Raw genomic sequence first — 102,040 nt, forward strand, 5'->3', positions numbered from 1 at the left:
CATCAGCACCCCATACCCGTCAAGTTCTGGCATCATCACGTCGCAAATAATCACGTCGGGAAGATTTGACACCGCCGCATATAAACCTTGCGATCCATTTTCTGCACCCGTCACGTCGAAACCTTCAGCTTTGAGGAGTTTGAGAATATTCTCCCGAATTACTTGCTCGTCCTCAATCACTAGAATCTTTTTCATACGTCATTCCCTGAAAGCGGTATAATTGATAGGCGTTACTGAACGCGATAAGCGTCCCAATAACTGAGAACGCACAGATCGATGGGCCCAACAGCCGAATATTTTCCGACACAAATAGCAAACACCTGAAAAACGCTAATTTTTCAAGCACAACTAGATTAATGTTTCTCTGCTTAGTCAGTGCCGTCCGTATTATTACGAGGTTAATTAATAATCTCTCAACTAATTCTAGGCGATCGATAGTTAGCAGCGCCTTAAATAACTGCTAAACTAATTGTGCCACCTGAACGATTGTCTGCAAACAATCTCAGCCTATTTATATCAGTTGCCAAAAACCATGCAACTGCAAGCAAGTTCCAAACCCTTGCGGAGTCAGTCTTTCCCCATTCTTCAATGTAAAATCTCAACTTTTAAATCTCAAATGGTATTACCTACTGGATTCCCTGAACCCGCACAGATTGGGGTGATAGAAGTGAAGCAATATCCTCAGTACCGCGCTGTCACCTACACCCACGCGGGCGATTTGCGACAAGCAACTGGCATCGCCTTCAATCCCTTATTTCAACACATCAGCAACAACCAAATTGCGATGACAACGCCAGTAGAAGCGCGCTATACGGAAACTTCCGAGGCAATCGATGCTGTTCCCCAAGCTGAAGTTTCGTTCCTCTATCCCACACCAAATATCGCCCCCAGCAGCGTTAACTCCGCTGTAGAAATCACGGATACTTCGCCGATGACGGTTGTCAGCATTGGCGTGGGCGGGGCCTACACTTGGGAAAGCTACGAAAATAACCTCCAGAAACTCAAAGATTGGCTTCAAGAACATCCTGAATACGAAATAGTCGGGCCGCCGCGCCGTTTTTTTTACAATTCCCCGATGACGCCGGAAGCAACTAAAATCAGCGAGGTACAAATTCCGATCAAGTGCCGCTGACGTGAACAACTAATTCGCGAATGTGACCCCGCTGGCGGTGTTCCCACAGGTAAATTCCCTGCCAAGTTCCTAACAGCAACCTGCCGCGATCGATCGGGATTTGTTCAGAAGTATGAGTCAGCGCAGTGCGAATGTGCGCCGGCATATCGTCTGGGCCTTCGGCATCGTGAATGTAGCGATCGTCCTCCGGTACCAGTTTAGCCAAAAAGTTAGCCAAATCCTTAAGTACATCCGGGTCAGCATTTTCTTGAATCACCAAACTAGCAGAAGTATGGCGCAAAAATAAGCTGCAAAGTCCCGTTTTAATACCTGAATTCGCCACCGCATCTTCTATCTTAGGAGTGATTTTGGACAGAGATTTCCCGGTAGTTTGAATCTTGAGTATCTGTTGATAGTGATTCATTCGATTTTAGATTTTAGATTTTAGATTTTAGATTTTGGATGAGACTGATGCCAAACTCTTCTGTTGGCGGAGGTAGACTTTGTTTGTGTAAGATCGATTTCTAATCGGACTTATGAAAAATAGTCTACAACAGCTTGGGCGATCGCCTCCGTACCATTTTTATCCAATTTATCCGACAAACGCGGCGGATGCAGCGGTTGTCGCAAAAACTCCCAATCCCCCTCAAAAAACTCCGCCGCCGTCACAATTTGATGTTCCGCATAATTTTGAAGCCATTCCAGCAACACCGCAGCTTCTGCAAAACCTTCTCTCATGATAGAAACAACAGGTATTTCCAAGCGAAAAGCTTCCGCAAAAGTGCTGTATCCGGGTTTAGAAACTAAGCGCCCGCAGACAGGCATAATATCAACCGGACGCGGTAAAATCGGGAAAGATTGTGTAAACTCTTCATTTTTGACATAAATCAAATTTGGCAAATCGGGTGCTCCCGCATCAAAAGTAATAAATTGCCAGTCGCTAAATTGCTGTAAATTTTGATAAGGAATTTCCTCTAAACCCAATCCGCCGAACGTCAGCAATACAGTTTTTTCCAGCGGTGTTTCGATGCCGAATGCTTCCCGAACTTTATCGTTACTGTAGCGAGGATTGCCGCCAGTCAAGCCCACATCTTGAATATTTGGGAAAGCTGCCATCGGTTCGTGCAAAGGAAGACGAAAAAGCCGATCGCACATTCCGAAACACTCACCAATCCAATCTGCCATTTCTACAAATTCCCCGCCCCAATCGCGATAGATAAAATCCCACCCAAAATTGCTCATCATCCAGCAAGGAACCCCAGCCGCTGCCGCCATTCGCGTTGCCAAAGGAGGAATATCTGCCAGCACCAAGCCCACCCGATTTTGCTTGATAAAAGTAACTTCGCTGGCAATTAGGGAATTTTGCTTTTTCCGAATTTCCCGCAATTTTTCCAGCGTCGCGTCTTTATCCATATTCAAACTGTCAGCTTGCACCACACCCACATCAAAAGCGCGGGGACGGTGGATAAAGTCGCCACCAATGTAAGATTCTAGCAGCCAGCGAGGTGCTGTTGTTGTGATAATTAGTAAAATATCTGGATTTAATTCTTGAATTTTTGCAGCTACGGACGCAACTCGGACAGCGTGACCGAATCCGTGATTCGTGATGGCAATATATAATGTTGGTCTAGACATTGATAATAGGGAATGGGGAATTAGGAATTAGGAATTGGGCATTGGGCATTGGGCATTGGATGTAGAGACTGGAAGGCAACAAGGCCAAGCTTCAAGCAACGCACAACCAACAATGACACAATTAATAACTAATGACTATCGAATACGCAAGAATTTATCAATCAGACGCGCCCTCAGACCAAACAGGCAATTGATTAATCTTGTCCAGGGTTATATCTACATACTTTTTGCCGTCCGCCGCCAGATTTTCCCCAAAATATCCCTCATCGCCGTCGTGCTTGTGAGGGCCGCTCAAAGCTGCTGCATAGCGGCCTTGCAAACGAGCTTGGTTGAAAGGAGAAGTCGCGTACCAGTACCAGCGACTGGGAAAAACTATGCCGCCAATATCCTCAACTGAATCGCGAGTGCCGCGAAAGTGGAAAATGCGATCGGCTTCTGCAAAACCATTTTCTCCCGAAAACACGCCCCCAACCGAAACAACCGTAATTTCTGCCTTCAGCCATTCTTTAAGATAGCGAGTAGCACCCAAAGCAACTTGTGCTCCGCCGCTAGTGCCAATTAAAATAACTTTCACAGGTTTTTGAGAATTAACTGAAATGGGAGATTGAGCATTCATGCGATCGATAATTGCCTTAGCCAATCCCTGATTATATGCAAAGCCGTAGCGATAATCTAGAGAAATTGCAAATCTCCAGAGATTGCGAATTTTAATTAATATATCTCCCGCAATCGGCCCGCTTTTTGCCTGTTCTGCAAACCGCCAAAAAGGAGCTAGCCAGCGCTCTCCTCCTAAACTTTTGTTAGAAGCTGAATAAGGAAAAACATCGCCCACTGCTACGCACTGCGGGTGACTTTTAACTAAACGCTTGAGAAACAACTCTTCACCTGGGGTTAATTCGTCCCCGGAAAAATCGCCAACTCCCGATAAAAAGATGATATAACAATTGAGTGGCGAAGACTTGCGGGCTTCTAGATTGCCCTTGTTTGAGGGCAGTATCTCCGGCGGATTTTTCTTGATACCAAAAGTTTCAGCACTTTGATTCAGCCACCATATAACAGTTCCCACCGGCGAAAGAATGCCCCAAATTATCAGGATTACACCTGCGATGAGCAACAAATTTAAACTTCCCCCGCGCAGCCATGCAAGTATCCGTAAAATCAATCTTAGCATTTAATAAAATCTGGTAGAATGCCAATTAATTACTTAATTACCTAGAAATACTTCGGTGATTCTGCTGTATTAGAGCTTATTTTGTAAAAGTTGTCAACTATCTTGAGGAGCAGGAGTTCAACGTGAAGGGAGAAGATTCAATTGCAAGTTTGGGGGCAACCCTTTGGAACGCACTTTCATTGAACGGCAATTTTTACGAAAAAACTCCCTACACTCGCAGAACTAAGCGAATAGCTTTAACAATTGTAATTTTAGCTGCGCTGTCCCGCGTGTTGGGCAGTGCTGCGATATTGTTAATCAACCGAACTGAGCCATCAGTATTATTTCTAGGACTTTTGATAGAGGGTTTGGCAGTCGCGGGGGGTTATTATTTTTGGACTTTCACTATCTTTAAAATCGGGGAGTGGCTGAAGCCGGGACACGTAACTTATGGGGAGTTGCTGGTTCCGATCGGCTTTGCCTACGCCCCCCAAGTGCTGAATTTCTTAACGTTGATTCCTTTGCTGGGAGAAGGAATTGAGCGGATATTAGCTGTGTGGAGTTTGCTAGCTGTAATTGTGGCGGTTCGCCAAGGTTTGGATATTAAAACTCGCTGGGCGGTGTTAATTTGTTTGGTGGGTTGGCCATTGATCCAAATTGCGATCGGCTTTGTGGAAGTAATTGAACAGTTGCTTTCACGATGGCTGTGAACTAACCTGACGGTCAACTGGGTACAGTTAGACCGCAGGCTTCTTTTTCCTTTTTTGCAAAGGCTTTTTTGAGTGACGGAGTTTCCCCGCCACTTTTGTAACTCAGACCAATCTTTCTAATAAGTTTAGCTGAATTTTCATCTCGATCCAAAGATTCTCCGCACTGACAGGAATGCCAGCGTTCCGATAATTCTTTCGGGACTTTATTGATACATTTCCAGCAATGTTGAGAAGTTCCTTTCGGGTCAACAAACAAAACGCTTTTACCTAGCTTCCAGGCGACATATTTTAGGACGCTAGCAAATTGCCCGTGAGCAGCATCAAGCATTGATTTATTCAAACCGCTCTTAGCTGACTGACCGTTCGGCAAGTAAACCAAATTACCATCCTCAATATCGGTCTTGGGCTTGGCACGTCTAGTTAGATTTTTGACGCTCAAGTCTTCAACAACTAAAACATCGCATTTACTGAATAGCTCATGTGCTGTTTTGAACTGAAAATCTAATCTAGTTCTAGCTACAAACTGATGGAGTCTGGAAATCTTGCCCTTGATAATCTTCCAAGGTTTAGAACCCTTTACTCTACCAGCTAACTTCGCTTGAAGCCTTGCTAACTTCTGGGCCGACTTCCTCAAGAATCTAGGATTCTCAACTCTTCTGCCATTGGAAAGATAGACGTAATGGGTTATCCCCATATCTATACCAACAGTATTTTCGACCGTCGGTTGAATTTCTGTAACCGTTACGGGAACCGTCTTATCTTCTAGCGTCAAGGAAATATACCACCCATCTGCTTCTCTGATAACACTGCCCGTCTTAACTTTGAACCCTGTTGGTATTGGACGATGGAATACCATCGGCACTTGACCTATCTTTGCTAGGTCAATACAAATCCTGTTTTGCTCGTCCTTAACGATATGTAAATTATCTAGTTGAGGGTATGTGAAGGATTTGTAGTAATGAAGCCCCTTGAATTTGGGCTTACCTCTACGATTACCATTCTTGTCGGGCGTGGTAAAGTTTGAAAAGGAAGTTTCAACTCTGTTAACGACATCTTGTAAGACCTGAGAATCTAACACTTTATAATCAGGAAACAGCTTCTTAGTGTTTTTCAGGTCGGCAAGTTGTATCGTCTGCCACTGTACATATCCGCCTTCAAGGTTCGAGAAAACGTCGCCTTTCCTGGTTAAAGGATTGCCTAATTCATCCTTCTTCCTACCATCCCTAGTCTGCACTCTCGTCAAAGGAATATTTCGATAAATCTCCTCCACAGGGACTATCGAAACAATCAAAGGGCAGGCGTTGACGGGCGTTCTCGTGGCTTCCCACCATCTAAATCTTTCGCTGAGTCGGTAGTTGTACTGCCGACGACAAAGCTCTAGATGAGCCACAATTGTTGTTAGTTGGGCTTTTGTGGGTTTGAGGCGGTATTTATAAGTTAGCTGCATTTTTAAGCTTCCTTTTTTCGACCTTTGGATAGTATAGTTTATGTGTGTCCAAAATGCCATACCAAAAATTACTATTTCAATACTTGGAAGGTACATCAAAAAATCAAGATGCTCCCGAAGATTGATTCATAGTAGCCAAATGTGAACAAACCTGACGGTCAACTGAGTACAGTTAGACCGCAGGCTTCTTTTTCCTTTTTTTTCTCATGCTTTTTATAGTGAGGTAGTTCCACCCCCACTTGCTAATTTAGTATCAGAGTATTTCCCGATCATCTTGGGGTATAAAAGAATAATTGTCGGTTTCGGTACCGAAACCCGACGAGCCTTTCATCCCAAGGAGTAATTTATTCGGGGTACGGGGCGCAGCGCTCAGATGCGTCCCCTTTGAATATACCGAGGGACTTCCCGGCTGGTAGTTAATTTACACTGCCATTTGTCGATCGTACTGCGAGACGGCAACCACACCTATAGTATTCGGGTCTCCCCACTGTCCCTACCCCTTTAGCAAGATACATTGTTATAGAAGGAAATACACAAAAATTTACATCTATAATTTGTGTAGTGTTCCAAATCGCTCCTCACCAGCAGCGATACAGCCCTCGCCAAGACAGTAGGATAGAAAAAATATGTTTGAACGCTTTACAGAACAAGCCATTAAAGCAATCATGCTAGCCCAAGAGGAAGCGCGACGCCTCGGTCACAATTTTGTAGGCACCGAGCAAATTCTTCTGGGACTCGTCGGCGAAGGCACTGGCATCGCTGCAAAAGTATTACTGGATATGGGCCTCAACTTGAAAGAGGCGCGCAATGAAATCGAAAATATCATCGGCAGAGGTTCTGGGTTCCTCCCGCCAGAAATTCCTTTTACGCCCCGCGTTAAGCGCATTTTTGAGACGGCCCTGAACGAAGCGCGGCAGTTAGGCCACAATTACATCGGCACCGAGCACATCCTGCTGGGGCTGATTCAGGACGATGAAGGGGTGGCGGCGAAGGTGCTGCAAAACTTGGGGATCGATCGCCAGAGAGTCCGCACGCAGGTAATTCGTGCCGTGGGAGAAGTCGCGGCGGTACCCGGAGGCAGGGGAGATAGCGGCGATCGCAAAATCCCGACTTTAGAAGAATTCGGCACAAACCTGACCAAGTTAGCCGCAGCCGGCAAACTCGACCCCGTAGTGGGCCGCGAAAATGAAATCGAGCGCGTGATCCAAGTGCTCGGCCGCCGCACGAAGAACAATCCAGTGTTAGTAGGCGAACCGGGAGTCGGCAAAACAGCCCTCGCCGAAGGCCTAGCCCAGCGAATTGTTAACAGAAACGTCCCGGAAATTTTAGAAGACAAACAAGTAATCAGCCTCGATATGGGTTCGCTGATTGCTGGTACAAAGTTCCGAGGCGAATTTGAAGAACGGCTGACGAAAATCATGGCCGAAATTCGCGCTGCAGGCAACATCATTCTGGTAATCGATGAAATTCACACCTTAGTCGGTGCAGGCGCAATTCAAGGTAGCATGGACGCCTCCAATATGCTCAAACCCGCCCTTGCTAGAGGCGAATTGCAGTGTGTCGGCGCCACTACCTTGGACGAATATCGCAAACACATCGAGCGCGACGCTGCCTTAGAACGGCGCTTCCAACCGATAAAAGTCGGTGAACCGAGCGTGGCTGAAACAATAGAAATATTGTACGGGTTGCGATCGGCTTACGAACAGCATCACAGACTGACAATTTCCGACGCAGCTTTAGAAGCAGCGGCCACACTGTCAGACAGGTACATTAACGATCGGTTTTTGCCAGACAAGGCGATCGACTTAATTGACGAAGCAGGTTCCCGCGTCCGCGTGATGAATTCGCAAACCCCGCCCGAAGTTAAAGAGCTCAAAAAGCAACTGCCCGCAGTAACAAAAGAAAAAGATGCAGCAGTGCGCGAGCAAGACTTCGACAAAGCTGGAAAATTGCGCGATCGCGAATTAGAAATAGAAGCCGAAATCGCCGAAGCTACGATCAACAAAAGCCAACTCAAAACTTCTCCCATTGTCACCGAAGAAGACATCGCCCACATCGTGGCTAATTGGACGGGAGTACCAGTCAGCAAGCTGACAGAATCCGAATCGGAATTGCTGCTGCACATGGAAGACACGCTGCACCAGCGCTTGATCGGTCAAGAAGAAGCTGTCAGCGCAGTTTCTAGGGCTATCCGTCGCGCGCGGGTAGGCTTGAAAAATCCGAATCGCCCGATCGCCAGTTTCATCTTTTCCGGGCCCACAGGCGTCGGCAAAACCGAACTTACAAAAGCCCTAGCAACATATTTCTTCGGTTCCGAAGAAGCCATGATTCGGTTAGATATGTCCGAATTCATGGAACGCCACACGGTTTCCAAACTCATCGGTTCGCCTCCGGGTTACGTTGGCTACGACGAAGGTGGCCAACTAACAGAAGCAGTCCGGCGCCGTCCTTACACAGTCATCTTGTTCGACGAAATCGAAAAAGCTCACCCAGATGTCTTCAACATGATGCTGCAAATCTTAGAAGACGGCCGCTTAACTGATGCTAAAGGTCGGACAGTAGACTTTAAGAATACACTGCTGATCATGACATCAAACATCGGTTCGCGAGTAATTGAAAAAGGCGGCGGCGGCCTCGGTTTCGAGTTTGCTGACAGTGCAGCAGACGTTCAGTACAACCGCGTTCGCAGCTTGGTAAACGAAGAACTGAAACAGTTTTTCCGTCCCGAATTTATCAACCGCTTGGATGAGATTATCGTCTTCCGCCAGTTGAACAGGGAAGAAGTGAAGCAGATTGCGGACATTATGTTGCAGCAAGTCTTCAGCCGCTTAACCGAACAGGGTATTACTTTGTCGGTGACAGACCGGTTCAAGGACTTGTTAGTTACAGAAGGCTACAATCCCAGCTACGGTGCTCGACCTTTGCGCCGCGCAATCATGCGGTTGTTGGAAGATGTACTGGCTGAGGAAATGCTGTCTGGGAAGCTAAAAGACGGCCAAAAGGCGATCGTTGATGTGGATGAAAACGGTCAGGTTAAGATAGTGCCCGATGGCCCATCTGAGCCGAAATTGCCCGAATTCGCATTAAGCCATTAATCGGCTCTAACAACGGATAAATACATTTAATTAAAAACCCGGTTTCTCGGAGAAACCGGGTTTTTAATTAAATGAAACCAGTTGAAAAAAAGCAACTTTAGGCAAGCTCCAAATCCTTATATAATCAGTCATATCAAATTCGGTAGCATCGGACATTATTCCTCTCTGTATTCTCTCCCTCTGCGTTCTCTGCGCCCTCTGCGGTTAAATCATTCCGATACAACCGGAAACGATATGATTCCCAATTCTAAAATCTAAAATCTAAAATCTAAAATCTAAAATGGTATGAGTTATGACTCTATTATCCCAACACATTATCTACAGCAATTTCTATGTCTGGAAAAGCTAGAATAGATAAAACCTGACCCCGCTGAAATCTTTGAATATTTTGATATCCCGAAGGAGAAGGTTCGCGATAAACTACTACACATTGCTCGTTAATATCTACCAGCCAAACTTCTACAATATTGTCTTCCGCATAAAGAGGAATTTTGATATTTCTGTCAGTTTCAGCGGTTGCATCCGCTACTTCCACAATTAGTAAAATATCCTCAGACTGAGGATGTCCCGATTCGTAAAAATCATCGCGCCGCCGCAGTAAAGAAATATCCGGTTCAGGTTCCGAGCGATCGTCCAATTCTACCGGATCTTGAACTCCAATGGTTACTCTCGATAATAAACGGATATAGAATAACTCTGTCAGACGCTTGACATGAGATGTATGCCTTCTACCAACGGCGGCCATTTGAACGATTTCTCCTCGAATCAATTCAACTTTATCATCTTTTGTCAAGATGCCAGATTCAATCATCTGATGATATTCTTTTACTGTGAACAGGCGCTTCATAAACTGAGTTGTCATAATTTATTTATTTGGCGCTCCTTTTAGTTGCCCTTTTTCTGTTTCATCGCCTTTGCTGCTTTCACAATCTCAAATCGCGGCGCAAAAAAAGGAATTTTTACCTATTGATCTTAGTTTGCTTTTAAGGTATATTTTAGATAATGGGAGTAGTAACTTAAATTTTAAAATTGCCACTATTCCCATTATTAAATAATACATTGTCAAGCTAACAGTGTCAAGCTTTTTACCAAAAAAAAAAAAGGCGATTTTTCAAAACTTCATCAACAAATAATCATAGGGTTAGGGTTTTGGTAAACCCACCCTAACCACCCAACAAAAGTTGATTAAGGGAAAATTTAATCCCACGATTGCAATTGTACAACCCAATGCTGCACGACAGCGGAAATGCGATCGCGCCGCGTTTCAAAAGTAGCAGCAATCCAGATAAACACAATCCCAAAAGCCAAACCAATCGCCCATTTAATCAGCGGATAATCGAATATCAGAACCACCAACTGATAGAAAACATTGATTAAAAATACAGCCGTTCCCACAAACAAAAACGCCCGAACTCGCAGCGCCAAACCTGCGGCAATAGCCGCCAAACTAAAAGCCCCCGCAACTAAACCGTGGCTTTGCTGAGTCAAAAGAGGCATCCCGCAAATCAGCGCAGTTGCAAGCATTCGCAGATTGTGGCGCAGCGGTTTTTGTGCGGGTAATTTGAGAGTACGATTCCCTACGGGATAGCTACGCTTCACGAACTGAGTAATGTAAAGTAAAGAAAGTCCTAAAGGAGTAACATAAAACTCTGGCTGAGTCAATCCTATTTGCCAGAACCACCGCAGAATTATCCAGTCAATTATCGCCACACTCACATAGGTAAAACGGACTTCCTCCTTTTCCCAAGCTAGGAAAAAATAGAAGGTAGCAGCTATCAGCAAGCTAATCGGATAAAACTTAGCCGGACTTTCCAAAATAGTCACTATTGGAATCAGCGAAGCAATTACCTGCCAAGGTTTTTTTGACCAACCCCAGTTGTCCCAAGGCAAAATGTAAATGAAATAGGCAAATAGAGAAGCGAGGGCAACTTTCCAAGGCCCCAGCGGCCCGGAAATATACTTAACTAAAGGCGTATTGATCCAATAAAGCCGGATGCCAAAGGCTTCTAGCCAGCCCAAGTAAATCCAAATTTCTGCCCATTGGCGATCGAGATTATTTCGCCCTTGCAAGAAAGCATATTGAACTAATAAAGCACCAGTGACTAATCCTAAATTGAGGCCGGATTTAATATCATTCACAGAAGCCCAAATCAGCAGCAAACTGCTCAAAACCCAGTGCAGGTGAGCAAATATTTTTAACTCTGCGTTAGTTAAATGTAAATAATTGCTGAGCCAAGGAGATAAAATGCGATAGATATATGTTAAACTTGTGCCGAGAGTAGCGAGGACAATTAAGCCATCTCCAAAAGCTCCTCCTGGTGTTTGAAAAAGTTGATAGAGTAGCGACTCGTAAGCAGCAACCGACACGCCAATTAATCCCAAATAAACCAAAGGTTTGAATTCGGGCTCACGCCTACCAATGCCGATCGCAATTAAAGACGCCCCCAACACAGTTAAACCAGTCCAATTCGCAAAAGTGTGCGATCGGAAAGTTAAACCCAATACCCCGTAAACCAAAGGTATAAAATGAATGCTAGGTAAAATTGTTGGATCGCGGTGGCGGCGCCGCCACACATCGCCCAATAATTGCGTAGACAACCCGAGAGCGATATTAGCAACTGCTAAATTAATCGTAGTGCGATCGGCAAAACTTAAACCCACTGCTGTCAACAACTCCAAACTCCAAGCCAAAGCATAAATTGCCCAAGGGGAAAGTTGGCGTAAATTTCGGAAAATTATCGCAGCCATTATCACCAAAATGGCAGCCAAAACTTCAGCCGAGGGCGGGAAACTCAAGCTACTGGCTGCGTAGAGTTCAAAGGAATAAAAAGTAATAGTTGTTAAAAGTAAGCCGGTGAGTAAGATTGCCCACCCATCTACAGCTCGATCGTAAATTTGAGCTAATTGAGAAGGCTCAGGTAAACGGCTGGAAAAACGAACAATCATGCTGCGAACCAACCACAGAGACAAAAGAGCGATCGCCCCGGCAATTCCCCAATCCCAACCCGAAACAAAACCTAATTCATAAATCACCGCAGCTACGAAACTCAAGCCAAATCCAACTCCAATCGCCGCCGCTGGTATCTCGACTAAATAGTAAGTATTGACCAACATTAATCCGGCGGCAACCCCCAAACCAATTAACCGATATCCCGGAAAACTAAAAATTAGAAATTGTGCAAATATTAGGGCGATCTTACTAAAGGTACTGGCAACTCGTTTGTGAGGAACCTCAGTATATTTAGCAACAGCAGTCAAAGCCAAAGGAGTCGCCAGCCAGAGCAAACTCCACTGAGGGCGATGAGTGGCAGTACCCACAATCAAATAATTTTGCAACAAGACAAAGCTGACCCCTGCTAATACTAAGCCCAAATACCACGAATTTTGAAACCATGCAGGATGGCAGCGAAAAAATGCAGAGTTTTCTCGGAAATTTGCCGCTTTCATTCCCACAAAAAATACCCATTCACTCGCCATGAATATTAATAATATTGCAGACCAAATATTGGGTGTCAGGTTTGGGAAGAATAAGTCAATTGCAGATGCGATCGCGCCTAAACCCATAATGTGAGTTATGGGAACCAAAATTGCCGGATTTCCCGGTTTTTCAGCCGCAGAATCCGGCCTCGCAACTCGCCGGGAATTATCGGGAATTACGTATTTCCAAGCGATCCAACCTAAAATTAAAGTAGAGAATAATAAATTGAGCGATCGCCAAAACGGATTGACAAAACTAATAACAGTTAAAACGCTCCCCAAACCGAGAGCAACCTTTTCCCCAAAACTGGCTAGTTGAAACTTTCGCTTGCGGTAGAGCCACTGCGCCGCAGTTACCATTAAAATTAAATAAGGCAACAGCAGAACACCCCAAAAACCCCAAGGAGTTTCCTGAGAGTTGGTAAGCTGAGTTAAAAATGCCACAACTTGTGTTTTAATCCCTAAAGGAAGCAGTCGCCAAAACAGCCAAATACTCTGAAGTCCCACCGCCTCCAGTATTAGCAAATCAAACTCTTGCCAAAACCGCACTAAACGGTTATAAAAAAACCAAACAGCCAATCCGCTAACGGCGATCGCCTGTAGCGGAATGTCGCGAAAACAAACCAGGTAGCCCAAACCCAACAAACCCATTCCCGCTAATTGCCAGTGAAAAAAGTTGCTGGGATTTGGCGGGTCGGATATATTGTTTTCAATAGTCCCAGAGGCGAGGGGGTGCTGCCAATCTAGCCATCCTAAAAGCACGCCACAAATCGCCAAAGCTAAACCCATTTCAGCGATATTTACATCCTTGACAAATATCGCTCGACCCAGTAAAATTCCTAACGAATAAGCTACTAAAGCTGCTTTTTTGTAAGTCAGAAAATCTCTGCTAAAACTGAAACCAGCGGGGAATGTTTCAGTATTTCCCCCACCTTGGATAGATTGCAATCGTTGTTGCTGAACTTGATAAACTGTAGTAGCAGCAGTTCCCACTGTACCCAAATAAACAGCAGCGAGGGAAAAGCCTGCAAATGCCCACCAAGAGTGCAAATAACTCAATCCCAAGTGATTTAGGGCGATCGATCGAGTGATGTTTTTTCCTGAACCGCTTTGATATTGATATTTGATAATCCGGGCAGTTATCCAAGTCAAAATAAGTGCCGCTGCGATTGCTACCGCCCAATCCCAAGGATACCGCCACAATCCAAAAGTATCCATTGCCCAAAAATTGATCGGCACTAGCAACAGCGTCACTTCTTGCAAAGTTTGAGCAGTCAAGTGCAAATTCTGCTGTCTGTTTGCCCAACTGCTAATCGCCCAAAAGGTTAAAGTATAAGCTAATAAAACTCCATATTGTCCGGCGGCAGGAAATCTTTCCCACTGACTGGCAGCTAAGACTCCAGAGGAGACAACTACCATGAACACTCCTAAAAACAACAGCCACATCACGCTAATTTCTGCCATTAGCGAGTGCAAAATTTGAGCGATAAAATTAGGGGTTTGAGTAGTTTCTGTGGGTCTAGCAACGCTTTCACGGCTGCTAGGTACTGCTTTTTGTGTTGATAAGGCAGGTACTTTTGGATCGGCAATAGGAGCTCGCGGGTTCTCAATTTCAGAAAAATCTACAGCGGGATCTCTGAGTGGGCAGACTAAATACTGTCGGCACAATTCCTCAACTTCAGCGGGCGAAAGTAAACCTAGCCGCAGCCACGCATCTAAACCTGTCAACAACTCAGGATGCGACGCTAAGATGCTCAATTCAATTTTGCTCGATCGATCTTTGGGAGACGACATTGGCTTAAACTTGTACTAAGTACCTTCAAGCTATAGCCTAGATTAATGTCGAGCGAACATGGCAACATTCCGCCATCGAAATTGGCACAATAAGTATTTATTACTAAAGACCTGTCGCAGCCAGTGTCAATCGATTTTAGATTTTAGATTTTAGATTTTAGATTGACTTGCGCGAGATAAAGGCGGGGGCTTGAGGATTTTAGATTTTAGATTTTGGATTGATTCCACGGATAAATCCGGGGGCTTGTACTATCAAGAAATTCTTGGTCAACCGCTGAAAAAATCCCGCTGATGAGCCTAAACCAGCGTACATCAGCGGTGAAAAACTCCAAATTAGGACACAGCAGCGGTTTCCTTACCGACATATTTCAGCAAAGTGTCCACACTAGCATTGTGGTCTATGAAAGAAAACAAATGTTTGAAGAGGAGTTTTCCATCTGCAGCCAAAACAAACTGAGCGGGCAAAGGAGCACCTAAAGCCTGACCGACTTGATAAGCCCGAAAAACTTGACAGCCCGGATCGGAAAGCAGAGGCATTTTCAAGCCTAAATCTCTAACCACAATTTGGCTTTGGCGATCGTCGGTACTGGCAACCATCAATAATTCTATATTGCGATCGGCAAATTTTTCCCAGTTTTCATTCAAAGCTTTAATGTGAGGAAAACAGAAAGGGCAATATTGCTTTTCTGTAAAAATCCGCGTAAAAGCCAGAACCACCGGTCTATCGCCCCGATAATTCGACAGCCGCACTAATTTGCCATTATTAATATCCGGCAATTCAAAATCTGGCGTCATCTGTCCCAGCTTCAGAACATTACTCGCCGGAACAGGCAATAAATTTTGGAAAAACCGCTCATTTAACAAGCCGCTAAAATTAGTAGAAGTCAGCATATTTCCTAATTGGGTAATTGCTAATTGCTAATTTAAAAATCCGGTTAAACTGAGATATTGCAGCATTCTCAATTAGCCGTAGGGGCGGGTTCGCCAACAGCCTTAAAGCTTGCAAATAGGTTCTATAAACCCGCCCGACCCCACGAAAAATCCTCTTATTGATATTGCTGCAAGATGTCAGGTTAAAGGAATACCTCTGCGGGTAGGGACACGACACTGCCGTGTCCCTACCAATATAATCTGCTTAAACCGCAGCAAAGAATACCTTAGACTTGACAGGATCGGGAGTCATGGTCTTGTCACCGGGCTGCCAGCCGGCGGGACAAACTTCATCGGGATGAGACTGGACGTGTTGGATAGCTTGCAGAGTACGGAGAGTTTCGTCCACGTTGCGGCCGAAGGCAAGATTGTTGATAGTAGAGTGTTGGATGATGCCTTCTTTGTCGATGATGAACAGACCTCTGAGGGCAATGCCTGCTTCTGGGTCGAGGACGTTGTAGGCCGAACTAATTGTTTTTTTGAGGTCAGCAACTAAGGGATAGTTGAGGTCGCCAACACCGCCAGATTTACGGTCTGTTTGTATCCAAGCGAGGTGAGAGAATTCACTGTCCACGGATACGCCGAGGATTTCGGTATCGATTTTCTTGAAGTCCTCGAAGCGATCGCTAAATGCTGTAATCTCAGTCGGGCACACAAAGGTGAAGTCCAAGGGGTAGAAGAACAGGACTACATACTTTTTGCCTTTATAGTCGGACAGTTTCACTGTCTTGAATTCCTGATCCACTACGGCTGTTGCTGCGAAGTCGGGTGCAGCTTGACCAACCCGGAGGCATTCACTGGTCATAGATTTTGTTTCCTTTTTTACGAACTGTTACAAATATATCATACTCATAACGACTACAAGTATCTTCTCGATCGATCAAAAAAATACGCTCTCAAATTTGAGAGCGCAGTTTTTTTGATTAAATAATGGCTCAGGCGGGATTTGAACCTGCGACCTTGGGCTTATGAGTCCCCTGCGCTAACCACTGCGCCACTGAGCCAAATCTACTTCACGATTTACTATCGTAGCACGGTAGGGCTAGCTATGTCTGCTTTTGAAACAACACTATTTCTAATGACTTCTAGTAAAAGTTATGAGTTTTGGTAATCATTCAAAACCCATAACTTTCGACCAGTCGTTACCGAGAAGCGCTGGACGCATCGTCGGGCAGTAAAGCCATTGGGTTGATAGCACCCTGTCCGGCGGGATGAATTTCAAAGTGCAAGTGCGGCCCGGTACTAAAGCCGGTACTCCCCATTTCTGAAATCTGTTCCCCTTGAGCGACTCTCTGACCCTTTTGCACCAAAATCCGGCTGTTGTGGGCATAGATAGTCTCAGTGCCGTCAGGATGGGTAATTTCCACCAGATACCCGTAGCCGCCGTCGTTCCACTGAGCATAGGTAACCACCCCGTCTGATGCTGCCACAATTGGCGTGCCGATCGGCCCTGCAATATCAATTCCCCTGTGCATCCGTCCCCACCGCCAGCCGTAGCCAGAAGTCAGAACGCCCTTAGACGGCCAAATAAACCGGCTAGCAGACTGTTGTTTGCCGTTAGGCAGATAAGTGTCAGGGCTCGACAGCGGAGGCAGTTCTGGAGAAACCATGCGTCCCAAAGACGGGTTGCTTAGGGGGTCGTAAGCCTCAGATCCCAAAGGAGCAGTTGCCACGACCGGCTGATCCTGAGTGCTTTTTGGCGTCAGGTTGATCGGTTGCAGTTCCGCTGCGCGAGCGGGGTCTAAACGCTCTTGCTGCTGCTTCTGAACCTGCTCAGACCAAGCTCTTGATGGCGGTCTGCTGATTTCATTCTGCACCGCCTCAGTATAGTCGGGGGTGTAGAGATATGGATTGACACTTGGCATATCCTCAGACTGGTTGACCGAGGGCCCGTCATTTGGAGCCAGGGACACCGCATTGGCGCCGATCGAATTGCGCGAGGCACGATATTCCTCTCGCAGTCTGACAACTTCTGCCCTCAAGCGTTCGGAATAAGGGTTGAGAGCTTCTGCGGTAGTCCGAGCCTCCGAATTCGATTCTGGTAAAGCGCTAGTTGGATCGGCATTTGAACCCTGGGCGCTAGTATTTGGCACGAACCCGATCGGCTGCGGGTATTCTCCCGTAGCGATGGCGGTAGCAGTTGCACTGGCTGGCGAGGGCAGGGAACTGGTGTCAACAGCACCTGTAAATGTTGGTTCCCCTTGAAGATCCAGCTTCCGTGGATCGCTAATGGTTTGGGAAACTTGAGTCAGCGAAATGCTGTTAATTTGGGGAACCATCGGCGCTGAAATATTGTTCAGACCTTCCAGGTTCTCCAGGGGAGAGACAAGAGGCACTGTGGCCGCCGGTGCTGCAACGCCAGCACCGACTATTTCCGAAGTAGACGAACTGGGGTTCAAAGATGCGGGAACCGAATTCGCCGCCCAGACAGATGTAGAGTTGGAGGCAGAATAAGAGGCTGCCGCCTGCACCCCTGGATTTTTAAACCCAACTTGGGGTATTTTGAGCCGTTGATTGACATTCAGCAAGTTGGGGTTGCCGAGCTTGTTGACGGAGATCAGATCTTTGGGCGATACGCCGTGACCTTTGGCGATCGCATCTACTGTATCTCCCGGACGCACGCTGTAGAGAACCTCAGCCGGCGCGGCGGTACTTCCTGCAGGGGGGACTAGCACAGCCGTGGGCAAACTGGGTGTTGCTAAAGACTGTTCAATTGACTCGAATGCTCGATCGGGCGATGCTGCTTGACCTCCCCCGGAATTGGGAATTACAGGTGTGGCATCGAGGTCAGGAATAGTTGTCCCAGTTGCATATTCGGGGGAGGTCAGCGTCGGTGCTGACTCGGGCAAAAATGCCGCAGATGTAGATAAATTTGCTCCCCCCTCCGACCCGAACATCGTTCGACCCGATTCTGTGGTGCGGTTTTCCTGTTTCTTCAAACTGTCGATCGCCCCGTCTGCATTCGGGATCTCGATCGAACTTTGTTCCGGTACCGTCGTGACCAGCGGGGTCGCTGCGGTTGATGGCAGCCCTGTCATGGCTGCACTATCCAATGGCTCGGAGCCAGTCAGATTTAACTCTTGTTCTGGATTGACCGTCGCTGCGATATCTAGCGAAGCCGATGTGCTATAGCCGGCGTTCTGTTGTGGTGTGGCTTCCGTCGCAGTCGGAATTCTGAGCTGTTGGCCAACTTGGAGTATGGTATCGGGTTGGATCTCGTTGGCAGTTGCTAGTACCAACGGTTCAACTTGATAATCCCGAGAAAGCTCCCAAAGGCTTTGCCCTTCCTGCACCTTAACCGTCACCGACTCAGAAGGTGTTCCGGGCTGTTGGGCCCTGGAACCGTCAACTTGTGCGGACGTAGCCGGCCCGTTGGCCGATACTGGCTGTACAGCGGTGGATTCTGATGTCGGTGCGAGTTCAGACGCGCGAGCGCTGTCTCCATTTCTCGGTAGCAGGATGCCAGAAGCACCTACCGATATTGCCAGCCCGATCGTGGCGAGAGAGCGAACTCTGCCTGTGCTGAGCGTTGTCTGTTTGGATGGTTCCGCAGAACCCTCTCTGTCGATTTCACTAGCCTGAACAGGCTTAATTTGGGGATATGTTCGTTTCAAAAAAACGACCTCCTACTGAGAAGCGCTAACTGTCCTTGGAAACACTCAAGGGGATCGCATGAAGCTGAGTTTAAATCAACAAGCAAAAATATTCTGATTGTTGACAGCTATCATGCTTAGGCCAGATTACCTTGCTTTTTTAATTTAGACAAGCTCAAACCGTCAGAAATTTTAAAATTCTCGGTCAAACCTGCTGCAATTAACCCCACAAGCCTTACACCGCAATAGCTGGAACGAATAGATAAAATCTTCGTTCCCGCACAGGCTCTGAACTCTTACCTATTATCTGACTTTAGGCTAATTTCCGGACAGCCTACAACCGTATATTTACTAGATATAGTGTTCAGACCCAAGCTGGTACTCGCTCGCGCCCTAAATCGCTAAAATCCTCTGTTTTTGTTGCTGAATCATCTTGGGAGTAATTTGGTGTTGCTGATAACAATCTGTTTTTGAATGAATAAAATATATTAATGTCGGCTATCGAGATTTTCACCCCTTTGATACAAATTTCTTATATGAAAATGGAGACTTGGCAGCCTCCACCAGCTATTAAATATCTATATATTTATGTGTTGATAATGATTTATCCCAGCTCCCCCAACTGTCGTTTAGCCTCAAATAAACCTACAGCGGCACTGACGGAGAGGTTCAAACTCCTGACTCCAGGCTGGCTCATCGGAATGAAAACTGTGGCGTCGCAGGCATCCAAGACGTATTGGGGAATGCCTACAGTTTCCGAGCCAAACATCAGCCAGTCGCTGGGCTGAAATTGGAATTGCGCGTAATTGTATCGCCCGCCAGTGCTGAATCCGATCGAGCGTCCCCCCCGCTGCTCCCGATAGGCCAAAAAAGCCGCTAAGTCTTCGTGGCACTGGAGGTTGACGTAGGGCCAGTAATCTAAGCCGGCCCGTTTCAGGTAGCGATCGCTAATTTCAAACCCCAGCGGGCCGACTAAATGCAGTTCCGTGCCTGTGGCAGCGCAAGTGCGGGCGATATTGCCAGTATTCGGGGGGATTTGCGGGTGAATCAAGACAAGTTGGGGCATGAAGCTAATTAAAAGCGAAAAATACAGCTATTGGGAAATTTATAAAACTACCCACAGGTAGATATACCTTATAGCTTTTATTTATAACCTTTGTCGAGATCCATTGATTAAATATTCTGATTGGTTTTTGGGAGGTGCTCTGCAACTTTTGACAATTCCCGCATCCAGGATACCCGCCACGTGATTCATTCCAAAAGCAGACTCAGGACCGGTGAAATAAAAAACCTGTATCCGATGAAACTTGCCGAACGTATTTATCTCGCGCAAGTCAATCTAAAATCTAAAATCTCAAATCTAAAATCGATTGACCGGGAGGTTCGGGCTATTTGTATTCGCTGAGTACGCATAGCCAGGGGGCTAGTGAAAGCCCCCGTTATCATAACGGCGGGTACTTCAGGCAACTAACTGGGCGCACAAGTTGTCTTCTAGCTCCAATTCTTGGTGAGCCATGCCATCAATCCCTTGCAGAATAATACTGCGGGTGTCCGAACCTCCCTCGTGCAGTTTCAACCACTGCTGGGCCGTGTTGCCTTCCCGGAGAATCTTTTTGAGTGGCGAGAGAAAGCAACTAAAGCCGCGTTTTTTGGCTATAGGCCAGACTTCTCGGTAAATTTCCTCAATCCAATCTCGTGCCAGAATAGTTCTGCCGTCTTGCCAGTGGGTAAGTTCGGCATCCAAACTTTGCTCGGATGCAGCAATTTCGTTGGCGTCTGTGAGGGCAACTAAGTCTTGGTTGCGCGTGGCCTCCGGTAAGGTGCTGAGTTCTAAGGGGTCTAAGCTGGGGTCTTCCATCATCTGCCAAATGCGAGCTTCTAGTAAGGCAGTGATGGCTAACAAAGCCAGAGGATTGACTTCGAGGTCGCAAATTCTCAGTTCGAGGCGGTTGAGACAGTAGGGGCGACGATCGCCATTGGGTCGCACTGCAGACCACAAATGGCGGACGTTTTGCATAGTACCGAGTTCTAGCTGTTCTTCAGTCCACTGGATGTAATGTCTGTGACTTTCAAACAGGGGGACGATGGCGGGAGTTTTGGGAAACAAACCCCACCGAGTCGAATGATAGCCCGTCACTTCGCCGTCGAGGAAGGGGGAAGAGGCGCTCAAGGCAAGGTACAGTGGTGCTTCGACGCGGGCGAGGCGGATGGCGCGCATCAGCATTTCTGGTTGGGAGATGCCGATGTTGATGTGAATGCTGGCGGTGACGACTTTGGTGCCGTAGGTTTGCTCGATGTAGGTGTGGTAGGGGTTGTTGGGATCGGAGCGGTAAAATCGATCGCTCCCTCCGAGAGACAAGGTACTTCCCGGCAGCAAGGTATAGTCGCCCAATTGTTTTAAATACTCGCGCAGCCGAACTCGTGGCTTGACTAAGGCGCACAGCAGGCGATCGTAGCTGCACAGCGGGGCGGTCGTGTACTCCACATTGCGGCTATCAGGCTCCCGGACAAATCCCTCTAGATCGGCGACTATGCGATCAGAGAGACCGACAACCTCACCTTCGGGAGTGCCGGTATACATTTCTACTTCAAAGCCTTTTGATAGCAGCACGTTTATTCCTCAGCTAAGTTGAGTGCTAGTTTCTAGTATCCCAAAAATTGACCTGTTCATACTATCTCCCACGAGGCAGAGTTGAAATTTTTCGCCACTGGCACTGAAACGCCGTTTTTCGGCGCCAGCTTGTTTAAGCGTTTGTTTCCTAGTTGGAGGGCTGCCACGACAAATACTGCCATGACTACCGAGTTTCCGAGGCGGTTTTAGACTCAGAAAGGCTGTTTGTTCGATCGCGCTTGTGTTTGATTCGGTATTGGGGACGATCGAACTTATGGTGAATAGAACCCACTCCTGCCTCAGTTCGACATCTGTTTTCTGCCTTGAGGGGGATAGCCGCAGATATATATTGGGTGCGATTCTAAAAGAGAGCTCTGCAATATTTTTGAGCTATAATATTAACCCCTAAAAATCCCTGTGAAAGAGCAAGACAGAACTCCTCCCAATTTTTGGAATATGCTAAGCAATTTAGCCTTAGTCCGGTTTTTGCTTTTATTTGCTTCTGGTTGGGCTGGACTGCAACTTTTAGCTTACTTTGAAACAGCAGTCGCGGTTTTCACCATTGCTGCACTCGTGGCTTTTTTGCTCAACTATCCGGTGCGAACTCTCCAGAGATTTTTACCGCGAAGTTTAGCTGTCGCCTTCGTTGTCTTGCTCACCATTTTAGTTTTTGGCGGTCTCACCGTCACTGTAGGCGTCACTCTTTTATCTCAAGGACAGCAATTAATTGACAGCCTGACTGAATTTGTGAATGCTCTGGCGCCTCTGTCCGAGCGCCTCGAAGCATTCCTGCGGGCGAGAAACCTGCAAGTTAACCTGCGAGTTATTGAGGAACAACTGCGAAATCAAGCTTTATCTGGAGTTGTTTGGAGTATTGCTTTCTTACAAGTATTTTTAACCAATTTATTAAATTTAATATTAATTATGGTGGTAGCTTCTTTCATGTTACTTGATGGAGAGAGGCTGTGGCTGTTAGTTCTCAAGTTTATACCTCGACACCTGCACAGGCGTTTAAGTATAACAATAGAGAAAAACTTTTTAGGATTTTTTCAGGCACAAATTCTGTTAATGTTATTTTTGACAACAGCTAGTTTTGGAATTTTCCTACTGTTAGATGTGAGATTTCCTTTAATTTTAGCATTTATTATCGGATTGTTTGATTTAGTTCCAGGGATTGGAGCCACGCTGGGGATTAGCTTAGTTTGTTTTATTGTATTGTCTCAAAATGTGTGGCTAGCTTTAAAAGTATTGGCAGCTTGCATTGTTTTGCAGCAAATTCAAGACAACTTTATTCATCCCAGACTGATGCAAAATTCCCTTAACCTCAATCCGGTAGTGGTATTTTTTGCACTGTTAGTGGGGGCAAGATCAGCAGGACTTTTAGGCATATTTCTAGCAATTCCGCTAGCGGGAGTGATAGTTAGCTGGTTTGACATTGAAGAAATGCAAGCGGAAGGTTAATGGATACAGCCATCCTATTTTATAAAATCAGGCTGCAACATCCGATTTTAACCGGCCGACTAGAAGTCCCATGCTTCAAAAACTCTCCTGTGCCCAAAGCGCCAATAAAAGTAAATAGAAAACAGCAACTTAGGATACACCTTACTGCGTACAGTTAATGAATAAATTGCAAGTCAGTAGGAAATCTTTCTTCTTCTGGTTCTGGATCATAAATGTAATCGCAGTCAAAACGCAGAGCTTGAGAGTGGCGACTGATAGAAAATCCGCAATTACTCACCATTTCTGTAGTAAAAGTTGCCATGACTAACTCAATAAGTCTTCTATAGGAAATGTTAGGTAGTTGAACGTAATAGGTGCGTCTGGCAAAAAATATTCTCTCATCTTTCGGGAGAATTATGCCATTAATTCTGTGTGCGTGTTGAATCGGCTTGATATAGGCCTCAATAAACTGCGACTGATTTTTTTGGAGTCTCGCTAATCTTTCGTGTTGCAACCAGCTCATTTGAAACACAATTTTAATAAATTCAAAGCCCAAAATGTAGTTAAAAACATTATTGCGTTCTTCTGTACTCAAGACGAAGCGGAGTGCAGATTCTAAATATTGGTCAGTTTCTCGGAGCGATTGTTGAGCTGAGTGGATATAAAATTGTTTGATGTAGCTTCTTAAATCTGATTCGTTTAATTGTTTTTTGACCCTAAATCTGATTAAATACTCTTTGACTCGGTGTAGAGTATCTACATCTTCAAACATTTTTGAAACTAAACCGTCGGCTGTATAATTATCTAAAAATTCTGCTTGCAAGTCGGGAGTAGATGCACACAATATGTAGCAGAGAGACAAGACATAGCGCCGTTGGTTCCAAGGCAAGCTTTGGGCCCATTCTTTAACTTCTACAGGGAGTTTTTGGAGCACGGTATCTGTGTGGGGGAGTTGAGCAAGGTCGGCATATTTATGTTTTTGTTTAATCATTGCCTGAAACCTTATATTAGTAAGTATACAGAGTCGTCGATCGCAGATGATGGGAGAGGGGATATGCGAGGGAGGCGGCTAGTTATTCTGTCTTATTTTATTGCCATCTATCTAAATATACATTCTGGAGGGAACAGAGGGCGTGATCTGTCTCACACTTTAGCGACTTTTAAATCACAAATGCTAGCTTTTCGCATCACATTTTGCGACTGTGAGTGTCACCCATAAAACTTATTCACGTCACTGGAGCAACAGTGGGTTTCGTTGAGGATTAAGTCGGGTGATTCATAAGTTTTTGTTAGTAATGATTACTGAGATCGATCGTGAAGTTGACTACAAGTATTTTCCCGGAAAATCAGTGCCAAGACTTAACTTTTTGCGAGATCCTCGTGCAACAAATGCGACAGTGGCTCGATAGCATTGCAGTGGGAAAGCCACCAGTAACTCAGTGGTGTGCTAACTTATACTCGCACGGTGTTCTTGTCAGAGATATATCTAGTTATTGGGACACTATTTTTTCCACGTACTGCCTATGTGCAAGCTTAATCCTGTCCATGAGGAATTAATGGGGTTACGCTTTCGCTCGCTCTGGTTGTTGGGCGGGGTCAGCCATAACAGATACAAGTTTCCGACAACAGTAGTGAGCAACCCAAAATTTTAGATATTAGTTCCCGCCCCCAGATGTATCTGTGGAGTAAATCTAAAATCTAAAATCTACTGAGGTATGCGCCGAAGATGTAACCCTGTACTACTGATTGAGGGGTGTCATACCTCGATCGCCCCTTGATATCAATTATTTATGGGGTATGTCGCTCTGGTAGTTGCGAGAGCCATAATTTAAGCCATAATTGTTGATAATATCAATGGATGCCTCTCGATAGGAGTGGGTATCCATCGTGGCGCTTAAGCCAAAAATAACATCAAACGGTAGCAGCAAAAACAATAACTATAAAAATAATTTAATAATCTACGTGGGCTCAGGGAAGTGAATATGTTTAACGCAACTGAACTGCTGATTAAGGCTTTTGTCAATCGCCTGATTGAAGGCTACCGCCACACTTATGGCGGGTTTAAATCTGACTATGGTGAGATTATTGCTTGGGTGGCGAGTATGGCTTTAGAAAATATTGCTAATAGCGATGCTCTTTACCATAATGTCGAACACACTATTTTAGTGACCTTGGTGGGACAAGCAATTCTGGGGGGGAAGCACATCCGCGAAGGGGGTGTTTCCTGCGAAGATTGGCTGCACTTCCACATTGCTTTGCTATGTCACGATATCGGGTATGTTAAAGGTGTTTGCAGGCAAGATAGAACAGATTTGGGACTGTATGCGACGGGAATAGGCGACCTGAAATTAACGCTGCCTCCGGGGGCCACGGATGCTAGTTTGATGCTTTATCATGTCGATCGCGGAAAAATGTTTATTGACGAGCGTTTTGGCGGTCACAAACTGATTGACGCTGAGCTGGTTAAGCATAATATTGAGCTGACTCGTTTCCCAGTTCCTACAGATGAAGATTATCAAGATACTGTAAATTATCCGGGTTTAGTTCGGGCTGCTGATTTAATTGGTCAATTGAGCGATCCGCGATATTTGCAAAAGATTGCGGCGCTGTTTTACGAGTTTGAGGAGACTGGGCAAAATCGGGTTTTGGGCTATCAGAATCCGGGGGAGTTGCGGGATGGTTATCCGAAGTTTTATTGGAATGTGGTTCATCGGTATGTGAAGGATGCGATCGGCTATTTGGAACTGACGCAGCAAGGGAAACAAGTTGTTGCTAATTTGAGCGCGAATGTGTTCCGGGTGGAGCATTCTCAGGTTCCAGAGTCTGCGGTGGCTGTAGTTAGCTAGGGTTGGGGTGGATGTCGGGCGATATTCAGCAATCCTGTTGATATTGAAGCGCTAAATCTTCGATGAGTTCCACCATTGCGCGAACCATAGGCATTTTAGTGAGAATTTCGATCCAATACCACTGTCCGTTAGGATTGAGTTCGATAAAATAGAGCGTGTCGTCCTCATCGCGAATGATATCGAATGCACCAAAATTCAAACCAAATTCGTCAAGCATTTGATGAAGTTTGTTGAGATAGTCGATCGGCAAATTGTCGGGAACGTGAACGAGTTTATCCGGTTCGGTGACGCGCCAATCTAAAGTCACATCTGAATCGTTGATATGTTTGGCATCAATGCGACAGACAAAATCATGCTTGCCGATTAATGTAACGCGATATTCTGCCTTCTTTTGAATGCGTTTTTGAATAAAAACAGGCGCTAATCGAATGCTCTCTCGAAATGCTTCAAGTGTTTCTACATCAATGGGGCGAGTATAGCAAGCATACTGCTTTTCATCATGTAGGAATCCAGAGTAGCGCATCGGTTTGACAATGCACTTACCCTGTTGTGTCACAAAGTTGCAAGCAGCATCGTAGGAATTGGTGACGAGTGTTGGAGGGATGGTAATTCCCAGCTTGTGAGCAATTGGAATCTGATTTATTCGATGAGATGGTAATCTAATTTTATAGTAATGATTAACCCATTTAGCTTTGGGATATAGTCCAGAAAGTGAATAAATCAAAGATTCTGTTTCCTGTTGACAATACTTGATTGCCCAAGCATCATTAACTTCGGGAAATACAGCATAATTATCTGGCTTTCTCCACCAAATTACGCCGACTTTTTGCACTTCTCTCAAGGAGTCTTCAAAAGACAAAAAACTTTGACTGGGATTGCCTGAAGCTTGCCACTCATAAAAGTATTTACTTTTTTGAATAAAACTTTCTGAGTTCAATCGAATTGCTCGAATATTTGATTTTTGCAATTCGTTGATAACGACATCTGCATGAATGTCTGTCTCGGAAGTCACGATTAAAAGGTCAGTCATACTATTTTATATTTTAGATTTGAGATAGGAAATGATGGATAATGTATGGGTTTCGAGCTTGTATGCGGTTAGATTTTTTTTGAAACTGGTATCGCAATCAAACTAATTGAAATAAAATTGACAGTGAAAGACCTGTCATGCAAAAATTCATGCAGGTCTTTCAAGAAATCAGATGGCAAGCAAAAGACGACCTTAGCCAGAGCAAATTCTAGTCGTCCTCTTGCTGGTCATCATCATTCTCGTCAAACTGCCTAACAGTGGAGCCACTGCGATTACACCAGGAGCCACTCATGGAGGTGATGTTGGAGGTCTGCGTGGTGGGATCGTAGCTAAAAGTCTCCTCGGCGGTGATGCCGTACTTGGGCAAGATGCTCAGGTGCATCATCAAAGGATTTGCTTTTTTGTCTAGAGCGAGTTGGGTAGTCGTCATAAGTTAGTCTTTTTGAGCGATTGTTTTACTTTCACAATGCTACAGCTTGCCAATTAATTTGTATAGTCGAAAAAGGTCGGATAAAGTCGTATAATATAAAAAGTTTTGATAAAGCTTTAATCGTTTTTGTATTCAAGGCGAAAATAGTCGGATCTAGACGGTTTTAGTTCGATCGCTCGGATATTGTGAGGAGGCGCGGGTGAACGTTAAGGAAGCACTGGCTTTTGCAGATGAAGTGGTCTTTGCGAAAACTGGCAAGCATTTAGATGATATGCAAGTTGGTGTGATTGAGGGCGTTTTGAAGCGGCAAAAGTATGGCGATATTGCCCAAGCGCTGAATTGTACTGAGGGTTATGCTAAAGATGTGGGCTACGAGCTATGGGAGTTGTTCTCTGATGCTTTTGGAGAAGAGGTTAATAAGTTAAATTTGCGATCGGCACTGATTCGGAAGTCGATGATTAGCAATGTTACTGGAAGCGTCATTAGTGGCAATCATGTTGCTCGTGGTCATTTAATCGGAGCGCTGAATGTCTGCACATCGCAGGAAGAGTAGCCTGAGTTTTTGCGGGGAAAGCAGCGGGCGAAAATGGAGGCGATTAAACGCTTGCAAGCCGTCGGTTTGAGCGACGAGCAGATCGCGCAATGCTTGGATATGACGCTAGAAGAGATTCGACAAGTCGATTTGACAGAATAAGAATGTTTTGCTCCTGATTACCAGATAGATTGAATCGTTAAAAAGCTCAGAAAACGAAAAATCACCATGAGATTCATTAACCCCAAAATCGAGTTTGCATTCAAAAAAATATTCGGATCCAATCAAAGCAAACCAATCTTAATCAGCTTTCTCAATGCCATGATTTATGATGGTAATCCCACCATCGCTGACTTATAAATTATCGACCCGTATTTAGCATCAAGAGTACAGTATCTCAAAGACTCTTACCTGGATGTCAAAGCCCGGCTTGAAGGCGGCGCAACTGTAATTATCGAGATGCAAGTTTTAAATGTAGAATCTTTTGCGAAACGGGTGGTTTACAATACTGCGAAAACTTACTCAACTCAACTGATTCGCGGTCAAGGTTACTTTAAGTTAAAACCTGTAATTGCTTTGACAATTACTGATTTTGAAATGTTTAACAATGACCCAGAAATAATTTCTCATTTTGTGTTCAAGGAGAAAAAGCGTTTATTTGATTATGTCGATCCAGAGATAGAACTGATATTTATCGAGTTGCCGAAATTCAATAAACAATTGGATGAATTAGAAACTTTGACTGACAAGTGGGTTTATTTTATGAAAAATGCTCCCTGTTTGGAAGTGGTACCGCAAACAATGGAAACAGTCTCGGAAATACAGCAAGCCTTTGCGATTGCCAATGAAACTAACTTGAATCCAGAGGAGTTGGCAGATTTAGAAGAACGCGAAATGTTTATTCTCGATCAGCAGGGTGTCTTGCTCAAGGGAATTGAAAAAGGAATCGCAAAGGGTATAGAAGAAGGCAGAGAAGAAGGAGTCGCGCTAGGAATGAGAGAAAAGGCTCTAGAAATTGCTAGGCAACTTCTCAATGTCCTTGACAATCAAACAATTAGTCAAACAACTGGTTTGAGTGTTGAAGATATCCAAAACTTGCGATAGGAATGAAAGAAAGAAAGGGAAAAAGTACGATCGCACAATTAGTACACCTTTTCTCGCTACTAGGATCGGCCTGGTAGCGCTGGTTTTTGAGTCTCTGCCTCTTTGATTGAGAATGAAACCAAATATTAACTCTCATCCACATAATCCTCAAGGATGAGTCTGCCCTCTCTCTAAAGGAAGATTTCATTAAACCAGTAAATTCCGTATGATGCTGTAAAAGTCAGTCAGATGGGAAAGCTATCTCCGACTCTAGCTCCGAATAACTGACCAATCTTACAATAAAAAAAAATACATCTCATGACATCAGTCACTCCCAATCAAACTTCTTCTCAATACGAAGTTAGCGAACCAGAAGAAAAAATTGAGTCTCTGGTAGAAGAAGTTAAGCCAGAAAGCGAAATCGATTTAGAGTTTCTCTACACCAGAGACATTGAATTCCGACAAGAAACAATTTATTTCATTGTAGTCGATCGCTTTTACGACGGCGACCCCGAAAATAACGAAGGCCCCAACCCAGAACTTTACGATCCAGAAGGGAAAGATTGGGGCAAATATTGGGGCGGCGACTTGCAGGGAGTTATCGACAAACTCGATTACTTAAAAGATATGGGAGTTACTGCAGTTTGGCTGACTCCACTGTTCGAGCAAGTGGAAGCATTATTTGTCGAACAAGCTGCAATTCACGGATACTGGACTAAAGATTTTAAGCGATTAAATCCCCGCTTTATTGCCACAGGCGACAATCCTTCTATCAACCAAACACAAGAAACTAAAGATACCGTATTTGACAAATTAGTACACGAGTTGCACCAGCGAAACATGAAACTCGTACTTGATATTGTCTGCAATCACAGCAACCCAGATTTTAGCGGTAAAAAAGGGGAACTCTACGATGATGGCGTAAAAATAGCTGACTTTAACGACGATGAAGATGACTGGTATCACCACTACGGCGAAGTCACAAACTGGGAAGATGAATGGCAAGTCCAAAACTGCGAACTTTCTGGTTTAGCAACTTTTAACGAAAACAATATTGCCTACCGCAATTACATTAAGTCAGCAATTAAACAATGGCTGGACAGAGGTGTTGATGCTTTGCGGGTTGATACAGTCAAGCATATGCCTATTTGGTTTTGGCAGGAATTTAATGCTGACATTTTAACACACAGACCTGATGTTTTCATTTTTGGCGAATGGATTTACAGCGACCCTAGAAACGATCGTTCTGTGGAATTTGCCAACGAGTCGGGGATGACTATTTTAGATTTTGGTCTGTGCGTGGCAATTCGAGAAGTATTGGGGAAGGGTGCGGGCGCGGGATTTAAGTTAGTCCAAGATGTCCTGAATTTGGATCACCGCTACTACGGGGCGACGGAGTTAATTACTTTTATTGACAACCACGATATGCCGAGGTTTCAGTCGTTGAATCCCGATCCAGAAATGCTGCATTTGGCGATATGTTTAATTATGACGACTCGCGGTATTCCCTGCATTTATTACGGCACTGAACAGTATCTGCACGATGATACAGATGGGGGGAATGACCCTTACAACCGCCCGATGATGGAAAAGTGGGATAATGATGCGCCGATTTACCGAGATGTGCGTTTGCTGTCGGGATTGCGACGGCTGAATCCAGCTATTTCGATGGGGAGTCAGTGGCAAAAGTATCTAACTCCTGATGTTTATTGTTACGTGCGCCGCTATCGCGATTCTGTGGTGTTTGTAGCGATGAATCGTGGCAATTCTGTGACACTTAAAGAGGTGGATACTGAGTTGCCTGATGGAGAGCATACGGAGGTTTTATCGCGCCGCAAGTTTGAAGTTAAAGACGGGATGCTGTATAATTTAGAGTTGGGTTCGCGGGAAGTAATGATTTTTAGTCGCGTCGGAGAACGAGTTAAGGCGAAAACTATTGTGCGGGCGCAGCTTAACAGCGTTAGAACTCAGCCTGGGGAAAGAATTGTGGTGATTGGAGATTGCCCTGAGTTGGGGAATTGGGATATTAGTAAGGGCTACCCCTTGGAGTATATCAATACTAATACTTGGTTTGGGGAAATTCCTTTTAATGAAAGTGCGGGGAAGTTGATTTCTTATAAGTATGCGCTGCTACGGGAAGGACTGTCGCCGCTGCGAGAAAACCTGGTTTGTCGCCGCTGGGTTTTAGTTTCGGAAGGGACTGTGAAATGGCGGGATAAGTGGGCGAGTGGACGCGAGTCGTGATTTTTAATCAACAGGCTTTCCGGCTTGTTTTACCAGTTTTTAATCAACAGGCTCTCCGGTCTGTTCCACAACCAAGTTTCTGTTTTGTGGAACGGGCCGGAGATCCCGTTGCTGATATTACGAGTTTAAAGCGATCGCAGCTTCTGGGCTAAAACATCGACATAAGGTTCGCTGCTGTGCTGGTTCACAACCATTTCGTACCCCCGCTGCGCTTGAGATTCAGCTTCTTGAGGATTTGAAAGCAAATGGACGATCGCCTCGCGCAAACCTGCTGCATCTCCCACATCTACCACTTTGGCAATATCCGGGGTGGCTAAATAATCGACCATACCTTGAGTCCGAGTAATGACGACCGGCCGCTTGCAGGCCATTGCTTCTAGCAAACCCTGCACTCCAGCAGCATATTTATTTTCCGCCAAACAAACTGCAATTACGTCTGCATCGCGATAAAGCTGCACTAAATCCGGCCATTCGTAGAACTTGCGGGACATATTTTCTGGCATAGTATCGGGGAAAGCTTGCGATAAAGCTTTGGCATCTTTAGAAAAACCGCTAATTTTTACGTCAACATCTAAGTCAGCAGTTGCTGCTGCTAGGAGTCGGTAGTCGCGCTTTTCTAACCCGACGCTAACAATCGTTTGTCGCTTTTTATCGCCAGAAACGGGGCCGGGTGTGAAAAACTTAGTGTCTGTCTGGTCTAGATGCACTAAAATCTGGGATTCAGGTAAAGCTAAATAACTGCGGAGGAAGTCAGTTTGAGGGCTGGCGCAAGCCATGAACACGTCAATTTTGTCAGCCAAACCAAATAGTTTCAGGGCGACGCGGCCGCGCAGCCGATCGATATTGTGGAAATGTACAACAATTTTCGGGCGATCGGGCTTAGCCCCGCAAACCGCCGCCACTGGAATGCCAATGTCCTCGCCGTTACAAAATATCACGTCGTCGCTGCTGACTTGCTCGGACAATTTGCGCGCGGCGGCCCAATGTTCGGGTTTAGAAGAAATTTTCGATCGCAGCTTGTCGCTCAACGAGATCGCTTCGCCATCCGGGGCGTGAACGGTGGCATTTAAGCTCTCTCTGAGGGCCCGCAGGACGTGGCGAGGACATTTGCCTAGTTGTGCATCGCGGTCAATTCCATCTAGGTCTATTTTGCGACCTAATGCCAAATGGTATTTCAAAGTATTCTCCTTATATTTATTCTGGTGCTGGCACAAATTATCTAACCTCTGAAGATTCTATCCTCTGCTGTTGAAAGTGCTGGTACGATCGATCGGTCGATTTTAGATTTTAGATTTTAGATTTTAGATTTTAGAAAAATCTGGGGGGTTCTCCCTCATGTGTAAATTTTTTTGATTTCCATCAATCTCACATCTTGCACCATTCTCAAGAACGGGCTCTGGGGCCCGTTCTACAAAAGATAAATTTCTTGTGGAACAGGCCGGAAAGCCTGTTTGTAAAAGGATTATTGACAATGGTGCAGCACATCAGATCGATCCTGTCTGGGGCTTGTATCGCAACCGCGCTGACGGTTAGGAAACCGGGTTTATCGACACCCGCGCCCAAATCCTGTACGAATCAAAAACAGTGACCAAGAATTTCTAGATGGTACCGCCACGTGATTTATCTCGCGCAAATCAATCCAAAATCTAAAATCTCAAATCCTTGCGTCCCCCGAATTGATCTCGCGCAAGTCAATCCAAAATCTAAAATCTAAAATCTAAAATCGAATGACACGCGCCGATCGATTCCAAGGACTTAAGCTTTTATGCTGAAGTTAGCTAAAAAATTTATGTTTAACCTCATGTATATTTCTCCAGAGCAAGACCAAAAAATTCGCTACACCCTGCGCGAGTGCGGTCAAGAAGCTTACAAGCTAGCAGCCGAACCTTTTGAAGTTTCCGAGAAAGGGCCCAACGACTACGTGACGAGTATCGATCAATACCTAGACCGACAACTATCGGCAGCATTTAGCGCTTTGTTTCCTGAAGACGGCAGGATCACCGAGGAAAACGTCGCCTCCAGAACAGCTTACTGCGCCAATTACCAGCGCCTCTGGTGCATCGATCCCCTCGACGGGACTGAAGAATTTATTCGGGGAAAACTGCACTACGCTTCCATGGTGGGGCTGCTGCTGGAAGGGAACCCGGTGGCCGGCTGGCTCTACGCCCCGGCTTTTGACCAAATGTATTTTGGCGGCAAAGATTGGGGATTGTTCCAAAGTGTCGGAACCGAAGCGCCACAGCCGATCGCCCTATGCAAACCCCCGGCTCCGACAGCGGAAAATTGTAAAATTATTCTCGGAGACAAAGACCAGAAAAACTACGCCCTGGCGATCGCCCAAAGCATCCCCGGCGCAGAATTTTACTCGCTGGGCAGCTTTGGCTTAAAAGTTATGGAAGTTATCTTCGGTCGAGCTGGTTTGTACCTGTATCTCAACGGCAGAGTTAAAGTGTGGGATACCGCCGGCCCTTTGGCTTTAGCAAAAGCAGCCGGATTGGTTTGTTGCGACTTGCAAGGTCAACCGCTGAGGTGGAGTAAAGATGCGATCGAGCCGGAAACTCTGGCCCACAGGCAGTCAATCGCGATCGGCTGGCCGGACTACATAGAACCTCTGTTGGGCAAAGTTCAACAGGCAGTGACAGGCTTGTAAACCCGTTTAAGATTAAAGAATCTGCCGATTTTACGTGAACCGGGCCTCTGCACCCTTATTATCAATTAAAGGAGCAACAGATTGTTTGTGTTCCCAAACATCGATCGTTCCCTAGCTGTTGGGTGTCGCCTAATCATATTTCCCACCTCCGCGAGTTTGCATGAAGACAGAAGCTTTCAGTGAGCTGTTCCCTCTATTTAAGGGTGCTAACCCAGAAACCTTGGGAGGGCTGCTATCAAATGCCGTCAAGCATGAGTATCCCCCGGGCCGAGCTGTGGTGATGGAGGATTCTTGGGGCAACGCGATTTATTTTGTCGTGTCTGGCTGGGTCAAAGTCCGGCGCTTGTCAAACGATCGAGCTGTATCAATGGCTATTTTAGGACGGGGTGCCTTCTTCGGCGAAATGGCCATTCTGGACGAATCTCCCCGATCGAATGACGTACTTGCTCTATCGCCAGTGCGGCTGCTCAGCGTCACAGCTCAGCGATTTATCCAAACCCTGTTTAAAGACCCGCAATTGCACCACCGGATGCTGCAACTGATGGTGCGGCGACTCCGCCAAACCAATCTCCGCTATCAACTCCGCAACCGCCAGCCAGCGGTTAAACTAGCAAATACTTTAGTCGAGCTGGCAGAAAACTACGGTCAGAAAACTGCTGAGGGCAAAGATATCTTCAATATTCCTTATGAAGACTTAGCTGATGTCACAGATATCACCCTAGATGAAACCAGCAAAATTATGGAAAAACTCGATAGTAAAGGTTGGATCAAAATCGATCCAGACCGCCAAACTATCCATTTGATCAACCTCAAGCACTTGATTAATTTGGCAAGTCAATGACTGATGTTACTTCTTTGGATACCTCGTCCGCTGCCGGCAACTGTCAGGGGCAACTAACAGCACCGACAATTCAATATTCGGTGGCGATGCCCAATCCTGAATCCCACCTTTTTGAAGTAACTTTGCGCGTGCAAGGTTGGTCGGAGCCGGTTCTGGATTTAAAAATGCCTGTCTGGACTCCCGGTTCTTATTTGGTTCGAGAGTACGCCCGCCACCTGCAAGATTTTAGCTCCCAGGCGGGCGATAGAGCTTTACCTTGGCGCAAAAAAAGCAAAAATCACTGGCAAATCGAGACCGATTCGGTGTCAGATATCACGGTTTTCTACCGCATTTTTGCCAACGAACTGACAGTGCGAACCAATCATTTAGACTCGACTCACGGTTATTTCAATCCGGCGGCTTTGTGCTTTTTCTTGCCCGGTTTTGAGCGCAACTGCTACACCGTAACCGTTGTGCCACCTGAGTCCCAATGGCGCACCGTTACTACTTTGCCGCCTGTTTCTGGCCAAAATCTTACTTTCGCTGCTGCGGATTTTGATACCCTTGTCGATAGTCCTTTTGAGATTGGCTGTCACGAAGTGTACGAGTTTGAAGTGATGGGAAAACCCCACCAGCTAGTTGTTTGGGGGAAAGGCAATTTAGAACCCGATCGCACGATTCGAGACATCCAAAAAGTGATCGAAGTTGAGGCAAAAATGTTCGGCGGTTTGCCTTACGAACGCTATGTGTTTTTCCTACATTTGTCCGGCTCTGGTTTTGGCGGTTTGGAACACAAGGAGAGTTGCACTCTCAACTATCCGCGTTTTGGTTTTCGGGCTAAGGAAAAGTATGAACGCTTTATTCAGTTGGTAGCTCACGAGTTTTTTCACCTGTGGAATGTCAAGCGCATTCGACCGAAAGCTCTCGAAGTATTTGACTACGAAAAAGAGAATTATACTCCTTCTTTATGGTTCTCTGAAGGCACTACAAGTTATTACGATTTGGTGATTCCTTTTCGCTCAGGTCTCTACAGCGTGAAAGGTTTTTTCCAAGGTATGGCTAAGGAAATTACTCGCTTGCAGACGACTCCGGGGCGGAGTGTACAGCCTGTGAGCGAGTCGAGCTGGGATGCTTGGATTAAACTTTATCGCCGGGATTCTAACAGCGACAACTCGCAGATTTCCTATTATTTGAAAGGGGAAGTTGTTTCGTTTTTGCTCGATTTGTTGATTCGCGCCAAACACGGCAATGAGCGATCGCTCGACGATGTGATGCGTTTGATGTGGCAGAAGTTTGGCAATGCTAATTCTGCCCAAAACGGCGATTTTGACCTGAAGTCGGAAACAGACGGCAAATCGGCGCATTTAACCTCAAACGGACAGTTAAATTCTCCTTCGCTGCCCGCAGAAATAGGCTTTACTCCCGAAGAGTTGCAAAGTGCGATCGAGTCCGTCGCCGGCATCGATTTGAGCGACTTTTTCGCGCGCTATATAGACGGCACAGAAGAGTTGCCTTACAACAAATATCTGGAACCTTTTGGGCTAGAACTCACCGCCGGTGAAACTAGCGAAATACCTCGCATCGGTTGGACGTTGGGAACGGAAAACGGGCGGGAAATGGTTAAATTTGTCGAAGTAGGATCTCCGGCACAATTGGCCGGAATTGATGCTGGAGACGAGTTGCTGGCGATCGAAGGTTTTCGGGTAGTAAATGTAGAACAAGCGGGCGAGAGACTAAAAGATTTCCAGCCTGGGGATATCGTCTCGGTGACAGTTTTTCACCAAGACGAACTGCGGACTTGTCCTGTTACTCTCGCCCCGCCGCGCCCGATGCGTTACTCGATCGTGCCGGTGGAAAAGCCCACCGCTATTCAGAAACAAAACTTTACTGGATGGCTGGGAGTTCCTCTATCGAAATTGTGACATAAATGAAGGGGAACGGGAAAGAAAAGACCAGAAGACATCAAGCTCAATTCCCAATTCCGCTAGCATCCTCCTGGTAAAATTGAATCACCAGTCAATACTCAACTATCATTCAGTTTTTCGACTGACAGTCAACAGTCAACAGTCAACAGTCAACAATAATTCCGGTTGCACCGGAATTGATATTACCAATTACCCATTTTGATTATGCAAACCCCACCTCCTCCATCAATTACGCCCCGCCAAATGAATCTGCTGAGAATTGTTGCTTCTATGGCCTGGGCTGACGGCGAACTCGCCACAGAAGAAGTTAATTTAATGCTCGATCGCTTTTGTCGTTTGTTTGCCCCAGATACCGACGGACAACAAATGCAACAAGAACTGCGGGATTACATCATGCAAAATATCCCCCTTGACGAGTTGATCGGCCAACTAGAAACTCAAGATGAAAAGGAATTAGTCTTGCAACTAGGCTATGAAGTGATTTCATCTAGTTCTCGCACTCCCGATGAACCAAAAATTAACGCTGAAGAAGCCGCAGCTTATCAAAAATTAGTGCAGTTGCTGAATCTTTCAGAGGATGTGGTCAAGCGTATTGAAGCTGAATCATCGGCTGCAGATACTTCAGAGGGAATTGTCGAGAAGATGGCTCAAAAATTAGAAAAGTTCATCAAAGGCTAGTTCGGGACTTGCGTGCGCTTGGCTTAAAAACCCGGTTGATTTCTAGATTTCTCGTTACTCAACCTGGAATTTTTCGTAGAAACCGGGAATAAGCCTGCCATCGGTAAGTCTTGTTAGGTAAGTATCGAAATAATATTTTTCTGAGTGCAACTATTTACAACTAAATCAGAAGGGAAATAAACCGGATTGTGGCTCCCAATTTCCTAAGATATACTAACAAAAAAACACGGAAAAGTCGAGAATATTTTTCATCGCCTGGAACGGTAACAGAATTTGCGTGAAGCGAAGCTATCCCGCAGGGAATCAATCGCCATTCCCGCGCGCTGCCTTACCCTTAACGAGAATTAGGGACTTAGGCAAAGCCTAAATCCCTAATTGATCTACAGATTTTTTGCGATTACTGAAAGTGATATCGTTTCCGGTTGCATCAGAATAATAAAATCGAGTCAACAGTCAACAGTCATTTCGCTCGTACAACCGGAATTGATATGAATCCAACCAGTCATTAGTGCGGTAACTTGCTGAGGGCGTGCCAAGTTCTGTAGCCGACAATTCCATCTTGCGGTAAAGCCATGCTCAGTTGCAATTGTCGCACTGCTACATTTGTCATCGGCCCGAATAATCCGTCAATGAATCCGAAATAGTATCCATTGATTTTCAAGACATTCTGAACAATTTTAACAGCATTACCAGAACTGCCCTTCATGACGATCGGCATATTCACAGGTGCACCAGAGTATAGTGCTTCCCAAGTGAGAGGGCCGACAATCCCATCTTCTTTTAAAAAGACGCGGTGTTGATAGCCTATGACCCCGTTGTAAACTTGGACGCCGAAAATACCGTCAATCGACCCGAAATAATAACCCCAATGAAATAGAAGCTGTTGTAGTTCCTTGACAGCTTGACCTGTTGAACCCCTTTGCAAAGTCGGTTTGTTTACTCCAGTGGTTTCAGCAAATGCAAGAGTTGATTGAGCAGTAGTATCGGCGACGAGAGCCATAGTTTCATTGTTCAAGCTTCTTTCTTCGGTGTACATAATGTGGTTCCTCTCAATATTTAAGTTTTGGTGTTTGATATTTCAGGTATAACTGGTGGGATTTGTGGATGCACAGTCACTTTTTAGAGTGTCACTCATGTGAGTGTCGCTCGTTTGAGTTACCCGTTGGTTTGTCGTAACTGAGATATTGCACCATTCTCAATTAGCCCTAGGGGCGGGTTCGCCAACAGCCTTAAAGCTTGCAAATAGGTTCTATAAACCCGCCCGACCCCACGAAAAATCCTCTTATTGATATTGCTGCAAGATGTCAGTCGTAAGGAATGCAAGTTGTAATATCTTTATGAGGACTTCCGTTGTCAATACAAACCAAGGGCTAAGGTGCGCGGTGCACACCTACCCAATACAAAGATGGGGGGTACGCACTCTACCAACTCATGTCGATTGTTTACTTAGGAATGAGAATTAAATAACTTGCATTTTTTGTAGGTTGGGCCCGTGGAACGAACCCTCCGTTTCACTCCACCCAACGCCACGCTTGATTGTTGGGTTTCGTTCCTCAACCCAACCTACGGAAGTTATTTAATCCACGATCCTTAGCAAATTCTCGCAATGTTGGAATTAAATACTGTGTCAAAGTAAAGGCATCTACTCCTAATTCCGTCCGTTCTTTAGCAGCCATGATTCCGGCTTGAGCGTGCCACCAAGCTGCTGTTACAGCAACTGATTTGGGGGGGGATTTGCGGGCGATCGCACTTGCTAATAGTCCCCCTAACAAGCCTGTGAGAACGTCGCCGCTGCCCCCTCTGGCGAGGGCTGGGGTGCTTTCGGGATTGAGGTAGGTGATGGTACGTGAAGCGTCGCTACCCTGTAGGGAATCGTCCTCATCCTTCCAACTTATGCAAACTCTGGCTCCTTTGAGCAATACCGTTGCGCCGCAAAGCTGAGCTGCTGCTTGAGTGGCGGCAATTCGATCGTCGCCGGTTTCGTCGGCTAATTCGGGAAATAAACGCTTGAATTCGCCCGGATGAGGCGTGATAATTGTCAGTGCTGAGCGTTCGGACAAAATCGGGACTGTGCCGAGTTGAGCGAGGATATTTAAACCGTCAGCATCTAAAACCAGAGGTCGATCGCTCTCCAGTACAGATTCTACAGCTATTGCCGCTTCCAATGTCAGACCTGGCCCTGCGGCGATCGCATCATAAGAACTCAAATCAATTGCTACTGGTAACTCGCTAATTGCACCGCTTTGGGTTTCGGGACATCCTATAACTAATGCCTCTGGCAACTGACAGCTCAACATCGGTTTAAGCGACTCAGGAACAGCAATGGATAGCATTCCGATGCCGCTTGCTCTTGCTCCCAAGGCTGCCAAAATTGCTGCTCCGCTGTAGCGGCGGGAACCTGCAATAATTAGTATGTTACCGTTGGTATATTTGTGCGAAATTGGCGATCGGGGTAACGGCAAATGCTGAGTTGCCGAGGCTTTTGTAATGCGTTGTATTGCTGGCGTTTCGCCCAATATTGCTGCAATATCTGCTGTGGGAATATCAAAATCAATTAATTCGGAAATGCCGATATATTCTAACGCTCTGTCTTGCAGAAATGCCATTTTCCACAATCCCAAACATAATGTATGTTTTGCCCTAATTGCCGTTCCCAAAACTTCTCCTGTATCTGTATGAATTCCCGAAGGAATGTCTATACTTAAAATTGGTATATTTAAATTATTTATTTCGTCAATAGCTGCTGCGCTAGCGTTAGTAATTTCTCGTTCTAATCCAAATCCAAATAAACCATCTACGAGCAACTCACAGTTTTTCAGCCCTTCAACTTTATCAATAAATGGAATATTTAAAGAACGCGCATAATCAGCGTGAGTTTTCGTGAGTTCCTTAAGTTTAGAAAACGGGCAGTAAATAACTACTTGGAACCCTTGAAAGTGCAATTCGCGGGCAACAACCAAAGCATCGCCGCCGTTGTGTCCGGGCCCAACCAATACGCCGATAACTGGCAATAGAGAATTAACAAGCTTTTTCCCTTCTTCCCTTTTCCTTCTATCCGTTAAATCCCGTACACTGCTAGTTGCCGAACTTCCTTCCGCTTTCAAAAGCTGCTGAATGCGTCTAGCAATCAGTCCCGCGACTTTTTCCATTAAAGCTGCGACTGGCATTCCCGCAGCAAAAATTCTCGTTTCTATTTGCCGCATTTGGTCGGCGGTGACAACAAATTTTTGAATGGTCATATTAATGCTAAAATTTCAGCTAACAGCAGCAGTGGCAATTTGTAGTATACTTGTGGTATAATAAATTAGCTTGATCGAACAAAGTAACAGTAAAATAGCAATTTCTCCCCAACCATGAACAAGATTGTTGTAGGCCTCTCCGGCGGGGTCGATAGTTCCGCAGCAGCCGCAATTTTACACCATCAGGGATATGAAGTGGTGGGTTTAACGCTGTGGTTGATGAAGGGCAAAGGCCAGTGCTGCTCTGAGGGAATGGTCGATGCCGCTAAAATTTGCGAAGATTTGGGCGTTCCCCACCACATTGTTGACAGCCGCGAGGTCTTTCAGGCAAGTATTATTGATTATTTGGTGGAGGGTTACAGTGCAGGAGTTACACCTCTGCCTTGTTCGCAGTGCAATAAAACTGTGAAGTTCGGGCCGATGCTTAAGTTTGCTCGCGAAGAACTCGGAATTGAAAAAATCGCTACAGGCCACTACGCTAGGATTACTTACGATGCTGCTACTGGTCGCTATCAGTTGCTGCGGGCGATCGACCCTGCGAAAGATCAGTCTTATTTCCTGTACGATCTAACACAGGATTTGTTGGCGGGTACGGAGTTTCCTTTGGGGGAAATTACCAAGACAGAAACTCGCAGAATCGCGGCAGAATTTGGCTTGACAACTGCGGATAAGCCGGAAAGTCAGGATTTGTGCTTGGTGGAAAGTAACGGTTCGATGCGGGCTTTTCTGGATAAGTACATTGCGCCACAAAAGGGTGACATTGTGGACAAGTCAGGGCGGGTGCTCGGACAGCATGACGGTGTTCACCACTACACCATCGGCCAGCGGAAAGGACTTGGGATTGCTGCACCGGAACCGCTGTATGTGATTGAACTTGATGCTGCTGGCAATCGGGTAATTGTGGGCGATCGACAGTTGGCAGTAGAATCTGAATGTACAGTCCAGAAAGTGAATTGGGTTTCTGTAGCTGCACCGACGACTCCGATTCGGGCTCAGGTACAGATTCGATATCGATCGCGCCCCGTCCCCGCTACAATTATTCCTGTGGAACCATCCCAAGCAGAGGAAAAAGTCGGCGGTACAAGAGTTAAGTTGATTTTTGACGAACCGCAGTTGAGCATTACCCCCGGACAAGCGGCTGTTTGGTATGACGGCGATGTGCTGTTGGGCGGTGGCATTATCGAAAGAAACCAAGTCCCAAATTAAGGCAAGGGGCGGGCTAGAAGCCCAACCCCTACTCCCCACAAGAAACTTCCCACAAGAAAATTCACTCTTTGTGGAACAGGCCGAAAAGCCTGTTCCCAGAAGCCCACAAGAAACTTCACTCTTTGTGGAACAGGCCGAAAAGCCTGCTTGTGATACCCACCTACAAAAAAACTCACTCTTTGTGGAACAGGCCGAAAAGCCTGTTCCCAGAAGCCCACAAGAAAATTCACTCTTTGTGGAACAGGCCGAAAAGCCTGTTCCCAGAAGCCCACAAGAAAATTCACTCTTTGTGGAACAGGCCGAAAAGCCTGTTCCAAAAGGAAACTTATATTTCCTTTCACGTACATTTACCTAGGTAACTTTTTTTCCAAACGCAACACATTTCCCCTAACATTAGTGCGGTAAACCCAAGTTTGCCTACCATCAGAAACCACAACCCGCCAACCTTCGACAATCATTTGACCGCAAATTTCATCCGCTTTCGCGAGTCCTAAACAAGTATTCGGCCAACTTTGTCCGCTTGATTCAGTTACTTTCAACTTGTCAGCAGCAATGCCAGTGGAGTCCGACAACTCTCGGCGAACTGCTTCTGCTACGGTTGCGGGCAATTGCTTCGGGGGATTTTTGCGCGTACCCTCGGCAAAATTCCCCGGTTCGGAAGTGAGAGTATCGAGTGCCAATACCGAATAGCTGATGTTTTGGGGCACTGCGGCTGAGGAAAATTGCTGCGCGGTTTGCTGCTGTTGCCTTTCCAACTGGGCAAGGGAATCTTTGATGGCGCCCGCGTTAGCTGCTGCGGTGTGTCTTAGTGCCGGATACATTTCCCATACCAGAATTCCTGTGAGCACCAAAGCCAAGATTACTGGATTGGGCTGCTTTTGGTCTCGGTTTTTATTTTTTTGAAATTTATTTTGGGAGATTCTTTTCATAATATGCCCTCTGCCTCACTTTACACAATGCGCGATCGCTCCTGAACACTCAACTGCAGATACTTATTTAGACACTATTGCTGGTGCTATTGGTTCCTTTGTGCAGAACCGATTTGACTGCTGGTGCGTGGGGGGCAAGTATTTTCTACTCGCTGTCGGCAGTTGTGTTTCAGGAAACTTGCACTACCCAGTTATTACTTAATTTTTACTTGTTGTCTCCGGGTATTAAGAAAAATTTATGCTTAAGTAAATATTCTTAAAAGCCTCTACTCCTGCCCCCGAATCTCAGTACAAATTACTATTCTTCGTTCCAAAACTGCTAAACGTGTTTTAGACTGGGGGAGGCGAGCTCAGCCAAGGATATCACAGGGATGCCACAAAAATTGTTGCCACTGGACGAAAACGCATTAGAAATTAAATCAGCTAAGCTGTTCGGCATTTAAAAGAGGATAGTAGGGTGCGTCATTACAGAATTGTTTCTCGCATAAGCGCGTAAGTGTTTACTCCTGACGCACCTACAAGCCTCGTTACTGGTTTAAATGATCCACAGCTTATCGCTGATTAATTATATTAGCATTCGGGTTTTCTAGAGCGATCGTCCCCGCAACTACTTTAGTAGCGATCGCTACTTTTTTAGTACAATATTCTTAAAATCTATCGATTATGAACAGAAAATCCCTGGGAATCCATTTAATGAATCGGCTGAGCTATCCTCAAAAATTTACCTTAATTGGTTTTCTATTTGCAATACCGTTAACCTTGGTCATGTACCTGCTAATTTCCGAAATTAACAGCAGAGTTGATTTTGCCCAAAAAGAAATCTACGGAAATGAATACCTGCGGCGACTGCGCCAGTTGAGGGAATATATACCGAAACTTCAACTCTTAAATTATCCGAATCAGAGGTTAAATCCTAGTTTAAGCAATTCAGAATTCAGAACAGATTTAAAAGCCAAGATAGATCATAAATTTCAAGCGATAGCTAATACAGATAGCCAGCTTGGAAACACATTAATTTCCAGTAAAAATTTTAATAATATTTATCAAGATTGGCACAATTTCAAACTTCGCCACAGCCATTGGAGTTTAGAAACTTACGATTTTTTCTATCAACGTTTAGCTACAGACATTGATAGACTGAGCGCTCGCGTCGGCGATACTTCTAATCTAATTTTAGACCCGGATCTAGATACCTATTATTTGATGGATGCTACTTTGCTGAAACTTCCAGAAATCCAAAAAATATTGTCAGAGATTAGGCTGATCTCTCAAATAAAAAACTTGCGTTCCGATGCCACACCTGAAGAAAGAGCGAAACTGATTACTTTGGCAGGCAAATTGAGAGAAATTAATCAGGATTTAGCTATCAATATGGAGGTAGGATTTAGCAATAATCCTCACGGGAATCTGATCCCGAAATTAAGGGAGTATTTAACAAACTTTAACTCGGTAGTAGAGCAGCTAACTGAGCAACTAGATAAACTGATTAAGCCCACAGCATTAGTGGAATATTCTGCCTATCTTGATGGGAGCGATCGAGTTCTGAATTATAGTTTTGAACTGTGGGATAAAACTATCAAGGAATTAGACTTTCTCCTGCAAAAACGCATTGATAGTTTCGTTGCCAAGAAACGCATAATTTCTATTGTTGTGTTAATAACCTTAGCCATAGTTATTTATTTATTTGTAAGTTTTTATAGAAGCGTTATGCAAACTGTGTTTGTCCTTGACGAAGCTGCAAAAAAGATGGCAAGCGGCAATCTTGACCACAAAATTATTTTGGATAACAGAGATGAACTGGGGCAAGTTGTGGGTGCTTTTAACAAAATTGCCGATGCCTTAGTTGGTGCAAATCAAGAAATTACTGTTCTCAACGATCGCCTAAAAGCAGAAAATATGCGAATGAGCGCTGAACTAGACGTTACTCGCAAGATTCAGCAGATGCTGCTGCCCAAAGACTTAGAACTCAATGAAGTTGTGGGGTTAGATATTGCGGGATTTATGGAAGCTGCTGAGGAAGTAGGGGGCGACTATTACGACGTACTCCAACACAAAGGTAGAGTAAAAATTGGCATTGGAGATGTGACGGGACACGGATTGGAGAGCGGTGTTTTAATGATTATGGTGCAAACGGCAGTAAGAACTTTGCTCGCCTACAATGAACCAGACCCAGTAAGATTTTTAAGTGCTATTAACAGTGTAATTTATGATAACGTGCAGCGGATGAAATGCGACAAAAATGCTAGCCTTGCCTTGCTAGACTATGAGGAGGGGATGCTGAAGTTGAGCGGCCAGCACGAAGAAATGATTGTTGTGCGGTGTAACGGTTGTGTAGAGCGGTTTGATACAATCGATTTGGGTTTCCCGATCGGGCTGGATGTAGATATTGCTGAATTTGTTGCTGAGAAAATTGTGCATTTGCATTCAGGAGATGTGGTTGTGCTTTACACTGACGGGATTACGGAAGCTAAAAATATGGATAAACTGCTTTATGGTTTAGATAGGTTAATTGAGGTAATAAAAATTCATTGGCAGCGTTCTGCTGCCGAAATTAGGCACGCTGTAATTAAGGACGTGCGATCGCACATCGGCGAACAAAAAGTTTTTGATGACATCACATTGCTGGTACTCAAACAAAAATAACTACTTGAATATCCCTCCTAAAGTTTAAAATATATTCAGTGATCCCCTCATCTCAAACTTTAGCTCTCACATCGATATGACTCAGATTTTCGGAGATTTCATCGAGCAGCCCGCTAGCCAAGAATACTTAATAATTGGATTTTCTCCGAGTTCGGTTCCTCTCAAGCAGCGGTGGCGGAACAACGGTTTGTCTGCTGATTTTCTGGCTGATTACCTGACGACTTTTTTTCCGGGCAACCAAGATGAACCCTCGACAATTGAAAGACAAGCTGAAATAAAAAGTGCTGTTAGCTACATTGCCAACGAGTTATTGGAAAATGCCATGAAGTTTAATGATGAAACCTCCGACTACCCGATCGATATTAAACTGCAATTAGAGAGCGAGGGAGTGATTGTCTCAGTGGCTAACAGCATCTCTCCGCAAGCGGTGGACAAGTTTCAGGCTTATATTCAGGAGTTGCTGGCCTCGGAGCCAAGCGAACTTTACCTTCAGCGGTTGGAAAAAAATGCTGCTGACGACAACAGTACCAATTCGGGATTGGGTTTGTTGACCATGCTCACCGATTATACCGCCAAACTTGGCTGGAAATTCCAGACCGTGCACAAAGACCCGGAAGTAATTGCGGTGACAACTATGGTGCAATTAACAGTATAAGCAACGCTGGCGATCGATAATATCTAAGGGACTTTTTTTTGTGGCTATGGAAATTAATACAGAAGATTACCAGATCTGTTACGATCCAGCAACGGCAACCGTGAGTTTTATTGGATCTCTAAGGCTGAGCGGGCCTGCTGAGTACGCGCCGATAGGGCAGTTGCTGGCCCAGGTTGCCGACTTGGAACCGACGAAAATTACCCTCAATTTGCAGCAGTTAGAATTTTTGAACAGTTCTGGCATCAATATGCTATCGAAGTTTATTATCGAGATCCGCAAAACAGCCAGGGTGCAAATGGCGGTACAAGGCTCTCAAAGCATAGCTTGGCATGGTAAATCTTTGAGGAATTTCCAGCGCCTGATGCCTGGTTTGCAGTTGGATTTTCTATAAAAACACGATTACTTTTAGGGTGCGAAATGTTAAGTAATTTTTTGTTAGTCGAGGCGCAAATTCTCGAGTTATGCTGGAAGAACAACCATCTAGAGAACAGCTACTTTTAGAGATAGAAAGATTGCGCCAGCAAGTGGAAGACTTGAAGGAGGAAAAAGCGGATCTGGAAATCTTGCTGGAAACTACTGCTGAACATTCCGATACGGTTGAAACTGAGTTACGCTCTCGCGCATTCGAGGCGGTGCGCGAAGGCGAAATCAAGCTGGCTCAATTTCTCGAAGCGATTCCGGTAGGCGTGGTAGTGCTCGATTCTCAAGGCAAACCTTACTACGTAAATCACGCCGGACAGCAGTTACTCGGTCAAGGAGTTTTGCCCTTAAATTCTGTTGAGGATTTGTCAGAAAGTTATCAAATTTATATCGCGGGAACGGAGACAATTTATCCTTTCGAGAATTTGCCGCTCGTCCGAGCTTTAAGGGGCGAAAACGCGACTGCTGACGATCTGGAAATTCATCGAACCGACAAGAAAGTTCCCCTAGAAATTTGGGGAAGGCCAATTTTTGACGATGGTGGCAAAGTTGCTTTTGCGATCGCAGTTTTTCAAGATGTCACGGAACGCAAAGAAGCTGAATCCCAGCGCCATTTATTTATTAAGGAACTATTTGACGTTAACCAAAATTTAGAAAAATCCCTGGATGTCGAATCAGACTTAACTGATGCCTACGGTAGATTTGTGCCACACCAATTTCTAAATTTGTTGGGATATGAAAGTATTATAGATGTCCATTTAGGCGACCAAGTGCAGCAGGAAATGTCGGTGCTATTTGCGGATATTCGCGACTTCACGACGCTTTCAGAAACTATGACTCCCCAAGAAAATTTTAAATTTATCAATGCTTACCTTTCGCGGATGGAGCCTGCGATTACTAGCAATAACGGGTTTATTGACAAATACATCGGCGATGCAATTATGGCTTTGTTTAGTGACTTTGCAGATGATGCAGTGAAAGCGGGTATTGCAATGCTAAATATCCTCAAAACTTACAACGAATACCGTCAAGGCGTCGGCTACGTCCCGATTCAAATTGGCATTGGCATCAATTCGGGTTCTTTGATGCTGGGGACAGTCGGGGGTAAAAGCCGGATGGACAGCACTGTGATTAGCGATGCTGTTAATTTAGCATCTCGCATTGAAGGATTGACCAAAGATTACGGCGTACCTCTGTTAATTTCTCAGCAGACTTTGGAACGGTTGCGAAATCCCACCGATTATGCAATTAGAATTGTGGATAAAGTACAGGTAAAAGGAAAATCTCAATATGTGGTAGTTTATGAGGTATTTGATGCAGATCCGCCGGAAAGTTTGTCGGCAAAGCTAGCAAATTTGTCTGTGTATAATGAAGCTATGTTACTGTGCGATCGCAAGGACTTCCGAGAAGCGGGAAAATTATTTGAAGAGTGTTTGCGAACAAATCCAAGCGATCATGTAGCTCGCATTTACCTGAAACGCTGTCGGGATTGGCGATCGCTCCTCAAAGGAATTTAAAGCAAGCTAGTCTATTTTAGATTTAAGGAATGAGAATTAAATAACTTACAATGCGTGATGGTTCTTGTGGGATGGGCGTCCCGCCCGTCCAGAAAGGGCGGGCTAAGAGTGCCCATCCCCTACTCCCCACTTTCAAGAGTGTAAATTATTTAATTCGCGATCCTAAGATTGACCAGGAATTTCAAAGGTGGTACCCGCCACGTGATTTATCCGTGGAATCAATCCAAAATCGAAAATCGAAAATCCTCAAGCCCCCGCATTTATCCGTGGGGTCGCCTCTAAAATCTAAAATCTAAAATCTAAAATCGATTGACTTCATATAGCAATCCTCGCATCACTTGTGAATTTCTTACTTTCTCCCTGCAGGTTCGGGGAGAGTTAGGGTGGGTGAAAAATTTACGACTCCTGTAAAGATTGATATATATCTTGAGAGTGATGACTGACCTCTGGAATCTGTCAAAGGTGTAAAATATAAACAGCTTTATAGCTGTTACTTCTGAGGCTTCTCAAAATAGAACGGCTGAGGGCGGAACAGCCAGCGATCAGTAATTTGGTGCGAGAACGGCGGCCAGCGCTGAACCTGTCTCAGAAAAAGTTGGCGGATGAATTAGGGATGACCTTTTCCACGATTCATCGTTGGAAAAAGAGACACGCTACGACTTCTCGCTTGCCACTCAAGCAAATTTACATATTGCTGGATGAGTTAGGTGATTCGCTAGATGCAACGGCGAATGCAGTAAGGCACAGCGAGCAAGATATTTTTCGGATAAGGAGTAAAAAGGGTGAGTGTAGAAGGAATCAACAGCATTTTCAGAGATATTCGACTACTTCCCTATGGTGTGGCCACCCTCTCCGTGGCTCTGGCACTGGCGCTAACCCGATCGCTTTTACCGTGGATCTACCCAACCACGACACCCCTGTTTTTCATCGCGGTGATGGTGAGTTCCTGGTATGGCAGTTTTGGGCCTGGGTTGCTGGCAACAATTTTATCCACGCTGGCAATTAACTATTTTTTTATTGAGCCGTTCTATTCCTTACAGATAGTTAATGTAGAGACAATTCTTCGGATTGGTATGTTTTTGCTCGCTGCAGGATTGAGCGCTTCACTCAATCAATCGTGGCGCACTGCTATAAAAAACGCGAAAGCAGCCCTGCAAAATTTACAGCAGGCAATGGAAGTAGAACAACAGGTGCGCGGCGAAGCAGCACAAGCTGCGGCGACTGAGGCAAAAGAACAACTAGAAACGGTACTTTCTACCATCAACGATGGGTTTTACATCCTCGATCGCGATTGGCGCTACACCTATGCCAACGATCGCTACTGTGAAATGGTTGGAATGCCCCGGTCAGCGATTCTGGGTCAGAACGTTTGGGAGTTATTTCCGGCAGCCGTTGACACCGATGCTTATGTGCAGTTTCATCGGGCAATGCGCGAACAAACGCCACTCCAGTTTGATTATCTGTACTCACCTTGGAAGGGTTGGCATGACCATCGCATTTACCCTTCGCCCCGGGGACTGACGGTTTTGCTTGCTGACATTACCGATCGCAAACAGGCAGAACTCCTCCTAATCGAGCAGACACGACTGCTGGAGTCGATCGCCTTCGGACAGCCACTAGACGACTGTCTGGCAGCCGTGTGTGACTCAGTATCCAGGCTGAATCCGGGTACCCGCGCGGGCTTCCTGCTAGCGGATGCTCAGCGGCTGACGTTTAAGAGATCAATTACTCCAGACTTTCCAGCGTCTTTTGGTGAAGGACTCCAAGATGCTCCGATTAACGATTTGTGCATTGGAACCTGTGGCGAAGCAGTGTATAGCGGTCAGCCCGTGACCTGCGCCGACATTGCCAAGGACGATCGCTGGTCGCAAGCATGGCGAAATTTATGCGTGGCTCATGGCATTCTAGCCTGCCATTCTCAGCCCGTGTTCAGGCACGACAATCTACCTATGGGGTCGCTGATGCTGTGCTTTAGCGAGGCGCGGATGCCGACTGATTGGGAACATAAACTCGCGGAGTTCGGCACCCAAGTTGCCAGCATCGTCTTTGAGCGCGATCGATCATTCCAGGCGTTGCGTGAGAGCGAAGAACAACTCCGATTGGCTTCCGAAGGCGGCAATTTGGGTTTGTGGTATTGGGATATGGAAACAGACACGCTGAGTTTGACGGACATAGCCAAAGCGATGTTTGGTTTACCCGTCAATACAGCAATGTCGATACAGGTGTTTTTAGAAGCCGTGCATCAGGACGATCGTCCATTCGTTCACACCGTACTCAATGAGCTCAAAGCGAATCAACCGCATACTGAAATTGAGTATCGGACGCTGTGGGCAGATGGCACCGTTCGTTGGATTTTGGCAAAGGGCGATTGCGCCTATAACGCTGAGGGCATGATAATTTCGACGCGGGGCGTATTAATCGACATCAGCGATCGTAAACAAGCAGAAGAAGCTTTGCGTCAAAGCGAAGAGCAGAGTCGCAACATTCTAGAGAGTATTGATGATGGATTCTTTTCCCTTGATGAGAATTGGTGTTTCACTTATGTGAATCGGTCAGCGGAAATTCTGCTAGACCGGACTGCCAGCGATCTGATTGGGAAAAATGTGTGGGAAGAATTCCCCGGACTTAATGGCAGCGAGTTTGAGCAGGTTTATCGGCGCGTGGCAAACGAGCGCGTGGCTTTGTCAGTCACGGCTTTTTATCCCGATCACGATCGGTGGTATGACGTTCGCACCTACCCTGCAGCCAACGGGATTACCATTTATTTCCGAAATGTCACCGATCGAAAACTGGCCGAGGAGGTATTGCAACAACGAGAAGCAGAACTTCGTTTAGTCACCAATGCCGTGCCTGCCTTGATTTCCTTTGTAGACTCAGACCAGCGTTATCGCTTCAACAATCGAGCATATGAAGAATGGTTTGGACATTCGGCAGCGCAAATCTATGGCAAGCACCTTCAAGAGGTTTTAGGCGAAACTGGCTATGAAGGGATTCGTCGTTATGTTGAGCAAGTCTTGGCAGGACAGGAAGTGACCTTTGAAAGCCAAATTCCCTACAAAGATGGTGGAACCCGTTATATCAATGCCACCTATGTTCCCCGCTTCAATAGCCAGGGAAAAATTGAAGGGTTTGTAGCATTCGTCAACGATATCACCGATCGCAAACAAGCCGAAGCCACACTACGGGAGAGTGAGGCAAGGTTCCGACTGATGGCAGATGCCGCCCCTGTGCTGATTTGGATGTCGGGCACAGATAAACTCTGTTATTACTTCAACGTCCCGTGGCTAAACTTTACGGGACGGACGATCGAGCAAGAAAGGGGCAATGGTTGGACAGAAGGAGTCCACCCCGACGACTTTGAGCGGTGTTTAGACACCTATGTGACTGCCTTTGATGCCCGTCAACCGTTCAAGATGGACTATCGCTTGAAACGCTGTGATGGCATATACCGTTGGATTATGGATGAAGCTGTTCCTCGCTACGGATTGGAAGGTGAGTTCTTGGGCTACATCGGCTCCTGTGTTGATATTGAAGACCACAAACAAGCTGAGGAAGCCCTGCGCGAGAATGAATCCCGCCTCCGTCTGATCTTTGAAAGCGCCAAAGATTATGCCATCTTCACCCTCGACCTTAACGGCATCATTGCCAGTTGGAACTCAGGGGCAGAAAGGTTGTTGGGCTATACCGAGACAGAAGCAATTGGTTGCTCCAGTCGGATGATTTTCACACCAGCAGATAACGAACAAGGACAAGCCGAGTACCAGAGGCAAATGGCTCTACTGCAAGGACGGGTCGAAGACGAACGCTGGCACGTCCGCAAAGATGGGAATCACTTTTGGGCCAGTGGATTGATGATGCCCCTGCTTAATGAAGCGGATTGTCCGCAGGGATTTGTCAAAATCATGCAGGACAAGACTGCACAACGGCAAGCAAGTGAGCGCCTGCAATTGCTGTATGAAACTACCCGCGATCTGATGAAGACAGAACAGCCTCTGGCTTTGATGGACACGCTATTCCGCAAACTGGCAGTGCTACTCGATCTGGATTGTTACTACAACTTCATGGTGGAAGAAAAAGACAACCGCCCGATGCTGCATTTGAGAAACTATGATGGCATCTCTGAAGAAAGGGCGCAGGCGATCGCCTGGATCGAAGTAGGGCAATATCTCTGTGGATTGGTTGCCCAAACCCAGCAGCAACTTGTCTTGAATCAAGCCGAACTTTCCACTCATCCGAATGGTAAAGCCCTCTATGAACTGGGCATCACGGCTTACGTGGGTCAACCGTTAATCGCTCAAGGACGGTTATTAGGAACGCTCTCCTTTGCCAGTCTGACTCGGACGCACTTCACGCCTGCTGAAATCGAGCTGCTGGGATCTATCTGTGACCAAATCGCGATCGCTCTGGAACGGGCAAATCTGAACGATTCACTGCAGCAGCAAGCGGAACAGCTAAGACAGGCAAATCGGATCAAGGATGAGTTTTTAGCGGTACTATCCCATGAATTGCGATCGCCCCTCAATCCTATTTTGGGCTGGTCAAAGCTGCTGCAAACTGGCAAGCTGGATGCGGCGAAAACCGCCCAGGCGTTAGCGACGATCGAACGGAATGCCAAGCTGCAAACTGAATTGATTGAAGATTTGCTTGATGTCTCGAAAATTCTCCAAGGTAAGCTCAGTCTGAATATTCGTCCAGTTGATTTAGCTTTAACTGTGGAATCGGCGATCGAAACTGTCAATTTGGCTGCTGTTGCCAAATCCATTGACATTCGGACTGTGTTAGATCCTCAGATCGGACAAATTTTGGGAGATTCGGGCCGTTTGCAGCAAATAGTCTGGAATCTTGTTTCCAATGCGGTCAAATTCACCTCGGCCGGGGGGCGCGTTGAGGTGCGCTTAACTCGTGTGGGCGATCGCGCTCAAATTACGGTGGCGGATACAGGGGTTGGCATTGCACCGGAGTTTTTACCCTACGTGTTTGACTACTTCCGCCAAAAAGATGGCGCTACAACCCGCAAGTTTGGTGGCTTGGGATTGGGGCTGGCGATCGTGCGGCATTTAGTCGAACTGCACGGTGGCACGGTTGGGGCAGATAGCGCCGGTGAAGGGTTAGGAGCTACCTTTACCGTAAGACTGCCCCTATCACCGAAGGTAAGACAAGAAAACTCTCTTGCAAGACTTTCGGAACGATCGACTGCGGATGAACCGTTATCGGGGATGCGGATAGTTGTGGTTGATGATGAGCCGGATATGCGAGAGTTGATTTCGTTTTTGCTAGAAGATGCAGGTGCAGAGGTACTGACTCTTGCTGTCCCTCAAGAAGTCCTCACAGCGTTGACTAATTTCCAGCCAGATGTCCTGTTGAGCGACATTGGTATGCCGGGAATGGATGGCTATATGCTGTTGCGACAAGTGCGAGCTCTGCCGCCAGAACGGGGTGGGCTGATTCCCGCGATCGCCCTGACTGCTTATGCGGGTGAGTTTAATCAACAGCAAGCTTTGCAAGCTGGATTTCACCGACATCTGGCAAAGCCGATCGAACCGGATGAATTAATTAAGACGATCGTCGCACTTCTTAGCAAGAACACTGATGGCCCAGCAAGCTCTAAGGATTGATGCGAAGGAGTTCCAACCGATCGAACATTACCAAGCTTTTAAGTTGCTGTGGTTAGGGAGCGATATTTGTATTATCTTCTGTCCGGTCGATTCCCTCCGCTTCGCTTCGCCCGAAATGAGGTAGGGGCGGGTTCAACAACCATATCTGCCAATAATTGACAATCTCAAAAACCCGCCCGGCCGGGATATTATGGTCAATCGCTCGGACGTGATATTACAGGAGAATCTATCAATAAATCCGGTTTCTAGTCTAATAGTGCGTAAGTCCTGATAATATAATCAATAATTTGGAGTGTCAAAAAAAGACGATGGGAATTAACAAGCAGCAGCCTAGAATACATATAAAACCTTCAGTGATTAAAGCGATAGCTCTGTTCTTTCTGTGCTGCTTGTTAACTGCAAGTTGTGGACAAAGAACACGTCCATCGGTCACTGCGACCGGCGAAAATGCTAATAACCGCGTTACTATTGGCACAACCTTGAAATTGCGGACGATCGACCCTGCGGACGCTTACGAAATTATCTCAGGGCAACTGCTGCAAAATTTGGGCGACACTCTCTATACTTACAAGTCGGGGACTACTGAGTTAATCCCCCATTTAGCCACAGCAATGCCAAAAGTTAGCCAAGACGGATTGACATATACCATCCCCTTGCGTCAAGGAGTTATTTTTCACGATGACACACCGTTTAATGCCGCAGCAATGGAGTTCTCCTTGCAGCGGTTTATCAAAAATGGCGGTCGTCCGGCTTTCTTGTTGAGCGATGCCGTAGAATCTGTGAAAGCGACGGGCGAATACGAATTAACTTTTCAACTCAAAAAGCCTTTTGCTGCTTTTCCTTCTCTCTTGACATTCGCTGGTAGTTGTGCAGTTTCTCCAAAAGCTTACGAGATTGGGGAGGGTAAATTTAAACCCGATACGTTTGTGGGAACGGGACGCTACAAGTTGGCAACTTACGGCAGCGATTCTCTCAAGTTTGATGTGTTTGACAAGTATTGGGGCGAAAAACCAGTTAATCAAGGAATTGACCTTTTGCTGCTTTCTAGTTCGTCAAATTTGTTCAATAGTTTTCGGACTGGTGCAGTTGATGTGGCTTATTTGTCTCTGGATGCAGACCAAGTTCAAAGCTTGGGCGAGGGAGCAAAACAAGGGAAATGGCAGGAAATTGCGGGGGAAAGCAGTACGGTTAGTTACATGACGCTGAATACTAAGTCTAAACCGTTGGATAAGTTAGAAGTGAGACAGGCGATCGCAGCAGCGATGGATCGCCCCCTGATTAATGAGCGCGTACTGCGCGGACAAGCACAACCGCTTTACAGTCTGATCCCTACAACCTTCGACGTTCAAAAACCGGTTTTTAAAGAACTGTACGGAGATGCCAACACGACAAAGGCTAAGGAACTTTTAACGAAAGCTGGATACTCAGCCACCAATCCTTTTGTTCTGCAACTTTGGTATCCTTCAGCTTCCACAAAACGAGCTTTAGTCGCGAGTCTGATCGAGGCGCAAACTAAACTCAAAATGGACGGGATAATGCAGGTAGAAATTAACAGCGTTGAATCTCCGACTTTGTTTCAAAACATAGAGAAGGGAATTTATCCTGCGGTTTTAGTGGATTGGTACGCCGACTTTTTCGATGCCGATAATTACATTCAGCCGTTTTTAGATTGTGCGACGGGTTCGGCGGCTGGGGGCTGTGAAAAGGGTGCTAGCCAAGGTCAGGGTTCGTTCTATTATAACGATCGGGTCAATGAACTGATCGACAAGCAACGAAAAGAAGCAAATCCTGAAACCCGCAAAGCTCTGTTTGCGGAAATTCAAGACATACTAGGTCAAGATGTACCTTTCATCCCTCTTTGGCAGGATAAGGACTATACCTTTGCTCAGAACAGCATCACCGGAGTCCGTCTCGAACCGACGCAATCTTTTCCTTTTTGGTTCCTGAAAAAGCAATAATTATTTACAATAATTTTGGGGGAGTTGAAACGTCAATAATTATTGCATATTTTGTGCACAACAGGGTGATGATTGTCACAGTTTATCAAAGAGACCGATCACCCAACCCTCTTTAATAATGTGCGATATTATTAACAGAGAGATATTGCTGAGGGTGGTATATGAAATTTGGGATTTTAACAACAACAGGGGTGCTAATTGCGATCGGTTTGGCATCGGGAGTAAAGGCAGAAAACGTATCCCACGTCAAGCAATTATTAGAAACTAAAAAATGTAGCCAATGTGACTTGACAGGAGCGCAGCTTGCTGGTATCAATCTGAGCGGGGCAGATTTGAGCGGTGCGAATCTGAGCGGTGCAAATTTGAACGGTGCAAATTTGAACGAAGCCAAACTGAACGAAGCAAATCTGAAACAAGCTAAATTGCAAGGTGCGAGTTTAATTGCTGCTAAAATGCACGGGGCTAATTTGGAGGGTGCTGATTTGAGCCGCGCTAATCTGAGTTTGGCGGGTTTAGTGATTGCGAGTTTGAAAAATACCAACCTCACCAGCGCTAATTTAATCGGTGCTAATTTAGAAAGCGCCAATTTGGCGGGTGCAAATCTGAGAAATGCTCGCCAGTCTGTAGCCAATTTAGCGAATGTCAGCCTCAGAGGTGGCAGTTTGTCGGGAATCGACGTACAGGGAGTCAACTTGCGGGATGCAAATTTGACCAATGCAAATTTGAACGGTGCAAATTTGAACGGTTCGGACTTGACAGGTGCTAATTTAAAGAATGCCAATATGGCAAATGTAGATTTGAAAAACGCTTCTTTGCCCTAGGACGATCGCCACTTGCTATATCAAATTCTGGTGCTTAACAAGCTTAATATAATAAGGTAGGGGCAATTCTGAAATTGCCCCTAAATTTTTAATTGTAGGATTTATCTTGTTTCCCGTCGCTGCGTAGCGTAGATGATTGTTCGGTGTGCGAAGCTTTTTCTTGGCGTCTGCGATTGCTTCATATTTGGATCTAGGATCAATCTGCCTCGTGAGCATCTTGGGCGAAGCGGATAATGTCATCATCGCCGAGGTATTCACCATTTTGGATTTCAATCATCACCAAGGGAATAACTCCTGGATTTTCTACGCGGTGAGCAGTATTCATGGGAACGTAGGTTGACTGTTTCTGCATGAGAATCGTCTCTTTGTCGTCGCAGATAACTTTAGCGGTACCGGAGACGACAACCCAGTGCTCGCTGCGGTGATAGTGCATTTGGGTGCTGATGTGATGCCCCGGCTTGACTTCAATGCGATTGATCTTATAACGATCGCCCGCGTCTATGACTGTAACTTGACCCCAGTAGCGGGTTTGTGTGCGATCGTCAATTTTTTCGCTTGTCTCCACTGTTTCCACCATGCTGTTTATCTCGCTAACGGTGTCTGTAAAAATATCTGTAGTTGAAAGTATAGCAGGGATAGGGTAAGTGCGATCGATTTAAACATTACTCAATTAGCCGCCACTCGCGAGCATCAACAAATTGCGACAAATGCCCCACATTTGTTGTAGCAATTACCACATCATTGCCTTCACTTGCCTCCAATATTGCTTGAGCAGCCAAAATCACATCCCCGTCAAGTGCATTGGCTTCTGCGGTTGGTCTTCCTCTCATTCTCGCTTGCGCCCACAACTGAGCGGCAAAAAGCATGACTTCTGTAGTCAAAGGACGATATGTAAGTTGTAATTTCAGTTCATCAAGCCGTTGAATACCTGCTAATTTACCTGCGCGGATCAACTCCCGTCGCACTTCGTAGTCAGCAATTTCAGGCAGAATTATTATTTCGCCCCTCCGCATTAAAGAGTTTAGCCAAACTTGGCACTCTTGAATTTCAGCAGAGGATGCTTTAGGGTTTGTCACCATTCCTAATGGGCCAGAGTCGAGAATAATTACTCTACTCATGGGAATAATGGCCGATTAGAAAGGCGGTCTTCATCTAAAGCTTTACGGAGATATTCAGCGGTTTCTGTTTGTTCTTGTTCATCTCCCTCCTCAATCCATGAATTGATTAATTCAATTGCACCTTTATTTCTTTGTATCCGTTCCTCCAGCGACAGTTTAGTAATGTCTATTTTCTCAGATGTCTGGGGAGGCTCGGACAATATGGGCGTTACTGTCACCGTTTCCATAAATAAGCGCATCATCTGAAGTAAATTCGGCCAATATTCTCTGGGAGTTTGCTGAATTACGCGGAGAAATGCCGCGATGGGCTGGCTTAAGGGGCGATCGCTTTCTTTGTCTTCAACCATAGGAGTTTCGGGCGCGGACTTTACTGTCCCTTGGCTTTCACTGCTTAAAACTTGCTCAGGCATAATCACTTTTCTCCTTTCTCAGATTTATATCAAGTTCGATCGACTTACGAAAAGGGGAGCGGGGCGGGTCGATCAATATCCTGGATGTGAATTAGAGATGCAGGGGTGAACCCCTACTCATATTATAAACAAAGGGCGGGCATTTGCCCGCCCCACTTTTTACTTGCTCAGCACACCATCGGGAATCCCCAAAATATCCTCAATGCGAGGCATATCTTCCAAAGCAATCACTCGTCCTTCATCCTCAAAACCAGCAATTTGATCGAAATTCAAATAGCGATACAAATCACCAGCAAAAGGATCGATTCTCTTTGACACAATGTCATTGTATTCTTGGACTGTAGGAATGCGACCTAACAGCGAACAAACGGCCGCCAATTCCGCCGAACCGAGATAAACTTGTGCATCTTTGCCCATGCGGTTGTTAAAGTTACGAGTAGAAGTTGAAAAAACCGTTGTCGCATCTTTAACCCGCGCTTGATTGCCCATACAAAGACTGCATCCGGGCATTTCTGTACGCGCTCCAGCGGCTCCAAAAATGCTGTAATAACCTTCTTCTTTGAGTTGCTGTTCGTCCATGCGAGTTGGCGGACAAATCCACAGGCGAGTTTTCACTTCCCCTGCACCTTCCAACACCTTCGCTGTGGCGCGGTAGTGACCGATATTTGTCATGCAGGAACCGACAAATACTTCGTCAACCCGATCGCCCGCAACCTCACTCAACAACTTAACATTATCCGGGTCATTGGGAGCAGCCACAATTGGCTCTTTAATCTCGTTCAGATCGATTTCGATGATTTCAACGTATTCCGCATCAGCATCCGCCTCCATCAGCACCGGATTTGCCAGCCATGCCTCCATCTTAGCCACCCGGCGCATCATCGTCCGCGCATCTTGATAGCCCCGCGCCACCATGTTTTTCAGCAGCGCGACATTGGAACGAATGTACTCAGAAACAGTCTCCACGCTCAATTTAATGGTGCATCCAGCGCAAGAACGCTCTGCAGTCGCATCGGTCAATTCAAAAGCCTGCTCAACCTTCAAATCGGGCAAACCTTCAATCTCCATAATCCGCCCAGAAAAGATGTTTTTCTTGTTCTGTTTCGCGACGGTTAGCAAACCTTTTTGAATTGCTACATAGGGAATGGCATTCACAACATCCCGCAGCGTTACTCCCGGCTGCAATTCACCTTTAAACCGCACTAAAACTGATTCCGGCATATCCAAAGGCATGACGCCCAATGCCGCAGCAAATGCCACCAATCCCGAACCCGCAGGAAAGGAAATTCCCAAAGGAAAACGAGTGTGAGAATCGCCGCCGGTTCCCACTGTATCTGGCAATAACATCCGGTTCAGCCAAGAGTGAATAATGCCGTCTCCGGGGCGCAAAGCTATGCCGGCGCGCTCTGCCATGAAATCGGGCAATTCATGGTGAGTTTTGACATCAACTGGTTTTGGATAAGCGGCGGTGTGGCAGAAACTTTGAATAACCAAATCGGCGCTAAATCCCAAACAAGCAAGTTCTTTCAATTCGTCGCGAGTCATTGGCCCTGTGGTATCTTGCGAGCCGACTGTTGTCATGACTGGTTCGCAAGATGTACCGGGGCGAACGCCGGACAAACCGCAAGCTTTGCCTACCATTTTTTGTGCTAAAGTAAAGCCTTTTCCCGTATCCACTGGGATTGTAGGACGGGTAAAAATAGTGCTCGGTTCTAGTCCTAAAGCTGCGCGAGTTTTGTCGGTTAAAGTTCGTCCAATTAATAGGGGAATTCGGCCGCCGGCGCGAACTTCGTCTAGAATTGTGTCAGGTTTGAGGGTGAATGTGGAGATAATTTCTCCGGCTTCGTTGGTGATTTCGCCTTTGTATGGATGGATGGTAATTACCATTCCTGTTTCCATTTGGGAGACATCACATTCGATCGGCAATGCGCCGGAATCTTCAGCGGTATTGAAGAAGATCGGGGCGATCGCACCTCCTAAAATATAACCGCCACTGCGCTTGTTGGGCACAAACGGAATATCATTGCCAATGTGCCAGAGCACGGAATTAATCGCCGATTTCCGCGACGAACCAGTACCGACAACATCACCAACATAGGCTACGGGATGACCTTTTTGCTTCAATTCTGCAATGGTTTGCAAAGCCCCAGGCATCTTACTTTCGAGCATCGCCAAAGCGTGTAGGGGAATGTCCGGCCGCGTGGTAGCATGAGGTGCAGGCGACAAGTCGTCAGTATTGGTTTCTCCAGGAACTTTGAAGACTGTAACGGTAATCGCTTCTGGCAATACAGGACGGCCTGTAAACCATTCGGCATCCGCCCAAGAATCGACTACCTGCTTGGCGTAGGGATTTGTATCAGACAAAGCTATAACGTCGTGGAAAGCGTCGAATACTAACAACGTTTTGCTCAGTGCCCGGGCGGCGGTGGCGGGAATGGCGATTTCGGCAGTGGGGTTGAGCAAATCGATTAAAGATTGGACGTTGTAACCGCCCATCATTGTCCCCAGCAGGTAAACTGCCCATTTGGGAGCAATTAGGGGGCTGTGGATTTCGCCTTTAGCAATGCCAGTTAAAAAACCAGCTTTGACGTAGGCGGCGCTGTCTACGCCTGGGGGGACGCGATCGCGCAATAATTCTATTAAGGTTTCTTCTTCTCCTGCCGGCGGATTTTTCAGCAGTTCGCACAGTTCCGACGTTTGCTGGGCGTCTAGCGGCAGCGGTGGAATTCCCTCATGGGCACGTTCGGCCGCGGTACGGCGGTAAGATTCAAGCATTTCTCCTCTCTCCTCGGATAGTATTCGGTGGTTGGCAAGTAGGTGGCTTTACTTTTTAGATTAGGAGCTTCCGCTGCACATTGGGTAAAGTACCTCGCCATACATCAAAACTTAACGCAACTTTAAAAACAGTAGATTTTCATACCAAAGACAGATGTGGTCTTTAACGAGAGAGCAGCGTATCAAACTTCAGTCGAGCAGTTTAGGGCCTTCAGTTGCATAGTTCTGGTTAAGATTAATGTGTTGTGGGCTACTGTAGATCCTCCTCTGCATCTGAAATCGTCATTTACCAATAGTCTGGACTGTTTGTAGTTCGTAGTGTGAAACCCTTGATTTTCCGTTGGTAGCTCCATTGGCGAATCGCCTTGAAACTTTTATTCTACGAATGCTAATTAAAAACAGTCCGCAGTATTGATTGACCACAAGTTTAAAAAAGTTGTCCTGCTAATGGATCGATTAAACAATGGAAAGTTTTATCCCTGAAAAGTCTGAAGACTGTCACGGCTGGGCCTCCAAGCCAGACTTGTACAAAGAGCTGCAAGGAGCCAAAGAATTACTGCTGACGATCGCCAACTCGATGCCAATACCCCTGATCGTGAGCAGTCTGGGGGACGGCACAATTATTTATAGTAACGATTTATGTCGTCAGGCTTTCGGGTTCACAGGATTTAAGTCGATCGACCGCCAAAAAGCCGAAACGCTCTACCACAAACCAGCAGAGCGCCAGGAATTGCTGTTGCGGCTCGCCCGCAACGGACACGTCCGCGAGACAGAAATCCGGTTTAAAAAAGCTGACGGCACGCTGTTTTGGGCAAGTGTATCGATGCGGTATCTGACATTGGTGTCGGGGAAAGCTGTTCTGTCGGTGTTCACCGACATTACGGATCGGAAGCGAGCGGCCGCCAAGGAGCAGGAATTGCTCACGTCAATCCACTCGCGAGCCCGCCAGCAAGCGGCCGTCGCTTACTTGGGGCAGCAGGCCCTGGCCGAAACTGATTTGTCCGCACTGATGGACAAAGCTGCGGTTTTAATTGCTCAAACCCTGGACGTTGATTATTGCCAGGTGTTAGAACTGTTGCCCTCTGGTCATGCTTTTATGCTGCGAGCGGGGGTTGGCTGGCAGCCGGGCCTCGTCGGCAGCGCTACTGTTGCCGCTTCTGCTCGATCCCAAGCAGGTTACACATTGCTAGTGGGCGAACCGACGATCGTCGAAGATTTGCGGGTGGAAACGCGCTTTAGCGAGTTGCCGCTACTGCACAACCACCGGGCTGTCAGCGGCGTTACTGTGATCATTCCCGGCAATCGGGGACTGGGGAGGAACTGGGGACAAGTAGAACCAGCGGACAGTTCATCCTCGCAGGCCTGGGGCATTTTGGGGGTTCATACCAGCCAAGGGCGGGTTTTCAGTCAAGATGACGTTTATTTTGTAGAAGCGATCGCCAACGTGTTAGCTGCGGCGATCGAGCGGATTATATCGCAAGAGCGCTTACAAATGATGGAACGGGCGATCGAAAGTTGCAGCAACGGCATTGCAATCACCGACGCAACCGTTGCAGATAATCCGATTATTTATGTCAATCCCAGTTTTGAGCGGATTACGGGTTATAGCAGAGACGAGTTAATGGGCAAAAATTGCCGATTTTTGCAAGGCACAGACACTGACAGCCCCGCTGCCAAAGAATTGCGAATTGCGATTGAAGAAGGCAGAGAAGCTCAAGTTATATTACGCAACTTTCGGAAAGACGGCACGCCTTTTTGGCACGAATTGTCGATCGCTCCGGTTTACAACTCGCGGCGACACTTAACCCACTTTATTGGAGTACAAACAGACATTACCGACCGCCAGCGTTCGGAAGAAGAGTTATTTTTAAAATCTCAAGCTTTAGCAGCTTTTAGCGCTAATCTCAAACACTTGCACCGGATTACAACTTATCATTATCAAAACTTTGAAGAACTGGTTGACGATTATCTAACAGCCGGCTGTTTGATGTTTGGACTTTCTATGGGCATCATGGCTGAAGTTGACAGCGAAACTTTTATTGTCCAGGCAGCGAAAACTGATTTAGGATACTTCGTGCGAGGCTTAGAATTGAACCTCAGCGATACTTACTGCGCCGCAGTAATTAAGCTCAACAAAACAGTTGCGTATTCTCATATAGGAGCAAATATTGAGATGCGCGAACATCCTGCTTATCTAAGCTGCAAATCAGAATCTTACATCGGAACGCCGATATTTGTCAACAATAAAACTTACGGTACGTTAAGTTTTAGTTCGCCAGAAATAAAGAAAAGAAAGTTCAAGTACGAGGAAATAGAAATTATAGAATTGATGGCTCAAAGTATTGGGAAAATTCTGGCGGTTCACCAAATGGAAATCGAACGCCAGCAAGCTGAAAAAGAGCGATGCGAGTTGATAGTATCTCTCAAAGAAAGTGAAGAACGCTATCGCCGTTTAGTAGAACTATCTCCCGAAGCGATCGCCGTTCACAGTCAAGGGAAAATCGCCTACATCAATGCTGCCGGCGCGAAACTCCTCGGTGCGAGTTCTCCCGAAGCGCTGATTGGCTTTCCCATATTGCATTTCGTCCATCCAAACTATGTGGAAATAGCCACAGAGCGCATTCGGCTAGTCGAGACAGAAAATCAGCCACTCGACCTTGCCGAACAAAAACTAATGCGGCTCGACGGACAAATAATAGACGTTGAAATGGCCGGTATCCCCGCTATTTATCAAGGCTCGACGGCCGGCCAGATTATTATCCGAGATGTCACCGAGCGCAAGCGAGTAGAACGGGAACTGCTGCACGGCGCTTTTCACGATGCGCTGACGGGTTTGCCCAACCGGGTTTTGTTCATCGACAGGCTAGGACAAGCCATCCGCAGATCCAATCAGTCCCCCGATTACAAATTTGGTTTACTTTTCCTAGATTTAGACCGCTTCAAAGTAGTTAATGATTCTTTAGGACACGTTTTAGGAGACAAACTGCTAATCGCCCTCGCCCAGCGACTGCAAACCTGCGTCCGGGTTTCGGATACCGTCGCCAGACTGGGGGGAGACGAATTCACGATCCTGCTAGACCACATTCAGAGCCTCAGCGACGCCACCCTCGCAGCTAAAAAGATACAAAAAGAACTGACGAAGCCGTTTCATCTCGAAGGGCACGAAGTATTTACCACCGCTAGCATTGGCATTGTTTTCAGTCGAGGCGAAGCCACCCCCAGTGGCGAATTAAATTCGTACACTCACCCGGAAGAATTCCTACGCGATGCTGACATCGCTATGTACCGCGCTAAAGCTTTGGGTAAGGCCCGCCACGAAGTGTTTAATTTGGCGATGCACGACCAAACTATGTCGCTGTTGCAGTTAGAAACTGACCTGCGGTTGGCTATTTTGGGCAAGGAGGAATTAGGAGAGAGCAAGAATCAATGTTCGCACTTTATTGTGCACTACCAACCGATTGTTTCGATCGCCAGCGGTGCGCTCGAAGGTTTTGAGGCCTTGGTGCGCTGGCACCACCCGGTTCGGGGTCTAGTTCCGCCGTCTACTTTTATCCCTGTAGCTGAAGAAACAGGTTTGATCGTGCCTCTGGGAGCCTGGGTGTTGCGGGAAGCTTGTCAGCAATTGCGGATTTGGCAAGAAATGTTAACCGAGCAACAGGGAAGAAGTCCAATGGAAGTCGGAACAAGGCCCTTTGACTCGCTTCGGCTGCACTCAGGGCAAGTCGCTCAGCGTAACCAGAAGGAAGAAGGCGCTTCGACTTCGCTCAGGGTAACAACAGAGGAGAGGGCAACGGGCAATTTAGGGGATTTAACTGATGTAACAGATACAGGGCATGAGGAACACGGAACTTTTACTGAGCGTAGCCCCAGTATTGGTCACAGGGAAGAAAGAATCGGTAAAAAATTACCAATTCCCAGTTACCAATTCCCGATTACCGATTTCCACTCCTCTATTACCAATTCCCAATTCCCAATTACCAACTCTTCGGCTACGTTCAGTACAACTTCCCAGCTACCAATTGCGAATTTTAAATTACCCATTATTGATCCTTCGCAATTAACAATGAGCGTCAATCTCTCTCCTAAACAGTTAGGTATGCCGAATTTAATCGAGGAAATCGATGAAATTTTAGCAGAAACTGGCTGCGATCCGAGCTGTTTAAAATTGGAGATTACTGAAAGTGCGATCGTAGAAAATGTGAAAAAAGCCAATATTGTGCTAGCCGAATTAAAAGGTAGGAATATTCGATTGTCGATAGACGATTTCGGTACTGGCTATTCGTCTTTAAGTTACTTGCACCGTTTTCCGCTGGATACACTGAAGATCGATCGATCTTTTGTGAGCCGCTTGGGGGCTGTCGAAAATGGTGACGACGGGGGTCAGCCTTTGCAGATTGTGCGGGCGATCGTAACTTTGGCTCACAATTTGGGATTGAATGCGATCGCCGAAGGTGTAGAGACAGGCGAACAGTTAGCACAGCTTCGAGAATTAGACTGCGAATTAGCTCAGGGATATTGGTTTTCTAAACCTTTGGACAGTTCTGCCGTGACCGAAATCCTGATAAATCTCGGTAATATAGAAATTAGGGACTGATTGAGCTACAGATTGGTAAATAGTGCCTCACCCTGTGAAGACATTTTTGCTACAAACTCCTAATCTCAAAACTGATGCACCAGGGAATAAATGGTGCATCAAAATTAGATTTTAGGTGATGATATCAAATCTGTTAGGATCGGAATTATTCATCTGCGTGAATCCGCGTCCATCCATTGTCATCTGCGGTTAATACATTCTCTTTTTTTAACCGCAGATGAGGGCAGATTAACAGATATTCACGCAGATAAATGAGTTCAATTCCGGTTGTACCGTCCGTGATTGTTGAGTATTGATATCGTTTCCGGTTGCATCGGAATGATTTAACCGCAGAGGGCGCAGAGAACGCAGAGGGAGAGAATACAGAGAGGAATAATTCCGATGCTACCGGATTTGATATGACTGGATTTTATTGCAGAAGGAAGCAGGAAGAAGCAATATAATCAATCGTTTCAGCCATTAACAACGTCCTAACTGTCTTGGCGGTTGCTATATCAGGACGATGCTACCGGATTTGATATGGTTGAAAATTACCCAACTGACCACGAATTTCTTCATGTGGTACCCGCCACGTGGTTTATCCGTGGAATCAATCCAACATCGGAAATCGAAAATCCTCAAGAAAGAGCATTTATCTCGCGCAAGTCAATCCAAAATCTAAAATCTAAAATCTAAAATCGAATGACGCACAGTAACGCTTTCGCAATTGCCAATTACAACTTACCAATTCCCTATTAACAATTAGCTTTGAGGGGAATCTCGATCGCCAATTCTGTACCCTGGCCCGGCGAAGAAGTGCATTTCAGCGACCCGTTGTGTCTGTCTGTAACAATTTGATAGCTAATTGACAAGCCCATCCCGGTGCCTTTACCCACAGGTTTAGTAGTAAAAAACGGGTCAAAAAGCCGAGTGCCGACAGTCTCCGGTATTCCCGGCCCGTTGTCAGCAATCCGAATGATTACTTTGCCGGCTGGCGATAGTTCAGTGCGGATGCGGATGTTGCTGGGCTTTTGCCGCTTTTCCTCAGCAGAACGGCGCAGATCCCGTTCTTCTAAAGCATCCAAAGCATTGCTCAAGATGTTCATAAATACTTGATTTAATTGTCCGGCATAACATTCTACCAAGGGCAGTTGAGCGTATTCTTTAATTACCTCAATTTCTGGATGGTTGTGTTTAGCTTTGAGCCGGTGCTGCAAAATCATCAGGGTGCTATCTATGCCCTCGTGGATGTTGACGGCTTTCATTTCCGCTTCGTCCATGCGGGAAAATGTGCGGAGAGAAGCAACAATTTGTTGAATTCTGTCTGCACCGACTTTCATTGAAGAAAGCAACTTTGGCAAGTCTTTCATCAGAAAGTCGAGTTCAATATTGTCTACTTCTTCTTGAATTTCCGGGACGGGATCGGGATAGTGGTTTTGGTAAAGTTCGATCAGGTGTAGCAAGTCTTGGGTATAGTCGTTGGCGTGACTGAGATTGCCGTAAATAAAGTTAACTGGGTTGTTTATTTCGTGGGCGACTCCTGCCACAAGTTGACCGAGACTCGACATTTTTTCATTTTGAATTAACTGCGATTGAGTGCTGGTTAATTTCTTCAATGTTTTTTCTAATTCGAGAGCTTTATTCCGAGTTTGGGCGTAAAGATCGGCTTGGTTGAGGGCGATCGCCAATTGAACTGTAACCGCTTGCAATAATTCTACTTCGTCGTCACTCCAGGGTCGCACAGCAGCGGAGTGGGCGCAGGTAACAACGCTCACTACTCCCGAAAGTGCCTGCATGGGAATTGCCAAGACAGATTGGTAGCCCAGAGAGTTAAGAGAGCTTCTCCAAATAGGGTCTGCGATCGCTCCGACATCATCGATTTGCAGCGTTTCTAGACGCAACATCTGTTCTCCTATAGTTCCGAAATCAGAAGCTTTATAGCAACCTATTAAATCTGGAAGTTCTCTTGTGCGAGATTCTTGAATAATTTCCCAGTATGGTTCGTCTCCGTCGCAACGATACCAGCTAAAGTTGCAACGATCGATCTGCATGAAAGCCCGAATTTCTTGGACGGCGACAGCAATAATGCTGTCGAAATCGAGGGAATTGCGGATTTGAGTAGTGAGGTTGTTGAGCAGTTTTTCTCGCTCGGCTTGCTGTCTGAGTCTGGCTGACGATTGCCTTAAGGCAATTTCTCCCCGCTTGCGATCGGTAATGTCTTCGGTGACAGCTAATAGATATTGCGGTTTGCCATCAGCATCGAGTATTGCTGTTTTCTTGCTATGAAATATCCGCGTTTCTCCTTGGCTAGTTTCAATTTCTTCTTCGGCGATTTCTAAAATTTGCCCGCTATCGATCACTTCCCGGTCTTTGGCGGTGAAAAAATCAGCTTGTTCTGTTGGGAAAAAGTCGTAATCATTTTTGCCGATTACTTCTGCTGCACTGAAACCGAGTAACTGTTCAGCTACTGGGTTCCACAGAACAAACCGCAGTTCTTGGGCATCCTTGGCAACCACTCCTACGGGTATGGTTTTGAGCACTGACTCCATAAAATTTTGAGCGTGTTGCAGTTCTGCTTCTGCCTGTTTGCGATCGCTAATATCTCGGACGTTGGCAATGATGCTGAGATTGCCGTTGAGATTAATTTTGGACAGGGCAATTTCTGCATCAAAAGTTGAACCGTCCTTGGGACGCCTCGCTTTCCATTCCACGCGACCAGTTTCGCCTGCTAATACTCTTTCCCAAAGTTCTTCCATTTGTTCAATGGGATTGTCGGCGCTTGAATAGTCATTTTTAATTGATAATTTTTTTGCTTGTTCGGGGCTCACTCCGTACATTTCTAACATTCGATTATTGACATCGAGAATGTTTCCTTCTAAATCGTGAATGAAGATAGCATCGTAGACATTGTTAAATATGGTTCGCAGGTTTTGCTCGGAAACTTGCAGCGCTGCTTCTGCAAGTTTTCGATCGCCAATTTCTTGTTCTAATTGGGTGACTGCTTGGGAAAGTTCGGCCGTGCGATCGCTCACTCTGTCTTCTAACTCGACTGCTGCTTGCCGCAGGGCTGCTTCGGCGGCTTTGCGATCGGTAATGTCGATCACCGTACCGAACATTTTTACCACCTTGCCGTTGACATCGGTTTCGGCTTGACCCACGGCGTTCACGTGTCGCAAGATGCTGTCGGGACGGTAAAGGCGAAAGTCAAAATCAAAGGGGATGCCCGCTTCGAGTCCCCGCTGCACTTGAGTTTGCCACAATGCCAAATCTTCTGGATGAATCTGAGCGACCTGTTCGGCTAGGTTGGGCGCGATGGGGGCTGGTTCGAGTCCGAAGATGCGGAAAAGTTCTTCCGACCAAGTGATGGTTCCGGTGGCTGCGTCGAGTTCCCAATTTCCGACGTGGGCGAGTCTCTGGGCTTCTTGTAGCTGTCGCTGGCTGTTGCGGATGGCGGTTTCGGCAACTTTGCGATCGGTAATGTCGAACAATACGCCGCAAAATACGATTTCGCCGTTCTCGCTGCGGGTGGGCATGGAGTCGCCCTGCCACCAGCGAATCTCGCCGTCGGGCTTGACTAACTGCCCTTCGTAGTGCCACAGGGAGAGGTTTTCTATGGCCTGGTTCACCGAAGCGATGTAGCCTTCCAAGTCTTCGGGATGGACGCGGGAAATGAATGTATTGATGTCTTGCATCATTTCTGCTGCGGTAACGCCACTGATATCGAAGATGCGATCGCTCATGTAGTCAATGCGCCAAATTCCGTCACGGTTGCAAAACTGGAACAGAGCTCCGGGCATGGTGGCTGCGATCGTCCGAAACTTGGTTTCGCTGGCACTGAGTGCGGCAAAAGTCTGTCGCAGTTCGGCTGTGCGCGCTTCTACTCTGCGCTCTAGTTCTGCGTTGGCGTGTTGTAAGGCTGCTTCTGCTCGCTTGCGATCGGTAATGTCGGCGGCTGTACCTGTGGTGCAGAGGAAGTTTCCGGTTTCGTCGTACAGGGCGATCGCGTTAAACATCAAATGTTTCATGCTGCCGTCTTTGGCGATTTGGGTGGTTTCGTACTGGAAAATTGATTCTCCGGCAAACAGGCGGGCGAAAACTTCTAAATCTTTCTGGCATTGTTCTGGTGTCACAAAGTCGGAGAAGGGCCTACCGATCATTTCTTCTGGTTCGTAACCGTAGATGTACTTAACTGCTGGGTTGACGAAGGTGTAGCGTCCTGAAGCATCTACCGACCAAATCATGTCTTGGGAGGTTTCTACCAGGCTGCGGTATTTGCTTTCGCTGGCTTTGACGGCTTCTTCTGCTTGTTTGCGTTCCGTCATGTCGCGGGAGACGCCGACAGTCATGACGATTTGGCCGTCTGCGTTGCGGATCGGTGTTTTGACGGTGCTGAACAGCCGCACTTCTGAGTCGTAGCGCGTCACTGGTTCTTCGGAAATTTGCAGAGTCTGTCCGGTTTCAAATACGAAGGCGTCATCTCTGACGTACTGGAGGGTATTGTCGGGATCGGCGAAAGGTGCGTCTAGGATGTCTTGAAGTTCCTCTTGAGTCATGCCGTAATAGTCGCGGAATGCTTGATTTGCCCAAACAATTTTGGATTTGGGGCCTTTGACTAATACCATATCGGCGATCGAATCGAGAATTTGGTGATATTTTTGCTCGCTGTCGCGGAGTTTCTGCTGTGCTGCTTCGATTTGTGCTATTTGCCTCTGAGTTTGTAAGTGCAGTTCGGCTTGGTGGATGGCAACTGCTAAATGATCGCCTACTTGTCTGGCAAATTCGATTTCGTCTTCTTGCCAATCGCGGGGATTGCCGCAGGAGTGAATGCACAGCAATCCCCACAAATGTTTCCCTTGCAGCAGGGGTACGACTAAGTTGGCTCGAATTTGAAATCGCTTGAGGATTTTGAGGTGACAAGGGCTCAACCGGGCTTTGTAGATGTCCGTGACAGCTTGAACGTAACCTTTGGCATACTTGGCGGCAAATTGTTCGCCGAAACAGTAGTCGCGGACTCTTGCTCCCAAAGATGGGCTGTATTGGGGCAGTACGTCTTCGGACACTACTTCGCCCTCATTCCATTCGGATTCGGGAAAGAATCGGTAGACGGCGACTCGATCGGCATTTAGGAGTTGCCGAACTTCGGTGGCTGTGATTTTGAATATTGTTTCTAAGTCTAGGGATTCACGAATTTTGCCAATCACTCCCATCAGCGCTTGCAGCTTTTTGAACCAGGTTTGAGACTGCGTTTCTCTTTCTAGGTGAGCTAGTTTCTCGCGCAGGTTGCAAACTTCGTAATACAGGTATTCATGAAACATAATGCTTTTTCTTTAGTTATTTTGCGGTTTGGTATCGAGGTTGATGGCATCTCAATAGCGCTCTGCAAGTTGAGTCTGGTAAGTCAAAAAGGCAAAGAACCTATTCTCCTCCTTCTGCTAGCACTTAGCAGCTACTCACACTGCATTTCCGTATTTTTTCGAGATTTGGAGGTCTATCGACCATCTTAGCTCCCGTATATTTACTGAAAAAGTGGCATAATTTGCTACTTCATTAAGTATCAATTATTGAGAATAATGCTAACAAAACTTACACATAAACCCGGTTTATTAACGTAATCAAGTCAGGGAATCTCCGAAAGTGGAAACAAGAAACCCGGTTCCATTTCGCGATCGGGAGGAGCGTCTCTGACTAATTTTGACATTTTTTTTGCTCGCCTTCGGTTTCTATTGTCACCTTTTTATTATTACCGCAAACTCGATTAATGGTTTCCTTGTTTTGGCGATTGAATATCCTGTTGGGAACACGTCTTTTAAAATTTGTTTGAATTTCGGCGATCGCCTTTTCTAGAGTTTTAAGTAATGCTCGATTTATAGCAATCCTAAATGATTATACTCGTTACCAGGAAGAGCGTGGTAACGCAGATCCGGAGGAAGAGCCTCCATAGTCTGGGCCGAGGCAGAGCCTCGCTTACATCGGTTCCCAGGCAGAGCTTGGGAACCAGTTAAAAAATGGCAGATTTTTGCTTGAATTTCTACAGAAACTGTGAGGGTATTGTCGCGCAAACCAAGTTCAACTGCTTTTGCCAGTTTTTTGCGTTGTCAGCAAGTTTTTGATAGTAAATTTTATACCAATTATCCAAAATCTTGCAACAGTTATGAGTTTTTGGTGTGTTTCCTGAAACACTGTAAGCTGTTCTCCATTTAAATTGTGTGTCAAAAATAACTCAAATTATTGTGGGATGGGCACGCGAGCCCGTCCCGAATATGCAATTTAAACGCGCAACAGCTTATGCACCGGTGCGGATCTGTGAGAGAGTCGCTTTTTTTGATAACTTTTCTAGGGCGACGCACCCGGAGCGCTACTGTTGCATGATTTTTGATAATTAGTATTATATTTATCAATCGGTTCCTTGCTGCCATTTTGTAGCTGGTGCAATACAGCCTAACAAAGATGATCGATAATATTTATCAAAGGACTGTTGAAATCCGAGAACCCAACTTCCGACAGAGCGATCGCACTATCATACTCAGTATAAGTTATTATATTGAAGCGACGAGCAGGCTGCTTTTCTCAACGAACTCCTACAAGCTTAAGAAGCCGTTTTCAGTATAGCCCTGGCTTCCTCAATATTTTGGGCAACCAATTTCCCCGACTCGATAAAGGCTGCTCTTTCGGTATCGCTGAGTTCGAGTTCCACTATTTGTTCAACTCCCTGATATCCCAAGCGGCAGGGCACTCCTAAAAAGATATCTTGCACGCCGTATTCGCCGTGCAAATAAACGCAGCAAGGCAAGAGTCGCGACTGATTAAATAAAATAGATTCTACCATCAAACAGACAGAAGATGCGGGTGCAAAATAAGCACTACCAGTCTTCATCAATTTTACAATTTCTGCGCCACCGTGGCGAGTCCGCTGTACGAGTCGATCAATAGTCGCAGCATCCATAAGTTGATTGATGGGAATACCGTTGACAGTGGAATAGCGGGGCAAAGGAACCATCAAATCGCCATGAGAACCGATGACAGTTGCATTGACTTGAGCATTTGAAACGCCCAATTCCATTGCAATAAAAGTTTGAAAGCGGGCGGAGTCGAGAACTCCCCCCATCCCCATGACTCGGTGTTTGGGCAAATCTGCCGCTTCCCAAGCTAAATAAGTCATGATATCTAGGGGATTTGTGACTGTGATTAAGATTGCTTCGGGAGAATGCTCGATCGCTTGTTTTGTGGCTTCGGTGACAATTCGAGCATTGATTTTAATTAAATCTTCGCGATTGATACCGGGTTTGCGCGGCACTCCGGCTGCAATTACTATGATATTTGAGTTGGCCGTATCTGTATAATCATTTGTACCGACAATTTGGCGATCGTGACGTTCCACTCCCCTAGCTTCCATCAAATCCAAAGCAACGCCCTGTGGCCAACCCTCCACAATATCTAACAATACTACATCTGCCAGATTTTTCTCAGCAATTCGCTGGGCTAAGGTACTGCCGACTTTGCCTGCACCAATAATTGATACGCGGTTTGATGGAGAATTCATTGGGTTTTAGGTTTTAGATTTTAGATTTTAGATTTTAGATTTTAGCAATCAGCTTAATTGGGGAAAGGTGCGCGGTGTGCACCCTTCGCTACATTAAGAACAGTGTGTTTAGTTTTGGTGAGTTACTGAAAATCTTCGAGTTGGTCTACCCGCAGCCAAATATTCGGGGTGGGAACTTTGCCAAATTTGACGAAGGCATAGTCGCCGCGAACATCCATCACTTCGCCCTTTGTTTCAAATATATAGGAGGAAAAGCGCTGGTCGCTGGCTTTGGCTTCTAGACTGTTTTCCAATTTTTCGCGTACAGCGCGAACTATGCTGCCTTTCTTGATTGCCATAACTTGCTTGGTTTAGTTTAAAAAACTATACAAATTTTAATCTAGATTTGGCTGCAAAGTCACTCGGCGATTGAAATCGCTACTAAACAAACGAAGTCACTCCAAGCTGACTAAGGAATAAAGGAGTCCGATTCGTGGGGTATATCTAAAATCTAAAATCTCAAGCCTAAAATCCCTTGACTGCTTCCTATGTCTGACAAAGGGGGCAAAAATGAGTCGATCGCCCTGCTAATTTTATACGTTGGATGGTTGTGGAGCAAGTGCGGCAGGGTTGGCCGGCGCGATTGTACACCCAAGCGACGCCGCCGTAGTTGCCGTTGACACCTTGGACGTTGAGAAAATTGCTAAAAGTGGTGCCGCCGGATGCGATCGCCTTCTGTAAAACTTGAATAATAGCGGTATGGATGCGCCCAATTTGCTCTGCGGTCAAATCCGCGCACAGAGTTGTGGGCATCACTCCCGACAAAAACAAAGTTTCGTCTGCGTAAATATTGCCCAAACCAGCTATCAGTGACTGGTCTAGCAAAGCTGTTTTAATGGGTCGCGCCCGCCGGTGCAGCTTGCGGGCCAAATATTCTGTTGTAAATTCGTCGGAAAACGGTTCGGGGCCTAAGAGTTTCAGACCGATGACTGTGCCCGAAACCTCGGTTTCTGCGGGCACGTACCACATTTGCCCGAAGGTGCGCTGGTCTACAAAGCGCAATTCTTGGTTTCCCTCAAAAAACAGCCGGACTCGCGCGTGTTTTTGCAGGGGCTCGGATCGGTTCACCCACAGCAGTTGTCCTGTCATCCGCAGGTGAACGCCCAGCCAGCCGGCTTTTGAAGGAGGGAAGAAGGCGGGCGCGGGGAGGGCGGGCACGGGGGCACCGCCCCTACATTGAGATAGTTCTGCCAGGAGGTATTTGCCGCGTCTGTACCAGCGGGCGATCGACTTTCCTTTGAGTTTCGTCAAAAAATCGGTCGCAGAGATTGAGCGGGCGATCGTGCTGTTTAGCAACACGTCCCCGTCCAAAATTTCTCGATCGAGGGTTGCTTGATTCAAACCCCGGCAAATAGTTTCAACTTCTGGCAGTTCTGGCACAATTAGCGTTGTTCTGTTCCTTGATTTGGCGAACCTTCGACGCTGCCGGTCACTTCGGCGCCCGGTTTGCTGTCGGTCGAAGTTTTCGGCTGCTGGGGGGCTCCTCCGCTGCCGGTTTTCCGGGTTTTCTCGTCCAGCGTGGTTTGTTTGCCGCCGGAAGCTACTGGAGTCCCTGTTTTCGCTTTTGCTTTGGGTGCTGACACTTCCACTAATTCGCTTTGGGCGAAGTTGTTGGTGTTGACGCCTGCATAATTTACGCTGTTAAAGCGAACGATAACTGGGTATTTAATGCCGCTTTGGTCTACCGTAGCAACGGTGCCCACTTCTTGATACCAGAAGGATTCTTTGCGGAGAATCCGAACTGTAGAACCGCGTTGAACCATGAGCTTTGTTTCCTTTGCGATGAATAAACGGATAAAGCCATTTTTTTTACTCTAGTCGATCGCGCGACGCATTTGAAGTCTGCAAGGAAATTTTTACCTGTCGCGCCGTTTTTTGATCTGCTTTTTGTAAAGAAAAGTAAATACTTTGCTAGGGCGATCGCTGGGGGACAAAAATAAATAAACAGACATTATCCGTTAAATACAAGCTGTGCGATCGGATCTATAAAAAACTTTACAAATAGGAGAGCAGGCCGGAGCGCCTACATAGTGCATTAATAGGATTTAGGCAGAGCCGTGGCAATCCCCCAGCAGGCCGCGTAGCCCCAAGCGCTCTGGGAATTGCCACGGCTCTGCACGAGAAGGTTGCGTAAATCCTCATTCAGTCAAGTTATCCACCATCTAGTGTGTTAATGTTTGAATCCTGCATCTAATCATCTAGCGATTGATAGCACCAACTCGGACGGCGCAGGAGATTGAAGGTATCTAGGTATCGAACTCGATCGGGCGCTTCTACTGTAGCAATCGCTTCATGCAATAAGCCTTGAGGGTTATCTACGTCCCACAAAGGATGAACGATAATAACGCTTTTATCTCCCACTGCAAAACCCGGTAAAGCGCCGAACTGTTCCCCGGAACAACTAAACGAAGCACAAAATATATCGCGCAAAGCAGTTGCATTCAGCAGCCAATTTTCTAAGTCAGGAGTAGAAAAATCCCCATCGAGTCCGCATTGAAAATTGCTGCTAGCCAATGCCCTCAGCAAGGAAAGTCCCAAACGCCAATCCAGCAGACCGTGATAGTTCATATTGCGGTACTGCTGCAAGCAATCGTAACAAGAAGAGTCGCATTTTTGGCGGTGTTGTGGTGACATAATTGCCTCAGCAAAGCTATTTTGAGAATTCAGAATTTTGTCTAAAAGGATGTCTTCCCAGTGATTAGCTAGCCAATAGGTGAAGCCAGAACCGTTAGCAAGGCGATCGCTAATTACAATTTCTCCTACTTTTTTATCCTCTAATTCAACCTGTCGCAAACCGCTGATGTCTAATTCTTCCGGATCGATGTCTAACTCCTGTGCTGCTACAGCACGAACCGTGAAAGCGGCTGAGTAGAAAGCAGCTTTGACAGCAGAACCGGGTGCAATAGGATCGAGGCACAATCCATCAGGTACAGTAACGGGCTTAATTCGCAGTACGCCAGTAGTTTTTGGGGCAATTATAGCGATCGCCTCTGACTCGCCCTGGGGTTTAAACCTCACCCCGTCAGGCTTATTCTGGAATCGCTCATCAATCCACTGATCGGGTAATAGTTTGTCACCGCGTCCAAATGTGGCAGTTCCTATTGCTCCCTTAAATAGCTGTCCTCTATTGTCATTGACGCGGAAAACGCGGCCGGACTTAGAGAAAGCTATCTGAGTATTCGTGTTATTTACTAAGTTAAAATCTTGAGGTTGGGCCTCGGCGACGCTGCCTGCACCTGTAATTAACGCATCGTATTCCTCTTTAGCGTCAGCTCCAGGATTGATGCTGGTACGGAAAGCTAAAGGGACAGCCCACTGAAAAACTCGAAATCCATGTTCCTCAGTTGCCTCGCATTTCGGACAGATTATATCTTCAAATATTGTATTAGAGGTTGCCGTATGTTGGCAGCGCTGACACCTCAACATCCATTTGCGATCGCTCACAGGTTCGCCCGCAGGAACTAACCCGTGTTTACCGTCTGAAATTAACGGTGCTGTAAACCCGATCGCGGTATAAATTCGCTTGTCTTTAGTTTTTTCGGAACCTGGTGCAAATTCCGCGACTGCTAAATCTAAATCTCGATCGATAGTAGAAACTTTCTGTTTTCTAGACGGTTCGTGATGGTACAAATCGCGCACTCTTGAAGGCATCCCGTACATCGGCAAAATCCCGCCCTCAGCGAGGCGTTCTGCCAATCCATCACCAGTCAATTCTAAGTTATTGGCGCACTCATTAATTTTATCAAACAACTGCTGACGTGCATAGTTTTCTAAGTTATCGCGCTCGATACCTTCAACGCCGACTAGCAGAGAATTTATTACCTCAGTTACTTCACAAGAAGTTCCCAACCAGCGCCGAACTTGTTCGCGCCGTTCTTCCGTTTCCTTCCAATTTTGAACTGTGCCAAATTCACCGTGACTGTCCGGCTTTTTTTCCACCTCCCAGCAGTTGACACCAGCAGCAATAAATGCTAGTCTCAAACATTCTTTGGTGAGGAGGCGCTGGGCCATCTCAACCTGTGACATAGCAAGAAAAGGAACCGGCGGCGGATCGCCCGTAATTTTTTCAGGATGCCGGTAATAAAACTCATCGTGCGATCGACCGCGACAGAGAGTAAGTACAATAGCAAAAGCCTGACCCCGGCGCCCTCCGCGACCCGCACGCTGCTGGTAATTAAAGCGCATCGGCGGCATATTTGCCATCACAACAGCCATTAAACTGCCAATATCAATTCCCACTTCCATTGTGGTTGTGACGCTCAAGATATCGATGGTATCTACTACTGGGATAAAATCTCTGTCTTGTTCGCCAAAATTCACGATGATGTTGCGGAAATGCCGCTGTCTTTCGGCCTGATCGTCGGTTTGCCCGGTCAACTCTTCGCAGTGCAACCGCAACGGTTGACGCTTATTTACAGCTTGGGTGGCGAAATAATTGCGATCGTACAAATCCCCGCATTTTCTATTAGATTTCGCTGGTAAATGTGCCAAACAATTAGTACAAACACCTCCGGCGCGGTGCAGGTGATGGCGCTGGCAAGACTCGCACTGCCACACGGGGTCATCGGACACAGCAACTCGTACAGATAAATACCGGGGATTAAGTTTAAAGTGGTGGTGTTGACCGTATTCGCAAATAGCAGATTTCAATGCGGGCTTCAATTCCTGTTCGGAAATTCCGCAAGCTTTTGCACACTCTTTAATATAATTCCGGAAGTTGGAGCGCGCATCACCCCAGTCTTTCCAGTCATCCAGCGGATAATCTTGAGGTTTTCTTGGATATCTGTACAATTCACCTAAAATTCGCAATACGCCATCGCAAATACTCTCAAATACTGAGCTTGAAACTCCGCATTGAATGGCTAGCTGTTCTAATTGATTTGGGAGTAAATTCAGGCGAATATAACCCAATCCAGATGCTTCAATCCCAAAGTACAGGCGACTAAAAAGTGTGTCGCAGACCTCAGATTTAACTTTTTCTCGAAGTGTGCTGTCTCGCCTTGTTTCTGCTTCAGGAGGCAAGTCTAGTTTCCACCCGGCGGTTGCAAAGTCAAATATTTTTGTCCAATGATGGTACTTTCCATCATAGGAAAATTCTTGGTAAAGAACATCGTTACCTGCAGGGTTAACGCCTAAGTTTACTAATCGCTGGATCAGGAGTCCCGGGTCTTGGGAATTCTCAATGCCTTCAAATAGTGCTCTGAGAGGAACTGTGCGGGTATTGCCTCTTTGCTGAATTTCGTTGAGTAGCTTCTGAGCATTATCTCGATCTTTCTGCAAAATTTTTACTGCTACAGGAGAAAGTTCTGGTTGCCAGGTCAAGTTAGCTGATTCAAGCTTTTCCTGTAACTCGCTGACAATATTGGGGTTGCGTTGAGCAAATAACTGGGCTTCAGGACGAGTAGGCTGACCATATTGTTGAATATCTTCTAATAAACGTAATTCGCCTACAGCCAACTGTCCGAGTTCATCAAAAAGTGCTTCTCGTACCAAGTCGTCGTAGTGCGATCGCTCAATGCCGTTGGATATTGAAGCGGCATCTTCGCGGCTGTCAGAAAACACAACTAATTTGCGGGATTCTGCATCTTCCGGTAACTGATAAAACAGTTCTTTGGAAAGTAATTGACTCACCTTAGAAAAACCTGTGCGGAACCAACGAACAGGCGATTTATTTTTTTTCTTAGGATGGCTGTAGTTAGCAGCACAGCAGGGACAAATGGAGGGTAATGCTCCAATAAATTCTTGCTTCTCTACAGAGAGCGATCGCAAGTGAAACAGATAGCCTTTCACCCACTGTTCGTCCGGGGAATCTGGATCTCCTAGAATAACACGACCGCTGCGGGTATCTAACGATGCTTTATCCCAGGAGGCTTTCTCGCCGCCTTCACCTTGTCTCGATGGCTGCTTCCAACCTTTGCAAACATCTTCATTAATATTTCTAAAAGGCCAAAACACGGCAAATTCAGAATACTTGCGGCGATCCAAAGCTATGGCTGTCTTGCGGTCGGGTATCCCTTCAATATCTGGTTCTGTAGGCAAAAGTTCCCATCCGTCTCCGTCATTATCCTGTCTTGTCAGCCTGTTTCCCCCAAGAAATACAGTTCTGCACTGTTCGCAATAAAGCAGTTCTAAAACTCGGTATTCGTCGTAAAGTATGGGAGGATTTTCGACAAATAGTTTGCCAACCAATCGATTTTTGCTGATTTCATTTTCTTCGCACCCGTGATTCGGTTTAGTGCAAGCCCACAGCCCCTCAATATTCCTGAAAAACCAGTGCAGCCGGAAAGATGGCAAAGATGTTTGGTTCGATAAACCGCGAGCCGCTAGAAGTCCTGTTACTGCGAGTTCGAGGTTTTCATCGGGTAAGTCATTGCCGAAAATCTGTTTAGCAAAATTAGCGATCGCTACGGCGCGAATTTTGCCGTCAACTTTACAAGCATTGACCATTCTAGCACCAACTTGCGCGGTTTCAGATTCCACAATTTGACGGCAAGCACTGTATGCAGCCGCTGACTGCAACGTTTCTGCATTGTTGATTTCTGGTGCTGCTGCCAAAGCGATAAACGGTTCGCTCTCCAGAAACTCTTGACCTTCAATTGGTGGAATTTGTTCTAAATGACCCGGTATAATCTGTTGGGAATTCCATTGAGAACCAAAGAATTGATTCAAAAATTCTAAGCTTTTTGGATCGTCTGGTTCTAAAGATGCACTAGAAGCAAGAACCCGCAATTTTGGATGACCGGGATGCAGCCCCAAACGTTGCAGCAAAAGTCGCAGCAAATAAGCAACTTCTGTCCCAGAAGTACCGCGATATAAGTGCAATTCGTCAACAATTAAATGAAAGACGCTGCCATCTTTGTTTAACCATTCCTTTGTTTTTTCAAAAATATCTCGTTCGAGATCGCGCATCAGCATGATACTGAGCATAGAATAGTTGGTGATTAAGATATCTGGCGGGGCATCTTTCATATCCCAGCGGCAGCGCATTTCTGCCCCATCTAAGCGCGGGAAAAAGAACCTCACATCTCGATCGCCAGTGCGATCGGCGTGTTCGCTAGCGCGATCGGCTGATAACTGCATCTGCTGCATTGCTTCCAGAAGTTCTTCTATTTTTTTTCCATTAGGTTTACGATTTTCTTTGTATTCATGCCCCGGTACGGGAGTAACGCCGTTGTACCTGCCAAAATAGACTCGATTGCCTTTTCTATTATCTTGAAACCAATCTCGCGCTGCTTGAGAATCTAAAGCGCGGCGCAGCCTGGTAAGCTGGTCTTCAACTAAAGCATTCATGGGATATAAAATCAAGGCGCGAACTGCTGCATCCCGCTGTTCGTGACTTCTCTGAGGAACCCGATAAGATTTCTTAAAGCTGCGTTTTTTATTTACTAACGGATTGCATTGGTTCTGCCATTGTTCATTTTTCCACCAATCGTTAAGGTGTTCTGGTTCGGCTTTAGGCGGCTTCCAATTTATTGATTCTTGCGCGAGGTAAGCAAACAAAGGTAACAGAAAAGATTCGGTTTTTCCCGAACCTGTACCGGCAGTTACTACAGCATTGTTACCTGCTAATGCTTGCCGTAGCATTTCGATTTGGTGCTCGTAGAGTTCGTAATTGCCTACAAGTTCGCACTCGGCAAGTTGTTTAAAGTCTTGAAGGGCAGTTTGATCTAATCCCGGTACATTTGAAATATCTAAATCATTGATGGTTTTACCTGATTTTTGATAGCTTGGCATCGGTTCAATCCATGGTTCTTGATGGAATGCACCGGGTTGGCGCAGCAGTCTTTCCCGTTCTCGTTCAATTTCGGGAAATTGAGTTCCGAAAGCGGTTTTTACATAAAGTAGAAAGTTGTCGCGAATTGTGTTAAATGCGTTAATTGGATTGTGCATAAGTTACCTCACTATGTTATATCTAAAGATTGCTGCAACAGTGTCTGCCCTAATTTAGTTGCGATCCTTTCTGCTATTTGAGGGGGAATAGCGGAGAATAAATTGAATCCCTGAATTTGCGGCCGAACACGCGGCATTTTTTCATATTTTGCTGCATAACCAGAACAAAGAGTTAAGGATCTTTCTAGAAGTCGTGGCAGCTTAGCGCTGGCGGGTACTGCCATATGGAATGTGCGTTTGTCGTAGATAAGAACATTCCGCCGCAGTGCTTTTAGAACAGCGTACCTCCCCCAATCGAGGTCTATTTCCGCACACATTCCATCTTGCCACAGATAATAAACTTTGGTGTTTCGGGATGGGTGACTGTATTCACTAAGGCGAATGGCGCCATCGGTTTCTTTTATGGATTGAAATTGTAAAGAAATCGGGTCAAAGGTTTTGCTTTGCCAGTTTAGTTCTGGTTCTTTAGACCATTCGATGGTAGCTAAGTAATCGTAAATACAAGCGGCAAAATGCAGCAAAGACCAGGCTGAAGGCGTTTCGATAAAAGGTATTTTAAGCAAATTGCCGATCGCCCTCAATTCTCCTACATCCTCCGCTTGCACGGCGACTCGCTTCGGTATCAACCCTAATTCATTGGATTGTTCTGTGACTTCCAGGTTAATGTGATGTCCCACCGACTGACAAGCCTCTGATAATTGTGCGATCGTAGCAGGCGATCGTGCTCCTGCTAAAATTGCTTGAGGAAAGCCAGCACAAGGCAACCGCACCAATACAGGGGGAGCAGCATAAACCTTACTCTTGCTGCGATCGCTAAAATTAAAGTCGCAATGACCTAGGGAATCGAGGGCGCGAATTGTTTGAAGTCTTTTATTCTTAATTCCGGTATTTTCCTCCATCACACCCGTCTCAAGATTATACAAATAATCAAAGGTTTCCTTAAAGGATAGCCAAGCAACTTCCTTTTTTGCAGAAATAACGTAGAGCAGCTTTTCGCTAGTTTCAGACACGTTCTGCCTCCTTCTGAAACTGTTTCCACAATGGTTTCAAGTTGGATCGATCTGGCGGGGAAATTATCTTGCGATCGTGCCACAATATTTCTTTCCAAGCCCGCATCTTCTTGCGGTCTTTGCACTTTGACATCGACGGTTGTGACTCTGCCAAATTGGTGCCACAAAACATTGCTTGACCGCGATGGCGACCTTTGGAAATCGCCCAAACAGGCTCCCAATCTGTAGGTAGTGATTCCGCAGGGCAGATTGCTATTTGCCCTGGTTCTTTACCTACATAGAAAATCCGCTGCTTTCCTTGTATTGGTAAAAAAGTGTTAAAGTTAAAGTCTGGGAAATCAACGCCCTGCACCCATGCACCAGAAACGCCCGCGCTCTCATTTTCCCCGGTGTGGATCTTCCCGAAGCGATCGAACTGTGGCGCGTTGCTTTGGGATGGCAAAGAATAGTTTTCTACCAATAACAGAGAACAGCGTTTGATAATATCATCTCCACTGCGTGCTTCAATTAGCAACTTCGTTTCCGCTGTATCGGCTGGCAGTTCATAAATACCTGCTGCTTCCGTGCAATCTAACAGCTTATTATTGCCAAATACTTTTATTGATTCATTGGCACCTTGCAGAACCAATTTCGGCGGGGCAAACTTAAAGAATTTATTGCCTCTTTCCAGGCGGATTCCCCCAGCTAACTCTAGCCGTACATTAGTCGGTAAAGCTAAGATTGGGTATTTTTGTTTAATCAGCTCGTCACTGCAAGCAGCCTGCGCTTTGAAAAAGTGCCACCCACTGGGCAAACCATCTATTATTTGCAATTTTTCAAAGCCTTGACAGCTCGATTCTCCCCATCTTGTCAGCAATTCCAAACACTCTTGATGAGCAGCTAAATAAAATGGCTTTTGAGTGGGCAACTGCCGCACTTCCACAATACCTGGCAATCCCTGACTGTCTCCATTAACGAATACTCGAATGGGCGATGCTGGCAGCTTAAAACACCATTTAGAGTCAGCCGATCGCACTTGCAAACCTTTCAACCAATCAAACTCACAACCAACCAGCGGTTTTCCGTCTGACTCACATATTAGAGGTGAAGACAAACCCCCACTATCTTCGTAACAGGAAAAAGCTTGAGAATTGTCTTCTAAAAATAACAGCAAATCCTCTTCAGGAAATTCGTGTTTGGTACTGCAACGCAAGCTTAGGCTAGCGCGTTTGGCAATTGAATCGAGTTTGCAGCACAATCTCAAGATTCCGTAAATCTGCGTCTTACCTGAATCTTCAGCAGTTCCATCCCAATCGCGCAATTCATCAATAATCCATTCGAGCAATGCTTGGCGAAGTTCGTCGCTGTCTCTGGTTTCTTTTAATAAGCTTAAAGTCCGTTCTCGCAGTTGTTTGCGCCCGTGCTTGACTAACAAAAGTGCGATCGCCCCCTCAGCGGGATATGAAATAGGATCTAAGTCAGCAGCGGCAAAAATAGCCGGGAGTGCGCGCCGTTCTTCCTCAGTCAGAAGAGTTTGTGCAAGCGGCAATCCAATGTGATTTCTCTTGCCAATGCTGGTGCTGTTGAAGATACCCAATTCGCCAGATTTATCTTGATTAGACCATTTTTCTAAATCTTCCCAGAGTTCCGACATCCGGTTAAATGAAGGATACTGCCCTGTGGTAGGTTCTTCGCCTAGTAATGTTCGCAAGCGCGGATAGTAAGAATGGGCGGCAAAAGTTCCTTCAATACCGGCTGCTAAGACAAAGAGCGCTAAATAAGCGATATAAGGCGGATAGTCTAATTCTCGCTGCTGCCAATTATCCCGGCTTTGTAAGGCTTTCACGCACAAACCCTGCCTTGTCACCCCAGGAGGCCCCGTTTTGATAGCTGCAATAAAATCTGACAAATCAACACCCCTTTCTTGACCAATATCCGTTATTAGTTTCTCTGTGACATACAGGTGAACGGTACTGTCCGCCATTTCCGGTTTAAAGAAATGAGATGCGATTGAATTATTCCAGGTTAAATAATCCATTTTTATGTTTTATATAATTTGACGTAAATTGGTAATTTTAAGTATTATAACTCTAGTTGCTAAGCAGGTGAGTATAGAGAAACTTAATTATGTCGAAATCGCCAGCCGATATCGATTATAAGACTTGGTGATGGCGTCCGTATAGCGAACAATAATAGGGTTTATATCCGTGAAGTTACTTAGTTAAATATGATGTCGTGCGAAAATTTAATAAATTAATGACAGATAAAATCGATCGACCATTAGCAACAGTAATACTCGCAATCAGTGCCGACGGTAAAATTGCCGATGCAGTACGATCGCCCGCGAGATTCGGTTCTGCCAACGACAAAGCCCACCTCGAACAGCAAGTAGCAGCAAGCGACGCCGTTTTGTTCGGCAACGGCACTTTACAGGCCTATGGGACGACGATGAGAGTGATTTCGCCGGAATTGGTCAAACAGAGGGAACTGCAAGGGAAGCCACCACAACCGGTGCAAATCGTGTGTTCGCGATCGGTCCAATTTGACCCAAACTTGCGATTTTTCCAGCAACCGGTGCCTCGGTGGCTGCTGACGGGGCAAGACACTAGGGAAACGCCATTGCCGTCTCCGTACCCGACGAAAGACAGTAAGTTCGATCGCACATCTGGCACCATTCTCAAGAACGGGCAAGATGCCCGTTCCACAACAGAGGAATTTTCTTGTGGAACAGGCATCTTGCCTATTCATAAAAAGCTTATTGAGAATGGTGCAACATCTCAATTCGATCGAATTATCTATGCGAAAACCGCAGGTGAAGAGATTGATTGGATTGATGCGTTTCAACAGCTAGCCAGCTTCGGTATCAAACGCTTGGCGATTCTGGGTGGGGGAAAACTGGTAGCGTCTGTGCTGGCTGCAGGCTTGGTAGACGAACTTTGGCTGACGGTGTGTCCGTTAATTTTGGGCGGGGCGGATGCACCGACACCTGTGGAGGGAAAGGGTTTTTTGGCGGATTTAGCTCCGAAATTGGAGCTTTTGGCGGTTAAACAGGTGGGACAAGAGGTATTTTTGCATTATCGGATCGATCGCAGAGTCAAAATACCCATAAATAGGGGAGTTGTATTAAGTTAAATGAACAAGACTTACGCATTGAGAGTCTCAAAGCTCGATCCCCCCTAACCCCCCTTAAGAAGGGGGGGACAAGAGTATTCTCAAAGTCCCCCTTTTTAAGGGGGATTTAGGGGGATCTCTGCGTAAGTCTCGATGAAGTTCGCTCTACGCACAAATCTCCCTATGCTGAAACAGCCAAAACCTGAATATTCTGTAGCCTGGATTAGCAAAATAGGCGAAATCCCCCAAGCGTCGTGGGATGCCCTAGCGATGCCACTAAAAACTCCATTTCTCGAATGGGATTGGCTGAACAATCTCGAAGTATCGGGCTCTGCGACAGGTAAAACCGGTTGGCTACCGCATCACTTGACTGTGTGGCGAGACAAACAGTTGATTGCTTGCGCGCCACTTTATGTCAAAAGCCACAGCTACGGCGAATTTGTATTCGATAATCAGTGGGCGGATTTAGCTCAACGTTTGGGTATTCAATATTATCCCAAATTGATGGGAATGACGCCGTTTACTCCGGCTGAAGGCTATCGGTTTTTGATTGCCGAGGGGGAAGATGAAGACGAGTTAACCGGAGTAATGGTAAGCGCGATCGACCATTTTTGCGATCGCCACAATATCTCCGGCTGCAATTTCCTTTATGTCGATCCAGAATGGCGGCAGCGCATGGAACGCCACGGTTTCAGCGCTTGGTTGCACCACAGTTATATTTGGCAAAATCAAGGCTATCAAAATTTTGACAATTATTTAGGCGCATTTAATGCCAACCAGCGCCGCAATATCAAACGCGAACGCAAAGCAGTTGATCAAGCTGGTTTGTTGGTAAAAACGCTGACAGGCGATGAAATTCCCCAAGCCATGTTTGCTCAAATGTATGCTTTTTATGAGAATACTTGCGACAAATTTGGTTGGTGGGGAAGCAAGTATCTGACTAAGCGATTTTTTGAACAGTTGCACCACAATTATCGCGATCGAGTTTTATTTGTAGCCGCCTACGACAAGGAAGATGAGAGACAGCCGATGGGTATGTCTTTTTGTTTGTATAAGGGCGATCGACTGTACGGCCGTTATTGGGGAAGTTTGCAGGAAATCGACTGCTTGCACTTCGATGCTTGTTACTATACGCCGATCGAATGGGCGATCGATCGGGGCATCCAAAGCTTCGATCCCGGTGCCGGCGGGCGGCACAAAAAACGGCGTGGCTTTCCAGCTACGCCCAATTATAGTTTGCACCGATTTTATAACAACCGTCTTGCCCAAATTCTCAAGTCTTATATCGGTCAAATCAACGAAAGAGAACAGGAAGAAATTGATGCAATCAACGAGGATTTACCTTTTACTAAGTTACCTCCGTTGTTACTCGGCGAGTGACGGTTGACTGGGAATTGGGAATTGTAAATTAGTAACAGCCCATCGGTGTCAACCTAATACTAAAACCCTGTGTATATCTCGTTTGTATCGAAGTTTCGATCCCCCTAAATCCCCCCGATCGGTGGGGAGTAGGGGTTGACTTTGAATGCTCTTTCCCCTTTATTAATGGGAGTTAGAGGGGAGGTAAGAATACTCTTTTCCCCCCTTATTAAGGGAGGTTAGGGGGCTCTAAACTCAACTATAAACGATATTGATTATGGATTTGAGTCTTAAGTTGACACGAATGGTAACAGTCAACAGTCAACAGTCAACAGTCAACAGTCAACAGTTAAACTAATTCAAAATTACCTTGCCATCTTCCTGAATTTGCAGCGATTTTGTATCAGCCTCCAACTCAGTTGTCGCGCCGAAACTGACTTGCAACATTCCCGGCATCGCGGTTGCTTGGGGGCGAACCAGCAGCAATCCGCCGTCTGGGCGCTGATAAGTGATGGTGATGGGCACTTGGATGGCTTGAAGCAAAATTTCCGATTGTTCGCCCAGAGTGCGCGGCTGGGTGACGCCTACGATTTGATAATTGATGACGGCATTGGTGGTATTCACCAGTTTAATTACTATCATGCCTTCGGCAGGCGTAACTCGCGCACTGGGCATGGGGAAGCGGGCAGGCGCGTCTGTTGGTGTAGAGGGCATCCCGCTGGGGCCCGGACTCGCAGCCGGAGTTGGTTCGCTGACGGGTTCTTCAGTGGCTGCGGGAGTCTCTGCGGGTTGGGAAACGGGTTTTCCTTGTTGGGGCGGGGGGCCGCCGGCGTGGGAAATTGTTGCGAGACTAACGAGTAAACCGACGCCGGTGGCTGCTAGCAAGCTGATTTTTTTAAACGGTAGATTGTGGCGAAACATAAATAACTCCTCACAAGTTCGATCGAGGTTGTCTAACAAAGTTCATGTTAATCTATGCGGGAATTGAATTTTAATAGCTTGGTTTGGGCCAGAGGTAAGAAGAATCAGGCTTGAGGGGGAGATTTTTTTTTACCGCAGAGGGCGCAGAGGGCGCAGAGGAGGAGGGGAAGTTTTAGAGGTGGGATGCTTCTGATTTGTGGGCGGGGAGGGTGACGGTAACGGCTGTACCTCGATCGACTTGGCTGTCTATGCGGATTTGGCCCCGGTGATTTTCGACAATTGCTTTGGCGATTGCTAATCCTAAGCCGGAACCGGCGGCGCTGCGATGGGTGCGGGCGGGATCTGCGCGGTAGAATCGATCGAATAAATGTGGCAGGGCTTCTGGGGAAATTCCGATGCCGGTGTCTGTTACTTTTATTTGCAGGGCTGGATTTAAGATCGGCGAATTTCTTTTGTTTTTGGCTGCAAGTTGCAATTCTACTTCTATTTCTCCGCCAGAGGGTGTGTACTGCACGGCGTTGCTGACTATATTGGTAAAGAGTCGGGCTAGTTGATCCCAGTCGCCCAACAGTGTAAAGTTGTCCTCAGCGTTGGGCTGATCGACAATTTCCAAAGAAAGAGAGAGATTTTGGGTAGTGGCGATCGCCTGTTGTTCTTCAATTACCTCCATCAGCAAAGCATCGAGGGGAACTTCAATCCACTGCTGTTGCACGATACCGCTGTCTTGTCTGGCTAAAAACAGCAAATCGTCAACCAAGCGCCCCAAACGGCGGGTGAGGCGTTCGATAACTTGTAGCTGTTGGTGTTGCTGCGGTTCGATATCCGGTTCCGCCAAAGCTACTTGGACGTTAGTTTGAATAGTGGCGATCGGATTTCTGAGTTCGTGAGAAGCGTCGGCGGTAAACTGTTTGAGACGCCCGTAAGACTCTCGCACCGGTGCCATTGCCAATCCCGACAGCAGCCAGCCAATCGCCGCCACGCAAATTAGAGTTAAACTCGCGCCCAAAATCAAATCAAGAATTAATTGGCGGATGGGTTTTGTCACTTCAAACCAAGGATGACTGACTCGCAAATATCCCAGAACTTGCCTGCCGATTTGTACTCGCTGGGTTACTTGTCTGAGAGAATAGTTTTGAGCTGACTGCAACTCATTATTAATTATCCAAACTGTTTCGCCGGTGCGGTTAGCGTGAATGGGAATATTCAGCGGTTCCGATAATGTAGACCACAGCAATTCGCCCGTAGGACTGAACCATTCTAAATCTATGTGGTCGTCTTCTACTGCATCGGTGCTATCTCGAAAACTGGCTTGAATATTAACTTGCAATTTATTTTTATCTGTGGTATTAGGGATTTTGAGCGGTTCGATAACGAGAGTTCGCTCTATTACTTCGACAACATGATTGAGGGTGTCATCAATGCGATCGATCAAAGTAGTGCGGACGTAGAAATAGAAACCTGTGGCGAATACAAGTAATAATACGGCAGTAACGGCAGTGTACCAAATAGCGAGGCGGCGGCGAGTAGCTTGGAACATATTGCGAAGGAAGTTCGGCAACTGATTTTGTAGTGGATTCAAGAGATTTAACTCATATGTTGCACCATTCTCAATTAGCCTTTTCGGAACAGGCTTTCCGGCCTGTTCCACAAGAAAATCTATTCTTTGTGGAACAGGCCGGAAAGCCTGTTGCTGACAATGGTGCAACATCTCAGTTTAACCAATTTAATAACTATAACCTTCTTCCCTTCCTTCGTGTCCTTCGCGCCTTCGCGGTTCGTTAAAAAAAAGCCTTGTTCGCAAATTATCTCAAAAAACTCTAACAACTTTCCATTCTTGATACTTCAGACAGATGTCGAGAAAGCTGTCACCATAGTATTCTAATCGCGAAACTTTTTAGGTAAAAGCTTGTGAATAAATTTTTATTTCGAGCCGCGATCGGGCTGTTAATGGCATTTTTTGGGGCAATCACCTATTTTACAAACGACGTAGAAAATCCGGTAACAGGAGAGAGACAGCGGGTGCAGCTTTCTCCCCGCCAAGAGATAGTTTTGGGATTGCAGGCGCGAGATCAAATGGCCGCCAAGCACGGGGGGCTTTATCCCAGCCAAAGTATTCAGCAGTATCTCGATCGAGTAGGAGCACGAGTTATCAACGGTTCGGTGGCGAAACAAGCGGGTTATCCGTTTGAATTCCACCTGCTGCGAGACGCCCAAACTGTGAATGCTTTTGCTTTACCGGGGGGACAAGTTTTCATTACTGCGGGGCTGCTGGGGCGGCTGAATTCGGAGGCTCAGTTGGCCGCTATACTCGGGCACGAAGCCGGTCACGTTGTCGCCCGCCACGGTGCGGAACACTTGGCAAAACAGCAGTTGGGCAGGGCTTTGGTAACGGCGGTTGGGGTGGCTACTAGCGACGATCGCGGGGGCGGGCAGCAGGCAGCATTAATTGCTCAAGCTGTCAATCAAGTTGTCGGTTTGCGGTACGGTAGATCGGATGAACTTGAGAGCGATCGGCTCGGTTTTCGGTTTATGACTGAAGCTGGTTACGATCCTAGAGGTATTGTTGAGGTGATGCAAATCCTCGGTGCCGCTAGGAAGGGCGAAGCGCCGCCGGAGTTTTTGAGTTCTCACCCCAACCCTGAAAACCGAGTGCAAAAATTGCAAGCTTTAATCGCGCAAAATTACCCTAACGGCGTTCCAGCTAATTTGGAGTCTGGACGCGATGAGTTTGCTAAAAATGTGTCGGGCGGTTAGCAATAATTGCATCGGGCTTTACCGAAATTAATGGGTCTAAAGCCCCGTCCTTCTAGGACGGCTTTTTATTTTATTGTATTTTATTTTCTCTGAGTCCCCCATGAGAACATTTTGACTATACAATAATAGTATGAAGACTCTGAAGTTCAAACTATACAATCATAAGCGAAATAAATACCTCAAGCGAACCATCAATGCTGCCGGGGTAATTTATAACCATTGTATAGCACTCCATAAACGGTACTACCGGATGTGGGCTAAGCATTTGAACTGCGCCAAACTTCAGGCTCATATTGCCAAACTGCGGAAGCGCAATCCGTTCTGGCAGTTGGTTGGAGCTCAAGCTGTGCAGGATATCTGCCAGCGCATTGAGAAAGCCTACCAGTTGTTTTTCAAACATCATCAAAAAGGAGTGAGGGCGCCGGGATTCAAGAAAGTAAAGAAATATAAGTCTTTCACCTTAAAACAGGCTGGATACAAGTTTTTAGGTGGCAATCGGCTCAAGATTGGGCAGAAAGTGTATCAATATTGGAAATCGAGAGAAATTGAGGGAACAGTCAAAACTTTAACCATTAAACGCACGACATTAGGTGAGTTGTTTATGGTTGTGGTTGTTGATAGCGTTTCGGAGTCAGAAAGCAAATTCGAGACGAGTAGAATCGCTGGATTTGACTTTGGTTTAAAAACGTTCCTCACCGTCTCGGATGCTGCCAAAATCGAATCGCCTCAATTCCTCAAACAGTCGCTTAATGCCATCCAGAAAGCGAGTCGCCAGCACTCTCATAAACAGAAAGGTTCAGCCAATCGGGAACGCGCTAGAAAGCATCTTGTTCGCCAGCATGAGGATGTGGTGAATCGGCGCTCTGACTGGTTCTGGAAGCTGGCACATAAACTAACAGATCAGTTTGACGTGCTGTGCTTTGAGACGTTGAACCTGAAGGGAATGCAACGCCTCTGGGGACGGAAAATTTTAGATTTAGCATTTGGGGAATTCCTGCAAATTCTGGGATGGGTGGCGACGAAGAAAGGTAAACAAATCATTTTTATCGACCGTTGGTATCCATCGAGCAAGACTTGCTTTCATTGCAGTCATGTTCTGGAAAAACTAGATTTATCAGTGAGAGAATGGCGTTGTCCGTCCTGCCAATTACTAAATGGGCGGGATGAAAATGCCGCCAAAAATATTTGTGCGGTTGGGGCATCAACCGCTAAGTTAGGCGATGTCAGACGGGCGAGAGCCTGCAATTGCTGTTTGACCTTAGAATCCCCGTGCCTGATGGCCGGGGAGTATGTCAAAAAAGTTATTACTAAAGGCGGATCTAAGTTCGGCTTTAAGTTGGCACGATCGACTTAATGAGCGATCGAGCAATTGGAAAGTTGAAAACCATGATTGAATCTTGGATGATTATCGGGGGCGTGACTTTCTCAGTCGCCTTCGGAACTCTGTTTTTTAAACTCCGCGATATTAATTGGGCCGTCAAACTTGAAAGACCGGATTGGATGTTTTTTGAGCCTGCTATTCCGTTAATTTGGACGGTGATTTTTGCTTGCGGGGCCGGCAGCGCTACTTTCGTGTGGGAACAGGAGCCAGGGAGCCTTAAAACTTTGCTGCTGATGGCTTTGTACTTGCTTTTAGAAATTGTCACAGTTGCTTATATTCCTGCTACTCTCAGAGCCAAAAGTCTGAAAGTAGGGACTATTTTGGGAGGGGCTGGCGAGATTTTAGGGGCTGTGTTGACGTTGGCTGTATTGCCGATTTCTCAAACCGCGGCTTTGTTACTTTTACCTTACGCGATTTGGGGTGCGATCGGCACTTATACCACTTGGGAAATGATTAATTTAAACCCAGAAGCTGCATAAATCTTCGGTGTTATTCGGCGCACCCTACATACTATAACCCTCGGCTCTTGCTTCGTGTCATTAGGGTCTTCGCGGTTCGTTAAAAAAAGCATTGTTAATAATAGCAAATCCGTGCTAGCGGGTTAACCCACCCGATAAAGTGAGGAAATCCGCTTAACAGTGTGTGGGTATTTGATGAGAAAATAGATGAATAAAACTGCTTTAAATCAAAGGATGACAGTTATCAATGGCTATTAAAGACCAGCCCCAAGCACCTCGTTTTCGCCAAATTAGCAATATTTTGTTATTGCTCTCAAGTTTGTTTTTGCTGGCAAACATCTTTTTACCCAATTTGTTCGGCCCCCAAATTCCACAAGTGCCTTACAGCTTGTTCGTCCATCAGGTTCAAGAACAAGATGTAGTCAGAGCTTCGGTAGGTCAAAATGAAATTCGCTACCAACTCAAAGGCGAAGGTGATAAACCCGGTCAAGTGCTGTCAACTACGCCGATTTTTGACCTGGAATTGCCTAAACTTTTACAAGAAAAAGGCGTTGAATTTGCGGCAACTCCCCCTTCCAAAAATGGCTGGATCGGCAGTGTTTTAAGCTGGGTAGTTCCGCCGCTGATTTTTGTGGCGATTTTTCAATTTTTCATGAACAGGCAGGGTGGCGGGCCACAGGGCGCGCTCTCGCTGGGCAAAAGCAAAGCTAAGGTCTATGTAGAAGGCGAATCGGCGAAAATTACTTTTGCTGATGTGGCTGGAGTAGAAGAGGCTAAAACTGAATTAGTCGAAGTTGTTGAATTCCTGAAAACTCCCGACAGATTTACGGCAATCGGTGCGAGAATTCCGAAAGGCGTGCTGTTAGTCGGGCCTCCGGGAACTGGCAAAACGCTGTTAGCAAAAGCAGTGGCTGGTGAAGCTGGCGTACCGTTTTTTAGCATCTCCGGTTCGGAGTTTGTGGAACTGTTTGTAGGTGTTGGTTCTGCCAGAGTTAGAGATTTATTTGAGCAGGCTAAGAAACAGGCTCCTTGTATTATTTTCATTGATGAATTGGACGCGATCGGCAAATCTCGTAGCAGTAACGCTAGCTTTGGGGGGAATGATGAACGCGAACAAACTCTCAATCAATTGTTAACTGAAATGGATGGTTTTGCGGCGGGCAATACTACGGTAATTGTGCTGGCTGCAACTAACCGCCCGGAAAGTTTGGATGCTGCTTTGTTGCGCCCTGGCCGTTTCGATCGCCAAGTTTTAGTCGATCGCCCCGATTTATCTGGTCGCGAAGAAATTTTGAACATTCACTCTCAAAAAGTGAAGTTGGGCCCGGATATTGACTTGAAGGCCGTGGCCGCTCGCACCCCCGGTTTTTCGGGCGCAGATTTGGCAAATTTGGTCAATGAAGCTGCTTTGTTGGCGGCCCGCAACAAACGACTAACTGTAGCGCAGGAAGACTTTTTTGAGGCGTTTGAGCGCGTTGTGGCCGGCTTGGAAAAGAAAAGCCGGGTGCTCAATGAAAAAGAGAAAAAAATTGTGGCTTACCACGAAGTCGGGCACGCGATGGTTGGTGCTGCACTGACCGGCGGCGGCGAAGTGGCCAAAATCTCGATCGTCCCGCGCGGTATGGCAGCATTGGGTTACACGTTGCAGGTACCGACAGAAGACCGTTTCTTGTTAGATGAGTCGGAATTGCGGGGTCAAATTGCGACTTTGTTGGGCGGGCGATCGGCTGAGGAAGTCGTGTTTGGTAGCATTACTACTGGCGCTTCAAATGACTTGCAAAGGGCGACTGATTTAGCTGAACGGATGGTGACAACTTACGGGATGAGTAAGGTTTTGGGGCCTCTTGCTTACGATCGAGGTCAACAATCAATGTTCCTCAATGACGGTATGGGAAATGCCCGCCGTGCGGTGAGTGCTCAAACTGCTGAGGCGATCGACCAAGAAGTGAAGGAAATTGTCGAAACTGCACATCAGCAAGCTTTGGATATTCTGAAAGCAAATCGGGAATTGTTGGAAACAATTACGCAGAAACTGTTGGAAACTGAGGTGGTGGAAGGTGACGCACTTCGCGAATTCCTCCGTCAAGTGCGGCCTTTAGATAAGGTGGCGGCTTGAGTTTAATAGGGTTTAATCGGACTTACCCATGAGAGTCCAGAAACCGGGTTTTTATTGAGAAGACGCGCTGTAGGCGACAAATTCGGAAAAAACCCGGTTTCTTTATTCGGAGTGCGTCCAGGACTGTTTAATTAAACCGGACAAACGCAGATGAGTCCAAATCATCTGCGTTTTTTAGTGTCCGGGTGAGTTCAGCCGTTAGCCAGTATCAACGGACACTACACCCGGTGAGATAACTTTTATGCCGATCGACTTGCGGCCGTCATGACAATCAGAATGCCAAATTGGCTTCGCACCATAGGTTTGCGCCTCCCGCACGCGCCGGGATTCAGGCTGTTTTGACAGCAGCCAACAATCCATGCTACTTTGTCGTATAGGCTACACACAAACTGATTCTGCTACTGGATCACTGAGAAAAACTGTTTCTCCCTGAAAACTATTGCTCACGGTGCTCAACCTGTGAGAAGATTCGGCTAATAAAATTAAACGCGATCGAGCTATGACTGTTCGGGTATATAGAACGCACGCTTACGAGACAACCCATGAGAACCGTATATTCGATGGCTTGCTAAACGAATTGGAACGGGCGTGGGGTGATTCGGATGATTTGATAATTCTGTTAGGAAACTTCTACTGTGAAGGAAGCGAAATTGATGCAGCAATTCTGAAAAGAAACAGTATTACTGTCATCGACTTCAAAGACTACGGGGGAAATATTACTTTTTCAGAAAATGGGCCGTGGCTGGCTGGTGACGTGGAGGTAAAAGGGGGAAGCAAGCCAAATCCATTTATTCAAGTCAGAGATAACAAATTTGCGCTACTCAACAGTTTAAAAAGAATTAGATTCCCGTCAGATAGAAAACCAAATTTAGGATATATATCTGGGTTAGTGCTTTTTCACAAACCCATTACCTTTGACGAAAGACAGCTATCGCCTAATATTGAAAGGTGGTTTCATGTTGTTGACTTCGCCGGTACAATACAGCGGTTATCTCAAATCACTAGCCGAGAAATCAATTTTTCTAAGCAAGATTTAGCAGACATTGTTCAACATTTTTCTATTGCTGATTATATTCCTCCAGGATTGGGTACTAAAGCAATTCCTGACTCTTTATCAGCAGTTGATACTGCTAAAGTTGAGTTACCTAAGTCTCTTGAATTTGTAGTTAATCGCGTTGAGCAATTTTTAGCTTCCTCAAAGAAGGTTTTAATCGTGACTGGGATGATGGGAACAGGTTTGCATCTTCTGCAAAAAGCGATTTCAGATACATCTAGAGCCTTAAAGCGAAATTGCTCGGTGCTTGCGCCTAACAGTAAGATTGCATCTGTTTATCCAGTTGAATCAAAGAGTATTTACTCGCATCTCTTCACAAAAAATTACAAAGTAGAGAAGGATCAGCTTGTCTATGGATTGGACAAAAATCAGGATACAGAGCAAGAAGTTTACATTGTCGGTGATGCCCACTTGATATCGGATTCACAGTTTGAAAATGATGTTTTTCGTTACGGTAGCGGACAACTGCTTACAGATTTCTTGGAATATACCGAAATTGATAAAACTCAAAGACAGGTGATTTTTCTGGGCGATCCGTTTCAGCTAACAAGAGGTAAAGTGGAGGAATCGGCCCTGTGTTACGAGCGCTTGGAGGCTGCGATAGGCGGTGAGATCGATCGCATCAATCTTGATTTTATACTTCCAGGACAAGAGCAAAATTTGTTTGTCAAAAATTGTCAACAAATCGCTCAAAGTATACATTGTGGCAGATTTAATCAGCTCGCAGCGATCGCCGATGACTCGAATTGCATCCAAATAGTCGATCGCTCAAATGAAGAAGAGGTATCGAGAACCGTATTCCAGGAAGATTACCGATCCACCAAGTTTATAGTTTTCAGCAACGAATCGGTTAACCGCATCAACAATCAGGTTAGACAAGAGTTTTTGGGTCTAGGTAAACAGATTGTTGCAGGTGATATTGTACATATCCACAACAGCCCTGTCGCAGTAGATAGACAACAGCCCGATCCAACTTATATATCAAATAACTCTTTTGCTGAAGTCATAGAAGTTTATCCCAATATTTCACCTTTAATCCAACCTTTGAAAGGGCGCGAACAGCCACTTAAGATAAATTTTCTGCGTCTTCGAGTACGGCTACTTGAGAGCAGTAAAGAGGTTCAATTTTACTGCTTTAGTGATTATTTGTATGCAGAAAAGCCAGAATTTGACAAGGACACACTTGTAGCTCTGCGGGTTTCAGCAGAAAGCAGATTTAGACAACAGCAGAAACAGGTAATAGAATCAGACGAATCGGATAACTCTAGCGAATTAGCAAAGTTTCTACGCAGCGATCCGTATTTAAACGCAGCCCATCTGAGGTTTGGCTACGCGCTGACTCTACATCGCGCCCAGGGACAGCGGTTTAAGACTGCGATCGCAAATATGGATACCGGCCAGGGACAAACAAATGCCGCTTATTTTCGATGGGTTTATACCTTGTTTTCTGTCTCCCAAAATCAACTTTTTCTCTTAAATTTTCCCTCAATTACACCATTTTTTAAAACAACTTGGAAGAACAGTCAAAGCAAGCTCGATTCAGTGGTATTTAAGGATTTAATTGCATTTGATCCGGATTCAGCAGCAGGGAATGCAAATATTTCGGCTTTCCCTATCCACGAAAAACCTTTGAAAAATCTTTACTTACATATCGCGGCAATTCTGAGATTCCATCAAATCCAGGTAATTTCATACAAGCATAATAGTTATCAGGAAGTTTACGAGTTTGCCTCGGAAGAGGGTCGATGTTCCTGCTGTCTTCGCTTGCATTACAATGGGCAATTTGAGGTCACGCGAATTGAAACTGTAAAATCTGAGCCGATTGAATTTGCCGCTTTAGTGCGCGATGTTATTACATCAAAAGTGCGATTAGGAAATGAATTTCAGCAAACAGTTCAAGCTATCATAAAAGCAAAACTAGACTCACACAAAATAGCCATCTGGGGAATTGAACACCACTACTACCATCAATTTTACTATCTCAAATCAGAACATGACACTCTCAAACTGAAAGTTGTCTACGATGGAGATGCTTTTGTGACGCAAGTTGTGCCGCTCGGCTACACAAATTTACAAATCTCAGAATTAGTTCGCCTCGCACTGGAATTATAAAAATGTCAAATTTAACGGAAGAAATCAAAAATTTGAGAAAAGCTGGACGCATAGATGAAGCTTATTCGAGAGGGCACGAACTGCTAAAACAACATCCAAATGACAAATTCCTGGCTAGCAGTTTAGGTTGGGTTCTCTATGACAAAGTAAAAAAACTAATAGATACGGCTAATCAATCTCAATCCATAGATTCAGAGACATCTGTCAGCCAACTCAGGGAAATATTGGCAGAATATTACAAACTCAAGCTGACTCGACCAGATTTGCTGTTTAGTCGTTTGCTATCCCAAATTGTTCGATTAAAAAAGGAAATCAAGTTTTTACCCAAGTTCGTAAAATGGGCGGGTATTGACAGTTTTGGATCGGAAGATTTTCAGGTTTCTACTGCTAATGACGGTAAAGTTTACGAGTCATTGGTTGAGAAAACAGCAAGGGAAGTGGGGAAGATTGCTTGTGAATTGACTGTTCAAGATTACCCGGATGTACAAGAATTACAAAATTTTGCCGTTAAATTGATCGATGTTGCACTCGATCGCGCCAAAGTTCAAAAACCGGAATGGCTGAATTATCGCAAGGCTTTATTGCTAAATCGTTTGGGGCGAGCGCCAGAAGCTCAAAAACTTTTGGTTTCCTTTGTCAAGCAGAAGCGTAGCGATTACTGGGCGTGGCACGCATTAGCTAAAGTCGTGGAAACTTCCGATTCTCAACTAGCGTTAGCACTTTGTGCAAAAGCGTGTTTAACTTGCAGGGATGAAAATTTTGGTGTTAGCGTTTTTGAGGATCTCAGCCGACTCGCAGCAAATAGAGGCCAAGGGGAAGTGGCTAAATGGGCTGCCTATCGAGCTTTTGCTGTTCGTAACAATAACGGATGGAAAATCCCCCAATCGCTTCGCAATCTCTTGACGGCTAGTTGGTACGATCGTGCAGGAAATCTCTCTAACCCGGAGGAAGTGTTAGAAAATATAGCTGCTAGTGCCGAAAAGGTGATTTGGCAAAGTTGCCCGCGATTCCATGCTAATTACCTCGGCACCTTTGCAGCAAAAACTGGCAAGATTATGCTCAAATTTGGATTGCATTCTCATAGTGGATCTGAAGAAGTTGTTACTCCCGATCAGGGAATGCTGAAGAATTTAAATCTGCCAATGGGCGCGCCAGTGACGCTGACTGTTGATAAAAACGGCGAGCGGCTAACGGTGCTTGCGGTGGAGAAACGCGAATCGGGCAAACTCTTTGATAGTATGTCTTGTAAAACTGGTCGTTTTCGCTTGCATCAAAGTGGTTTTGGGTTTGTAGAAAATGTGTATGTTCCTCATGAATTAGCTGGTCAGTTGCAAAACGAGCAAACAGTTAATGTTGCTGTTGTCAAAAGGTTTGATAAAAAGAAAAACACATGGGGTTTGACAGCCAGCGCCATACTTAGGAATGAGAATTAAATAACTTCCACAAGTTTGTGGGACGGGCGGGACGCCCATCCCACAATAACAATTAAAATTGTAAGTTATTTAATTCGCGATCCTTAATTAGTTACAAACATACAAAAACCCGGCTGCTTCAAAACACCGGGTTTCTCCATATTCTTGCTGCATTTTCGATCGATCAAACTCCGTTTATGTAAGCCATAACTGGAGTACCTTGCTGCTGCTGCGCGATTTCCAAAAGGCGTTGAATGCGATCCTCTGTCGGCGGGTGAGTGCGGAAAAGTGACTGCAAACCTTTAGTCGAAAAAGGATTCACAATCAGCAGGGGCGACATCGCAGGATTGCCGTGCATGGGAATTTCATGACCCAGTTTCTCCAACTTTTGCAGGGCGTTTGCTAAGCCGATCGGGTTATTGGTAATTTCCACCGCACCGCTGTCGGCTGCAAATTCCCTCGTCCGAGAAATCGCCATTTGAATTAGGGTTGCTGATAGCGGTGCTAAAATGATTAAAAACAGCAAACCAAACGGATTCGGGCCTTGTCTGCTATCCCGCGTTACCGGGCCGTAAAGCGCTCCAAAAGTCAGAATTCGCCCGACAAATGTAATTGCACCGGCAATTGTTCCTGCAACTGCTTGAGTGAGGGTGTCGCGGTTGCGGATGTGCGTCAATTCGTGCGCTATAACGCCTTCCAATTCGTCGCGGGAAAGCAAATTCATGATGCCTTCAGTAACTGCTATTGTGGCGTGTTCCGGGTCTCTTCCTGTGGCGAATGCGTTGGGAGATTGAGTGGGAACTACAAAGATTTTCGGTACTGGAATTTGGGCTTTTTTACTCAGCGATGCTACCATATCGTAGATTTCTGGTGCTTCGCTGCGGGCGATGGGGCGAGCGCGGTAAGCCATTAACGCGGCCGTGTCGGAATAGTACCAAGAGCTAAAACTTGAGAAGGCGGCTAGGGCTAAACCGATGTAAAGTCCTTGCTCGTTGCCGATTAAATAATAACTTCCTAAAACTAGAAGACCGCTTAGGAGTCCTAAAAGAGCTGCTGTCCTGAGTTGATTTGTTCCTAACATGGCGGGTTGAGGGCGATCGCTATTTTGATATTTTTGAGCTTCTAATTAGATTTTCATATTTGCGGGCGATCGCGCCTCTATCTGCCGAAATAACTGCTGTCGCCAATAGTAGTATTTCACCTTTTGAGTCAGAAACTGGGAATGTCGATCTGGAGGCTCTCTCTGGCTGCTCTCAAGAGGCGATAGAGCCACAGGATATGACATTTCCAGGCTCTGGTTGGAAACGAGATTAAACGAGATAGCCATTCTAAATACCCTGTGACTGCAATTACGGTATAATTGGTGAATATGACATAGTAAAAATTCCACATAAATCATGACTATCGATATAGAGATTTTTCAAACTCTCGTCAAGATGCCAGAATCTCTCAAACAAGAGATATTGCATTATGCAAAATATTTACTTGAAAAACACGCAAAAACTGAATCATCTCAAGAACAACTTGAACAACCTCATGGTTATGGTAGTTGGGCCGGTCAGATCGTTATGTCTGATGATTTCGATGAACCGCTGGAAGATTTAAAGGAATATATGTAACATGAACTCCCTTTTAGATACTCATGCCTTTCTGTGGTATTTGCTTGGCGATTCCAATCTAGGTAGTAAGGCAAAAGAAGCGATCGATACTAAAACAGGTTTGTATTTTAGTATTGCCAGCCTTTGGGAAATCTCTATTAAAATCAATGTCGGTAAGCTTCAACTGAATCGGCCATTTGAAGACCTGCCGAAGGAATTGCAATACATTAACGCTCAAATTCTACCAATTACATTTGAAGACACTGAGATTTACGCAGGTCTTCCTCTGCATCATCGAGATCCCTTCGATCGCATTCTGGTAGGACAGACGATGAATCATTCGCTGGTTTTGATTAGTCGTGATGAGGCTTTTGATGCTTATCCAATTCAGCGGGTGTGGTGATGAAGAAGGCAAAAATTTTATCAGTAAGCCCAGATAACAAAAGAGAATAGCCAGATACCCGACTTGTTTAAGAAGTCGGGTATCTGGCTATTAGGTAGAATTCTCGAACCCTAAACCGCTTGCACTTGCTTTTCCTCAACAGCAACAGGTTCTTGATATACAGTTTGAGACTCCGACGCCAAAAACTCAGCCAATTGAGCTTCAATTTCATCCCGCACAATCTGGCGGTATTCGAGGAAATGCTCGTTGTGAGCACATACGGTTAAATAGTGATCCCAAACAGCAGGATTGCGCTTGAGAATGCTGAACAAATGATGCCAGAACTTCCACCGAGTTTTGCGCTTGACTCCCTGCCGCCAAACCACAGTTAACAGTGCTCGCAAATCGATCCAACTGGGAACTCTTGCAGGTATCTTTGCTGTGGGTGCACCTAACATTAAGAAATGGCGATAAGTCCGGTCTAAATATTTCTCAGCATCGTACACTTCGCAGAATGCCTCGACATATTCGCGGGCAATATCTTCGAGAGGCCGCGTGGGAATGAAGTTCATCAAGGTAGTCTGGTTGAGGTTGCCAGATTTGTCGCGCAACCGCCCTTCTTTTGCTAGTCTGTGGGACAATGCAGTGTGCGGCAAAGCTTGCAGCATTCCAAAGGTTGTGCTAGGAATGGCTGCTGCTTCGGCAAACTTGACAATCCGCTGACCGGCACCGGGTTTTTCGCCGTCAAATCCGATGATAAATCCGGCCATTACTCGCAAACCGGATTTGGCAATTAACTCTACGGATTCGATCAGGGAATTGCGGGTATTTTGGAATTTTTTCGTCATTTGCAGGCTTTCTTCGTCGGGAGTTTCAATCCCTAAAAACACTGCATTGAAATTGCAAGCAACCATCATGTCCATCAATTCTTGATCTTGGGCTAAATCGATGGATGCTTCTGTGTTGAAAGTAAAGGGAAATTTGTGTTCTTCTTGCCAGACTTTTAAGTCTTTTAGCAACAGTTTGACGCTGCGTTTGTTGCCGATAAAGTTGTCGTCTACCATGAACACGCCGCGCCGCCAGCCCAAGTTGTAGAGATAGTCTAATTCTGCTATCAATTGTTGGGGGTTTTTCGTGCGAGGTTTGCGGCCGTAGAGGACGATGATATCGCAGAATTCGCACTGGAAAGGGCAGCCTCTGGAAAATTGAATCGACATGGAATCGTAGGCGTCTAATTCCAGCAAGTCGAAGCGGGGGACTGGGGTTGTGGTAACATCGGGTTTTACGCCGTCCGATCGATAAATTCCGCTTTTTTCGCCCCGCCCGATTGCTTCGACGAACATCGGCAAGGTGATTTCGCCTTCGTCGAGAATCAGGTAATCTATGCCCGCTGCTTGAGGTTCTTCGGGTACAGAGGTGGGGTAAGGGCCGCCGCAAGCTACGGATTTACCGCGCCGTTTTGCTTCGCGAATGATGTCTAGCAAATCTTCTTTTTGGACAATCATTGCGGAGAGAATAACGAGCTCTGCCCATTCCCATTCTGCTTCGGTGATTTGTCTGATATTGCGATCGACTAACTTAAATTCCCATTCTTGGGGTAAAATAGCTGCTACTGTTACCAAACCCAGCGGTGGCAGCAGCACTTTACGATCGACTAATTCTAGGATTTTCTCGTAAGACCAAAATGTTTTCGGAAACAGCGGGTAAACTAAAAGAACTCGCATTATATGTTAAACCTCACCAAAAAACTGGGTCTGAAGCCCCGTCCTTATAGGACGGCTTTACATTGAATTAAATCCCCTTTCGGGGTCGGA

Annotated in this window: 70 protein-coding genes, 1 tRNA gene and 2 pseudogenes (1 of these 73 cut by a window edge); 36 read left to right on the plus strand and 37 right to left on the minus strand. The window is 46.0% G+C overall.

Going from position 1 to position 102,040, the window contains the following annotated elements; all coding sequences use genetic code 11:
• Window positions 1–195, minus strand: partial view of an EAL domain-containing response regulator gene (locus tag QUA88_RS07875; protein WP_333231979.1) — the start only. Its footprint begins 1,011 nt before the window's first position; the window shows 195 of its 1,206 coding nt (coding positions 1–195); the start codon lies at window positions 193–195; its stop codon lies off the left edge, out of view.
• A gap of 421 nt (window positions 196–616) precedes the next feature.
• Here QUA88_RS07875 and QUA88_RS07880 point away from each other — a divergent pair, with 421 nt between their 5' ends.
• Window positions 617–1,132 carry a heme-binding protein gene (locus QUA88_RS07880; RefSeq protein ID WP_333054040.1) on the plus strand — a complete coding sequence of 172 codons (516 nt, stop codon included), beginning with the start codon at window positions 617–619 and terminating at the stop codon, window positions 1,130–1,132.
• On the opposite strand, the gene QUA88_RS07885 is transcribed toward QUA88_RS07880, so the two are convergent.
• The 3 genes from QUA88_RS07885 to QUA88_RS07895 all read right to left on the minus strand — a co-directional run bounded on the left by QUA88_RS07885 (window position 1,119) and on the right by QUA88_RS07895 (window position 3,917).
• Complete coding sequence (locus QUA88_RS07885; RefSeq protein ID WP_006631723.1) at window positions 1,119–1,535, minus strand: secondary thiamine-phosphate synthase enzyme YjbQ; 417 nt, start codon at window positions 1,533–1,535, stop codon at window positions 1,119–1,121. The two genes, QUA88_RS07880 and QUA88_RS07885, sit on opposite strands and share 14 nt — an antisense overlap.
• Before the next feature lie 110 nt (window positions 1,536–1,645).
• On the minus strand, window positions 1,646–2,746 hold the full coding sequence (locus QUA88_RS07890; protein WP_333209456.1) for a glycosyl transferase: 1,101 nt from the start codon (window positions 2,744–2,746) through the stop codon (window positions 1,646–1,648).
• A 157-nt stretch (window positions 2,747–2,903) separates the two neighbouring features.
• A complete protein-coding gene (locus QUA88_RS07895; protein WP_333054038.1) occupies window positions 2,904–3,917 on the minus strand; it encodes a hypothetical protein in 1,014 nt (337 codons plus the stop codon).
• Window positions 3,918–4,039: 122 nt separating this feature from the next.
• Here QUA88_RS07895 and QUA88_RS07900 point away from each other — a divergent pair, with 122 nt between their 5' ends.
• Window positions 4,040–4,606 carry a hypothetical protein gene (locus QUA88_RS07900; protein ID WP_333054037.1) on the plus strand — a complete coding sequence of 189 codons (567 nt, stop codon included), beginning with the start codon at window positions 4,040–4,042 and terminating at the stop codon, window positions 4,604–4,606.
• A 13-nt stretch (window positions 4,607–4,619) separates the two neighbouring features.
• On the opposite strand, the gene QUA88_RS07905 is transcribed toward QUA88_RS07900, so the two are convergent.
• Window positions 4,620–6,053 carry a transposase gene (locus QUA88_RS07905; protein WP_333054036.1) on the minus strand — a complete coding sequence of 478 codons (1,434 nt, stop codon included), beginning with the start codon at window positions 6,051–6,053 and terminating at the stop codon, window positions 4,620–4,622.
• Between the two features lie 626 nt (window positions 6,054–6,679).
• Here QUA88_RS07905 and QUA88_RS07910 point away from each other — a divergent pair.
• Window positions 6,680–9,148 (plus strand): ATP-dependent Clp protease ATP-binding subunit, encoded by a 2,469-nt coding sequence (locus QUA88_RS07910; protein ID WP_333054035.1) that lies wholly within the window; start codon window positions 6,680–6,682, stop codon window positions 9,146–9,148.
• A 301-nt stretch (window positions 9,149–9,449) separates the two neighbouring features.
• Here the strand turns inward: QUA88_RS07910 and QUA88_RS07915 are convergent, their stop codons facing one another.
• The 8 genes from QUA88_RS07915 to gshA all read right to left on the minus strand — a co-directional run bounded on the left by QUA88_RS07915 (window position 9,450) and on the right by gshA (window position 21,553).
• Complete coding sequence (locus QUA88_RS07915) at window positions 9,450–10,010, minus strand: Uma2 family endonuclease (RefSeq protein ID WP_333054034.1); 561 nt, start codon at window positions 10,008–10,010, stop codon at window positions 9,450–9,452.
• Window positions 10,011–10,345: 335 nt separating this feature from the next.
• On the minus strand, window positions 10,346–14,419 hold the full coding sequence (locus QUA88_RS07920) for a hypothetical protein (RefSeq protein ID WP_333271122.1): 4,074 nt from the start codon (window positions 14,417–14,419) through the stop codon (window positions 10,346–10,348).
• 333 nt (window positions 14,420–14,752) lie between these two features.
• Window positions 14,753–15,310 carry a redoxin domain-containing protein gene (locus QUA88_RS07925; protein WP_333054032.1) on the minus strand — a complete coding sequence of 186 codons (558 nt, stop codon included), beginning with the start codon at window positions 15,308–15,310 and terminating at the stop codon, window positions 14,753–14,755.
• A 244-nt stretch (window positions 15,311–15,554) separates the two neighbouring features.
• Window positions 15,555–16,154, minus strand: coding sequence for a peroxiredoxin (locus QUA88_RS07930; protein ID WP_015178160.1), 600 nt, complete (start codon window positions 16,152–16,154; stop codon window positions 15,555–15,557).
• Between the two features lie 126 nt (window positions 16,155–16,280).
• Window positions 16,281–16,353 (minus strand) — tRNA-Met (locus QUA88_RS07935).
• 138 nt (window positions 16,354–16,491) lie between these two features.
• Window positions 16,492–18,963, minus strand: coding sequence for a peptidoglycan DD-metalloendopeptidase family protein (locus QUA88_RS07940; RefSeq protein WP_333054031.1), 2,472 nt, complete (start codon window positions 18,961–18,963; stop codon window positions 16,492–16,494).
• Between the two features lie 583 nt (window positions 18,964–19,546).
• Window positions 19,547–20,008, minus strand: coding sequence for a tRNA (cytidine(34)-2'-O)-methyltransferase (locus QUA88_RS07945; protein ID WP_333054030.1), 462 nt, complete (start codon window positions 20,006–20,008; stop codon window positions 19,547–19,549).
• A 393-nt stretch (window positions 20,009–20,401) separates the two neighbouring features.
• Window positions 20,402–21,553: a glutamate--cysteine ligase gene (gene gshA / locus QUA88_RS07950; protein WP_333054029.1), complete on the minus strand. Its 1,152-nt coding sequence runs from the start codon at window positions 21,551–21,553 to the stop codon at window positions 20,402–20,404.
• A gap of 417 nt (window positions 21,554–21,970) precedes the next feature.
• Between gshA and QUA88_RS07955 the strand changes: the two genes are divergently transcribed.
• On the plus strand, window positions 21,971–23,014 hold the full coding sequence (locus tag QUA88_RS07955) for an AI-2E family transporter (protein WP_333054028.1): 1,044 nt from the start codon (window positions 21,971–21,973) through the stop codon (window positions 23,012–23,014).
• A gap of 154 nt (window positions 23,015–23,168) precedes the next feature.
• Here the strand turns inward: QUA88_RS07955 and QUA88_RS07960 are convergent, their stop codons facing one another.
• The gene (locus QUA88_RS07960) at window positions 23,169–23,984 is read right to left on the minus strand and encodes a cobyrinic acid a,c-diamide synthase (RefSeq protein WP_333054027.1); all 816 of its coding nucleotides are present in this window, start codon (window positions 23,982–23,984) and stop codon (window positions 23,169–23,171) included.
• A gap of 502 nt (window positions 23,985–24,486) precedes the next feature.
• On the opposite strand from QUA88_RS07960, the gene QUA88_RS29480 reads away from it, so the two are divergent.
• Window positions 24,487–24,645, plus strand: coding sequence for a Mo-dependent nitrogenase C-terminal domain-containing protein (locus tag QUA88_RS29480; RefSeq protein ID WP_445243025.1), 159 nt, complete (start codon window positions 24,487–24,489; stop codon window positions 24,643–24,645).
• A 330-nt stretch (window positions 24,646–24,975) separates the two neighbouring features.
• Window positions 24,976–25,839, plus strand: a complete 864-nt coding sequence (locus tag QUA88_RS07965; protein ID WP_333231970.1) for an Npun_R2479 family HD domain-containing metalloprotein — start codon at window positions 24,976–24,978, stop codon at window positions 25,837–25,839.
• A gap of 25 nt (window positions 25,840–25,864) precedes the next feature.
• On the opposite strand, the gene QUA88_RS07970 is transcribed toward QUA88_RS07965, so the two are convergent.
• Both QUA88_RS07970 and QUA88_RS07975 read right to left on the minus strand, forming a co-directional pair.
• The gene (locus tag QUA88_RS07970; RefSeq protein ID WP_333231968.1) at window positions 25,865–26,869 is read right to left on the minus strand and encodes an MvdC/MvdD family ATP grasp protein; all 1,005 of its coding nucleotides are present in this window, start codon (window positions 26,867–26,869) and stop codon (window positions 25,865–25,867) included.
• A gap of 208 nt (window positions 26,870–27,077) precedes the next feature.
• Window positions 27,078–27,299, minus strand: coding sequence for a hypothetical protein (locus QUA88_RS07975; protein ID WP_333054024.1), 222 nt, complete (start codon window positions 27,297–27,299; stop codon window positions 27,078–27,080).
• Window positions 27,300–27,498: 199 nt separating this feature from the next.
• On the opposite strand from QUA88_RS07975, the gene QUA88_RS07980 reads away from it, so the two are divergent.
• The 4 genes and pseudogenes from QUA88_RS07980 to QUA88_RS07995 all read left to right on the plus strand — a co-directional run bounded on the left by QUA88_RS07980 (window position 27,499) and on the right by QUA88_RS07995 (window position 31,158).
• Window positions 27,499–27,852: a hypothetical protein gene (locus QUA88_RS07980; RefSeq protein ID WP_333271128.1), complete on the plus strand. Its 354-nt coding sequence runs from the start codon at window positions 27,499–27,501 to the stop codon at window positions 27,850–27,852.
• A 9-nt stretch (window positions 27,853–27,861) separates the two neighbouring features.
• Window positions 27,862–27,993, plus strand: coding sequence for a hypothetical protein (locus QUA88_RS07985; RefSeq protein WP_333271131.1), 132 nt, complete (start codon window positions 27,862–27,864; stop codon window positions 27,991–27,993).
• Window positions 27,994–28,059: 66 nt separating this feature from the next.
• Window positions 28,060–28,935 (plus strand): annotated as a pseudogene (locus tag QUA88_RS07990) (Rpn family recombination-promoting nuclease/putative transposase).
• A gap of 297 nt (window positions 28,936–29,232) precedes the next feature.
• A complete protein-coding gene (locus QUA88_RS07995) occupies window positions 29,233–31,158 on the plus strand; it encodes an alpha-amylase family glycosyl hydrolase (RefSeq protein ID WP_333054022.1) in 1,926 nt (641 codons plus the stop codon).
• 125 nt (window positions 31,159–31,283) lie between these two features.
• Here QUA88_RS07995 and QUA88_RS08000 read toward each other — a convergent pair whose 3' ends face one another.
• Entirely contained in the window at window positions 31,284–32,336 is a 1,053-nt protein-coding gene (locus tag QUA88_RS08000) for a glycosyltransferase family 4 protein (protein ID WP_333054021.1), read from the minus strand.
• A 611-nt stretch (window positions 32,337–32,947) separates the two neighbouring features.
• Here QUA88_RS08000 and QUA88_RS08005 point away from each other — a divergent pair.
• The 4 genes from QUA88_RS08005 (at window position 32,948) to QUA88_RS08020 (ending at window position 37,231) form a co-directional block, all read left to right on the plus strand.
• Window positions 32,948–33,808 carry an inositol monophosphatase family protein gene (locus QUA88_RS08005; RefSeq protein ID WP_333271134.1) on the plus strand — a complete coding sequence of 287 codons (861 nt, stop codon included), beginning with the start codon at window positions 32,948–32,950 and terminating at the stop codon, window positions 33,806–33,808.
• Window positions 33,809–33,968: 160 nt separating this feature from the next.
• Entirely contained in the window at window positions 33,969–34,649 is a 681-nt protein-coding gene (locus tag QUA88_RS08010; RefSeq protein ID WP_333045993.1) for a Crp/Fnr family transcriptional regulator, read from the plus strand.
• Window positions 34,646–36,550 (plus strand): M61 family metallopeptidase, encoded by a 1,905-nt coding sequence (locus QUA88_RS08015; protein WP_333271138.1) that lies wholly within the window; start codon window positions 34,646–34,648, stop codon window positions 36,548–36,550. The genes QUA88_RS08010 and QUA88_RS08015 overlap by 4 nt, the downstream gene beginning before the upstream one ends.
• Before the next feature lie 207 nt (window positions 36,551–36,757).
• On the plus strand, window positions 36,758–37,231 hold the full coding sequence (locus QUA88_RS08020; protein WP_333209439.1) for a TerB family tellurite resistance protein: 474 nt from the start codon (window positions 36,758–36,760) through the stop codon (window positions 37,229–37,231).
• 505 nt (window positions 37,232–37,736) lie between these two features.
• Here the strand turns inward: QUA88_RS08020 and QUA88_RS08025 are convergent.
• Entirely contained in the window at window positions 37,737–38,267 is a 531-nt protein-coding gene (locus QUA88_RS08025; protein ID WP_333209438.1) for a peptidoglycan-binding protein, read from the minus strand.
• Between the two features lie 517 nt (window positions 38,268–38,784).
• Complete coding sequence (locus tag QUA88_RS08030) at window positions 38,785–40,470, minus strand: NAD(P)H-hydrate dehydratase (protein WP_333054015.1); 1,686 nt, start codon at window positions 40,468–40,470, stop codon at window positions 38,785–38,787.
• 114 nt (window positions 40,471–40,584) lie between these two features.
• Here QUA88_RS08030 and mnmA point away from each other — a divergent pair, with 114 nt between their 5' ends.
• Both mnmA and QUA88_RS08040 read left to right on the plus strand, forming a co-directional pair.
• Window positions 40,585–41,676 (plus strand): tRNA 2-thiouridine(34) synthase MnmA, encoded by a 1,092-nt coding sequence (gene mnmA, locus QUA88_RS08035; RefSeq protein WP_333054014.1) that lies wholly within the window; start codon window positions 40,585–40,587, stop codon window positions 41,674–41,676.
• 70 nt (window positions 41,677–41,746) lie between these two features.
• Window positions 41,747–42,031, plus strand: a complete 285-nt coding sequence (locus QUA88_RS08040) for a hypothetical protein (RefSeq protein WP_333231959.1) — start codon at window positions 41,747–41,749, stop codon at window positions 42,029–42,031.
• On the opposite strand, the gene QUA88_RS08045 is transcribed toward QUA88_RS08040, so the two are convergent.
• A complete protein-coding gene (locus tag QUA88_RS08045) occupies window positions 42,024–42,605 on the minus strand; it encodes a hypothetical protein (RefSeq protein WP_333054013.1) in 582 nt (193 codons plus the stop codon). The genes QUA88_RS08040 and QUA88_RS08045 overlap by 8 nt on opposite strands.
• A 663-nt stretch (window positions 42,606–43,268) precedes the next feature.
• Here QUA88_RS08045 and QUA88_RS08050 point away from each other — a divergent pair.
• From QUA88_RS08050 to QUA88_RS08080, 8 genes and pseudogenes are all read left to right on the plus strand, one after another.
• Entirely contained in the window at window positions 43,269–45,248 is a 1,980-nt protein-coding gene (locus QUA88_RS08050) for a SpoIIE family protein phosphatase (RefSeq protein WP_333209431.1), read from the plus strand.
• Window positions 45,249–45,324: 76 nt separating this feature from the next.
• Entirely contained in the window at window positions 45,325–45,903 is a 579-nt protein-coding gene (locus QUA88_RS08055; protein ID WP_333054011.1) for a DUF6272 family protein, read from the plus strand.
• Window positions 45,904–45,949: 46 nt separating this feature from the next.
• Window positions 45,950–46,294, plus strand: coding sequence for a slr1659 superfamily regulator (locus QUA88_RS08060; protein WP_333054010.1), 345 nt, complete (start codon window positions 45,950–45,952; stop codon window positions 46,292–46,294).
• Window positions 46,295–46,364: 70 nt separating this feature from the next.
• Window positions 46,365–47,840: an adenylate/guanylate cyclase domain-containing protein gene (locus tag QUA88_RS08065; protein ID WP_333271144.1), complete on the plus strand. Its 1,476-nt coding sequence runs from the start codon at window positions 46,365–46,367 to the stop codon at window positions 47,838–47,840.
• Between the two features lie 553 nt (window positions 47,841–48,393).
• Window positions 48,394–48,483 (plus strand): annotated as a pseudogene (locus QUA88_RS29485) (helix-turn-helix domain-containing protein); the annotation flags it as partial.
• Between the two features lie 139 nt (window positions 48,484–48,622).
• The gene (locus QUA88_RS08070) at window positions 48,623–53,455 is read left to right on the plus strand and encodes a PAS domain S-box protein (protein ID WP_333271146.1); all 4,833 of its coding nucleotides are present in this window, start codon (window positions 48,623–48,625) and stop codon (window positions 53,453–53,455) included.
• Between the two features lie 308 nt (window positions 53,456–53,763).
• Window positions 53,764–55,413 (plus strand): ABC transporter substrate-binding protein, encoded by a 1,650-nt coding sequence (locus tag QUA88_RS08075; protein WP_333054005.1) that lies wholly within the window; start codon window positions 53,764–53,766, stop codon window positions 55,411–55,413.
• Between the two features lie 161 nt (window positions 55,414–55,574).
• Window positions 55,575–56,234 (plus strand): pentapeptide repeat-containing protein, encoded by a 660-nt coding sequence (locus tag QUA88_RS08080; RefSeq protein ID WP_333054004.1) that lies wholly within the window; start codon window positions 55,575–55,577, stop codon window positions 56,232–56,234.
• Window positions 56,235–56,430: 196 nt separating this feature from the next.
• Here QUA88_RS08080 and QUA88_RS08085 read toward each other — a convergent pair whose 3' ends face one another.
• The 4 genes from QUA88_RS08085 to acnB all read right to left on the minus strand — a co-directional run bounded on the left by QUA88_RS08085 (window position 56,431) and on the right by acnB (window position 60,537).
• Window positions 56,431–56,811 carry a cupin domain-containing protein gene (locus QUA88_RS08085; protein ID WP_445242800.1) on the minus strand — a complete coding sequence of 127 codons (381 nt, stop codon included), beginning with the start codon at window positions 56,809–56,811 and terminating at the stop codon, window positions 56,431–56,433.
• Between the two features lie 85 nt (window positions 56,812–56,896).
• Window positions 56,897–57,352: a nucleic acid-binding protein gene (locus QUA88_RS08090; protein WP_333209422.1), complete on the minus strand. Its 456-nt coding sequence runs from the start codon at window positions 57,350–57,352 to the stop codon at window positions 56,897–56,899.
• Window positions 57,349–57,762, minus strand: coding sequence for a hypothetical protein (locus tag QUA88_RS08095; RefSeq protein WP_333054002.1), 414 nt, complete (start codon window positions 57,760–57,762; stop codon window positions 57,349–57,351). Before QUA88_RS08095 ends, QUA88_RS08090 begins: the two co-directional genes overlap by 4 nt.
• A 159-nt stretch (window positions 57,763–57,921) precedes the next feature.
• A complete protein-coding gene (gene acnB / locus QUA88_RS08100; RefSeq protein ID WP_333054001.1) occupies window positions 57,922–60,537 on the minus strand; it encodes a bifunctional aconitate hydratase 2/2-methylisocitrate dehydratase in 2,616 nt (871 codons plus the stop codon).
• Between the two features lie 463 nt (window positions 60,538–61,000).
• Between acnB and QUA88_RS08105 the strand changes: the two genes are divergently transcribed.
• Window positions 61,001–65,131 carry an EAL domain-containing protein gene (locus QUA88_RS08105; protein WP_333209419.1) on the plus strand — a complete coding sequence of 1,377 codons (4,131 nt, stop codon included), beginning with the start codon at window positions 61,001–61,003 and terminating at the stop codon, window positions 65,129–65,131.
• Between the two features lie 734 nt (window positions 65,132–65,865).
• On the opposite strand, the gene QUA88_RS08110 is transcribed toward QUA88_RS08105, so the two are convergent.
• The 8 genes from QUA88_RS08110 to QUA88_RS08145 all read right to left on the minus strand — a co-directional run bounded on the left by QUA88_RS08110 (window position 65,866) and on the right by QUA88_RS08145 (window position 83,606).
• The gene (locus QUA88_RS08110) at window positions 65,866–70,425 is read right to left on the minus strand and encodes a PAS domain S-box protein (protein ID WP_333271150.1); all 4,560 of its coding nucleotides are present in this window, start codon (window positions 70,423–70,425) and stop codon (window positions 65,866–65,868) included.
• A gap of 1,271 nt (window positions 70,426–71,696) precedes the next feature.
• The gene (mdh, locus tag QUA88_RS08115) at window positions 71,697–72,650 is read right to left on the minus strand and encodes a malate dehydrogenase (protein WP_333053997.1); all 954 of its coding nucleotides are present in this window, start codon (window positions 72,648–72,650) and stop codon (window positions 71,697–71,699) included.
• Between the two features lie 122 nt (window positions 72,651–72,772).
• On the minus strand, window positions 72,773–72,988 hold the full coding sequence (locus QUA88_RS08120; RefSeq protein WP_333053996.1) for an NAD(P)H-quinone oxidoreductase subunit O: 216 nt from the start codon (window positions 72,986–72,988) through the stop codon (window positions 72,773–72,775).
• A gap of 187 nt (window positions 72,989–73,175) precedes the next feature.
• Window positions 73,176–74,069, minus strand: a complete 894-nt coding sequence (locus QUA88_RS08125; RefSeq protein ID WP_333271152.1) for a DNA-formamidopyrimidine glycosylase — start codon at window positions 74,067–74,069, stop codon at window positions 73,176–73,178.
• Window positions 74,070–74,071: 2 nt separating this feature from the next.
• A complete protein-coding gene (locus tag QUA88_RS08130; protein WP_333053993.1) occupies window positions 74,072–74,452 on the minus strand; it encodes a photosystem I reaction center subunit IV in 381 nt (126 codons plus the stop codon).
• A 427-nt stretch (window positions 74,453–74,879) separates the two neighbouring features.
• Window positions 74,880–80,579 carry a DEAD/DEAH box helicase gene (locus tag QUA88_RS08135; protein ID WP_333053992.1) on the minus strand — a complete coding sequence of 1,900 codons (5,700 nt, stop codon included), beginning with the start codon at window positions 80,577–80,579 and terminating at the stop codon, window positions 74,880–74,882.
• Window positions 80,580–80,590: 11 nt separating this feature from the next.
• Window positions 80,591–81,589 carry a hypothetical protein gene (locus tag QUA88_RS08140; protein ID WP_333053991.1) on the minus strand — a complete coding sequence of 333 codons (999 nt, stop codon included), beginning with the start codon at window positions 81,587–81,589 and terminating at the stop codon, window positions 80,591–80,593.
• Complete coding sequence (locus QUA88_RS08145; RefSeq protein ID WP_333053990.1) at window positions 81,582–83,606, minus strand: hypothetical protein; 2,025 nt, start codon at window positions 83,604–83,606, stop codon at window positions 81,582–81,584. The genes QUA88_RS08140 and QUA88_RS08145 overlap by 8 nt, the downstream gene beginning before the upstream one ends.
• A gap of 218 nt (window positions 83,607–83,824) precedes the next feature.
• Between QUA88_RS08145 and QUA88_RS08150 the strand changes: the two genes are divergently transcribed.
• Both QUA88_RS08150 and QUA88_RS08155 read left to right on the plus strand, forming a co-directional pair.
• Window positions 83,825–84,700: a dihydrofolate reductase family protein gene (locus QUA88_RS08150; RefSeq protein ID WP_333271157.1), complete on the plus strand. Its 876-nt coding sequence runs from the start codon at window positions 83,825–83,827 to the stop codon at window positions 84,698–84,700.
• Between the two features lie 162 nt (window positions 84,701–84,862).
• On the plus strand, window positions 84,863–86,059 hold the full coding sequence (locus tag QUA88_RS08155) for a GNAT family N-acetyltransferase (protein ID WP_333271160.1): 1,197 nt from the start codon (window positions 84,863–84,865) through the stop codon (window positions 86,057–86,059).
• 333 nt (window positions 86,060–86,392) lie between these two features.
• Here QUA88_RS08155 and QUA88_RS08160 read toward each other — a convergent pair whose 3' ends face one another.
• Together QUA88_RS08160 and QUA88_RS08165 are read right to left on the minus strand one after the other, a co-directional pair.
• Window positions 86,393–86,959, minus strand: coding sequence for a hypothetical protein (locus tag QUA88_RS08160; RefSeq protein WP_333053987.1), 567 nt, complete (start codon window positions 86,957–86,959; stop codon window positions 86,393–86,395).
• A gap of 172 nt (window positions 86,960–87,131) precedes the next feature.
• Window positions 87,132–88,496, minus strand: coding sequence for an ATP-binding protein (locus QUA88_RS08165; RefSeq protein ID WP_333054089.1), 1,365 nt, complete (start codon window positions 88,494–88,496; stop codon window positions 87,132–87,134).
• A 371-nt stretch (window positions 88,497–88,867) separates the two neighbouring features.
• Here QUA88_RS08165 and QUA88_RS08170 point away from each other — a divergent pair, with 371 nt between their 5' ends.
• From QUA88_RS08170 to ftsH4, 4 genes are all read left to right on the plus strand, one after another.
• Window positions 88,868–89,713 carry a M48 family metallopeptidase gene (locus tag QUA88_RS08170; protein WP_333053986.1) on the plus strand — a complete coding sequence of 282 codons (846 nt, stop codon included), beginning with the start codon at window positions 88,868–88,870 and terminating at the stop codon, window positions 89,711–89,713.
• A 130-nt stretch (window positions 89,714–89,843) separates the two neighbouring features.
• Window positions 89,844–91,067, plus strand: coding sequence for a transposase (locus QUA88_RS08175; RefSeq protein WP_333053985.1), 1,224 nt, complete (start codon window positions 89,844–89,846; stop codon window positions 91,065–91,067).
• Window positions 91,067–91,573 carry a tryptophan-rich sensory protein gene (locus QUA88_RS08180; protein ID WP_333271163.1) on the plus strand — a complete coding sequence of 169 codons (507 nt, stop codon included), beginning with the start codon at window positions 91,067–91,069 and terminating at the stop codon, window positions 91,571–91,573. The genes QUA88_RS08175 and QUA88_RS08180 overlap by 1 nt, the downstream gene beginning before the upstream one ends.
• A gap of 226 nt (window positions 91,574–91,799) precedes the next feature.
• Window positions 91,800–93,668: an ATP-dependent zinc metalloprotease FtsH4 gene (ftsH4, locus tag QUA88_RS08185; RefSeq protein ID WP_333271166.1), complete on the plus strand. Its 1,869-nt coding sequence runs from the start codon at window positions 91,800–91,802 to the stop codon at window positions 93,666–93,668.
• Between the two features lie 198 nt (window positions 93,669–93,866).
• Here the strand turns inward: ftsH4 and QUA88_RS08190 are convergent, their stop codons facing one another.
• Entirely contained in the window at window positions 93,867–94,028 is a 162-nt protein-coding gene (locus QUA88_RS08190; protein ID WP_333271169.1) for a hypothetical protein, read from the minus strand.
• 139 nt (window positions 94,029–94,167) lie between these two features.
• Between QUA88_RS08190 and QUA88_RS08195 the strand changes: the two genes are divergently transcribed.
• Together QUA88_RS08195 and QUA88_RS08200 are read left to right on the plus strand one after the other, a co-directional pair.
• On the plus strand, window positions 94,168–96,834 hold the full coding sequence (locus QUA88_RS08195; RefSeq protein WP_333271172.1) for an NERD domain-containing protein: 2,667 nt from the start codon (window positions 94,168–94,170) through the stop codon (window positions 96,832–96,834).
• Between the two features lie 2 nt (window positions 96,835–96,836).
• A complete protein-coding gene (locus QUA88_RS08200; protein WP_333271175.1) occupies window positions 96,837–98,267 on the plus strand; it encodes a DUF7017 domain-containing protein in 1,431 nt (476 codons plus the stop codon).
• Between the two features lie 163 nt (window positions 98,268–98,430).
• Here QUA88_RS08200 and QUA88_RS08205 read toward each other — a convergent pair whose 3' ends face one another.
• Window positions 98,431–99,327, minus strand: coding sequence for a M48 family metalloprotease (locus tag QUA88_RS08205; RefSeq protein WP_333271177.1), 897 nt, complete (start codon window positions 99,325–99,327; stop codon window positions 98,431–98,433).
• Here QUA88_RS08205 and QUA88_RS08210 point away from each other — a divergent pair.
• From QUA88_RS08210 to QUA88_RS08220, 3 genes are all read left to right on the plus strand, one after another.
• Entirely contained in the window at window positions 99,315–99,560 is a 246-nt protein-coding gene (locus QUA88_RS08210; RefSeq protein ID WP_333271180.1) for a hypothetical protein, read from the plus strand. The two genes, QUA88_RS08205 and QUA88_RS08210, sit on opposite strands and share 13 nt — an antisense overlap.
• Before the next feature lie 83 nt (window positions 99,561–99,643).
• Window positions 99,644–99,865: a type II toxin-antitoxin system VapB family antitoxin gene (gene vapB / locus QUA88_RS08215; protein ID WP_333144142.1), complete on the plus strand. Its 222-nt coding sequence runs from the start codon at window positions 99,644–99,646 to the stop codon at window positions 99,863–99,865.
• Window position 99,866: 1 nt separating this feature from the next.
• Complete coding sequence (locus QUA88_RS08220) at window positions 99,867–100,247, plus strand: type II toxin-antitoxin system VapC family toxin (protein ID WP_333271183.1); 381 nt, start codon at window positions 99,867–99,869, stop codon at window positions 100,245–100,247.
• A 110-nt stretch (window positions 100,248–100,357) separates the two neighbouring features.
• On the opposite strand, the gene QUA88_RS08225 is transcribed toward QUA88_RS08220, so the two are convergent.
• Window positions 100,358–101,950 carry a B12-binding domain-containing radical SAM protein gene (locus QUA88_RS08225; protein WP_333053968.1) on the minus strand — a complete coding sequence of 531 codons (1,593 nt, stop codon included), beginning with the start codon at window positions 101,948–101,950 and terminating at the stop codon, window positions 100,358–100,360.
• Window positions 101,951–102,040: the final 90 nt, after the last annotated feature.

Source organism: Microcoleus sp. D3_18_C2, from assembly GCF_036702395.1.
Classification (GTDB): domain Bacteria; phylum Cyanobacteriota; class Cyanobacteriia; order Cyanobacteriales; family Microcoleaceae; genus Microcoleus.

Bases quoted from the DNA above. Each gene is read 5' to 3' on its own strand.
- QUA88_RS07880 (WP_333054040.1), top strand. From the start codon at position 617: ATGGTATTACCTACTGGATTCCCTGAACCCGCACAGATTGGGGTGATA.
- QUA88_RS07885 (WP_006631723.1), bottom strand. From the start codon at position 1,535: ATGAATCACTATCAACAGATACTCAAGATTCAAACTACCGGGAAATCT.
- QUA88_RS07890 (WP_333209456.1), bottom strand. From the start codon at position 2,746: ATGTCTAGACCAACATTATATATTGCCATCACGAATCACGGATTCGGT.
- QUA88_RS07895 (WP_333054038.1), bottom strand. From the start codon at position 3,917: ATGCTAAGATTGATTTTACGGATACTTGCATGGCTGCGCGGGGGAAGT.
- QUA88_RS07905 (WP_333054036.1), bottom strand. From the start codon at position 6,053: ATGCAGCTAACTTATAAATACCGCCTCAAACCCACAAAAGCCCAACTA.
- QUA88_RS07910 (WP_333054035.1), top strand. From the start codon at position 6,680: ATGTTTGAACGCTTTACAGAACAAGCCATTAAAGCAATCATGCTAGCC.
- QUA88_RS07915 (WP_333054034.1), bottom strand. From the start codon at position 10,010: ATGACAACTCAGTTTATGAAGCGCCTGTTCACAGTAAAAGAATATCAT.
- QUA88_RS07920 (WP_333271122.1), bottom strand. From the start codon at position 14,419: ATGTCGTCTCCCAAAGATCGATCGAGCAAAATTGAATTGAGCATCTTA.
- QUA88_RS07925 (WP_333054032.1), bottom strand. From the start codon at position 15,310: ATGCTGACTTCTACTAATTTTAGCGGCTTGTTAAATGAGCGGTTTTTC.
- QUA88_RS07930 (WP_015178160.1), bottom strand. From the start codon at position 16,154: ATGACCAGTGAATGCCTCCGGGTTGGTCAAGCTGCACCCGACTTCGCA.
- QUA88_RS07945 (WP_333054030.1), bottom strand. From the start codon at position 20,008: ATGCCCCAACTTGTCTTGATTCACCCGCAAATCCCCCCGAATACTGGC.
- QUA88_RS07960 (WP_333054027.1), bottom strand. From the start codon at position 23,984: ATGATTAAACAAAAACATAAATATGCCGACCTTGCTCAACTCCCCCAC.
- QUA88_RS07965 (WP_333231970.1), top strand. From the start codon at position 24,976: ATGTTTAACGCAACTGAACTGCTGATTAAGGCTTTTGTCAATCGCCTG.
- QUA88_RS07970 (WP_333231968.1), bottom strand. From the start codon at position 26,869: ATGACTGACCTTTTAATCGTGACTTCCGAGACAGACATTCATGCAGAT.
- QUA88_RS07975 (WP_333054024.1), bottom strand. From the start codon at position 27,299: ATGACGACTACCCAACTCGCTCTAGACAAAAAAGCAAATCCTTTGATG.
- QUA88_RS07995 (WP_333054022.1), top strand. From the start codon at position 29,233: ATGACATCAGTCACTCCCAATCAAACTTCTTCTCAATACGAAGTTAGC.
- QUA88_RS08005 (WP_333271134.1), top strand. From the start codon at position 32,948: ATGTTTAACCTCATGTATATTTCTCCAGAGCAAGACCAAAAAATTCGC.
- QUA88_RS08010 (WP_333045993.1), top strand. From the start codon at position 33,969: ATGAAGACAGAAGCTTTCAGTGAGCTGTTCCCTCTATTTAAGGGTGCT.
- QUA88_RS08015 (WP_333271138.1), top strand. From the start codon at position 34,646: ATGACTGATGTTACTTCTTTGGATACCTCGTCCGCTGCCGGCAACTGT.
- QUA88_RS08020 (WP_333209439.1), top strand. From the start codon at position 36,758: ATGCAAACCCCACCTCCTCCATCAATTACGCCCCGCCAAATGAATCTG.
- QUA88_RS08025 (WP_333209438.1), bottom strand. From the start codon at position 38,267: ATGTACACCGAAGAAAGAAGCTTGAACAATGAAACTATGGCTCTCGTC.
- QUA88_RS08030 (WP_333054015.1), bottom strand. From the start codon at position 40,470: ATGACCATTCAAAAATTTGTTGTCACCGCCGACCAAATGCGGCAAATA.
- mnmA (WP_333054014.1), top strand. From the start codon at position 40,585: ATGAACAAGATTGTTGTAGGCCTCTCCGGCGGGGTCGATAGTTCCGCA.
- QUA88_RS08045 (WP_333054013.1), bottom strand. From the start codon at position 42,605: ATGAAAAGAATCTCCCAAAATAAATTTCAAAAAAATAAAAACCGAGAC.
- QUA88_RS08050 (WP_333209431.1), top strand. From the start codon at position 43,269: ATGAACAGAAAATCCCTGGGAATCCATTTAATGAATCGGCTGAGCTAT.
- QUA88_RS08055 (WP_333054011.1), top strand. From the start codon at position 45,325: ATGACTCAGATTTTCGGAGATTTCATCGAGCAGCCCGCTAGCCAAGAA.
- QUA88_RS08060 (WP_333054010.1), top strand. From the start codon at position 45,950: ATGGAAATTAATACAGAAGATTACCAGATCTGTTACGATCCAGCAACG.
- QUA88_RS08065 (WP_333271144.1), top strand. From the start codon at position 46,365: ATGCTGGAAGAACAACCATCTAGAGAACAGCTACTTTTAGAGATAGAA.
- QUA88_RS08075 (WP_333054005.1), top strand. From the start codon at position 53,764: ATGGGAATTAACAAGCAGCAGCCTAGAATACATATAAAACCTTCAGTG.
- QUA88_RS08080 (WP_333054004.1), top strand. From the start codon at position 55,575: ATGAAATTTGGGATTTTAACAACAACAGGGGTGCTAATTGCGATCGGT.
- QUA88_RS08085 (WP_445242800.1), bottom strand. From the start codon at position 56,811: ATGGTGGAAACAGTGGAGACAAGCGAAAAAATTGACGATCGCACACAA.
- QUA88_RS08090 (WP_333209422.1), bottom strand. From the start codon at position 57,352: ATGAGTAGAGTAATTATTCTCGACTCTGGCCCATTAGGAATGGTGACA.
- QUA88_RS08095 (WP_333054002.1), bottom strand. From the start codon at position 57,762: ATGCCTGAGCAAGTTTTAAGCAGTGAAAGCCAAGGGACAGTAAAGTCC.
- acnB (WP_333054001.1), bottom strand. From the start codon at position 60,537: ATGCTTGAATCTTACCGCCGTACCGCGGCCGAACGTGCCCATGAGGGA.
- QUA88_RS08105 (WP_333209419.1), top strand. From the start codon at position 61,001: ATGGAAAGTTTTATCCCTGAAAAGTCTGAAGACTGTCACGGCTGGGCC.
- QUA88_RS08110 (WP_333271150.1), bottom strand. From the start codon at position 70,425: ATGTTTCATGAATACCTGTATTACGAAGTTTGCAACCTGCGCGAGAAA.
- mdh (WP_333053997.1), bottom strand. From the start codon at position 72,650: ATGAATTCTCCATCAAACCGCGTATCAATTATTGGTGCAGGCAAAGTC.
- QUA88_RS08120 (WP_333053996.1), bottom strand. From the start codon at position 72,988: ATGGCAATCAAGAAAGGCAGCATAGTTCGCGCTGTACGCGAAAAATTG.
- QUA88_RS08130 (WP_333053993.1), bottom strand. From the start codon at position 74,452: ATGGTTCAACGCGGTTCTACAGTTCGGATTCTCCGCAAAGAATCCTTC.
- QUA88_RS08135 (WP_333053992.1), bottom strand. From the start codon at position 80,579: ATGCACAATCCAATTAACGCATTTAACACAATTCGCGACAACTTTCTA.
- QUA88_RS08145 (WP_333053990.1), bottom strand. From the start codon at position 83,606: ATGGATTATTTAACCTGGAATAATTCAATCGCATCTCATTTCTTTAAA.
- QUA88_RS08150 (WP_333271157.1), top strand. From the start codon at position 83,825: ATGACAGATAAAATCGATCGACCATTAGCAACAGTAATACTCGCAATC.
- QUA88_RS08155 (WP_333271160.1), top strand. From the start codon at position 84,863: ATGCTGAAACAGCCAAAACCTGAATATTCTGTAGCCTGGATTAGCAAA.
- QUA88_RS08160 (WP_333053987.1), bottom strand. From the start codon at position 86,959: ATGTTTCGCCACAATCTACCGTTTAAAAAAATCAGCTTGCTAGCAGCC.
- QUA88_RS08165 (WP_333054089.1), bottom strand. From the start codon at position 88,496: ATGTTCCAAGCTACTCGCCGCCGCCTCGCTATTTGGTACACTGCCGTT.
- QUA88_RS08175 (WP_333053985.1), top strand. From the start codon at position 89,844: ATGAAGACTCTGAAGTTCAAACTATACAATCATAAGCGAAATAAATAC.
- QUA88_RS08180 (WP_333271163.1), top strand. From the start codon at position 91,067: ATGAGCGATCGAGCAATTGGAAAGTTGAAAACCATGATTGAATCTTGG.
- ftsH4 (WP_333271166.1), top strand. From the start codon at position 91,800: ATGGCTATTAAAGACCAGCCCCAAGCACCTCGTTTTCGCCAAATTAGC.
- QUA88_RS08190 (WP_333271169.1), bottom strand. From the start codon at position 94,028: ATGGATTGTTGGCTGCTGTCAAAACAGCCTGAATCCCGGCGCGTGCGG.
- QUA88_RS08195 (WP_333271172.1), top strand. From the start codon at position 94,168: ATGACTGTTCGGGTATATAGAACGCACGCTTACGAGACAACCCATGAG.
- QUA88_RS08200 (WP_333271175.1), top strand. From the start codon at position 96,837: ATGTCAAATTTAACGGAAGAAATCAAAAATTTGAGAAAAGCTGGACGC.
- QUA88_RS08205 (WP_333271177.1), bottom strand. From the start codon at position 99,327: ATGTTAGGAACAAATCAACTCAGGACAGCAGCTCTTTTAGGACTCCTA.
- vapB (WP_333144142.1), top strand. From the start codon at position 99,644: ATGACTATCGATATAGAGATTTTTCAAACTCTCGTCAAGATGCCAGAA.
- QUA88_RS08220 (WP_333271183.1), top strand. From the start codon at position 99,867: ATGAACTCCCTTTTAGATACTCATGCCTTTCTGTGGTATTTGCTTGGC.
- QUA88_RS08225 (WP_333053968.1), bottom strand. From the start codon at position 101,950: ATGCGAGTTCTTTTAGTTTACCCGCTGTTTCCGAAAACATTTTGGTCT.